101 protein-coding genes and 3 pseudogenes (1 of these 104 running past the window's edge) are annotated in these 112,609 nt (G+C 60.9%); 55 read left to right on the top strand and 49 right to left on the bottom strand.

The features are described 5' to 3' along the window. Nucleotides 1-115: 115 nt before the first annotated feature. The 6 genes from ACIGEK_RS20560 to ACIGEK_RS20535 form a co-directional block, all read right to left on the bottom strand. Complete coding sequence (locus ACIGEK_RS20560) at nucleotides 116-877, bottom strand: helix-turn-helix domain-containing protein (protein WP_397495100.1); 762 nt, start codon at nucleotides 875-877, stop codon at nucleotides 116-118. Nucleotides 878-966: 89 nt separating this feature from the next. Continuing rightward, the gene (locus ACIGEK_RS20555; protein ID WP_397495099.1) at nucleotides 967-2,226 is read right to left on the bottom strand and encodes an FAD-dependent oxidoreductase; all 1,260 of its coding nucleotides are present in this window, start codon (nucleotides 2,224-2,226) and stop codon (nucleotides 967-969) included. Then, nucleotides 2,223-2,459 carry a (2Fe-2S)-binding protein gene (locus ACIGEK_RS20550; protein WP_397495098.1) on the bottom strand — a complete coding sequence of 79 codons (237 nt, stop codon included), beginning with the start codon at nucleotides 2,457-2,459 and terminating at the stop codon, nucleotides 2,223-2,225. Before ACIGEK_RS20550 ends, ACIGEK_RS20555 begins: the two co-directional genes overlap by 4 nt. Then, nucleotides 2,456-3,577: an NAD(P)/FAD-dependent oxidoreductase gene (locus tag ACIGEK_RS20545; RefSeq protein WP_397495097.1), complete on the bottom strand. Its 1,122-nt coding sequence runs from the start codon at nucleotides 3,575-3,577 to the stop codon at nucleotides 2,456-2,458. The genes ACIGEK_RS20550 and ACIGEK_RS20545 overlap by 4 nt, the downstream gene beginning before the upstream one ends. Continuing rightward, nucleotides 3,574-4,509, bottom strand: coding sequence for a 4-hydroxyproline epimerase (locus ACIGEK_RS20540; protein ID WP_397495096.1), 936 nt, complete (start codon nucleotides 4,507-4,509; stop codon nucleotides 3,574-3,576). Before ACIGEK_RS20540 ends, ACIGEK_RS20545 begins: the two co-directional genes overlap by 4 nt. A 149-nt stretch (nucleotides 4,510-4,658) precedes the next feature. Continuing rightward, nucleotides 4,659-5,333, bottom strand: coding sequence for a GntR family transcriptional regulator (locus ACIGEK_RS20535; RefSeq protein ID WP_397495161.1), 675 nt, complete (start codon nucleotides 5,331-5,333; stop codon nucleotides 4,659-4,661). 206 nt (nucleotides 5,334-5,539) lie between these two features. Between ACIGEK_RS20535 and ACIGEK_RS20530 the strand changes: the two genes are divergently transcribed. The 6 genes from ACIGEK_RS20530 to ACIGEK_RS20505 all read left to right on the top strand — a co-directional run bounded on the left by ACIGEK_RS20530 (nucleotide 5,540) and on the right by ACIGEK_RS20505 (nucleotide 11,782). Continuing rightward, the gene (locus ACIGEK_RS20530) at nucleotides 5,540-6,133 is read left to right on the top strand and encodes a TetR/AcrR family transcriptional regulator (protein WP_397495095.1); all 594 of its coding nucleotides are present in this window, start codon (nucleotides 5,540-5,542) and stop codon (nucleotides 6,131-6,133) included. A gap of 51 nt (nucleotides 6,134-6,184) precedes the next feature. Continuing rightward, the gene (locus ACIGEK_RS20525; RefSeq protein ID WP_397495094.1) at nucleotides 6,185-7,294 is read left to right on the top strand and encodes an NADH:flavin oxidoreductase; all 1,110 of its coding nucleotides are present in this window, start codon (nucleotides 6,185-6,187) and stop codon (nucleotides 7,292-7,294) included. A 286-nt stretch (nucleotides 7,295-7,580) separates the two neighbouring features. Beyond that, nucleotides 7,581-8,528, top strand: coding sequence for an alpha/beta fold hydrolase (locus tag ACIGEK_RS20520; protein ID WP_397495093.1), 948 nt, complete (start codon nucleotides 7,581-7,583; stop codon nucleotides 8,526-8,528). A gap of 166 nt (nucleotides 8,529-8,694) precedes the next feature. Then, on the top strand, nucleotides 8,695-9,201 hold the full coding sequence (locus ACIGEK_RS20515; protein WP_397495092.1) for a TRAP transporter small permease subunit: 507 nt from the start codon (nucleotides 8,695-8,697) through the stop codon (nucleotides 9,199-9,201). Continuing rightward, nucleotides 9,201-10,526: a TRAP transporter large permease subunit gene (locus ACIGEK_RS20510; protein ID WP_397495091.1), complete on the top strand. Its 1,326-nt coding sequence runs from the start codon at nucleotides 9,201-9,203 to the stop codon at nucleotides 10,524-10,526. Before ACIGEK_RS20515 ends, ACIGEK_RS20510 begins: the two co-directional genes overlap by 1 nt. A 206-nt stretch (nucleotides 10,527-10,732) precedes the next feature. Beyond that, nucleotides 10,733-11,782 (top strand): TRAP transporter substrate-binding protein, encoded by a 1,050-nt coding sequence (locus ACIGEK_RS20505; RefSeq protein ID WP_397495090.1) that lies wholly within the window; start codon nucleotides 10,733-10,735, stop codon nucleotides 11,780-11,782. Nucleotides 11,783-11,861: 79 nt separating this feature from the next. Here ACIGEK_RS20505 and ACIGEK_RS20500 read toward each other — a convergent pair whose 3' ends face one another. Continuing rightward, entirely contained in the window at nucleotides 11,862-12,668 is an 807-nt protein-coding gene (locus ACIGEK_RS20500; protein ID WP_397495089.1) for a substrate-binding periplasmic protein, read from the bottom strand. Nucleotides 12,669-12,986: 318 nt separating this feature from the next. Between ACIGEK_RS20500 and ACIGEK_RS20495 the strand changes: the two genes are divergently transcribed. The 10 genes from ACIGEK_RS20495 to ACIGEK_RS20450 all read left to right on the top strand — a co-directional run bounded on the left by ACIGEK_RS20495 (nucleotide 12,987) and on the right by ACIGEK_RS20450 (nucleotide 26,592). After that, a complete protein-coding gene (locus ACIGEK_RS20495; RefSeq protein WP_397495088.1) occupies nucleotides 12,987-14,360 on the top strand; it encodes a glutamine synthetase family protein in 1,374 nt (457 codons plus the stop codon). Between the two features lie 37 nt (nucleotides 14,361-14,397). Continuing rightward, complete coding sequence (locus ACIGEK_RS20490; RefSeq protein WP_397495087.1) at nucleotides 14,398-15,786, top strand: aldehyde dehydrogenase family protein; 1,389 nt, start codon at nucleotides 14,398-14,400, stop codon at nucleotides 15,784-15,786. An 8-nt stretch (nucleotides 15,787-15,794) separates the two neighbouring features. Beyond that, nucleotides 15,795-16,964, top strand: a complete 1,170-nt coding sequence (locus tag ACIGEK_RS20485; RefSeq protein WP_397495086.1) for an iron-containing alcohol dehydrogenase — start codon at nucleotides 15,795-15,797, stop codon at nucleotides 16,962-16,964. Between the two features lie 191 nt (nucleotides 16,965-17,155). After that, nucleotides 17,156-18,079 (top strand): ABC transporter ATP-binding protein, encoded by a 924-nt coding sequence (locus ACIGEK_RS20480; protein WP_397495085.1) that lies wholly within the window; start codon nucleotides 17,156-17,158, stop codon nucleotides 18,077-18,079. Then, nucleotides 18,076-18,810, top strand: coding sequence for an ABC transporter permease subunit (locus ACIGEK_RS20475; RefSeq protein WP_397495084.1), 735 nt, complete (start codon nucleotides 18,076-18,078; stop codon nucleotides 18,808-18,810). The genes ACIGEK_RS20480 and ACIGEK_RS20475 overlap by 4 nt, the downstream gene beginning before the upstream one ends. Before the next feature lie 8 nt (nucleotides 18,811-18,818). Beyond that, nucleotides 18,819-20,654, top strand: a complete 1,836-nt coding sequence (locus tag ACIGEK_RS20470) for a GldG family protein (RefSeq protein WP_397495083.1) — start codon at nucleotides 18,819-18,821, stop codon at nucleotides 20,652-20,654. Between the two features lie 243 nt (nucleotides 20,655-20,897). After that, nucleotides 20,898-21,086, top strand: coding sequence for a 4-oxalocrotonate tautomerase (locus tag ACIGEK_RS20465; protein WP_394238218.1), 189 nt, complete (start codon nucleotides 20,898-20,900; stop codon nucleotides 21,084-21,086). Between the two features lie 224 nt (nucleotides 21,087-21,310). Beyond that, nucleotides 21,311-21,520: a cold-shock protein gene (locus ACIGEK_RS20460; RefSeq protein ID WP_339412517.1), complete on the top strand. Its 210-nt coding sequence runs from the start codon at nucleotides 21,311-21,313 to the stop codon at nucleotides 21,518-21,520. Nucleotides 21,521-21,651: 131 nt separating this feature from the next. Then, complete coding sequence (gene hrpA / locus ACIGEK_RS20455) at nucleotides 21,652-25,701, top strand: ATP-dependent RNA helicase HrpA (protein WP_397495082.1); 4,050 nt, start codon at nucleotides 21,652-21,654, stop codon at nucleotides 25,699-25,701. An 84-nt stretch (nucleotides 25,702-25,785) separates the two neighbouring features. Further along, complete coding sequence (locus ACIGEK_RS20450) at nucleotides 25,786-26,592, top strand: substrate-binding periplasmic protein (RefSeq protein WP_397495081.1); 807 nt, start codon at nucleotides 25,786-25,788, stop codon at nucleotides 26,590-26,592. Nucleotides 26,593-26,619: 27 nt separating this feature from the next. On the opposite strand, the gene ACIGEK_RS20445 is transcribed toward ACIGEK_RS20450, so the two are convergent. The 3 genes and pseudogenes from ACIGEK_RS20445 to ACIGEK_RS20435 form a co-directional block, all read right to left on the bottom strand. Next, the gene (locus tag ACIGEK_RS20445; RefSeq protein ID WP_397495080.1) at nucleotides 26,620-27,858 is read right to left on the bottom strand and encodes a nitrate/nitrite transporter; all 1,239 of its coding nucleotides are present in this window, start codon (nucleotides 27,856-27,858) and stop codon (nucleotides 26,620-26,622) included. Between the two features lie 493 nt (nucleotides 27,859-28,351). Next, a pseudogene (locus tag ACIGEK_RS20440) lies at nucleotides 28,352-28,624 on the bottom strand (NAD(P)/FAD-dependent oxidoreductase); the annotation flags it as partial. Nucleotides 28,625-28,966: 342 nt separating this feature from the next. Further along, entirely contained in the window at nucleotides 28,967-29,293 is a 327-nt protein-coding gene (locus tag ACIGEK_RS20435; RefSeq protein WP_397495079.1) for a hypothetical protein, read from the bottom strand. 561 nt (nucleotides 29,294-29,854) lie between these two features. On the opposite strand from ACIGEK_RS20435, the gene ACIGEK_RS20430 reads away from it, so the two are divergent. From ACIGEK_RS20430 to ACIGEK_RS20420, 3 genes are all read left to right on the top strand, one after another. Then, nucleotides 29,855-30,109, top strand: a complete 255-nt coding sequence (locus tag ACIGEK_RS20430) for a heavy-metal-associated domain-containing protein (RefSeq protein WP_397495078.1) — start codon at nucleotides 29,855-29,857, stop codon at nucleotides 30,107-30,109. A gap of 84 nt (nucleotides 30,110-30,193) precedes the next feature. Beyond that, nucleotides 30,194-30,616, top strand: a complete 423-nt coding sequence (locus ACIGEK_RS20425) for a hypothetical protein (RefSeq protein ID WP_397495077.1) — start codon at nucleotides 30,194-30,196, stop codon at nucleotides 30,614-30,616. A gap of 45 nt (nucleotides 30,617-30,661) precedes the next feature. Then, nucleotides 30,662-33,019, top strand: a complete 2,358-nt coding sequence (locus tag ACIGEK_RS20420; RefSeq protein WP_397495076.1) for a heavy metal translocating P-type ATPase — start codon at nucleotides 30,662-30,664, stop codon at nucleotides 33,017-33,019. 231 nt (nucleotides 33,020-33,250) lie between these two features. Here the strand turns inward: ACIGEK_RS20420 and ACIGEK_RS20415 are convergent, their stop codons facing one another. Next, nucleotides 33,251-34,615, bottom strand: coding sequence for a transaminase (locus tag ACIGEK_RS20415; RefSeq protein WP_397495075.1), 1,365 nt, complete (start codon nucleotides 34,613-34,615; stop codon nucleotides 33,251-33,253). A gap of 83 nt (nucleotides 34,616-34,698) precedes the next feature. Here ACIGEK_RS20415 and ACIGEK_RS20410 point away from each other — a divergent pair, with 83 nt between their 5' ends. Continuing rightward, entirely contained in the window at nucleotides 34,699-35,613 is a 915-nt protein-coding gene (locus ACIGEK_RS20410; RefSeq protein ID WP_397495074.1) for a LysR family transcriptional regulator, read from the top strand. Between the two features lie 30 nt (nucleotides 35,614-35,643). Here the strand turns inward: ACIGEK_RS20410 and ACIGEK_RS20405 are convergent, their stop codons facing one another. Further along, a complete protein-coding gene (locus ACIGEK_RS20405) occupies nucleotides 35,644-35,826 on the bottom strand; it encodes a hypothetical protein (RefSeq protein WP_397495073.1) in 183 nt (60 codons plus the stop codon). 149 nt (nucleotides 35,827-35,975) lie between these two features. Further along, nucleotides 35,976-36,719 (bottom strand): SDR family oxidoreductase, encoded by a 744-nt coding sequence (locus ACIGEK_RS20400; protein WP_397495072.1) that lies wholly within the window; start codon nucleotides 36,717-36,719, stop codon nucleotides 35,976-35,978. Between the two features lie 141 nt (nucleotides 36,720-36,860). On the opposite strand from ACIGEK_RS20400, the gene ACIGEK_RS20395 reads away from it, so the two are divergent. Next, on the top strand, nucleotides 36,861-37,766 hold the full coding sequence (locus ACIGEK_RS20395) for a LysR family transcriptional regulator (RefSeq protein WP_397495071.1): 906 nt from the start codon (nucleotides 36,861-36,863) through the stop codon (nucleotides 37,764-37,766). A gap of 258 nt (nucleotides 37,767-38,024) precedes the next feature. On the opposite strand, the gene ACIGEK_RS20390 is transcribed toward ACIGEK_RS20395, so the two are convergent. Continuing rightward, nucleotides 38,025-38,891, bottom strand: coding sequence for an ADP-polyphosphate phosphotransferase (locus ACIGEK_RS20390; RefSeq protein ID WP_397495070.1), 867 nt, complete (start codon nucleotides 38,889-38,891; stop codon nucleotides 38,025-38,027). Between the two features lie 150 nt (nucleotides 38,892-39,041). Continuing rightward, nucleotides 39,042-40,418, bottom strand: coding sequence for a Na+/H+ antiporter NhaA (gene nhaA, locus ACIGEK_RS20385; protein ID WP_397495069.1), 1,377 nt, complete (start codon nucleotides 40,416-40,418; stop codon nucleotides 39,042-39,044). A gap of 380 nt (nucleotides 40,419-40,798) precedes the next feature. Between nhaA and ACIGEK_RS20380 the strand changes: the two are divergent. Next, nucleotides 40,799-41,596, top strand: a pseudogene (locus tag ACIGEK_RS20380) (YihY/virulence factor BrkB family protein); the annotation flags it as partial. A 79-nt stretch (nucleotides 41,597-41,675) separates the two neighbouring features. Here ACIGEK_RS20380 and ACIGEK_RS20375 read toward each other — a convergent pair. The 5 genes from ACIGEK_RS20375 to ACIGEK_RS20355 form a co-directional block, all read right to left on the bottom strand. Next, nucleotides 41,676-43,013, bottom strand: a complete 1,338-nt coding sequence (locus ACIGEK_RS20375; RefSeq protein ID WP_397495068.1) for a DUF2254 domain-containing protein — start codon at nucleotides 43,011-43,013, stop codon at nucleotides 41,676-41,678. Between the two features lie 148 nt (nucleotides 43,014-43,161). Beyond that, a complete protein-coding gene (locus ACIGEK_RS20370; protein WP_397495067.1) occupies nucleotides 43,162-43,728 on the bottom strand; it encodes a transposase in 567 nt (188 codons plus the stop codon). 24 nt (nucleotides 43,729-43,752) lie between these two features. Beyond that, nucleotides 43,753-44,376, bottom strand: coding sequence for a fatty acid desaturase (locus tag ACIGEK_RS20365; protein WP_397495066.1), 624 nt, complete (start codon nucleotides 44,374-44,376; stop codon nucleotides 43,753-43,755). A 42-nt stretch (nucleotides 44,377-44,418) separates the two neighbouring features. Continuing rightward, on the bottom strand, nucleotides 44,419-44,931 hold the full coding sequence (locus ACIGEK_RS20360) for a peroxiredoxin family protein (protein ID WP_397495065.1): 513 nt from the start codon (nucleotides 44,929-44,931) through the stop codon (nucleotides 44,419-44,421). Nucleotides 44,932-45,656: 725 nt separating this feature from the next. Further along, entirely contained in the window at nucleotides 45,657-46,412 is a 756-nt protein-coding gene (locus ACIGEK_RS20355) for an SDR family NAD(P)-dependent oxidoreductase (RefSeq protein WP_397495064.1), read from the bottom strand. 139 nt (nucleotides 46,413-46,551) lie between these two features. Between ACIGEK_RS20355 and ACIGEK_RS20350 the strand changes: the two genes are divergently transcribed. Beyond that, nucleotides 46,552-47,424 carry an AraC family transcriptional regulator N-terminal domain-containing protein gene (locus ACIGEK_RS20350; RefSeq protein ID WP_397495063.1) on the top strand — a complete coding sequence of 291 codons (873 nt, stop codon included), beginning with the start codon at nucleotides 46,552-46,554 and terminating at the stop codon, nucleotides 47,422-47,424. Between the two features lie 381 nt (nucleotides 47,425-47,805). Beyond that, the gene (locus ACIGEK_RS20345; protein WP_397495062.1) at nucleotides 47,806-48,501 is read left to right on the top strand and encodes a tRNA (adenine(22)-N(1))-methyltransferase; all 696 of its coding nucleotides are present in this window, start codon (nucleotides 47,806-47,808) and stop codon (nucleotides 48,499-48,501) included. Nucleotides 48,502-48,561: 60 nt separating this feature from the next. Here ACIGEK_RS20345 and tkt read toward each other — a convergent pair whose 3' ends face one another. From tkt to ACIGEK_RS20330, 3 genes are read right to left on the bottom strand one after another with little or no spacing between them, the layout of a single operon-like run. Then, nucleotides 48,562-50,667 carry a transketolase gene (gene tkt, locus ACIGEK_RS20340; RefSeq protein ID WP_397495061.1) on the bottom strand — a complete coding sequence of 702 codons (2,106 nt, stop codon included), beginning with the start codon at nucleotides 50,665-50,667 and terminating at the stop codon, nucleotides 48,562-48,564. Beyond that, a complete protein-coding gene (gene pgi / locus ACIGEK_RS20335; RefSeq protein ID WP_397495060.1) occupies nucleotides 50,664-52,367 on the bottom strand; it encodes a glucose-6-phosphate isomerase in 1,704 nt (567 codons plus the stop codon). Before pgi ends, tkt begins: the two co-directional genes overlap by 4 nt. A 27-nt stretch (nucleotides 52,368-52,394) precedes the next feature. Next, the gene (locus tag ACIGEK_RS20330) at nucleotides 52,395-53,138 is read right to left on the bottom strand and encodes a PRC-barrel domain-containing protein (RefSeq protein ID WP_397495059.1); all 744 of its coding nucleotides are present in this window, start codon (nucleotides 53,136-53,138) and stop codon (nucleotides 52,395-52,397) included. A gap of 238 nt (nucleotides 53,139-53,376) precedes the next feature. Between ACIGEK_RS20330 and ACIGEK_RS20325 the strand changes: the two genes are divergently transcribed. The 4 genes from ACIGEK_RS20325 to ACIGEK_RS20310 are packed head-to-tail and all read left to right on the top strand — an operon-like array spanning nucleotide 53,377 to nucleotide 57,602. After that, nucleotides 53,377-55,758, top strand: a complete 2,382-nt coding sequence (locus ACIGEK_RS20325) for a phosphoketolase (RefSeq protein WP_397495058.1) — start codon at nucleotides 53,377-53,379, stop codon at nucleotides 55,756-55,758. Continuing rightward, the gene (locus ACIGEK_RS20320) at nucleotides 55,745-55,951 is read left to right on the top strand and encodes a hypothetical protein (RefSeq protein ID WP_397495057.1); all 207 of its coding nucleotides are present in this window, start codon (nucleotides 55,745-55,747) and stop codon (nucleotides 55,949-55,951) included. Before ACIGEK_RS20325 ends, ACIGEK_RS20320 begins: the two co-directional genes overlap by 14 nt. Then, a complete protein-coding gene (locus tag ACIGEK_RS20315; protein ID WP_397495056.1) occupies nucleotides 55,948-56,994 on the top strand; it encodes a class I fructose-bisphosphate aldolase in 1,047 nt (348 codons plus the stop codon). The genes ACIGEK_RS20320 and ACIGEK_RS20315 overlap by 4 nt, the downstream gene beginning before the upstream one ends. After that, nucleotides 56,991-57,602, top strand: coding sequence for a histidine phosphatase family protein (locus ACIGEK_RS20310; RefSeq protein WP_397495055.1), 612 nt, complete (start codon nucleotides 56,991-56,993; stop codon nucleotides 57,600-57,602). The genes ACIGEK_RS20315 and ACIGEK_RS20310 overlap by 4 nt, the downstream gene beginning before the upstream one ends. 14 nt (nucleotides 57,603-57,616) lie before the next feature. Here ACIGEK_RS20310 and ACIGEK_RS20305 read toward each other — a convergent pair whose 3' ends face one another. Together ACIGEK_RS20305 and ACIGEK_RS20300 are read right to left on the bottom strand one after the other, a co-directional pair. Next, the gene (locus ACIGEK_RS20305; protein WP_397495054.1) at nucleotides 57,617-58,390 is read right to left on the bottom strand and encodes an SDR family oxidoreductase; all 774 of its coding nucleotides are present in this window, start codon (nucleotides 58,388-58,390) and stop codon (nucleotides 57,617-57,619) included. Further along, nucleotides 58,387-58,716, bottom strand: a complete 330-nt coding sequence (locus tag ACIGEK_RS20300) for a nuclear transport factor 2 family protein (protein ID WP_397495053.1) — start codon at nucleotides 58,714-58,716, stop codon at nucleotides 58,387-58,389. The genes ACIGEK_RS20305 and ACIGEK_RS20300 overlap by 4 nt, the downstream gene beginning before the upstream one ends. A 117-nt stretch (nucleotides 58,717-58,833) precedes the next feature. Here ACIGEK_RS20300 and ACIGEK_RS20295 point away from each other — a divergent pair, with 117 nt between their 5' ends. From ACIGEK_RS20295 to ACIGEK_RS20270, 6 genes are all read left to right on the top strand, one after another. After that, complete coding sequence (locus tag ACIGEK_RS20295; RefSeq protein ID WP_397495052.1) at nucleotides 58,834-59,751, top strand: LysR family transcriptional regulator; 918 nt, start codon at nucleotides 58,834-58,836, stop codon at nucleotides 59,749-59,751. A 123-nt stretch (nucleotides 59,752-59,874) separates the two neighbouring features. Next, nucleotides 59,875-60,771, top strand: a complete 897-nt coding sequence (locus ACIGEK_RS20290) for a LysR family transcriptional regulator (RefSeq protein WP_397495051.1) — start codon at nucleotides 59,875-59,877, stop codon at nucleotides 60,769-60,771. Between the two features lie 3 nt (nucleotides 60,772-60,774). Continuing rightward, entirely contained in the window at nucleotides 60,775-61,677 is a 903-nt protein-coding gene (locus ACIGEK_RS20285) for a LysR family transcriptional regulator (protein WP_397495050.1), read from the top strand. Between the two features lie 179 nt (nucleotides 61,678-61,856). Further along, on the top strand, nucleotides 61,857-62,486 hold the full coding sequence (locus ACIGEK_RS20280; RefSeq protein WP_397495049.1) for a glutathione S-transferase: 630 nt from the start codon (nucleotides 61,857-61,859) through the stop codon (nucleotides 62,484-62,486). 51 nt (nucleotides 62,487-62,537) lie between these two features. Then, complete coding sequence (locus ACIGEK_RS20275; protein ID WP_397495048.1) at nucleotides 62,538-64,598, top strand: pyridoxamine 5'-phosphate oxidase family protein; 2,061 nt, start codon at nucleotides 62,538-62,540, stop codon at nucleotides 64,596-64,598. 245 nt (nucleotides 64,599-64,843) lie between these two features. Beyond that, nucleotides 64,844-65,320, top strand: coding sequence for a DUF1348 family protein (locus ACIGEK_RS20270; protein WP_397495047.1), 477 nt, complete (start codon nucleotides 64,844-64,846; stop codon nucleotides 65,318-65,320). Between the two features lie 72 nt (nucleotides 65,321-65,392). On the opposite strand, the pseudogene ACIGEK_RS20265 reads toward ACIGEK_RS20270, so the two are convergent. After that, nucleotides 65,393-65,500 (bottom strand): annotated as a pseudogene (locus tag ACIGEK_RS20265) (hypothetical protein); the annotation flags it as partial. Nucleotides 65,501-65,601: 101 nt separating this feature from the next. Here ACIGEK_RS20265 and ACIGEK_RS20260 point away from each other — a divergent pair. After that, a complete protein-coding gene (locus ACIGEK_RS20260) occupies nucleotides 65,602-66,342 on the top strand; it encodes a Crp/Fnr family transcriptional regulator (protein ID WP_397495046.1) in 741 nt (246 codons plus the stop codon). A gap of 200 nt (nucleotides 66,343-66,542) precedes the next feature. Here the strand turns inward: ACIGEK_RS20260 and ACIGEK_RS20255 are convergent, their stop codons facing one another. Beyond that, the gene (locus ACIGEK_RS20255) at nucleotides 66,543-68,252 is read right to left on the bottom strand and encodes an amidase (protein WP_397495045.1); all 1,710 of its coding nucleotides are present in this window, start codon (nucleotides 68,250-68,252) and stop codon (nucleotides 66,543-66,545) included. Between the two features lie 89 nt (nucleotides 68,253-68,341). Next, nucleotides 68,342-69,046 (bottom strand): glutathione binding-like protein, encoded by a 705-nt coding sequence (locus ACIGEK_RS20250; protein ID WP_397495044.1) that lies wholly within the window; start codon nucleotides 69,044-69,046, stop codon nucleotides 68,342-68,344. A gap of 135 nt (nucleotides 69,047-69,181) precedes the next feature. Between ACIGEK_RS20250 and ACIGEK_RS20245 the strand changes: the two genes are divergently transcribed. Both ACIGEK_RS20245 and ACIGEK_RS20240 read left to right on the top strand, forming a co-directional pair. Continuing rightward, the gene (locus ACIGEK_RS20245) at nucleotides 69,182-69,619 is read left to right on the top strand and encodes an HIT family protein (RefSeq protein WP_397495043.1); all 438 of its coding nucleotides are present in this window, start codon (nucleotides 69,182-69,184) and stop codon (nucleotides 69,617-69,619) included. A gap of 107 nt (nucleotides 69,620-69,726) precedes the next feature. Further along, the gene (locus tag ACIGEK_RS20240) at nucleotides 69,727-70,152 is read left to right on the top strand and encodes a 3-isopropylmalate dehydratase (protein ID WP_397495042.1); all 426 of its coding nucleotides are present in this window, start codon (nucleotides 69,727-69,729) and stop codon (nucleotides 70,150-70,152) included. A gap of 25 nt (nucleotides 70,153-70,177) precedes the next feature. Here the strand turns inward: ACIGEK_RS20240 and ACIGEK_RS20235 are convergent, their stop codons facing one another. Continuing rightward, a complete protein-coding gene (locus ACIGEK_RS20235) occupies nucleotides 70,178-71,080 on the bottom strand; it encodes a LysR family transcriptional regulator (RefSeq protein WP_397495041.1) in 903 nt (300 codons plus the stop codon). A gap of 141 nt (nucleotides 71,081-71,221) precedes the next feature. Between ACIGEK_RS20235 and ACIGEK_RS20230 the strand changes: the two genes are divergently transcribed. Beyond that, entirely contained in the window at nucleotides 71,222-71,980 is a 759-nt protein-coding gene (locus ACIGEK_RS20230; RefSeq protein WP_397495040.1) for an SDR family NAD(P)-dependent oxidoreductase, read from the top strand. Nucleotides 71,981-72,062: 82 nt separating this feature from the next. Further along, nucleotides 72,063-73,394, top strand: coding sequence for an FAD-dependent oxidoreductase (locus tag ACIGEK_RS20225; RefSeq protein ID WP_397495039.1), 1,332 nt, complete (start codon nucleotides 72,063-72,065; stop codon nucleotides 73,392-73,394). A gap of 58 nt (nucleotides 73,395-73,452) precedes the next feature. On the opposite strand, the gene ACIGEK_RS20220 is transcribed toward ACIGEK_RS20225, so the two are convergent. The 3 genes from ACIGEK_RS20220 to ACIGEK_RS20210 form a co-directional block, all read right to left on the bottom strand. Beyond that, a complete protein-coding gene (locus ACIGEK_RS20220) occupies nucleotides 73,453-74,181 on the bottom strand; it encodes a substrate-binding periplasmic protein (RefSeq protein ID WP_397495038.1) in 729 nt (242 codons plus the stop codon). A gap of 29 nt (nucleotides 74,182-74,210) precedes the next feature. Then, on the bottom strand, nucleotides 74,211-74,822 hold the full coding sequence (locus ACIGEK_RS20215; RefSeq protein WP_397495037.1) for a LysE family translocator: 612 nt from the start codon (nucleotides 74,820-74,822) through the stop codon (nucleotides 74,211-74,213). A 148-nt stretch (nucleotides 74,823-74,970) separates the two neighbouring features. Then, the gene (locus tag ACIGEK_RS20210) at nucleotides 74,971-76,044 is read right to left on the bottom strand and encodes a hypothetical protein (protein WP_397495036.1); all 1,074 of its coding nucleotides are present in this window, start codon (nucleotides 76,042-76,044) and stop codon (nucleotides 74,971-74,973) included. Nucleotides 76,045-76,395: 351 nt separating this feature from the next. Between ACIGEK_RS20210 and ACIGEK_RS20205 the strand changes: the two genes are divergently transcribed. Genes ACIGEK_RS20205 through ACIGEK_RS20195 form a run of 3 tightly spaced genes read left to right on the top strand, consistent with a single transcriptional unit; the run spans nucleotide 76,396 to nucleotide 78,355 of the window. Then, entirely contained in the window at nucleotides 76,396-77,517 is a 1,122-nt protein-coding gene (locus ACIGEK_RS20205; protein WP_397495160.1) for a beta-ketoacyl-ACP synthase III, read from the top strand. Then, the gene (locus tag ACIGEK_RS20200; protein WP_397495035.1) at nucleotides 77,517-78,128 is read left to right on the top strand and encodes an RNA polymerase sigma factor; all 612 of its coding nucleotides are present in this window, start codon (nucleotides 77,517-77,519) and stop codon (nucleotides 78,126-78,128) included. The genes ACIGEK_RS20205 and ACIGEK_RS20200 overlap by 1 nt, the downstream gene beginning before the upstream one ends. Further along, nucleotides 78,122-78,355, top strand: a complete 234-nt coding sequence (locus ACIGEK_RS20195; RefSeq protein ID WP_397495034.1) for a zf-HC2 domain-containing protein — start codon at nucleotides 78,122-78,124, stop codon at nucleotides 78,353-78,355. The genes ACIGEK_RS20200 and ACIGEK_RS20195 overlap by 7 nt, the downstream gene beginning before the upstream one ends. A gap of 22 nt (nucleotides 78,356-78,377) precedes the next feature. Here the strand turns inward: ACIGEK_RS20195 and ACIGEK_RS20190 are convergent, their stop codons facing one another. Then, nucleotides 78,378-78,911: a hypothetical protein gene (locus tag ACIGEK_RS20190; RefSeq protein ID WP_397495033.1), complete on the bottom strand. Its 534-nt coding sequence runs from the start codon at nucleotides 78,909-78,911 to the stop codon at nucleotides 78,378-78,380. A 247-nt stretch (nucleotides 78,912-79,158) separates the two neighbouring features. On the opposite strand from ACIGEK_RS20190, the gene ACIGEK_RS20185 reads away from it, so the two are divergent. Both ACIGEK_RS20185 and ACIGEK_RS20180 read left to right on the top strand, forming a co-directional pair. Continuing rightward, nucleotides 79,159-79,905, top strand: coding sequence for a Crp/Fnr family transcriptional regulator (locus ACIGEK_RS20185; protein WP_397495032.1), 747 nt, complete (start codon nucleotides 79,159-79,161; stop codon nucleotides 79,903-79,905). Nucleotides 79,906-80,056: 151 nt separating this feature from the next. Further along, nucleotides 80,057-80,761 carry a Crp/Fnr family transcriptional regulator gene (locus ACIGEK_RS20180; protein WP_397495031.1) on the top strand — a complete coding sequence of 235 codons (705 nt, stop codon included), beginning with the start codon at nucleotides 80,057-80,059 and terminating at the stop codon, nucleotides 80,759-80,761. On the opposite strand, the gene ACIGEK_RS20175 is transcribed toward ACIGEK_RS20180, so the two are convergent. Further along, nucleotides 80,758-82,884 carry a putative bifunctional diguanylate cyclase/phosphodiesterase gene (locus tag ACIGEK_RS20175; protein ID WP_397495030.1) on the bottom strand — a complete coding sequence of 709 codons (2,127 nt, stop codon included), beginning with the start codon at nucleotides 82,882-82,884 and terminating at the stop codon, nucleotides 80,758-80,760. The two genes, ACIGEK_RS20180 and ACIGEK_RS20175, sit on opposite strands and share 4 nt — an antisense overlap. A gap of 705 nt (nucleotides 82,885-83,589) precedes the next feature. Here ACIGEK_RS20175 and pgm point away from each other — a divergent pair. The 3 genes from pgm to ACIGEK_RS20160 all read left to right on the top strand — a co-directional run bounded on the left by pgm (nucleotide 83,590) and on the right by ACIGEK_RS20160 (nucleotide 86,074). Further along, nucleotides 83,590-85,242 carry a phosphoglucomutase (alpha-D-glucose-1,6-bisphosphate-dependent) gene (gene pgm / locus ACIGEK_RS20170; protein ID WP_397495029.1) on the top strand — a complete coding sequence of 551 codons (1,653 nt, stop codon included), beginning with the start codon at nucleotides 83,590-83,592 and terminating at the stop codon, nucleotides 85,240-85,242. 128 nt (nucleotides 85,243-85,370) lie between these two features. Continuing rightward, on the top strand, nucleotides 85,371-85,529 hold the full coding sequence (locus tag ACIGEK_RS20165; RefSeq protein ID WP_397495028.1) for a DUF3309 family protein: 159 nt from the start codon (nucleotides 85,371-85,373) through the stop codon (nucleotides 85,527-85,529). Between the two features lie 182 nt (nucleotides 85,530-85,711). Continuing rightward, on the top strand, nucleotides 85,712-86,074 hold the full coding sequence (locus tag ACIGEK_RS20160) for a winged helix-turn-helix domain-containing protein (protein WP_397495027.1): 363 nt from the start codon (nucleotides 85,712-85,714) through the stop codon (nucleotides 86,072-86,074). Here ACIGEK_RS20160 and ACIGEK_RS20155 read toward each other — a convergent pair. The 3 genes from ACIGEK_RS20155 to dksA form a co-directional block, all read right to left on the bottom strand. Then, a complete protein-coding gene (locus tag ACIGEK_RS20155) occupies nucleotides 86,069-94,582 on the bottom strand; it encodes a GH36-type glycosyl hydrolase domain-containing protein (protein WP_397495026.1) in 8,514 nt (2,837 codons plus the stop codon). The genes ACIGEK_RS20160 and ACIGEK_RS20155 overlap by 6 nt on opposite strands. 444 nt (nucleotides 94,583-95,026) lie before the next feature. Further along, nucleotides 95,027-95,914, bottom strand: a complete 888-nt coding sequence (gluQRS, locus tag ACIGEK_RS20150; RefSeq protein WP_397495025.1) for a tRNA glutamyl-Q(34) synthetase GluQRS — start codon at nucleotides 95,912-95,914, stop codon at nucleotides 95,027-95,029. A 60-nt stretch (nucleotides 95,915-95,974) separates the two neighbouring features. After that, complete coding sequence (dksA, locus tag ACIGEK_RS20145) at nucleotides 95,975-96,418, bottom strand: RNA polymerase-binding protein DksA (protein ID WP_274088801.1); 444 nt, start codon at nucleotides 96,416-96,418, stop codon at nucleotides 95,975-95,977. A 195-nt stretch (nucleotides 96,419-96,613) separates the two neighbouring features. Between dksA and ACIGEK_RS20140 the strand changes: the two genes are divergently transcribed. Continuing rightward, nucleotides 96,614-97,795 carry a pyridoxal phosphate-dependent aminotransferase gene (locus ACIGEK_RS20140; protein WP_397495023.1) on the top strand — a complete coding sequence of 394 codons (1,182 nt, stop codon included), beginning with the start codon at nucleotides 96,614-96,616 and terminating at the stop codon, nucleotides 97,793-97,795. Continuing rightward, complete coding sequence (gene sfsA / locus ACIGEK_RS20135) at nucleotides 97,785-98,492, top strand: DNA/RNA nuclease SfsA (protein ID WP_397495022.1); 708 nt, start codon at nucleotides 97,785-97,787, stop codon at nucleotides 98,490-98,492. Before ACIGEK_RS20140 ends, sfsA begins: the two co-directional genes overlap by 11 nt. Nucleotides 98,493-98,575: 83 nt before the next feature. Here the strand turns inward: sfsA and ACIGEK_RS20130 are convergent, their stop codons facing one another. Both ACIGEK_RS20130 and ACIGEK_RS20125 read right to left on the bottom strand, forming a co-directional pair. Next, nucleotides 98,576-99,754, bottom strand: a complete 1,179-nt coding sequence (locus ACIGEK_RS20130) for a glycosyltransferase family 4 protein (protein ID WP_397495021.1) — start codon at nucleotides 99,752-99,754, stop codon at nucleotides 98,576-98,578. Between the two features lie 58 nt (nucleotides 99,755-99,812). Continuing rightward, nucleotides 99,813-100,715 (bottom strand): LysR family transcriptional regulator, encoded by a 903-nt coding sequence (locus tag ACIGEK_RS20125; protein WP_397495020.1) that lies wholly within the window; start codon nucleotides 100,713-100,715, stop codon nucleotides 99,813-99,815. A gap of 82 nt (nucleotides 100,716-100,797) precedes the next feature. Between ACIGEK_RS20125 and ACIGEK_RS20120 the strand changes: the two genes are divergently transcribed. Then, a complete protein-coding gene (locus ACIGEK_RS20120; protein ID WP_397495019.1) occupies nucleotides 100,798-101,919 on the top strand; it encodes an SRPBCC family protein in 1,122 nt (373 codons plus the stop codon). A gap of 4 nt (nucleotides 101,920-101,923) precedes the next feature. Here ACIGEK_RS20120 and cysZ read toward each other — a convergent pair whose 3' ends face one another. Next, complete coding sequence (gene cysZ, locus ACIGEK_RS20115; protein ID WP_397495018.1) at nucleotides 101,924-102,676, bottom strand: sulfate transporter CysZ; 753 nt, start codon at nucleotides 102,674-102,676, stop codon at nucleotides 101,924-101,926. A gap of 267 nt (nucleotides 102,677-102,943) precedes the next feature. Here cysZ and trxB point away from each other — a divergent pair, with 267 nt between their 5' ends. Beyond that, complete coding sequence (gene trxB / locus ACIGEK_RS20110) at nucleotides 102,944-103,891, top strand: thioredoxin-disulfide reductase (protein ID WP_397495017.1); 948 nt, start codon at nucleotides 102,944-102,946, stop codon at nucleotides 103,889-103,891. A 58-nt stretch (nucleotides 103,892-103,949) separates the two neighbouring features. Here the strand turns inward: trxB and ACIGEK_RS20105 are convergent, their stop codons facing one another. The 6 genes from ACIGEK_RS20105 to folM form a co-directional block, all read right to left on the bottom strand. Continuing rightward, nucleotides 103,950-104,537: a putative glycolipid-binding domain-containing protein gene (locus ACIGEK_RS20105; protein WP_397495016.1), complete on the bottom strand. Its 588-nt coding sequence runs from the start codon at nucleotides 104,535-104,537 to the stop codon at nucleotides 103,950-103,952. A 187-nt stretch (nucleotides 104,538-104,724) separates the two neighbouring features. Continuing rightward, nucleotides 104,725-105,069 (bottom strand): HopJ type III effector protein, encoded by a 345-nt coding sequence (locus tag ACIGEK_RS20100; RefSeq protein ID WP_397495015.1) that lies wholly within the window; start codon nucleotides 105,067-105,069, stop codon nucleotides 104,725-104,727. Continuing rightward, nucleotides 105,069-105,359 carry a DUF1244 domain-containing protein gene (locus ACIGEK_RS20095; protein WP_397495014.1) on the bottom strand — a complete coding sequence of 97 codons (291 nt, stop codon included), beginning with the start codon at nucleotides 105,357-105,359 and terminating at the stop codon, nucleotides 105,069-105,071. The genes ACIGEK_RS20100 and ACIGEK_RS20095 overlap by 1 nt, the downstream gene beginning before the upstream one ends. Before the next feature lie 122 nt (nucleotides 105,360-105,481). Then, on the bottom strand, nucleotides 105,482-105,853 hold the full coding sequence (gene folX / locus ACIGEK_RS20090) for a dihydroneopterin triphosphate 2'-epimerase (protein ID WP_090375336.1): 372 nt from the start codon (nucleotides 105,851-105,853) through the stop codon (nucleotides 105,482-105,484). Further along, nucleotides 105,853-106,413 (bottom strand): GTP cyclohydrolase I FolE, encoded by a 561-nt coding sequence (folE, locus tag ACIGEK_RS20085; protein WP_397495013.1) that lies wholly within the window; start codon nucleotides 106,411-106,413, stop codon nucleotides 105,853-105,855. The genes folX and folE overlap by 1 nt, the downstream gene beginning before the upstream one ends. 23 nt (nucleotides 106,414-106,436) lie before the next feature. Further along, complete coding sequence (gene folM, locus ACIGEK_RS20080) at nucleotides 106,437-107,147, bottom strand: dihydromonapterin reductase (protein WP_397495012.1); 711 nt, start codon at nucleotides 107,145-107,147, stop codon at nucleotides 106,437-106,439. Between the two features lie 264 nt (nucleotides 107,148-107,411). Here folM and ACIGEK_RS20075 point away from each other — a divergent pair, with 264 nt between their 5' ends. Further along, the gene (locus ACIGEK_RS20075; RefSeq protein ID WP_397495011.1) at nucleotides 107,412-107,708 is read left to right on the top strand and encodes a hypothetical protein; all 297 of its coding nucleotides are present in this window, start codon (nucleotides 107,412-107,414) and stop codon (nucleotides 107,706-107,708) included. Nucleotides 107,709-107,712: 4 nt separating this feature from the next. Here the strand turns inward: ACIGEK_RS20075 and ACIGEK_RS20070 are convergent, their stop codons facing one another. Next, entirely contained in the window at nucleotides 107,713-108,138 is a 426-nt protein-coding gene (locus ACIGEK_RS20070; RefSeq protein ID WP_397495010.1) for a thiol-disulfide oxidoreductase DCC family protein, read from the bottom strand. A gap of 91 nt (nucleotides 108,139-108,229) precedes the next feature. Between ACIGEK_RS20070 and ACIGEK_RS20065 the strand changes: the two genes are divergently transcribed. Both ACIGEK_RS20065 and ACIGEK_RS20060 read left to right on the top strand, forming a co-directional pair. Further along, nucleotides 108,230-109,183, top strand: a complete 954-nt coding sequence (locus ACIGEK_RS20065; RefSeq protein ID WP_397495009.1) for a MerR family transcriptional regulator — start codon at nucleotides 108,230-108,232, stop codon at nucleotides 109,181-109,183. A gap of 207 nt (nucleotides 109,184-109,390) precedes the next feature. Then, nucleotides 109,391-111,169, top strand: coding sequence for an acyl-CoA dehydrogenase C-terminal domain-containing protein (locus ACIGEK_RS20060; RefSeq protein WP_397495008.1), 1,779 nt, complete (start codon nucleotides 109,391-109,393; stop codon nucleotides 111,167-111,169). 137 nt (nucleotides 111,170-111,306) lie between these two features. On the opposite strand, the gene ACIGEK_RS20055 is transcribed toward ACIGEK_RS20060, so the two are convergent. Then, entirely contained in the window at nucleotides 111,307-111,918 is a 612-nt protein-coding gene (locus ACIGEK_RS20055) for a hypothetical protein (protein ID WP_397495007.1), read from the bottom strand. A 52-nt stretch (nucleotides 111,919-111,970) separates the two neighbouring features. Next, nucleotides 111,971-112,432, bottom strand: coding sequence for a PAS domain-containing protein (locus ACIGEK_RS20050; protein WP_397495006.1), 462 nt, complete (start codon nucleotides 112,430-112,432; stop codon nucleotides 111,971-111,973). Between the two features lie 113 nt (nucleotides 112,433-112,545). Here ACIGEK_RS20050 and ACIGEK_RS20045 point away from each other — a divergent pair, with 113 nt between their 5' ends. Further along, a protein-coding gene (locus ACIGEK_RS20045; protein ID WP_397495005.1) for a flavodoxin crosses the window boundary here: on the top strand, nucleotides 112,546-112,609 show its beginning. Its footprint extends 389 nt past the window's final position; only the first 64 of its 453 coding nucleotides appear in the window; it begins with the start codon at nucleotides 112,546-112,548; its stop codon lies off the right edge, out of view.

The following is a 112,609-nucleotide window of genomic DNA, read 5'->3' as shown; positions in this document are numbered from 1 at the left end:
CGCACGAAAGGACGCAACAGCATTGTGGTGTCACAGAAGGAAGCAGGGCGTGTGGGTGTGCACCGTAACGTTGCGCTGCAGGGTAACAATCGCGGCGCAGAGGTTTGCACTGCTGTCAGGGGCGGCGTTGGCTGTCGCGGTACTGGCTTGGGGATAGCCCGGTCAGGGCTTTGAACTGCCGGCTGAACGCGCTGTGGTCGGTGTAGCCGCAGCGCAGGGCTATTTCGGTGATCGGCAGTTCGCCGGCTAGCAGCTGTGAAGCCGCACCGAGGCGAGCCTGGTGGATCATCTGCCGTGGCGTGAGCTGGAAAATACGCTTGCACAGGCGCTCTAGCTGAGCGATGGACAGCCCGGCGATGCTGGCCAGGTGTTTCACTGCGATGGGGTGGGCGTAGTGCTGACGAATATGCGCGTCGACTGCTGCGAGCTTTTGATACGCCGGGTGGCTGGCCTGTGGCGCTTGTAAGTCGTAGGAAATACCGGCCATGCCGATGATCGTGCCCTGACGGTCATGTAAGGCCAGTTTGTGGGTTAGGCACCAGCCAGGTTGACGGCCAGGGTAGAGGTGTAGTTCAAGCTGATCGCTGAGGGGCGTTCCAACGTCCAGCACACGTCGGTCCTGCTCGGTATACAGCGGGCCGAAGCGCGACGGAAAGACTTGTTCAGCGGTTTTGCCAAGCAGGGTTTGCCGCTCTTTCAGCGCACAGCGCTGCACAAGGGTTTGGTTAACCAGTACATAGCGCGCTTGGCAATCCTTGATAAAAAACACCACCCCGGGCATGGCGTCGAGTAGCGGAGCGATTACCTGCAAGCTGCCGAGTAATTCGTTCAGGTCGCAGGGCGGTGGTAGCAGTTGGCTTGGGGCGGGAAACAACATGGGCCGGGTCCAGGCAGAGCGAGTGGATGCCGCTGGTAGCGGTTAGCGGCACCACTTTATAGCTGCGCGCCGGTCATGGGGAAGTATTGCTAGCCTGCGGCCGGTGGTTCGGCCAGTTGCAGCAGGGTCGCGCAGCGCACGGGGGACAAAGGCACGCGTGGCGTCGGCGTTTGCCAGTCGAATAGATACTCGCAGGCCGCGCCGCAAATCCGTCCCTGACAAGGGCCCATGCCACAGCGGCTGTGCAGCTTGGCATCGACCCAGCCACTGCGCTCGGCAAGGGCCGAGTAGGGCACGTCTTCACAGCGGCAGACCAGCGTGTCGGCCTCGGCCAGCTGTTTCAGCTGTGGATTGAGGGCGAAGCGCCGGCTGAGTTGCCGGGCAAAGGCTTGCCAGCGTTTACGTTGCGGCCACAGCGCGCGGGCCTGGTGCTGCTCGCCAACCGCAGCATGACCGGCGATGGCTCCTTCAACCAGGGCCAGTTCGCTGCCGCCAAAACCGGTGCATTCGCCGGCAGCGTAATGATCGGCCCGGCTGCACGCTTGCCAGTCATCGACGGCAATTGCCTGGTCTACCACGCGGCATCCCAAGGCCTGGCCCAGTTGGGTATTGGCGATTAAGCCAAAGCCGCAGGCGAGGCGCTCGCAAGGGATTTCTACGATTTTTCCGAATTGGTTCAAACGCACGGCTTCTAGTTTCTCGCTGCCGAGCGCGGCCACGACGAAACTGTCGCTACGGTAGTGGCTATCCAGCAGTTGCGTGGCTTGCAGCAGTTTGCCGGGCCAGCGTGCCAACTGCAGAGTAAAGGCCGACAGGGCTGCAAGGCTGGCCTGTTCGGCAATTCGTTGAATCTGCGCACCGGCCTTCCTGGCGCTGGCGGCACTGGCCAGTAACAGTGGGCCGCTGCCGGCAATCACCAGGCGTTCGCCAGTTAACGGAATGCCGCCTTTGACCAGCGCTTGCAGACCGCCTGCGCCCGTGACGCCGGGCAATGTCCAGCCGGGAAAGGGCAGAAGCAATTCACGAGCGCCAGTGCAGAGGATCAGCTTGCTGTAGCGAACGTTCCAGGCGCTGTTGTCATCCTCCAGCAGCAACTGTTGTGGGCCAGCGATGGCGACTACGCGGGTTGCCGCAAAGAGTTGCACGTTGTTCGCGGCGGCCAACGCCGCGCGGTAGCGTTGAGCGGCGGCAGGTAGCTGCGCCTGTGCGCCATCACGCCAGATTTGCCCGCCGGGCGCCGGGTTGTCGTCGATGATGGCGATACGCGCACCGCTGGGGGCGGCTGCCAAGGCGGCGGCCATACCCGCAGGGCCCGCGCCGATGATCAAGAGGTCGAAGTCGCGGGTCATGGCTGAGTCTCCACCTGCATGCCGGTGCGGCACAGGGTTTGGCAGGCCAGGCGGCGCTGGCCATCGATGCTGACGCGGCATTCCTGACACACGCCCATGCCGCAAAATGGCGCGCGGCGCTGGCCGCTGACCGAGGTCCGGCTGCTGCCGTCACTGCCGAGGTAGAGCGCCGCTGCGACCGTTGTACCTTGGGCTACCCGCAGCAGTTGGCCATCCAGGCTGAGCTCAATCATCGCTGCTGCTCCTTGAGTTCAGGGGTGTGGAGAAAACGTTCTGGACGATAAGGCGTGGGGTCGATCGCTGAGGGCTCCCCTAGAAGTTGCTCGGCCAGTAGCTGCGCAGTGCCGGGTGCCGTGGTGACGCCCAAGCCTTCATGGCCAACGGCGAGCCATAGGCCTGGCTGTTGTGGGTGGACACCAATCATTGGCAGGCCGTCCGGGGTGGCGGCGCGAAAGCCGGTCCAGCTGCGTATCGCGTTCAGCTGGCCCAGCTCTGGAAGGTAGTCGATAGCGCGTTGCAGCATGCGTGCGAGCACGGCACCCTCGACCTCTGGGCTGAGGCTGTCGAACTGGCGCGAAGAGCCCAGCAGAATCTGCCCGGTCGGTCGCGGCTGGGCATTAAAGGCGACTGACGTGCCGGTGGAGGCATGGGCGCTGGCCGCGTAGCCGAGTTCAACCAACTGATGCTGAATACGGCCGGGGTAGCGATCGGTTATCAGCAGGTGGCCTTTTTTCGGACGAATCGGCAGCTCTGAGCACAGGTCGGTGGCGTGAACACCGTTGGCCAGGACCACTACCTTAGCCTGTAACCAGCTGCCATCAGCCAGACGTACACGGTTGCCCTCGACTGCGCTGACCTGTTCACAGCGCTGGCGAATACGTACACCACCTTGAGCCAGTAACCAGAGGGCGGCATTGGGGGCATAGACGATGCTGTCAGCGGCCACCTTGAGTGCGCCGCTGAGGCCGCGCCGCAGCATTGGTTCAGCCTGGTGTAGGCGCTCGGCATCCAGCAATTGGCAGGCGATGCCTTGAGCACGCAGGGTTGCGCCCTTGTGCTCGGCGGCCTGCAGTTCTTCCTGGTTCGCCGCTAGCCACAAGGTGCCGCAGTTATGGTAAGCGCAGTCTGCGGCGAGTTGTGGCGCCCATTGCTGCCACAATTCGATGGAATAGCGACTCAGGGCCAGCTCTGCCGGATTATCGTCCATTGCGACTAGATGACCCATGCCAGCCGCCGTGGCACCACCGCGCTGGCTGTCCAGCACCACAACATGCATGCCGCGCTGGGCGAGAGCCATGGCGCAGGCGCTACCGACTATACCGGCGCCGATAACGATGACATCCGTGTTCATCCGCGAATGCCCCAGGCGAAAGGATCGTTGTCCTCCAGCAGCAGGGTGGCGTCGGCGCTGATGTGGGCACGGCCGCGGATGGTCGGAATAACGCGCCCGTCGTCTTGCCATTCATAACTGCCTTCGAACTGGCTGCCAATCACGCTGGCCTGGCGCCATAGAGTGCCGGGTGCCAGCTTGCCGTCTGCGGCCAGGCAGGCCAGTTTGGCGCTGGTGCCGGTGCCGCAGGGGGAGCGGTCGTAGGCCTTGCCGGGGCAGAGCACAAAGTTGCGGCTGTCTGCTTCGGCGTCTGTGGCGAATAGCTCGATGTGGTCGATTTCCTCGCCGTCTTCGCCGAGGATAGCTTGCGAGGTCAACGCTTGGCGTACGGCCCAGCAATAGTCGGTGAGCGCTTCGATATTGTCCCCGGCAATGCGCTGGCCATGCTCGGCAATCAGGAAGAACCAGTTACCACCCCAGGCGATATCGCCGCTGACGGTGCCGAGCCCCGGCACCTGCAAGATGACGGCCTGGCGATAGCGGTAGGCTGGGACGTTGCGCACACTGACCGAACCATCCGCATGCAGCGTGGCCTCGACCGTGCCGACGGGGGTTTCAATGCGGTGTATCCCGGGCTGGATGCGGTCCAGGTAGGCCAGTGAGGCGACCAAACCGATGGTGCCGTGGCCGCACATACCGAGGTAGCCGGTGTTATTGAAGAAAATCACCCCGCAGCTGGCGCTGGGGTTCTGTGGCTCGCAGAGCAGTGCGCCAACTAAGACATCACTACCTCGTGGTTCCAGCACAACAGTGGCGCGCCAATCGTCGAAACGTTCGGCCAATAGTTGGCGTCGTTCGAGCATGGTGCCCTTACCTAGATCGGGGAAACCTTCGATCACCAAGCGGGTTGGCTCACCGCCAGTGTGGGAGTCGATGACGTGGATGCGTTTCATGGCTGCAGGCACCTGCGCAAATGGAGTGCCTGCAAGACTGGGGTTTCGCTGCGATGACGGCTTGATGGCTTTCTTAGCCGCTCATGACGAAATCGGCACAGTAGCGTGCCGACTATTACGCCTGATTTTCGAGGCGCGGGCAGCCGTGATCAGTTCGGAGTGAGCCGGTTTGGCAAGTGTTCGTACAGCGTGCGGCAGACGCCGATGATGTGCTGTTCGATCAGCATGGCCGCCTTATCGGCATCACCCGCACGGCAAGCCTCAAGGATTTCCCGGTGCTCATGGTCAGCGCGGTCTTTGCCTGCGGACAAACTCATCTGCATGCGCAGGTAACGTTCGATTTTGTCGTGGATCGAGCGGATCAAGTTGACCAAGAAGGGGCGTTGAGCCGGCTCATAAAGGCAGGCGTGCAGCGCCCAATTCAATTCTGCCCAATGGCCGATATCAGTTTCGCCAATGAACGCCTGGCAGATGCGCTCCGCTTGGGCGAAGGTTTCTTCAGTCATGTTTGGCACCGCCAGGCGGATGGCCTGCACTTCAAGCAACACACGCACCTCGAAGATTTGCGCCAATTCAGGCTCGGAGATACGCGTTACCACCGCGCCTTTGTTGCGCTGGAACACCACCAACCCTTCAGCTTCCAAACGCTTGAGCGCCTCACGTACAGGGATTTTGCTGACATTGAACAGGCGGGCAACATCGTCCTGGCGAACTGGCTCGTCTTCGGCAAAGTGGCCACCGATGATGGCCTCGCGCAGGTGCTTGGTGATGACTTCCGAGGCCGTTGGGGTAACGCCTAGGTTGGGCGCATTGAAACTGGGCAGTGGCAAGAGGCAGGCCTCGCGTTGGTCAGAAGTGCAGATATTGTATACGAGGTGCGTTCCGTTGCGCCTACCGCTCGCTACCTTGCGACTGAACGGCCTGGTAGCGCGATCTGTTTTGTCGAACAAACCGCCAGAGCTTTTTGCCTGTAATCACGCAAATCAATAGTGCTGGGCGAAGCGAGACGACCGGTCATATTCTTGTCGGCATGAACTCCAATATCCGACTCGACAAGCGTGACCTGATCCTCGCCAAAGGCGCCGAGGTGATGACCCGTCGTGGTTATCACGGTGCCGGCGTGCAGGAAATCGTGCAGGCGGCGGGGGTGCCGAAGGGCTCCTTCTATCACTACTTCGCCAGCAAGGAAGACTTTGCCCTGCAGGCCCTGCAGCAGGTTTACCAGCCACGCCTGGCGCGTTATGCCGAAGCCCTGAGCAACCCGGCGCTAAGTCCGCGCGAACGCATCCTTGGTTATTACGCCGAACTGGTGGAGCACTTCGCCCGCCAGGAGCGCCTGGAATACCACTGCTTTATTGGCAGCCTGAGCTTCGAGATGGCCGAGCTGTCGCCGACTCTGGGCGCGCAGGTCGATGCGATTCTGCAGGCCTCGGCGGACACCCTCGAGGCCTGCCTGGAACAGGCGCAGGCCGCCGGTGAATTACCCGCCGGTGAAGATTGCCGCAACCTGGCAAGCTTTATCGCCAATGCCTGGCAAGGCGCGCTGACCCGGCTCAAGGTGGCGAACAATACCCGCGCCCTGACTGACTTTATCCAACGCCTGCAGCTGTTGCTGCAGGCCTGATCGCACCCCTATTAACCAGTTGCGGCGCTCTGGCCGCCCCGAGGAATGATGATGACCGATCCCGTTAAAGCGCTGTTCCAACCCTTTACCCTGGGCAACCTGGAGCTGCCGACCCGTGTGGTCATGGCGCCGATGACCCGTTCCTTCTCGCCGGGCGGCGTACCCAACAGCAAGGTCATCGAGTACTACCGTCGCCGTGCTGCTGGCGGTGTTGGCCTGATCGTTACCGAAGGCACCACGGTTGGTCACAAGGCCGCTAACGGCTACCCGAACGTGCCGCGTTTCTACGGTGAAGACGCTCTGGCCGGCTGGAAGAAAGTGGTTAATGCAGTGCACGCGGAAGGCGGCAAGATCGTTCCCCAGCTGTGGCACGTAGGTAATGTGCGCAAGCTCGGTACCGAGCCGGACGCCAGCGTCCCAGGCTATGGCCCGAGCGAGAAAATAAAAGAAGGTAATGTCGTGGTTCACGGCATGACCCAGGACGACATCAAGGAAGTGATCGCCGCCTTCGCCCAAGCCGCTAAGGATGCCAAGTCCATCGGCATGGACGGCGTGGAAATCCACGGCGCACACGGCTATCTGGTCGATCAGTTCTTCTGGGCCGGCAGCAACCAGCGCACTGACGAATACGGCGGTGACCTGGCGCAGCGTTCGCGCTTTGCCATTGAACTGATCCAGGCCGTGCGCGCCGCAGTCGGCCCTGAGTTTCCGATCATCTTCCGTTTCTCGCAGTGGAAGCAGCAGGACTACAGCGCGCGTCTGGTAGAAACCCCAGACGCCCTGGAAGCCTTCCTCAAGCCACTGTCTGACGCCGGCGTGGATATCTTCCATTGCTCGACTCGGCGCTTCTGGGAGCCAGAATTCGACGGCTCCGAGCTGAACCTGGCTGGCTGGACGCGCAAGCTGACCGGCAAGCCGACCATCACCGTCGGCAGCGTCGGCCTGGACGGCGAGTTCCTCCAGTTTATGGTCAACACCGACAAGGTGGCTCAGCCGGCTAGCCTGGAAAACCTGCTGGAACGCCTGAACAAGCAGGAGTTCGACCTGGTGGCAGTAGGCCGCGCGCTGCTGGTTGACCCGGATTGGGCGGTAAAAGTACGCGATGGCCGCGAGCAGGACATTCTGCCGTTTAGCCGCGATGCGTTGACCAGCCTGGTTTAACAATCTGCTCGGATCTGCTGCACCGCGAGATCCGCAACAGGCTTTAAACACCCGTTTTATTGTGTGCGTCGCATAACGGCGCAACACTCCTCAAGCCCCGGCACATCGGGGCTTTTTTTCGTCTGCATATCGGCCTGCTTGTAGGCGCGGGGGCGCCTAGTTCCATGGCCGCGAAGCCCTTATCGCGGCCATGGGCCGCGCCTACAACCGGTTGGTGCGCGACGGTCACAGGCAAGCTGCGCACCGTTGACTAGTATTGCCAGTGCCTCGCCATCAGGTACCGACTATGAAACGTGTTGTGCAGATCGCCGTATCCCTTGTCCTGCTGTTGCTGATTAGCCTGGCCGCAGCGGTCGCCTGGAACTGGGCGCCGGATCGCTCTCTGGCGGACCTCAAGCCGCGCTGGGCCTTGCCACCCTCAGAGTTTCTGGCCATCGACGGCATGCTGGTGCACCTGCGTGATCAGGGCCCGCGCGATGACCCCGCGCCGATTGTGCTGCTACACGGCACCTCGGCCAGCTTGCACACCTGGGAAGGCTGGGTGGCTGTGTTGCAGACTAAACGTCGGGTGATCAGCCTCGATCTGCCAGGCTTCGGCCTGACCGGGCCATTCCCCGATGGCGATTACCGCATGGCCCATTACAGTGCCTTCCTCAGTCATGTGCTGGATCAGTTACAGGTTCCGCGCGCGGTGGTGGCGGGCAACAGTTTTGGTGGGCAACTGGCTTGGCAATTTGCTCTGGACCATCCGCAGCGCGTCGAACGTCTGGTACTGGTGGACGCCGCTGGTTACCCGCGTAATGCCACCTCGATACCTATCGGTTTTCGCCTGGCGCAGATCCCCGCGCTGGCGCCGCTGATGGCCAACCTGCTGTCCCGGCAGATGATCGAGGCGAGCATCCGTAACGTCTATGGCGATCCGGACAAAGTCAGTGATGAGTTGATTGATCGCTACTATGAGTTGACCCTGCGCGCCGGCAATCGCGAAGCCTTGCGCCAGCGCTTTATCCAGGCCGAAGCGGGGCAGAGTTACAACCGTATCGCTGAGCTCAAGGTGCCCACGTTGATTATCTGGGGCGGCCGCGATGAGTTGATTCCGCCGGTCAACGCCGAGCGCTTCAAGCGCGATATCAAGGGCAGCCGTCTGGTGCTGTTTGACGAGCTGGGCCATGTGCCCCAAGAAGAGGACCCCGCGCGCACCGTGGCGGTGCTGATGGGCTTTCTAGAGGGCTAGCTGGGTTTTGCGGCAGCTTTTTGCTACGCACTAAGCTGCTGATATTTCGAGAGAGATTGCCTGCGCAAAAGAGCTGGCGTGCTTTGTGCTAATGCACTTTGCACGGATTGGCTTTGCTCAATCTTGGTCTAGGCTCTCGGAATAACAATTATTCGGCAGGTGCAGTATGCCCAAGGCCATCAGGATGTTTGTACACGCAGTGGAAGCGCTTAATCGCGTTGTCGGCCGCTTCGCTATGTACTTGATCTTCGCCATTCTCGGCGTGCTGTTGTACTCCTCGATCAGCAAGACCTTCTTTGTACCGGCTGCCTGGACGCTGGAGTCGGCGCAGTTTTTGATGGTTGCCTACTTCCTGCTCGGCGGCGCCTATTCCATGCAGCTCGATGCCCATGTGCGCATGGACCTGTTTTACAGCCGTTGGTCGCCACGTGCTCGCGCGATCATCGATGCGATCACCATCGGCTTTCTGATTTTCTATTTGGTATTCCTGCTCTACGGCGGTATTTCCTCGACCCAATACGCCCTGGAATACGGTGAAACCAGTTACTCGGCCTGGTCGCCACCTATGGCCCCGATCAAGATCATTATGTGCATCGGCATCGCTCTGATGCTGCTGCAGGCTATCGCCACCCTGTTCAAGGACATCGCCGCCGCGCGAGGGGAAACGCTGTAATGGATTACGAGCTGATAGCCCTGCTGATGTTCTCCTCGATGATGTTGCTGCTGCTCACTGGCAAGCGCGTGTTTGGCGCGATTGGTTTTGTCGCGGTTGCGGCGGCGCTGCTGTTATGGGGCGATGGTGGGTCGGAAGTTGCCTTCAGCGCCGCCATGAAACTGATGAAGTGGTACCCGCTGCTGACCCTGCCGCTGTTCGTGTTTATGGGCTACATGCTCTCCGAGTCGGGGCTGGCTGAAGACCTCTACAAGATGTTCCACGTCTGGATGGGCCCGCTCAATGGTGGCCTCGCCATCGGCACCATCGGCCTGATGGTGGCGATCTCGGCGATGAATGGCCTGAGTGTGGCCGGCATGGCCATCGGCGCCAGTATTGCCCTGCCGGAACTGCTGCGCCGTGGCTACGACAAGATCATGGTTACCGGGGTGATTCAGGCCGGCAGCTCCCTGGGCATTCTTATTCCGCCAAGCGTGGTGCTGGTGCTGTACGGCATGATCGCCCGTCAACCGGTCGGCCAGCTGTGGCTGGCCGGCGTGTTTCCCGGCCTGCTGATGGCGGGGCTGTTTATCCTCTACATCGCCGTGCGTTGCCGCCTGCAACCTGAGTTGGGCCCTGCTTTGTCCGAAGAAGAGCGTGGGCAGATCAGTCGGCGCGAGAAGCTGCTGCTGCTCAAGGCCGGCATCGCACCACTGTTTATCTTCTTCTGCATGACCGGGCTGTTTCTCATGGGCATTACCAGCCTGGTGGAAAGCTCGGCGGTGGGTGCAGCGGCGGCAACCCTGATGGCGTTGGTTAAAGGCCGTTTGACCCGCAGCGTGATGGAAGAAACCCTGCGCAAGACCCTCGGCATCAGCTGCATGTTTATGTGGATCATCCTCGCTGCCCTGTGTTTTGGCGCGGTGTTTGACGGCCTGGGTGCGGTCAAGGCGATTGAGGCGTTCTTCCTCGAAAGCCTGGGGCTGGGGCCTTGGCAGGTGCTGATTCTGATGCAGCTGTCATTCATCATCATGGGTATGTTCCTCGATGACACCGCCATGCTGGTGATCGTCGCCCCGCTCTATATTCCGCTGGTCGGCGCTCTGGGCTTTGATCTGGTCTGGTATGGCGTGCTCTACACCATCACCTGCCAGATCGCCTATATGACCCCGCCATTCGGCTACAACCTGTTCCTGATGCGCGCCATGGCTCCGCCAGAAGTCTCGCTGCGCGACATCTATGTGTCGGTTACCCCATTCGTGCTGATCATGGTTCTGGCGCTGGTGCTGGTCATGGTCTTCCCGCAGATCGCCCTGTGGTTGCCGCAGTGGCATTACGGCAGGTGAGCACATGAGTTTCAGCAGCAGGCCAGCGCAGTTGTATCTGTAGAAGCCAGTGAGGATTGCCGCGGCGCAGTGCCGCTTATGCCGTACGCAATCCTCAAGGGCTTTATCGCAGGTGCAGGTTGCCCCTCTGAAAACCCTGCCAGCGCCCCGTGGGCCAGGCAGTGCGGTTGTATGCCATCTGAATCGACAAGCCTGGAGATAACAGCATGAGTACGAGACGCAGTTTTCTGAAAACCGCCGCGGTGGCCACCGGGGCAGCAGGGGCAACGGCATTGGGTTCGGCGCATATCTACGCCGCCGAGCCGAAGAAAATCGTCTGGCGTTTGCAGACCTATGCCGGCGCGGCGCTGGGCGAGCATGTGATCAAACCGTCCATCGATGCCTTTAATAAGGCCGCTAATGGCGAGATGGAAATTCAGCTGTATTACGCCGATCAGCTGGTGCCAACTGGCGAGCTGTTCCGCGCCATGCAGAAGGGCACCATCGATGCTGTGCAGAGCGATGACGACTCCATTGCTGCACCGGTGGATATCTCGGTGTTCGGCGGCTATTTCCCATTTGCCACGCGTTACAGCCTGGATGTGCCGGTATTGTTCGAAAAATATGGCCTCAACGAAATCTGGGAAGAGGCCTACGGTGAGGTTAAAGGCGTTACCTGGCTCGGCGCCGGCGCCTGGGACCCTTGCCACTTCGCCACCGTGGAACCGATCACCAAGCTTGAGCAGCTCAAGGGCAAGCGCATCTTTACCTTCCCCACTGCCGGCAAATTCCTCTCCCGCTTTGGCGTGATCCCGGTAACCCTGCCTTGGGAAGATGTTGAAGTGGCCATGCAGACTGGCGAGCTGGACGGTATTGCCTGGTCCGGTATCACCGAGGACTACACCGTCGGTTGGGCCAACGTGACCAAGTACTTCCTCACCAACAATATTTCCGGCGCCTGGTGCGGTTCCTACTTCGCCAACTCAGATCGCTGGGCTGAGGTGCCCGAGCACCTGAAAACCCTGTTCAAACTGTGCATGGACAGCTCCAACTACTACCGCCAGCACTGGTACTGGGGCGGTGAGGCGCAGCTACGGGTCGAGGGGGGCAAGCTGGAGCTGACTTCAATTCCCGCCGAGGAGTGGGCGACAGTTGAAGCCGAGGCGCTGAAGTTCTGGGACGAAATCGCCAAAACCAGCCCACGCTGCGCCCGTGTGGTGGAAATCTTCAAGAAGTACAACGCGCTGATGGCCAAGGCTGGCGCGCCTTATCGTTGATCGCGTCGACCCGCTGCAAAACCACGCCCGTGCCGTAAGGTACGGGCGTATTTTTTTGCGCGGCGGGCAGGCGGCTCAGTCAGTGCGCGTAGCGATTCTGCAGGGCCTGGAAGCGACCATCCTGCTGCACGTGTTGCAAAGCAGCGCGCCAGCGCGCGATGTCCTGCTCCGGCATGCTGCGTGACAGGGCGATAAAGCCTTCATCGCGGCCCAGTTGCACGGCGCTTGGGCGTACCTTGTCGGCCGTGACGCCAGCCTCGCGCAGCCTCTGCGCCAGCCCTGAGTCAGCCGAGGCAACCAACGCGATCCGGCCGGCTGCGAGCATGCCGAAGCAGGTGCTGTAAGCGTTGTTGCGCTTTAGCTGCGAGAACCCCATAGCCGTCAGGCGTTCGTCATGGGAGCTGCCGTTGAGCACGCACACTGGCAAACTCTTGGCGTCGTGCAGGCTCTGGATACCGGTGGGGTGCAGGGTGTTTTCGTAGAGCCAGTCCGTCTCTTCCCAGATGGGCCCGACCCAGTGTGCTAGCGGCAGGCGCTCCGGGGTTTTGCCGAGGTTGAAGAGCACCACATCGTCACGCTGTTGCAGTTGCGCCAGACCGCGCGCCAAGGGCACTTCCTGGATCGGCAGCGGCTCGGCCATATCGGCCAGCAGCTCGCGCACCAGCTCCAGAAAGAACGCCCGCTTGCCGGCATGTTCGCGTCCGCGTAACTGGCCGTCGATCAGCACGGCTTGGCTATCCAGGCTGTGGGTGTAGATCAGCCAGTCACGCGCCAGGCAGGCCGTAGGCGCGAGCCAGGTAGCCAAGGCCAGTGCCAGGGCGGCGGTAACTGCTGCGCGATGCCGAGTCTGGCCGGGCGCTGGCATGGTGCGGGGCATCGAGTTCAAACAGTCTCCGGTATGGCCTCTGGCGGCCACTTGGCGCATGCAGCCAGGTGTTCGGTGGGCAGTGGTCTGTGCTTTTACAGCAGAGCAGTGTCTGCCGTCACCTGTGAGGCAACACTTGCCGCTTGTTTTGCTTAATTGCCCAGCCAACTTGGCAAACCTGTACCACACTGATGGAGCTTTTTGCCGGGTGTTCTAACAGGCGTGGGGTGGTAGTCAGGGCGCGTTGTGCGGTTGCTGTGGGGATGCGCTTGAGACTCTGTTGTTGCCTGCTGGAGTGACACCGGAAGTCAGCCATAACAACAAGAGACAGGTGCATTTATGCTCAATCCGCGAGACGTGAAAACCGTTCTGGATGCCAAGCGCATTGTCGAAGAGCGCGGCCTTAGCCATATCAAGGTTGGGGTGTTCGATAACGATGGGGTGATGCGCGGCAAATATCTTAGCCGCAGCAAGTTCTTTTCTGCCCTCGACAGCGGCTTTGCCTTCTGCGATGTGGTGCTTGGCTGGGACGTGAAAGACCAGCTCTACGACAACGCTCAGTACACCGGCTGGCACACCGGCTACCCGGATGCGCCCGTGCGGGTATTGCCGCATACCTGCCGCGACTTACCCTTTGAAAACGGCATGCTGCTGTTTATCTGTGAGTTTGCCGAGGCAGCGGAAAAGGTCTGCCCGCGCGGCACCTTGCGCCGTGTGGTGGAACGCTGCAAAACCATGGGCTTTGATGCCTTTGCAGCACTGGAATATGAATTCTTCATGTTCGATGAAACCCCTGAGTCAGCCCGTGCCAAGGGCTTTCGTGATCTCAAACCCTTTACCCCGGACTGGTTCGGCTACTCGATGATCCGCAACTCGGTGCATGCCGAGCTGTATCACGAAATTCTTGAAATGGCCGAACGCATGGACTTCCCCATCGAAGGCCTGCACACCGAAACCGGCCCCGGTGTGCTGGAAGCAGCTATCGCCTATGACCGCGCCGCAGATGCGGCGGACAAAGGTGCGCTGTTCAAAACCTTTATGAAGGTGCTGGCCCAGCGAAACGGCCTGATGGCCACCTTTATGGCCAAGTGGTCAGGCAAGTACCCGGGGCAGAGCGGGCATATTCATGTGTCCCTGCGCGACCTTGCCAGCGGCAAATCGGCGTTTTACGACCCCAGCCAGGCGCACAACATGAGCAAGATTCAGCGCCACTTTCTTGCCGGGCAGCAGCGTTTGATGCCGGAGTTTCTGTGCATGGTGGCGCCCACATTGAACAGCTATCGGCGAATGATTCCAGGTTTTTGGGCGCCCACGGACGCTACCTGGGGCGTGGAAAATCGTACCGCTGCATTGCGGGTGATTCCCGGCACTGACAAATCTCAGCGGCAGGAGTATCGCTTGGGTGCTGCTGACGGGAATCCTTATCTAGCCCTCTCGGTTGCGCTTGGCTCAGGTTTATATGGCGTGATGCAGGAGTGGGAACCGACTGAGCCTGTGGTGGGCAATGCCTATGCCATGAAACACCCGGAAGAGCTGGCCCTGCCGCGCACGCTTTGGGATGCCGCGCAGCGCTTAAAGGGCTCAGCAGCGGCTCGCGAGCTGTTTGGCGATGAGTTCGTTGAGCACTTTGCCGCCAGCCGCGAGTGGGAAGAGCGCGAGTACCGTCGGCATGTCAGCGATTGGGAGCTGGATCGCTACTTCGAAATTATCTAGGCCGCAGACCTCAACTGATTCGCTACGGAGTTTTTCAATGAGCAAGTTGAAGTGCATTTCACCCATCGATGGCTCGGTGTATGTCGAGCGCCATCTGGCGTCCAATCCCGAGATCCAGGCGGCGTTAGTCAAGGCCGAATTGGCGCAGGTGGCCTGGAAAAACAACCCGCTGGCCGAGCGCATCGCCATCGGCCGCAAGGCGATTGCCGCGTTCGCCGCTAAGGAAACTCAGCTGGCCGAAGAGCTGTGCTGGATGATGGGGCGGCCGATTCGTTATGCCGCCGGCGAGGTGCGCGGCTTTGTTGAGCGCGCCAGCTATATGGCGGATATCGCCGAACAGGCGCTGGCGGATATCAAAGTGCCGGAAAAACCCGGCTTCATCCGCTTTATTCGTCGTGAACCACTGGGTGTGGCGCTGGTGATCGCCCCCTGGAATTACCCCTATCTGACTGCCGTGAACGCGGTGATGCCGGCGCTGTTGGCAGGTAATGCGGTGTTGCTCAAACACTCGGCGCAAACACCGCTGTGCAGCGAGCGAATGGTTGAAGCATTTATTGAGGCCGGCTTGCCGGAGGGGGTGTTCCAGTACCTGCACCTCAGTCACGGCGAAACCGAGGCGCTAATCCAGGCGCCGACCATCGCCCACGTCGCTTTTACCGGTTCGGTGCCGGGTGGCGCCATGGTCGAGCGTGTGGCGGTGGGGCGCTTTCTTAGTATTGGCCTGGAATTAGGCGGTAAAGATCCGGCCTATGTGCGTGCCGATGCCGACTTGGCCCATGCGGTGGAAACCACTATTGATGGGGCCTTCTTCAACTCCGGGCAATCCTGCTGCGGTATTGAGCGCATTTATGTGCACGAGTCGCTCTACGATGCTTTTGTTGAGCAGGCGGTAGCGCTGGTCAAGCAATACAAGCTGGGCCGCTCCGATGATCCGGACACCACTCTCGGTCCACTGGTACGTGCCGAGGCAGCGGATTTCGTCCGTGGGCAGATTCACGACGCGATCGAGCAGGGCGCCACCGCGCATCTGGTGCCGGCCGACTTTGCCTTGGATCATCCAGGCTCCCAATACCTCGCGCCGCAGGTGCTGACCAACGTGAATCACGGTATGCGGGTGATGACCGAGGAATCTTTCGGGCCGGTAGTTGGCATTCAGAAGGTCAAGGATGACGAAGAAGCCCTGACGCTGATGAACGACAGCGAGTTCGGCCTGACTGCCGCCATCTTCAGTCGTGACGTCGATGCTGCCATGGCACTGGCCGACCGAGTGCAGGCAGGCACGGTGTTTCTCAACCGCTGCGACTACCTTGACCCGGCATTGGCCTGGACTGGGGTGAAGAACTCCGGGCGCGGCTGCACCCTGTCCAGCGTAGGCTTTGAACACGTCACCCGGCCGAAATCCTTCCACTTCAAAACTCAGTTGTGAGGCGCGCCATGGACCTGAATCACTACCGCATGAACTGGAATTACCCGACCTCGGTGCGTGTCGGTGTCGGCCGTATCAGCGAATTGCCTGCGGCTTGCCGGCAACTGGGCATGAGCGCGCCGTTGCTGGTCACTGACCCTGGCCTGGCTGCATTGCCGATGATCGACCGCGCGCTGTTGCACTGCCGTGATGATGGCCTCAAGGCTGGGTTGTTTAGCGGCATCAAGGGCAACCCCACTGGGCAGAACGTGATGGATGGGGTCGCCGCATTTAAAGCCGGCGGGCATGACGGTGTTATCGCCTTTGGCGGTGGCTCGGCGCTGGATGCGGGCAAGGCCATCGCCCTGATGGTCGGACAGAATCGGCCGCTGTGGGATTTCGAGGATATCGGCGATAACTGCGAGCGCGTTAATGTCGCTGGCATGGCGCCGGTGGTGGCGGTGCCAACCACGGCCGGCACTGGTTCGGAGGTCGGTCGCGCCTCGGTGATCACCGATGATGCGGTGCATATCAAACGCATCATCTTTCACGCGCGCATGCTGCCAGCCTTGGTGATTCTTGATCCGGAGCTGACGCTTGGCTTGCCGGCTAAAATTACCGCCGCCACTGGGATGGACGCGCTCTCGCATAACCTGGAAGCCTTTTGCTCTCCGCTGTTTCACCCCATGGCCGAAGGTATCGCCCTGGAAGGTATGCGTCTGGTGCAGCAGTACCTACCGCGTGCTGTGGCGCAAGGTTCGGATGTTGAGGCGCGTCTGCAGATGCTGGTGGCGTCGAGCATGGGTGCGACGGCTTTTCAGCGCGGCTTGGGGGCTATGCATGCCCTGGCCCATCCGCTCGGCGCGCTCTACGACGCGCACCACGGGCTGCTCAATGCGGTGCTGATGCCTTATGTGTTGGTGGCTAACCGCGAGCGTATCGAACCGCAGATGGAGAAAATGGCGCGCTACCTGAATCTGCCTAAGCCTGGCTTCAGCGCTGTGCTGGAGTGGGTGCTGGCGCTGCGTGAACAGGTCGGTATCCCGCACAGCCTGGGCGAGATCGGTATTGATGACACGCGCATCGAGCTGGTAGGGCAGATGGCCGAGGTGGATCCATCCGCCGGCACCAACCCGATTGCCTTTACGGATGCGCAATACAGCCAGTTGTTCGAAAAAGCCCTGCGCGGCACCCTCTAATCTGCGATCTGCCGGGCGCTGGTTGTTAAGCAGCCTGCGCCTGGCTGCGTTGTAGCGAACAGATACATGACCCGCCGGTTCTTCGCTTGCGCTGCCCGCGCGTGACTCCTTATAGTCCGCCGGCACTTTAGCGCCCGGCTTGCGTCAGCAGCGGCTGCAAGCAGGGCCTGTTACCGCAATGGTGAGAGGCCATGATCGAAATAAAAAACCTAACCAAGTGTTTTGCGCAACATACAGCCGTGGATGACCTGTCATTCAGCGTCCAGCCCGGCGAAGTCCTCGGTTTTCTCGGCCCCAACGGCGCCGGTAAATCCACCACCATGAAGATGCTCACCGGCTTTCTCGCGCCGACGTCCGGCAGTGCCAGCATCCTCGGTTTCGATATCCAGAAAGACACCCTCAAAGCGCAGCAGCAGATCGGCTATCTGCCCGAAGGCGCGCCGTGCTACGGCGATATGACGGTGCGCAGCTTCCTCGAATTTATTGCCGAGGTGCGCGGGTTCAAGGGTGTTGAAAAGCGCGAGCGGGTCGCCAAGGCAGTGGCTCAGGTCGAGCTTGAGGCGGTGTTGGAGCAGAGCATCGAAACCCTGTCCAAGGGTTTCAAACGCCGCGTCGGCCTGGCCCAGGCGATTCTGCATGACCCTAAGGTGCTGATCCTTGATGAGCCCACCGATGGCCTTGACCCGAATCAGAAGCATCAGGTGCGCAAGCTGATCCAGAGCTTGGCCCACGACAAAATCGTGATTATTTCCACCCACATCCTCGAAGAAGTTTCCGCTGTGTGCACCCGCGCGGTGGTCATCGCCCATGGCAAGTTGCTGGCCGATGGCACGCCGCTGGAGCTGGAAAGCCGCTCGCGCTACCACCAGGCGGTCACCTTGGTCGCCGAAGAAGCGCTGGATCAGACCGCGCTGGCTGCCCTGCCGGGCGTTGCCGGGGTGGAAGAGAACGCCCTGGAGCACAGCCTGAGCATTCTCGCCAAGCCAGGGGCGGTGATCTTCCCGCAGGTTAATGCGCTGATCGCCGAGCGTGGCTGGAAGGTGCGTGAGTTGAATGTCGAACGCGGTCGGCTGGACGAAGTATTCCGCAGCCTGACCAGGGGGGAGAGCGTATGACCAAGCTATCGGTGATCTTCAAGCGCGAGCTGGCGAGCTACTTCGCCACGCCGCTGGCCTACGTGTTTATTCTGATTTTCCTGGTGCTGTCCGGGGTATTTACCTTTTACCTCGGTGGCTTCTTCGAGAGCGGCCAGGCCAACTTGTCGCCGTTCTTCAATTTCCATCCGTGGCTCTACCTGTTTCTGGTGCCGGCGATTGCCATGCGCCTGTGGGCCGAGGAGCGCAAGAGCGGCACCATCGAGCTGCTGATGACCCTGCCGATTACCCGTTTCGACGCGGTTACCGGCAAGTTCCTCGCCGCCTGGGTGTTCGCTGGTTTGGCGCTGCTGCTGACCTTCCCGATGATCATCACCGTCAACTACCTCGGTGAGCCGGATAACGGCGCGATCATCACTGGCTATATCGGCAGTTGGCTGCTGGCGGGGGCTTATCTGGCGATTGGCTCGTGCATGTCGGCCCTGGCGAAGAATCAGGTGATTGCCTTCATTCTGTCGGTCAGCGTGTGCTTCCTGTTTATCGTCAGCGGTTTTCCCATGGTGCTCGATGGTTTTAGCGCCTGGGCACCGCAGTGGGTGATTGATGCGGTGGCCTCTTTGAGCTTTCTGACCCGTTTCGATGCGATCAGCAAGGGCGTGATTGATATTCGTGACCTGCTGTATTTCCTCACCCTGATTGCTGCCTGGTTGGCGGCGACCGCGGTGGTAATCGATTTGAAGAAAGCGGATTGAGGACACCCATGAAAAAGCTGATGGTTTCCAGCGCCGGGCTTGTACTCATTGCCCTGGCGTTTCTCGCGTTTAACCTGTTCTCCAGTTTTAGCCTTAGCGGTCTGCGTCTGGATTTGACTGAGCAGAAGCTCTACACCCTCTCAAGCGGTACCGAGCAGATTCTGGCCGAGCTGGACAAGCCGGTGGAGCTGAACTTCTTCTATTCCGACACCGCAACCAAGGACCTGCCGGCCCTGCGCACCTACGCCAAGCGCGTTGAGGAAATGCTCAAGGCCTACCAGCGTGAGGCCGGTGACAAACTCAAGCTGAACATCATCGACCCCGCACCGTTCTCCGAGGACGAAGACAAAGCCGCCGAATTCGGCCTGCAGGGCATTCCGCTGCAACAGGGTGGCGACTCGATCTACTTCGGTCTTGCTGGCAAGAATGCCGAAGGTCTGACTCAGGTGATCCCGTTTTTTGCTCTGGATCAGGAGGAGTTCCTCGAATACGAACTCAGCCGCCTGGTGCAAAGCCTGGCTAAGCCCGAACGCCCTGTGGTTGGCGTGCTGTCTGGCTTACAGGTCAACGGCGGCTTCGATATGGCCGCGCGTCAGCCAACGCCAGCCTGGATGCTGATCGAGGAAATTCGTCAGCTGTTCCAGATTGAAAGCCTCAAGCGTGACGTTGATTTGATCCCGGAAAAGGTCTCCGTGCTGCTGCTGATCCATCCCAAGCAGCTGCCTGAGCAAACCCTGTATGCCATCGACCAGTTCGTTCTGCGCGGCGGCAAACTGCTGACCTTTGTTGACCCGTTCAGCGAGGCCGATACTCAAGCCGAGATGCCTGGTGAGATGGTGGTCGACAAGGCCTCTGACTTGCCAGAGCTATTTAAAGCCTGGGGCCTGCGTATGGTGCCGGATCAAGTGCTCGGTGATGGCTCCTATGCCATGTCAGTTGGCATGGGCCAGGGCCAACGTCCGGTTCGCCATGCGGCCTGGCTGAGTCTGCCGAAGAATGCGTTGGACAAGGACGACATCAGCACCGCCTCGCTGGAAACGATGACGGTGGCCACTGCTGGCATCCTGGAACCGCTGGAAGGCGCGAAAACCACCTTCACCCCGCTGATCCGTAGCTCGCAGTACGCCATGCCGTTTGATGCCAAGCGCTTCGGCATGCTCAGCAACCCCGAAGAGCTGATTCGCGAACTGCAACCCACCGGTGAGCGCTACACCCTGGCCGCGCGCATCAGTGGTCCGGCGCAGTCGGCCTTCCCAGAAGGCATCGAAGGGCAGAAGGATGGCCTCAAGCAGGCAGACACTATCAACGTGATTGTCGTCGCTGATACCGACATGCTCACCGACCGCATGTGGGTACAGGTGCAGGACTTCTTCGGCCAGCGCATTCCGCAGCCGTGGGCGGATAACGCCGGTTTTGCGATCAACGCCCTGGATAACCTGGCTGGCTCTGAAGCGCTGATCAGCGTGCGTTCGCGCGGTCGCTTCACCCGGCCATTCGAGGTGGTGGATGCCATCCAGCGTGAGGCCGAGGTCAAGTTCCGCGAGAAGGAACAGGCTCTGCAAACGCAACTGGCCGACACCGAGCAAAAGCTGGCGCAGCTGCAGCAGAGTGATGATCCGAGCAAAGCCCTGGAGCTGACGCCTGAGCAACAGGCCGCAGTGCAGCAGTTTGTGCAGCAGAAACTGGCGATCCGCAAGGAACTGCGCGATGTGCGCTACCAGTTGAACGCCGATATTGAGGCGTTGGGCAGCACGCTCAAGTTCCTCAATATCGCCCTGGTGCCGTTGCTGCTGACTTTGGGCGTACTGGCGCTGTGGTTGTGGCGTCGGCGCAAGCACGGCTGATTTTGTCTACATCTGCCAAGGGCCGCTTAATGCGGCCCTTTGTTTTTATCGACACAGGGCAGTGATGCTCATGTAGGAGCGGGCTTGCCCGCGATCAAGGCCACTCCTATAGGGATTTCAGCGTTTTAGCGCAGTGCAGCCAAAAACTATAACTCTCGCCATAATGCCCGCACGCAATTGCGCCAAGCGGATCGCCGTGACCGATCTAAGCAGTCCTGTTTCCCCTGTTTTAAGGATTATTAGATGCCCACCATTCTGGTCAAAATATTTGAAGGCCGTTCCAACGAGATCAAACGCGAGTACGCCAAAGCCCTGACCGACGCCTCGACCAAGGTGCTTGGCTGCGATGCCAGCGCGGTTGATGTGATCTTCGAAGAAGTGAAGAAAAGCGACTGGGCCACCGGTGGCGTGATGTGGTCTGAGCGCGACTAGCGTTGAGCCTGGGGTGGGTTATCCGTTGCACGGTGAGCCCATCCTGTTGTCTGCTTTCTTCTCCGTAAATATCGCTGCATAGCTTGTCCTGTATGGCCTGCAGCCTTTCTGTAAAAAGTCCTTTTCAGTCATAAACGCTGTTTTATACTCGGCCCTAGGTGATGGCCGGGCACTCGCCTGCAGGCTGCGCCAAACAATAAAAACTGCATGCTGGAGACACAGAAATGGCTGAGCGCGAGACAGGCACCGTCAAGTGGTTCAATGATTCCAAGGGTTATGGCTTTATTCAGCGCGAGAGCGGTGCGGATGTATTCGTGCATTTCCGCGCCATTCGTGGCGAAGGCCATCGCACTCTGCTCGAAGGGCAGAAGGTCGAATTCGCCGTTACCCAGGGGCAGAAGGGCTTGCAGGCCGACGATGTCGATGCTGTTTAAGACCATACCTTGAGGCAAGAAGCCCATCGTCGATGGGCTTCTTGCTTTCTGCTCCTCGGTCGTTTTCCTCCGGCTAAATCTGCGACAATCGCCACCCTCCAGCCATTCCCCTTGACCCCCGCGATTGCCCGATGACCGAAGCCACGCCTGCCGTTGACCAACTGCTGAAAAACCTCGACCAAACCCTGCTGGGCGACCGTCATCGCCTGCGCCGCCAGTTGCATGAGCTGCGCAAGCAGGCGCCGGTGGACGAGGCCAAACTGGCGCAGTGGCTGCAGCGCTTTGAGGCGTCTCGCGCCAAGGTTGAAGCGCGTCGCCTGAGCGTGCCGCCGATGCGTTACGACGATGCGCTGCCAATCGCCGCCAAGCGCGACGAGATCAAGGCGGCCATCGCTGCGCATCAGGTGGTGGTGATCGCCGGTGAGACTGGATCGGGCAAGACCACTCAGCTGCCGAAAATCTGTCTGGAATTAGGCCGTGGCGTGCATGGGCTGATCGGCCACACCCAGCCACGTCGCCTGGCAGCACGCAGCGTGGCGACTAGGGTTGCAGAGGAAATTGGCACGCCGCTGGGCGAGTTGGTCGGTTATCAGGTGCGCTTCGAGGACCAGAGCAACGAGCGCAGCCTGATCAAATTAATGACAGATGGCATCCTGCTGGCCGAAACCCAGCACGACCGCTACCTGGAAAAGTACGACACGATCATCGTCGACGAAGCCCACGAACGCAGCCTGAATATCGACTTTCTGCTGGGCTTTCTGAAAACCCTGCTGGTGCGCCGGCCTGATCTCAAACTGATCATCACCTCGGCGACCATCGACCTGCAGCGTTTCTCCGAACACTTTGGCGGCGCGCCGATTGTCGAGGTATCCGGGCGTACCTTCCCGGTGGACACCTGGTATCGACCGCTCGCCGCTGAGCAGGACGAGGAGGGCAACCGGGTCGAAGAAGACCTCTCGGTCGATCAGGCGATTCTCGCCACCCTCGATGAAATCAGTGCCTTCGAGAAAGCCGAAGGCAAACGCCCTGGCGACATTCTGGTGTTCCTGCCCGGTGAGCGTGAAATCCGCGACGCCGCCGAGGTGTTGCGCAAAGCTAACCTGCGTATGACCGAAGTGTTGCCGCTGTATGCGCGGTTGACCCCGGCCGAGCAGCAGAAGATTTTCGCCCCCATGGGAGCGCGCAAAATAGTGCTCGCCACCAACGTCGCCGAGACCTCGCTGACTGTGCCGGGCATCCGTTATGTGATCGACTCCGGTACGGCGCGCATCAGCCGCTACAGCTACCGCGCCAAGGTCCAGCGCCTGCCGATTGAGGCCATCAGCCAGGCCAGCGCCAATCAGCGTAAAGGCCGTTGCGGGCGGGTTGAGCCGGGTATCTGTATTCGCCTGTTCAGTGAAGAGGACTTCATCGGCCGGCCGGCCTTTACCGATCCGGAGATTCTGCGCACTAACCTCGCGGCGGTCATTCTGCAGATGCTGCATCTGCGCCTCGGCGAGATCGAGGCCTTTCCCTTTATCGAGCCGCCGGATGGCAAAGCTATCAGCGACGGCTTCAACCTGTTGCAGGAACTCTCGGCGGTTAATCGCGAGGGCCAGCTCACCCCGCTGGGTCGCCAATTGGCGCGTTTGCCGGTGGACCCACGTTTGGGTCGCATGGTGCTGGAAGGCGCCAAGCAGGGCAGTCTGGAAGAGATTCTGATCATCGCCAGTGCGCTGTCGGTGCAGGATGTCCGTGAGCGTCCATCGGACCGCCAGCAGGCCGCCGACCAGGCCCATGCGCAGTGGAAGGATGTCGATTCCGACTTCGCCGCGCTGATCAATCTGTGGCGAGGCTTCGAGGAACAGCGCCAAGCGCTGGGCTCAAGCGCGCTGCGCAGCTGGTGCCGGAAGAACTTCCTCAACTATCTGCGTCTGCGTGAATGGCGCGACTCCCACCGTCAATTGGTGCTGATTACCCGTGATTTGCAGCTAGGTAAACCGTCGAGCGACTCGTCTAAGGGCGACCCGCGTGCTAAAGAGCAGGCGCCGGCTAGTCAAGACCGCCGGAGTGCCGGAGCACAGCTCTCAGCGGTGCAGAAAGAAAAAGAACTGGCTGAGAAAGACCAGGCCGCCCAGCGCAGTAAAAGCTACGCCGCGGTGCACAAGGCGATCCTCGCCGGTCTACTTAGCCAGATAGGCCAGAAAACTGAAGACGGCGACTACCTCGGCGCTCGGCAGCGGCGCTTCTGGGTGCACCCGTCCTCTGTCATCGGTCGTAAGAAACCCACGTGGCTGATGGCCGCCGAACTGGTGGAAACCACCAAGTTGTTTGCGCGCATGGTGGCCAAGATCGAGCCGGATTGGATTGAGCCGCTGGCCACCCACCTGATCAAGAAAAATCACCTGGAGCCACATTGGGAGAAGAAGCGCGGTCAGGTGGTGGCCTATGAACAGATCAGTCTTTACGGCCTGATCGTGGTCGGTCGCCGCGCCGTGCATTTCGGCCCGATTGAACCGGTGGTCTCGCGTGAGTTGTTTATCCGCGAAGGGCTGGTTGGTGGTGAAATGCATAGCCGCGCCAAGTGCCTGACCGCCAACCGCCAGTTGCTGGAGAAGCTCGACGAACTGGAAGCCAAGGCGCGTCGGCGTGACATTCTCGCCGACGAAGAAACCCTGTTTGCCTATTACGAGGCACGCCTGCCGGCGAACATCTACCAGAGCGCCACCTTCGACAGCTGGTACAAAACTGAAAGCGCGAAGAATCCGCAACTGCTGATCATGCGCGAAGAGGATGTGCTCGCTCGCGACGCCAAAGAAGTCACCGCCGCGCAGTACCCGGATACCTTGCGCCTGGACGAGCTGACCCTGCCGCTGACCTACCACTTCGAGCCCAATCACCCGCGTGATGGCGTGACTCTGCGCGTACCTGCACCGCTGCTGCCGCAATTGCCGCCGGAGCGTTTGGAATGGCTGGTGCCGGGCCTGCTGGAAGCCAAGTGCATGGCCCTGGTACGCGGCCTGCCCAAGGCGCTACGCAAGAACTTTGTGCCAGTGCCGGACTTTGTCGGCGCGGCGTTGAGCAAAGTGCAGTTTGCTGAAGGTAGCTTGCCGCTTTCCCTGGGCCGCGAACTGACGCGCATGACCGGCGCACGGGTCAGTGACGAGGCGTGGGCCGAGTCCGAGGCGCAGCTTGAAGGTCATCTGCGGATGAATATCGAGGTGGTCGACAACCAGGGAAAACCCTTGGGTGAAGGCCGCGATCTGGCTGAACTGACGGCACGTTTCAGCGAAGCGACGCAGGCCGGTCTGGCCCTGCCGAAAACCGCCAAGAGTCAGCAGCCGGTCGAAGCCAAAGCCTTTAGTGAAGTTGCTGCCAAGACCCAGCAGCAGGTTGCGGGTCTGTCCATGACTGTTTACCCGGCGCTGGTGGAAGAGGCGGGCGTGGTCAAGGAAGGGCGCTTCCCGACTCTGGCCGAAGCTGAGTTTCAGCATCGTCGTGCGCTGCAACGCCTGCTGTTGCAGCAACTGGCCGAACCGGCGAAGTTTCTGCGTAACAAATTGCCGGGGCTGACCGAGCTGGCCTTGCTCCATCGCGAGCTGGGCCGGATTGATGCGCTGGTGGAAGACATTCTTCTCGCCAGCCTCGACAGCTGCATCCTCGAAGGCAGTGAGCCGCTACCGCGTGATGGCGCAGGACTGGCGGCCTTGGCCGAGCGCAATCGCGGCGACTGGACCGAGCATGCCGAACGTCTGGCCAAGCTGACGCTGGAAGTGCTCAAGCTGTGGCACGGCCTGCAGAAACGCTTCAAAGGCAAAATCGACTTGGCCCAGGCTATGGCGCTTAACGATATCAAGCTGCAGCTAAGCAACCTGGTGTATCCCGGCTTTGTCCGCGAAACCCCGGCGCAGTGGCTCAAGGAGCTGCCGCGCTACCTCAAAGCTATCGAGCAGCGCCTGGACAAGATCGCTAGCCAGGTGCAACGCGACCGCGTGTGGAGCGGCGAGCTGGCCGGTTACTGGGAGCAGTACCAGGCGCGTCTGGCCAAGCACAGTCAGGAAGGTAAGCGCGATGCGCAGCTGGTGCTGTATCGCTGGCTGCTGGAGGAGTATCGCGTCTCGTTGTTTGCCCAACAGCTGGGTACCAAGCTGCCAGTGTCGGATAAGCGTCTGAGCAAGCAGTGGGGCAGTGTCGAGGCTTGAGTGAAAAACTCTTGCCCACGGCTTGCTTGAGCTGTGGGCAAGGCTGCTAGACTCACTCGACCTCCCATCGCGCCAGCGTGAGTGATGATCTTGATTGCAGTCGATGTACGCCGCTCATCTCTGTCGCTCCACCGCTTATTCCGTGCTCTGTTGCTCCTGACCTGTTTGCCTGGTCTGGCAATAGCCGCGTGCGAGAAAACCCTGCGTTGGGACGACGATCCACCCTTCAGCATGCAAACCGCTGACGGCGGGGTTGTAGGCATTTCGATTGAGGTCAACCGCGCGGCCTTGGCTCGTTTGGGCTGCCAGACAAAATTACGCAAACTACCCTGGGCGCGTGCGCTCAAAGAGCTGGAACTGGGCCGGCTGGATATTTTGCCCGGTGCTTTCCGCCGCCCCGAGCGCGAAGTCTATGCGTACTTCTCCGGCCCTGTGCTGCCGCCATCGCGCAATATCCTGTTTATGCGTCCATCAGCGTTAGCGCAGTGGCCGATCAATAGCCTGTTGGAACTGCAGCGCAGCGAGTTTCGTTTAGGCGCACAGATCAATGTGTCCTATGGCGCGGACTATGAGCAGCTGATGAGTGCCCCTGCATTTGCTGCGCGTGTGGTGATGGCGCCCAATCGCGGCAACCTTTGGCGCATGGTCAGTAAAGGCCGGATCGATGGCGTGATAGCCGATGAAAATACCGGGCGCTACGAGATTCATCAGCTTGGATTTGATGAGCAGATAAAACCTACAGCGATCGTCGTATCCAGTGATGCGGCGGACGTGGCGTTCAGTAAGCGCTCAAGCGATCCGGCCTTTGTGCAGGCGTATGCCAATGCATTGAGTGAGTTGGTGGCGGATGGCAGCTATGAGCAGATTGTGCAGCGCTATGTGATGCCCTAGGACGATCGCGGGTTGTGAAACAGGCCGTTAACTCACCGTAGGGTAGTTAACGGTTAAACCTGCCGGTGTGGCTGCTGGGGCTTCCCTGGGAAGTTTTAGCGTCAACACGATAAGCAATACACCAACGGCGCTAATGGCGGCATATATCCCAACAAAGCTGCCGCTGTGATTGGCCAATAGCCCTGCGCCGTAGTTACCAAGCATGCCGCCAGAGCCTTGCATCACGTTGGCGACACCGAATATGGACACGGCCATGGCGCTGGATGATGCCAACTTGGAGACGTAAGCGGGAATAAGCCCGAAGATTGGGTAAAAAGCCGTAGAGAACAGCCCTGCAGCGATTAGCGGCCAATGGCCTGAGGGATGTATCACGAATATCAGTGCGGCCGTCACCACGCAGCCGTATACCAACAACATGGCGGCGCGTAACCCGGTTCGGTCCGAGAGCCAGCCGATTGCCAGCCCCGCGAACATGCCGACGAAACCGATCACGGCCCAGACTTGGGCGCTGAACTGCACGCCAAAACCCAGCTCGGTGCGCAGATACGACGAGAGGTAGGTCTGGAACGGAAAGGTCGCGAAACCAATCAAAAAATTCATTGACCAGATCAGTAACACCCACGGCTTTATCAGCTCCAGGCGCATGCTTGGCACAACCTTCTCGGTCGCCAGGGGCGTTAATGCCGGCTGCACGGTTTGCTTGAGCAAACCGCCTTTCTTGAACACCACCAGTACCAACAACGCCATTGCCACGGTAATCAGCCCCACCCACCACCAGACGCTGCGCCATTCGCCTTGCGCGGCATACATGGGCACCAACAGGCTGTTGATCGCGACTCCATAACTGGTCCCGCTGGATACCAGGCCCATAGCCAAACCCCGGTAACGGTAGGCCACCACCCTGGCGATGACATCGACCATCGGCACAAACACGGTCGCAGCAGTACCTGCCAGCAGGGTCAGCAATGCGCCGATAACCAGAATGTTGTTTGACAACGGAATCAGCAGTAACGCCACTGCACACACTGCCCCCGAGGCCACTATCATCCAGCCACCGCCGATCTTGGGTGTCAGCCAAACGGCCAGCAGCGCGCAGAGCAGAAACCCCAATTGCGCGGAGGCCGTGATACTGCCCACGTAGGAAAAGTCGAAACCCAGAGAGGCCTGCATGTCGGGTACGAGCTGGGCAAACAGGTAGATCCCGAAACCATAGGTCGCGGCGACCAGGCTGGTTAGCAACACTACAATCGCAGCATTCAAACGCATGGTCAGCACCGTATTGGCTTCTGGAGTTGGCTGCGGTCAGTCAGGAATAGGGTTGCAAAGACATCGCGCAATTCCGTACAGGCGCTCTAGCGCGGCACTGCACTTCGTCGTGCGGCCATATCTAGGAAAATTGAGGAAGCTGCCTGTATTCACGCGACTTCAGCGCCGCAAGTTTTCATGACTCTGCTGTGGCCTCACTCTACTGAGCGTGCAATTCGGACGACCGATAAAAGCGTCCTGCATATGTTTCATAGCGCCATGTTGCATGGCTATTCGCGGTCCAGATGAGTCGGTCCGCGCTGCAGAACAGTCGCAGGCACAAGCGGCTGTTGAATATCTGGTTCCGGCCCGGCGCCGACTGCCTTAACGGCAGGTGGACAACTACGGTTATCCATCCTGAGTAGTTTCCACATTCGCGCAGTCTGGAAACTACTGAACCTTATCCTTCAATCCATCCCCGGCTATCTCTCTATTGGGTTTTTGCAGCAAATGGCTAAGCCACCACTGGAATCAGCTGATCAGCAGCAGTTCGGGCGGATGCGCGATCCGCTGCCGGTGGGTAGATCCACTGGGGGTTGATCTGGGTTTTCAGCTCTTTGCCTTCTATACCCGTCAGCACCACTTTGTGCTCCCAGCCTTCAGTGAAGACCGTCCCCGGACTGCCTAGGTTCAGGCAGGTGACGTACTTGGGTTGGCTGTAGGCAGTCGGTGCATAACCGATCAGGTTGGCCGCCGCGTTGTTGCCGGTCGAGAGGCCCAGGGCGATGACTTAGATGGCTTTAGCTGGGGTTGAATGACGTACAGGCGATCCGCGCCGGGCTGGATATCATCTGCAACCTACAGGTGGAAAGTGAACCGGCTGCGCTCGCCCGTCCGCAGCCCGCTGGCGCGCTAATGCGTACAGCCCCGAGGACCGGGGCTGGTGCTGGGTTTTGCGCCTTAGGATGAGCGCGCTATTGATGATGCAGCCAAGGCGGTTGCTGTGGCATTCAAGCAATAAGGCTGCTGACTCAGGCTCCTACCTGGGTTTAACAAGCCATGCCGGTGCTAATGCTTGGCGTCGAACCAACGCGGTCGTTGGCGGCAGGCTGAAATCGGCCAATAGTGCTTAGACAAATACCTGCCGAGCGATGCCGCGCGGGATGCGGTTTCTACCCGGCAGTTGCTCCAGGCGTTGCTGCCATTCGGCGCGGGGTTTCAAGGTGGCGGTTGGCTTTACCGTCTCAGCCGCTGCGGCAGCGGCCTTCGCAGCTTTTGCTGCGGCCCTCAGTTCAGCAAGACTTGGGGTTTTACGGACAGGCTCAGCAGTGCCTTTCTCAACGCTGCGCAGGCACAGTTTGCATGAAACCTGAGTTACATCCTGGGTGCTGCTCAGGTTCGAGCCGGTGCGTCCACATGCGACATTTTCCGCGGACGCGGTGAAGTGAATAGCCAACGTGTTGTCTCCTGCATTTTTTGGGGCGCGGGATTCTACACGGTTCGGTTAGCACACAAACTGCTTATCGCTGCGTCGACGGAAGTCAGGGAGAAGGTCGAGTAGTGACGCCATATCCAAGCCTGCACAGTTGTGCGTGATAACCCTTTTGCTCTGGCTCTTCAGCTTCACTGCGATCATTGCAGTGCTGAGCGCACCTATTGTCGGTCTTCGGCATATACACGGATTTGCTTCGGGTATTCAGCGCCTAGTAGCCGAAAATAAATCTGTCGCCTTTTCTTGTCCCTTTCTACGGCCCGCGTGAGCACCGCCCCGACTTCACTATCGGCTTGCGTGTCGCAGCGAACAGACCGACCGCCAACGCAGGCGGATAGTTAGCGAAATGCAGAAAAGTGCATCTGCAGATTGTGACGGATTCGGCGCAAAATTTTCGCGTCCAGAAGGGCCAGTTGGCGTTACGTGCTTTTCAATAAATTGAGTCCGTTGTTTCTGTGCTTGACCTTGCCACGGTGGCAAGGGTGAAAGTCGAATCATCAACCACAGCCCTATAAGGAACGCGTGATGATTACCTTCGACGTAAAAGACATGACCTGCGGCCACTGCATAAAAACTATTACCCAAGCGGTGCTGGCTGTTGATTCAGCGGCCAACGTGCAGATCGATTTGCCATCGCACCGGGTACAGATTGAGTCGGCAAGCGCCGTAGCCGAACTCAGCCAGGCCATTGTGCAGGCGGGTTACTCCCCGGTTGTAACCACTGGCGAGCCGGCCATTAGTACGCCGGTGAAGAAGGCCGGCGGTTGCTGTTGCCATTAAGCCGTGCCAACACAGCGTGTTGATATCGATCAACGCGCTCTTATGGCTATAACGCAGATTTACCCCAACTCACTGGAGGTAACCATGAACACTCAAAAAGTCATCGCCATCCTGGCATTCACGTTCGTTGCCGGCGCACATGCCGCCACGCCAACTACACAGAGCGATCAGCCGACTGATACCCCGGTTGCAGCTGCTGCGCCTCAGTTCGATGCCGCCACGTTCGAGCAGCACACCAAGGCGATGCAAGGCATACACGAAAAAATGATGGCAGCCCGTTCGCCTGAAGAACGTGCCGCGTTAAGGCATGAAGGTATGACCTCCATGCAGAACGGCATGGCGATGATGGGGCAGATGCGCAAGGACATGGGGGCTGGTATGCACATGGGTAATCACATGGGCGGCAATGGGATGCCAATGGATTGCACAGGCGAGGACCGTCGCATGGAGATGATGGACGCGATGATGCAGTTGATGATCGACCAGCAGGTGCCGGCTAAGCAGTAGGTCGGAGTACCACAACGCACTTGCCGAACGAAGATGGAGCAGCGCATGGAAACGACAGTGAGCACAGGCCACGACGAGCACAATCCGCCTGCACCCGCGCAGAGCCCTGAAGTTAAGGATCCTGTGTGCGGTATGAAGGTCACCGCTCAGTCGGCGCACAAGGTCGAACATGAGGGCAAACCGTTCTACTTTTGCAGTGCCAAGTGCCTGGAAAAATTCAGCGCGGAACCGGGCAAGTACAGCGAGCAGTCGTCTCCTGCAGTAGAAAAAGCTCCGGAACCGGCATCACAGGCCGTGACAATTTATACATGCCCAATGCACCCGGAGATCCGTGAGTCGCATCCGGGTAATTGCCCCAAGTGCGGCATGGCCCTAGAACCGGTTGTTCCCGAACTCGACGATGACGAGAACCCAGAACTGGCCTCGTTTACCCGGCGCTTCTGGTGGACGCTGCCGCTGTCGGTGATTGTCATGGTGCTCGCCATGTTCGGTCATCAGCTTGGCTGGTTTGACATGGCCACGCAGAGTTGGATCGAGATGATTCTGTCACTGCCGGTGGTGCTATGGGCTGGCTGGCCGTTCTTTGTACGCGGCGTGCAATCCGTGTTGCAGCGCAGCCCGAACATGTGGACGCTGATCAGCCTGGGCACCGGCGCCGCGTTTATTTACAGCGTGGTGGCGACCTTAGCGCCTGGCGTGTTCCCGGCTTCATTTATCTCGATGGGGCGGGTGGCCGTTTACTTCGAGGCCTCCGTGGTGATTATTTCGCTAACGTTGTTCGGCCAGTTACTAGAACTGAAGGCTCGCTCAAAAACCTCGGCGGCGATCAAGTCGCTGCTTGGCCTGGCCCCGAAAACGGCGCGCCGGGTTAATGCAGACGGCAGCGAGGAAGACATTCCGCTGAGCCATGTGCACGAAGGCGACAGCTTGCGCGTGAGACCAGGGGAAAAGGTGCCGGTCGATGGTGTGGTACTTGAAGGCAGCAGCTCGCTCGACGAGTCGATGCTGACGGGTGAACCCTTGCCCGTCAGCAAGCACGAGGGTGACAAGCTCATCGGTGCCACACTCAATACCAGCGGTGCGCTGCTGATGCGCTCCGAACATGTAGGTTCGGCCACCGTGCTCGCGCAGATTGTGCAGCTGGTGGCGCAGGCGCAGCGCTCGAAGGCGCCGATGCAGCGCATGGCGGATAGCGTGGCGGCCTACTTCGTTTATGGCGTGGTCGGTATCGCGCTGCTGACATTCTTCGCTTGGGGCCTCTTCGGCCCGCAGCCGAGCTGGGTCTATGGCCTGATCACTGCCGTGACGGTCTTGATCATCGCCTGCCCGTGCGCGCTGGGGCTGGCCACGCCGATGTCGATTATGGTCGCCACGGGTCGAGGCGCCACGCATGGTGTACTGTTTCGCGATGCGGCGGCCATCGAGAACCTGTGCAAGGTTGATACGCTGATCGTCGACAAGACCGGCACGTTGACCGAGGGCAAACCAGCATTTGAGCGCGCGTTGGGCGTTAATGGCTTTAGCGACGACGAAGTGCTACGGCTGGCTGCCAGCCTCGATCAGGGCAGTGAGCATCCCTTGGCTGCCGCTATTGTCAGCGCGGCGCGAGAGCGCAAGCTGGAGTTGGAGAAGGCTGAACAATTCGACTCGGCGTCAGGCATCGGCGTGAAGGGTGCTGTGGGCGGTAAGTCGCTGGCCATTGGTAACCCCGCGTTAATGCAGCAGCTGAATATAGATGTGACGTCATTGGCGAGCCAAGCCGAAGAGTTACGCGGGCAGGGCGCCAGCGTTATGCACCTGGCAGTGGACGGCAAATTGGCGGGGCTGCTGGCGGTTTCTGACCCGATCAAGGCCACCACCGCCGCTGCGCTGGAGTCATTACGGGCGTCTGGACTGCGCATCATCATGGCCACTGGCGATGGCCTGACGACGGCGCAGGCCGTGGGCAAGCGTCTGGGCATCGAAGAGGTGCATGGTGAGGTCAAACCGGCGGACAAGTTGCAGCTGGTCGAGCGCCTGCAAAAGGAGGGGCGAATCGTGGCGATGGTGGGGGACGGCATCAACGATGCACCCGCGCTGGCCAAGGCCAATGTCGGCATCGCCATGGGCACCGGCACCGACGTGGCGATGAACAGCGCGCAGCTTACCCTGGTCAAGGGCGATCTGCGCGGCATTGCAACAGCTCGTGAGTTGTCGGTGGCCACGGTGCGCAACATGAAGCAGAACCTCGGCTTTGCCTTCCTCTACAACATGCTCGGCGTGCCGCTGGCCGCCGGTGTGCTGTTTCCATTCACCGGTTGGCTGTTGTCGCCAATGATCGGCGCATTGGCGATGAGCCTGAGTTCGGTCTCGGTGATCAGCAACGCCTTGCGGCTTCGCTTTACTGCGCTCAAGCAGGATTGACTTGGCTGGTGCTGTGACCATTATTTGCGGCGCTGCAAGCCACATGAATGCCTCTGCTGCATGCACTTCCAGTGCGTTGAGCACAATTTGCGAGACGATCAGCCGGGCGTTGTGTTTGCCATCCGCGGGCACGATAAACCAGAGTGAGTCCGCCGTGGATATAGGCGTCCCAGTACTCGTGATCGGCGGGATTGGCAATCTCCGGGTTTCTCAGATAACCCATAGCGGTTCTTAGGCAAAGAGTTCTGCGAGAAAGGCGCTGGCGACTTCAACATAGCGGTCGATATCAGCCTCGGTATGGGCAAAGGATACCTGTGGCCCCGCAGAAAGAATCCCATCCCAGACGCCACGATTGGCCATATACAAGCGCCGGCAGTCGATGAACTCAGCGTCCATCGACACGTTGGCCTCGGCACCGTTGCGTGGCAGTTCGGCAGTCAGGCAGAAGCCCGAACGCGGGCCGAGCTGGAACGCCTGCCAGGGCAGATCATAGGTCGAGAATGCCAAACGCAGACCTTCAGCCAGGCGTTGGCCAAGACGTTCGATGCGCTGGTAATTTGAAACAGTCAGTACCTGCTCCAGGCTGGCGCGGGCGACGGAAACTGCCAGTGCCGAGGCGTAAAGCGTACCACCGGTGGCCAAGCCAGCCGGGCCAATATCACTGTCGGTGAAGCACTCCAGATGGCGAGCAATATCTGCACTCATGCCATACAGCGCGAACGCAATACCCGAACCAAGCCCTTTGCCGAGCACCACGAAATCGGGCTGCAGGCCCCATGCGCCGGTCAAGCCGCCATGTGCGAACTGGAAGGTATGCGCTTCATCCAGGCATAGCAGGGTACCGTATTGCTGGGTTAGGCGGCGCACGCCCTCCAGGTAGCCGGGAGCGGGTTGTACCAGAGTGCAATTGGTCAGCGCCGGCTCCGTCAGCACCAGGGCCACGTCACCTTTTGCCAGCGCCTGCTCCAGTGCATTCAGGTCATTAAACGGCAGTATCAGGGTGTTGGCCGCGCTGCCTTTGGCCAAACCCAGTTGCTCATGCACCACGCCATGCTCACTTTGGCTGACCATGGTTTCGTCGATATGACCGTGGTAATGGCCGTCGAAAATGACGATTTTCTCTCGCCCGGTAATATGCCGTGCAATACGCATGACCTCGACATTTGCACCCGAAGCAGACAGTGTGAATTGCCAGCAAGGCAGGCCGACCTGTTCGGCCAACAGACGACCGACCACCACCGCGTCTTCGGTGGGTAAAAGAAACTGCGCCCCCTGGTGAACCTGGCGGCTGACCGCCTCTACGATAGGCGCCGGGCCATAGCCCATGGTCATGCTCAGATCGGCGACGTTGAAGTCCAGGTATTCGTTGCCATCCACATCGGTGAACACCGCGCCGCTGGCCGAGTGAATAAAGGGCGGGCTAAAGCGGTTAAGCGAAATCATCCAGGCCATCGGTACGCCCTGCGGCATAAATTGGCGGGCTTCTTCACGCAAAGTCTGGGAGCGCGGCGTGCGCTGTACGAAAGTTGCATCCTCGCGAGCGCGCAGGGCAGCTAGGCGGGAGCGGTCAAAGGGAAAGGGGCTTGGCGAGGGCATGGTGCAGATTCCAAGGGCTGGTAATCTGCCCACCTTAAGTCAGCACTGCCTGGTGCGGGAACGTTTAGTAACGTGGAGTGGCTATGCACAAATCGACTGACATGTCGGCTGATTGGGATCTTTATCGCTACTTTCTGGCAGTGATTGAGTGCGGCAGTCTCAGCGCGGCAGCGCGGCGCCTTCTGAGTACACAGCCGACGGTGAGCCGCCAGATCACCCGCTTGGAAGCCAAGCTCGGAACCAGTCTGTTCACTCGCTCCCCGGAAGGCCTGGTACCCACCGAGGCAGCGCTACGCCTGTGCGAGCCCGCACAGGCCATGGCCAGTGCAGTGGCAGCTATCCAGCGCAGTGCCCGAGACGATGGTGAGGGAGGCAGTCTGCGTATCACAGTACCCGAGGTCATCGGTGTGGAGGTGCTGACACCACTGTTGGCCGAGTTCCAGGTAGATAACCCTGGTCTGCGCCTGGAGATGTCCATTACCGAGCACAATGAAGACCTGTTGCGCCGTGAAGCAGACCTGGCCATACGCATGCAGCGCCCGCAGCAGGATGCTTTGCTCGCCCGCGGTTTAGGGTGCAGCCGTCTCGGCCTGTATGCGCACCGCGACTACCTGGCGCGGCACGGTACACCGAATACCCGCGATGCACTCTCAGTGCACCGACTAATCGGATATGACCGGCATCTGGGGCGGCATGCGCATTGGCAGGAACACGGCTTTCCGCTGGCAATCGAAAACCTGGCATTCCGCTCCGATTGCGCCATGGCGCGCCTGGCGGCACTGCGGGCTGGCCTGGGTATCGGCTTGTGTCATGCCAGCCTGGCTGCGCGGGAGTCCGAGCTGGTAGCACTGGCACCTGAGCTGTTCGGCTTTGAGCTGGAGATGTGGCTGGCTATGCATGAAGACCAACGCCAACGCGCCGGCCTACGGCGGCTGTTCGACTTTCTTGCAGAGCAATTGCCGCAGCGTTTGCAGTTAGCATCCTTCAGTCGCGGTTGAACGGGTCCATCAGGACATCAAACAGAGGCTTCAGTAGGCCAACGCTTTTGTCCAGAGGTGCCGTTCTTCGACAGTGGGCGTATCAAGCGCATAGTGCTCAGCGAAGATCCTGACTTGTGCAGCGAGCAGAATCCGCAGCAGGAGTAGTAAGCCTGGGCGGTCTAAGAGGGCCTGGTCGATCGGGTTGAAGCCACTGGCCAGCACCTGTCCCATTTAAGAGTTCGGCTTGGGGAGCAGCGTCTTCGCCAGTGTTGCGTCGGTATAGTCCTGCAGAAACCCGGTATCCATCTGTTCGGTTTGCATCGCGTATTCCTGCTCCTGCAGGTTTGACAGCAAAGGCGCCCGCAGGCGCCTTGCTTGGCTTAGAACTCCTGCACCGTCGGGCGCAGCACGATCTCGTTGATGTCGACATCGGCAGGCTGCTCGATGGCGAACGCGATAGCGCGGGCCACCGACTCGGCGGGAATGGCCTGCTGATAAAAGTCGACCACGAAATCGCGGCTGGCCTGGTGGGAACTGCCGAACTTGAGCTCGGAATCGACGGCACCCGGCTCGATGGTGGTGGTCCGAATGCGACCGCCAACCTCATGGCGCAGCCCCTCGGAAATGGCACGGACCGCGAACTTGGTGCCGCTGTAAACCGTGCCGCCCGGGCTGAATACCTTCAAACCGGCGACCGAGGCGATATTGATGAAATGACCGCTGTTCTGCTGCTGGAACACCGGCAGAGCAGCCGCAACCCCGTACAGCAAGCCCTTGATGTTGATGTCGATCATGCGGTCCCACTCGTCCACACGCCCTTCGCTCAGGGGCGCGATGGCCATCAGGCCGGCGTTGTTGACCAGTACGTCGAGGCGGCCGAAGGTGTCCACCGCGCCTTGGATGAGCGCCTTGACGTCATCCTGGGAGGTGACATCAGTCTGGTAGGCCGCCGCCTGGCCACCGGCGGCCACCAGCTCTGCTACCAAAGCATCCAGTTTGTCCTTGCGACGCGCCGCCAGGACGACCCGAGCCCCGAGGGCCGCCAGATGGCGGGCAGTGGCCTCGCCCAAACCGCTGCTGGCGCCAGTGATAATCACCACTTTTCCGGAAATGTTGTTGCTCATGCTGTGAACCTCATCGTGACAGGTTGGATGGCGCCGGGAGATGTCCCTGGCCTGCGAGCACAGTAGGCCCACAGCAAATCTCAATAAATGGAAATGTTTGGATTAAGCTATTCCTAATTCAGGAATAGAAAGGAGTCACCCATGCTCAATCGTATGGAGATGGTCAGGATCTTCTGCGCGGCCGCCGAGTCCGGCAGCTTCCGTGAAGCTGCCACACGGCTGGGCATTTCTCCGCAGGGGGTTACACGCGCCGTTCAGGCGCTGGAGGCCGAGTTGGGCGAGCCGCTATTCCACCGCAATACCCGCCAGGTGCACATCACCGCCTTTGGCCAGGGCTATGCACAGGAAGCCCGCGCGGCCCTCGAGCACTTCGATGCACTGTTCCGCTCACACCGCAGTGAACCTGAGCTTTCAGGCCGTATCGGTATTACCGCTCCGCAAACCATTGGCCGACACTATCTGATTCCGTTTCTGCAGCCGCTGATGGCGGCTCATCCAAACCTGCAGTTCCACCTGCGGCTGGAAGACCAGATGACGGATTCGGTGGAGGCTCAGATCGACATCGGTATCCGGGTCGGGTTGATCCGCGACCGTCGCTACGTTGCCAAGGCACTGGCACCAGTACCCATGCATGTGGTTGCCAGCCCGGAGCTAATCGAGCGAACCGGCGTGCCGCGCTCGATTCAGGCATTGGACGTCTGTCCGCTGTCGGCGTTGATTGATCAGCGCAATGGCAGACCCTGGCCGTGGCTGTTTGCCGATGGCCAGAGTTTCAGCCCCCGGCAACCGGTGCTGATCTGCGACGACGCCGATACCGAGCTTGAGGCGATTCTGTCTGGCGCCTGCTTTGGCCAGATCCCGATCTACCTGGCCAGCCCCTTCGTGCGCAGCGGCAGGTTGGTAAGGGTGCTGGACGACCTTGCCCCGCCACCCTGGGACCTGTTCATCTATCGCCCACAGCAGGGCCCCGTACCACGCAGGGTGCGCCTGGTGTTCGATCATCTGACTGACGCATTTCGCGACCCGCAACGGTTTCCTTGCAGCTGAGTTACAGCTGGAGTTGGATCAGCTCAATGGATGTTGGCGGCGTGGCATGGAGTGTTGCCTTTGCCTCGATTGCACGTATTCGCCCCAGCAGGTGGTCAGCGATCCATAGCAGTCTGCCGCTATGGACCGCTCGGCTACTGACTCAAAGAGGCCATAGCCGCGTTTATTTACCGCACCATTGGCGCTTTATGCAGAGTGGGTGAGAGTCACGCAGTCTGCCAGTACCGGCGCGGGTAAGGGTTAATCGGGCCGTTTCGTTCACTTGGCCAACTGCTTGCGGATTCTCTTCAGTTCCTGGCGGCGCGCGGCGCTGACCTCTGGATAACTCAGCTGCATACCTTCCAGTGCGTTGAGCACGATTTGCGAGACGATCAGGCGGGCGTTGTGCTTGTCGTCCGCTGGGACGATAAACCAGGGTGAGTCCGCCGTGCTGGTCGCGCTTAGGGCATGGCCATAGGCTTGCATGTAGGCGTCCCAATACTCGCGTTCGGCGATGTCAGCGGCGCTGAACTTCCAGTTTTTGTCGGGCTCATCGATACGTGCCAGCAGACGTTTGCGTTGCTCATTCTTCGAGACGTGGAGAAACACTTTAATGATGCGTGTGCCGTTGGCATGCAGGTGTCTTTCCAGGTCGACAATCGAGCGATAACGGCCATGCCACACCGATTCGTCGGCGGGCTCGTCGGGCAGGTGCTCGCTGTGCAATAGGTGGCTGTGCACGCGCACGATCAGTACTTCCTCGTAGTACGAACGGTTGAAAATGCCGATGCGCCCGCGTTCGGGCAGATCGCGCGTGGTTCGCCAAAGGAAGTCGTGCTGCAGTTCATTCGCGCTGGGGTGCTGAAAGCTGAACACCTGGCAACCTTGCGGGTTAACGCCCGACATCACATGGCGAATCGCGCCGTCTTTACCGGCCGTGTCCATCGCCTGAAACACGATGAGCAGGGCATGGCGGTTTGATGCGTAGAGCATGCGTTGTTGCTCGCTCATCTGCTCGACGTGGTTTTTCAGTACTTTGTGATAAGCCTTCTTCGACTTGCACAGCGATTTGACCGCAGTGGCCCACAGGCCGAGGTCTACCTCGGCGCCTTCGCGGACTTTGAATTTATTCGCGTCGATTTTCATGCAGATTCCTTGTTGGTCAGTTGTCCCTCAGCGGCAAGCAGCCAAAAACCTGAACAGCTCAACCGAGACTCGCCGAAGCAAATGTTGAGGCTGCCTGTTTGTGGCGGTTGAGGTTTGGAAACCGTTGTCATGGATCTGGCAGGCAATCACTTACTGCGCGTCCGCTGTTTTGGCGGCCTTTGTCGTCAGCAGAATGCTGATGCCGATCGCAGCGGCCAGCAATGAACCGATCAGGATGGCCAGTTGCGCTTCTCGCTCGAAATGGCTGTCATGAAACGCCAGGCTGCTGATAAACAGCGCCATGGTGAAGCCGATGCCGGCCAGGAAGGCGGTGCCAATCAGCTGCCGCCAGGTCGAGCCTTCAGGCAGTTCGGCTAGCCCGGTCTTCACTGCCAGCCAGCTGGCCAAGCTGATGCCGAGTGATTTACCGAGCACCAGCCCGACCATGATGCCCAGTGGCACAGCGGTGGGTAGCGTGCGCAATACCGTGGCGTCGATGGCCACCCCCGCATTGAACAAACCAAAAATCGGCAGGATGGCGTAGGTAACCCAGGGCTGCACCCCGTGCTCGAAACGCTGCAGCGGTGCGGTGGCTGCATTGAGGCTACCGTCGAGCGCACCGATGATGGCTACTCGATCGGGATGCAGCGCATCGGAGTCGTTATCGAGGGCTTGGGCTTCGATGTCGTCGGCGCCACGGTGGATGACCTTTGGCAATGCGCTCGGCAGGATTTTCACCCGCGCCGGCACAAACAACGCCGTTAGCACGCCGGCCAGCGTCGCGTGCAGACCGGACATGAAAAACCCGGCCCACAAACCCAGCCCAAGTAGCAGATAGATCGCGCCCCGGCGGGCCCCGAAGCGGTTGGCCACCCCCAGCGCAAGTAGCACGGCGACAATCACGGCGATGCCGCGCCAGTCGATCGACGCGGTGTAGAAAATTGCAATGACCAACAGTGCGCCGAGGTCGTCGACGATGGCCAGTGCGACCAGAAAAACCTTCAGGGCTTCGGGGATACGCGAGCCCAGCACGGCCAGCGCACCGAGGGCAAAGGCGATGTCGGTGGCCATCGGAATGCCCCAGCCCTTGGCGCCTGGACCATCGAAATTGAAACCGGCATAGATCAGTGCCGGCAGCACCATGCCGCCCACGGCGGCGACGATTGGCAACATGGCCTTGCGGCGTTCGGCCAGCTCGCCGACGAGGAACTCGCGTTTGATTTCAAGGCCGACGCCGAAGAAAAAGATCGCCATCAGGCCGTCGTTGACCCAGTGCATCAGGTCCAGGCGCAACACCTGATTGCCAAGGGAAATGTTCAGCGGAACGTGCAGCAACTGCTCGTACGCCGATGCCCACGGCGAGTTGGCCCAGGCCAGTGCCAGGATGGCGCAGCCCAGCAGGACCAAGCCGCCGGACGCTTGCCGTTGTGCGAACAGTTGAAACGGCCGCAGCACAAGATCACCCGCGCGCTCGGCAGCCGTCTGCTCGAGCAGTTCCTCGTCCCGCGCCAAGCTGTCCGGCTTCATGGTCGCAAGGGCAGGTGCAAGCTGCCTGCCAACTGATTTTGCGGGGTTGCTGGCGGCAAATGAGCGTGTGAGTTGTTCATTCGTTCAGCCTATCGCGATCTGCGCGCACTGCACGGTGCGTTACCGAACAGTCGAGTGTGCGCTGTCGTACAGACCCGCTCGCACACACGGGGCAGGCTGCTTGTGATTGGCGTCTGCTAATGCGTGCTGGCTGCCGGCCCATCTGGGCAGCGGCTGTAGGGCGCGGCAGAAACCCGCGAAGGAATCGACATGAACACCGCTGATACCCTGCTCAATAGCGAGCGCCTGTGACGCTGTCCGGCCGGCCTGCTGCATGGTGGGGGCTGACCAAGTAGGTCGCGAGCTCCTGGCTCGACGACTATGTGCCGAGCATGGGCGCGGCGCTTGCCTACTACACAATATTCTCGCTGGCGCCGCTGCTGCTGGTGGTGATTTCGATGGCTGGGCTGCTGTTCGGTGAAGACGCCGCTCGCGGTGAGATTCAGGCGCAGCTGCAGGACCTGATGGGTGAACGCAGCGCGGGCGTGGTGCAAAGCCTGCTGGTCAGCGTACGCGAGCCCGCCGAGGGACTGACGGCCACCGCCGTGGGGCTGGTGCTGCTGCTCGTTGGCGCGACCACCGTGTTTGCCGAACTGCAGAACGCGCTCGACCGGATTTGGCAGGTGCCGGAGGGGTTGCGTAAGACGGGCTGGCTCTCGCTTATGCGCGCCCGCTTGATGGCATTCGGCATGGTCCTCGCGTTGGGCTTCCTGCTTATCGTGTCGCTGGTCGCCAGTGCGCTGCTGGCTGCCGTGGGCCGTCAGCTGGAGCCCGTGCTGGGCAGCTGGCAAACCGTGGTGGAGATCGGCAATGCGCTTGGCGGCTTCCTGCTGGTGGCGCTGATGTTCGGCCTGATCTACAAGATCATGCCGCGCCAGCGCGTCCTAGTGTCCGATGTGTGGCTCGGCGCATTGCTCGCGGCGTTGCTCTTCACCGTGGGCAAGGTGGTGATCGGCGCCTACATCGGCCGCAGCGACGTCGCGTCAGGCTTTGGTGCGGCCGGCTCGTTAGTGGTGGTGCTGCTCTGGGTGTACTTTTCTGCGCAGATCCTGCTGATCGGCGCAGAGTTCACCTGCGTCTACGCCCGGACATTCGGCTCGCGAAAATCCAGCGACTGATTGCTGCCATCGCCGTTATCGATGTTCATGTGGGTGCCTGGCCCACAGTGAGCGGTTGATGGTGAGACGCATCGTTGCCTCAGCTGCGAAAATTTCGCAGCGCAATTGTCGTCGTTGCGAAGCGCACCTCGACGGCGAGCACATCTTCCGCTTCCGGCACGGCTTCTCGCGCCCCTTTGACGATCATGCAAGCCTGGCGTTGAAGGCATGTCGCCTGCTGCTGGGAGCTCACGTGACCTGCGATCTGGGCGATGGCATCGAGCATGCGGATTGCCACGGCCGGGTTCGAGCGAGCGCTTTGCCTGATCTGGTTGAAGGCCGTATCAACAATGCCGGCAAAAGTGGCCCCCGAAGCTACCAGCCGCAGCTGCCCGTGACTGTCGAATCGATAGGGGGATGGCATGTCGCGCTGGGCTAGGCGGCATAGGGATGATTCCAGCCGATCCACGCAGGCGACCGCCGTGAAGGGGTCGTTGATACCCGGTGACAATGCCCGCAAGCCGATCTCGACCAACTGCTGGAGGGAGAACTCGACATCCTGGGCGGCACTGCGCTGGTTCCCCAGCACGAAGGCGGCGTTTAATTTGTCCGCAAGGGTTTCAGTGAGACGATCCGCGGGCCAGACCATCAGTATTGCCCGGCCCTTGGCGAGGTAGTGCCCAGGCCGGCGCTCCAGCCGAAGCAGCAGATCTTCTTTGCTGGCTATCTCCATCAGGGCGTCAGCATCGATCATCTGGATATAGCCGTCTTTAAGGGCAGCCACAGGGCATGCCTCGCGTTCGAACTCCGCTGGCAGGTTAACCTCGCTTGGCGCTTTTGGGGCGTCGGACCCAGGGTTGCCAAGGTCAGCGGGAAACAACCTGTCGATACCATTGCCGAGTTCCTGGCCGACCCGAGCCACGACCTGATCCGCCTGTATCGAGACCGAGATGTGGTGGATGAAGTAGATCAGCACGCCAACGCTGATAATGGCCAGCAATACGCCGATGCTGATGGAGAGATGAGGCACGAATGCCACCTCGTCGGCGCGCCGGATGGTGCGTAGCACGAGCAGGCAGTATAAAAACGTGGCCACGAAGGTGCCCAGCACCACCTGGTTGGCGGTGTCGCGCATGAAGTTGCGCAGCAGGCGCGGGCCCAACTGAGACGAGGCGAGCGACAGCGCCACCAGTGTCATCGAGAACACCGTCCCGGCGATGGCAATCATCGACCCCGCCACCGTGCCCAGTAGTAGGCTGGCACCCTCGGCACCACCCGAATAACTCCAGCCCAATAGCCGCAGCCAGTCGTCAGTAACGGTCTTGTCGAGACCGACGGCGCATAAGGCCAGTGCCACGGCCAGGAACGCCATGGTCGCTGGCACGAACCATAAACTGGATCTAAGTCGATACCAGTACTTCTGCAGCAACGTTTTCACGGCGCCTCACTTCCACTCGTCAGCCTCGAACTAAGCGCCCAAACAGGCACTGAACAGGCCCTCTGTAAGGTGTAAGTTCTCGAACCGAAGCTGGCTTTTCGTCCCTCTACATCGGTCCAAGCCATGCAATCAGGGCGGGCGCGGCATCTCAAGCGCGGACCGCCCGCAGCATCGCCGCGAACTCGTGCAGTGTCTCGCTACCGCTGGCCTCGGCTGTCTTCAGCCAAGCCTGCAAGTCGGCTACACGTTGTGCGCCGGATGCGTCCGAGAGTGCCCACAGCGGTCGCAGTTGTTCGCGCATCGTGACCAGTTCGGTTAGTACCTGGCTTTGTTGAATCGCGCTCGACGCCTGCCGCTGCCTGGCGGTCGGCATATGGCGCACGTCCCGGTGCAGCCAGCGCCGCGCGCGGCACAAGTTCGCAAGCTCGACTGAGTGGCCTTGCGCACGCAACCGCGACCATTCGACAAGGGCCGCGCGGTGCAAGCGCCTCGCATAATTCGCCATCAGTTCGTATCGGTTGGCGATGATCGCGTTCAGCATGGCTGCATCCGCCACCGGTCGCGCCGAGCCGAGCAGCAACTGCGGCGGGCCTCGGCGCACAGTGGCCAGCCCGAGCATTTCGAGGCCGCGAATGTAGGCCCAACCGAGGTCGAACTCATAGCGCCGCACCGACAGCTTCGCCGAAGTCGGATAGGTATGATGGTTGTTGTACAACTCCTCACCGCCAATCAGGATGCCCTACGGCACGAAATTGCGGCTTGCGTCGGCGAGCTCGAAGTTGCGATACCCCCACCAGTGGCCAATACCGTTGACGATGCCAGCGGCGGTGATCGGGATCCAGAGCATCTGCACCGCCCAGACGGTTAGGCCGATCGCCCCAAATGCAAGCAGATTGATCACCAGCATCAAACCGACGCCGTACAAGCTGTGCGGCGTGTAGAGTTTTCGCTCGATCCAGTCGTTGGGCGTGCCGGCTCCGTACTGGTCGAGCATCTGGCGGTCCTTCGCGGCGGCCACATACAGCTCGCGACCGCGCAGCAACACGACCGAGATGCCGCGGGTCTGGGGGCTGTGCGGGTCTTCGGGCGTTTCGCAGGCGGCGTGGTGCTTTCTATGCACCGCCACCCATTCGCGAGTCACGATGCCGGTGGTGAGCCAGAGCCAGCACCTGAAAAAATGTGCAGCCAGCGGTCGCAGTTCGACCGAGCGATGCGCCTGGCTGCGGTGCAGAAAGAGGGTGACCGCGGCGATCGTGATGTGCGTTGCCACCAGCGTATAGATGACGATCTGCCAACCGCTGAAACCGCTAAGGCCATGCGCAAGCCAGTTCAATAAAACGTCTTGCAGTTCGCCTATGTGCATTGGGATGTCTCCATGAATGGCGTGTGGTCAGCAGGCGCCGCACTAATGAGTCGAGCCGACTGCCATTTCCACTTCGCGGATTTTGGCCTCATCCGGCGCGCCCTCGACGCGGGCGATGACCTTGCCTTGCGCGTCGAGCACGAATACGAACGCCCTGGCACTGTCGCGCGGGATATTCAAAGCGCTTTCTAGGCTGGACTCGCTCAAGATCCACGTCTGGTCTTGGTAGCGCGCCGGGATCTTTTCCTTAGCCCGGCCGATCGCGTCTTCCTCGCTCATAAAGAACGGCAGGTCGATAGCCAGCACGTCCCTGATACGCACTTGGGTCTGGTCGATGTTTTTGCGCAGCGCTTTGGCCCACATGCGGGTGTGCTTGGCGGCATCCGTGCTTGGTGTGACGATCAGGATCGTCGGTTGGCCGATCAACTGGGCGGCGCTGACTTTTTCCCCAGTCAGCGCGGTCGCCGTGAAATCGGGGATCGGGCTGTTCGAGAACTGCGCCCAGGCGTTGACGGGCGACAGCAGTGCAAGCGTGAGCGTGATAACTGTTTTCATGGCAGTGGTCCTTAGCGGTCGACTGCACTGCGCAGTAGCGAATCAGACACCAGCCTAAGCGGGCCCTGTTTGGGTTGTCGGTACGGCAACACACACAACTGCTAGGCAACGATTGCTCATTGAGGCCCGCCTCGGGCGGTATCAACTCAGCAAGGCATCACGTTGAAAACAGGAGTAGCTGGATTACGCGGTGATCGTTGAGAAGCCAATCGTTATTGAGCAAAGACCTGCAGCAAGCGGCCACGGGTGACTGCCATACCATAAACAATGAGTATTCTTTGATCGTCAGGCGTTCGATGGCGAGATGGTGAGGAGCAGGATTTTTTGTAAACGGGATTCTGTTTTAGCTGAGGAAGTCGCCCCTCAGCGTTGGCCAACCTAACTAAGCCCAACGCCACGGCACGCCTGTGTACTTAGGGGAAAATGCACGAGTGCTGAAGTGATGGGTCGCTTTATCGGCCCCAGTACTGACGATCTGAATCAACATTAATTTCGTAGCCTTTTCTTCAGTTTCTGCTTTTGGCCGTTATCTGCCTAACTCGACAGGCAGATAACGGCCAGAAGTAGCCTAAATGATGGTGTCTCCTTTTCTCTCTGGCAGTATGCGATGGTTCAACCGCAGTGCCGAGCGGCTCCATGCTCTGCTCGCGCCCTGCGGTCAGGAGCAGGGCGCCACTCGGGCATCCTGGCAAGGGCTTCGCGCTTGTATGTTCGCGCCTGGCAGCTCAGATCGCCTGGCCGCCGGAGACCTCGATACGCTGGGCATTAATCCAACGATTCTGCTCGCCGAGCAAGCTGGCGATCATCGGGCCGATATCGTCGGGCACGCCAACGCGGCCGAGCGCCGTCATGTCCGCGAACACCTTGTTCAGATCCGGCATGTCGTGCACCGCACCGCCCAGAAAATCGGTCTCGATTGCTCCCGGCGCCACAGTGTTGACCGCGATGCCCCGGCTGCCCAGTTCCTTGGCCATGTACAGGCTTAGTACCTCCACCGCGCCCTTGACCGCCGAGTAGGCGGAGAAGCCGGGATAGGAGACGCGCGTCAGCCCCGAAGAGATGTTGACGATACGACCTCCATCGGCCAGCAACGGCAGCAATGCCTGGGTGAGGAAGAACACGCCTTTGAAATGCACGTTCACCAGAGCATCGAATTGCGCTTCGGTGGTTTCGACAATCGCGGCCATGTCCCCGTGGCCCGCGTTGTTGACCAGATGGTCGAAGTTTTCACGCTGCCAGGTCTCGCGCAAAGCCTGGCGCAGGCGCTGCACGAAGGCAGGGAAGGTGGTGACGTTGCCGGCGTCCAATTGCAGCGCGACAGCATTACGCCCCAGTGCTTCGACTTCGGCTACCACGGCCAGTGCGGCGTCGATCTGACTGTGATAGGTGACAACCACGTCGATACCCTGACGCGCGATACTCAGGGCGGTGTTACGGCCGAGGCCACGGCTGGAACCGGTTACGATAGCGATCTTGGTCATGGTAAAAATCCTCTGCTTTGTGAAGGGGATTTCATTCTGTGATCTAGGCGGTAATCCCGTCCTTACTGGAACCTCGAAGTTTTTTGCCTATTTCTCCAATGGTGAGCAACGTGCCCAAGTCCAGCCTGAGTAAACCCCGATGAGCGCAGCATTGCTGAAGGTCGTTCGCGAGTATCTGGATAGACATTTCGGCCCAAATAGCCTTGCCCATGTCCCCATTTCCGGCTTGACCATCATCCGTACACATGAATCCAGTGGGCTGGATTACGCCATTACCCGGCCTCTCGCCTGTCTCGTCCTGCAAGGCCGCAAACAGGTGATGATGGGAACTCAGACCTTTACCTTCAGCGCGGGAGATTCCCTGCTGGTCACCGCCGATGTACCGACGGTCAGCCAGATTGTTCAGGCAAGTCCCGGGGTACCGTACATCTCGCTGGTGATCGATCTGAATCCAGCCTTGCTCACCGAGTTAATGGAAGAAATGAAGTCCACTCCGAGCCCTGAGGCGGCGCCGATAAAGATCGAGCCGACTGACACTGAGGTCGTTGACGCGGCGCTGCGACTGATGCGCTTGCTGGATCGCCCTGCTTCAGCGACGGTGCTGCATGCCTCGTTGATGCGCGAGCTGCACTACTGGTTGCTTGCTGGGCGGCATGGTTCGGCAATCAGTCGTCTGGGCTGGCCGGACGGCAATGCGCAGCGTATCGCGCGGGCAGTGACGGTGCTGCGTAGCGAGTTCAACCGACCCTTGCCGGTGGGACATTTGGCCTCCGTAGCCGGCATGAGCACATCCTCATTCCATAATCATTTCCGCAAGCACACGTCGCTTACGCCGCTGCAGTTTCAGAAGCAGCTACGGTTGATCGAGGCGCGTCGCCTGATGATCGGGGAAGGAGCCTCGTCTAGTACCGCGGCATTCACCGTAGGCTATGAAAGTGTGTCGCAGTTCAGTCGCGAATACCGTCGCCTATTCGGCATGCCGCCGGGCCGACATACGACTGGCGCTTGCTGAGCACGGCAGCCCTGGTTCCCTTTGCATCTTCAGCCCAGTAATGCACTCAGCGCCGCTTTTCTGGCATCTGGTAGCAAGTGCCACTTTCCGGAGGCCAGGATCGGTTTCCGAGCTAATCGCCTTGGGGAAAAGAGGATAGGATTATTTAGAGGTCAGACTGAACGCTCCTGACCGCTCTGGCCGACTCCAGCCAGAAGCATCCGGCAAAAATCGGCCAAAAAAGTCCATCACTTAGACCCGCCGCCGGTGCTCCCCGAGCCCCAGGTACGGGCTGGGCGCATAGCGCTGGTCGCCGGGATTTGCCATGTACGGCGTTGCTCGACAGAATCGCGCTCCGATTCGGCCCTACGGCCGGATGTCGATGCTGAGAAGGGGCTGGAGTTGAACGAGCAGACATTATCAATGCGCCTGGAACGTGTGGCGGCGCATGTGCCGGCAGGTGCACGGCTGGCTGATATTGGCTCGGATCACGCCTATCTTCCGGTGGCGCTGATGCGTCGTGGGGCCATCGCGGCTGCAGTGGCGGGGGAGGTGGCTTTGACGCCGTTCCATGCGGCCGAACGTAGCGTGCGTGAGAGTGATCTGGGCCAACGGATCAGCGTGCGCCTGGCAGATGGTTTGGCGGCTATTGAGGCGGGCGACGCAATCACGGCAATCAGCATCTGCGGCATGGGCGGCGAGAGGATTCGCGACATCCTTGAGAGTGGTAAGGCTCGCCTGAGTGGTCAAGAGCGTTTGATCCTGCAGCCCAACGGCGGTGAGCAGCCGCTGCGCCAATGGCTGATGGAAAATGGCTACCGCATCCTTTGCGAGGAAGTGCTGCGGGAAAATCGCTTTGCCTACGAAATCATCGTTGCCGAACGCTCTGGGCCGGTGATCTACAGCGCCGAAGAGCTGTACTTTGGCCCGCTGCAGATGCAGGTGCGCAGCCCGGCGTTCCTGGCCAAGTGGCAACGCCTGCTGAGTTTGAAGCAGCAGACCCTGGCCGATTTCGCTCAGGCGAAGCAGGCGGTACCCGAGGAGAAGGTGCAGAAGGTTGCCCGGCAGACGCAGTGGATTATGCAACTGCTGGCGTGAGCCTGGCGCAGGCGGCGAGTGGTGCTGAAGGGTGGCTGATCTCCGCGCGTCTGGCGTCGCCTAAACCGTTATTTCCTCAGGCTCATGAATGGCTAAACAGCCGTGCCGTGCTAATTGGCGGTGGGCCGCCGCCAGCACATGAGCGAGGTCGAAGCCAAAATGTGCTTGCACCACCTTGCCCGGTGCCGACAGACCAAAGCTGTGCATGGCGATGATCTCGCCGTGGCGGCCGACATAGCGCTCCCAACCCAACGCTGCTGCGGCCTCGACCGAGACGCGGGCTTGCACCGCTTCGGGTAGCACGCTCTCGTGGTAGAACTCGTTTTGCAGCTCGAACAGCTCCCACGACGGCATGCTGACCACGCGCACCTTGAGGCCTTCCTGCGTCAGTTGCTCATAGGCAGCGATACACAAGGCCACTTCGCTGCCGCTGGCCAGTAGCAGCAGGTCGGGGTGGCCATCGGTGGTATCGGCCAACACATAGGCCCCACGGGCAACGCCAGTGGCGCTGGCATAGTGGTTGCGGTCCAGCGTAGGCAGCGCTTGGCGCGACAGCACCAGGTTGGCTGGCTGGTTACGCAAGCCCATGAACACGCGCCAAGCTTCGACCACCTCGTTGGCGTCGGCCGGGCGCAATGTCAGCATGCCGGGCATGGCGCGCAGTGAGGCCAGTTGTTCTATGGGCTGGTGCGTGGGCCCGTCTTCGCCCATGGCAATCGAGTCGTGGGTCCAGATGTAGACCACCGGCAGGCCCATCATTGCGGCCAGGCGCATCGCCCCGCGCGCATAGTCGCTGAAGATCAAGAAGCTGGCGGCGAACGGGCGCAGGCCGGACAAGGCCATACCGCTGGCTGCCGCGCACATGGCATGTTCGCGAATGCCGAAGTGAAAGTTACGCCCAGCGTACGCACCAGGCTCAAAGGCTGCAGCGCCAGCAAAGTCCAGCGCGGTTTTGGTCGAGGGAGCCAAGTCAGCTGCACCGCCGAGTAACCAGGGCAGGTTGGCCGCAATCGCGTTGAGTACCTGGCCCGAGGTATCGCGCGTGGCCAGGCCTTTGGCGTCGGCTTCGAAGGTCGGCAGGGCGGTGTCCCAGTTACCGGGCAGTTCGCGCCGCTGCATCTGCTCGATCTGCTCTGCCAGGTTGGGGTACTGCACGCGGTAAGCGTCAAAACAGGTTTGCCACTGCTGGTAAGCAGCGGTACCGCGTTGCGCAAAGTGCGCCGTGAAATGCTCGCGCACGCCATCCGGCACGGCGAAGTTCGCATCCGGGTCAAAGCCGTAAAAGCGTTTAGCGCCGCGCGCTTCCTCCACTCCCAGCGGTTCGCCATGGGCCGCGGCGCTGTCCTGTTTATGCGGCGCGCCATAGCCGATGTGGCTGTGCACGATGATCAGGGTGGGCCGGTCGTGGCTGTTGGCAAAGGTTTGCAGCGCCTGCGCCGTGGCCTCGATGTCATTGGCGTCACGCACCTGCAGCACTTGCCAGCCGCAGGCGCTGAAGCGCGCGCCGACGTTCTCGGTGAAGGTGATGGCCGTTGCGCCTTCGATGCTGATTTGGTTGCAGTCGTAGATCCAGCACAGCTTTGCCAGCTTCAGGTGGCCAGCCAGTGAGGCCGCCTCGGCGCTGATGCCTTCCATCATGTCGCCGTCGCCAGCCAGGGCGAACACGCGATGGCTGAACAGGTTGAAGCCAGGGCGGTTATAGGTGGCAGCCAGCCAGGCCTGGGCGACGGCCATGCCGACGCTGCTCGCCAGACCTTGGCCAAGCGGGCCGGTGGTGGTTTCCACGTCGCTGGTCCAGCCGTGTTCCGGGTGCCCGGTGCAGCGGCTGCCGGCTTGGCGAAAGCTCTGCAGGTCGGCCATGGTCACCGCCAGGCCTTCGCGCGTGGCGTCCTGGCTGGTCGCGGCCTTGACGCCGCACAAGTGCAACAGCCCATACAACAACGCCGAGGCGTGGCCGACCGACAGCACGAAACGGTCGCGATCAGGCCAGGCGGCGTCTTCAGGGGCGAAGCGCAAGAAGCGTTGCCACAGGCAGTAGGCCGTGGGCGCGGCGCCCATCGGCGTGCCCGGATGGCCGGAATTGGCCTTTTGCACCTGATCGATGGCCAGCGTGCGCAGGGTGTTGATGCACAGCAGGTCGAGGGTTTGCTCCGTTGCTTGCGTCACGGCTGTGCCTCGCGTAGTTGGCGGTAATGCTGGATAAGTGCGTTGGTCGAGCTGTCGTGCGCCAGCGCGGCGGTGTCGCTGCTCGCCAGTTCAGCGGCCGTGCGCTCGGCCAATAGCTTGCCGAGCTGCACGCCCCATTGGTCGAACGAGTCAATGCCCCAGATCACGCCTTGGCAGAACACGCTGTGTTCATACAGCGCTACCAGTGCGCCCAGGGTATGTGGCGTTAGTTGGCGCGCCAGCAGGGTGTTGCTGGGCCTGTTGCCGTCGAACACGCGATGCGCCACCAGGGCTTCGCTTACGCCCTCGGCGCGCACCTCGTCGGCGGTTTTGCCAAAGGCCAAGGCTTCGGCCTGGGCGAACAGGTTGGCCATCAGCAGATCGTGCTGACTGTCGATACGACCGCCTGGGCTGCCCATCGGGTTGAGGCTCTGGCCGAAGCCGATAAAGTCGCAGGGCACCCATTGCGTGCCCTGGTGCAGCAGTTGGTAGAACGAATGTTGGCCGTTGGTGCCCGGCTCGCCCCAGACAATCGCCGATGTTGCGCAGCCCACGGGCTGGCAGTCGCGCGTGACATGCTTGCCGTTGCTTTCCATGCTCAGCTGTTGCAGGTAAGCCGGGAAGCGCGCCAGGTACCGTTCATAGGGCAGCACCGCCTGCGTAGCCATGCCGAGGAAGTTGTTATTCCAGACCGCCAGCAGGCCCATCAGGGCCGGCATATTCTGTTCCAGCGGCGCCTGGCAGAAATGCTCGTCCATGGCGCGCATGCCTGCCAGCAGGTTGTGGAAGTGCGTCGGGCCGATGGCAATCATGGTCGACAAACCGATGGCCGAGGCTATCGAGTAGCGACCGCCGACCCAGTCCCACAGAGGGAATATCAGCGCCTGAGCGATGCCGAACGCGGCGCTTGCTTCGGCGTTGCTGGAGACGGCGACAAAGTGGCGTGCGACTGCGGCCTGGTCATGTAACTGCTGCAGGCACCAGGCGCGCGCGGCCTGCGCGTTGGTCAGCGTTTCTAGGGTTTCAAAACTTTTGGAGCAGACAATAAACAGCGTTTCGGCTGCGTCCAGCCCGCGCGTGGCTTCGGCCAGCGCGGTGCCATCGACGTTGGCGACGAATTTGATATCGAGGTCACGCTGGCTGTAATGCCGCAGCGCTTCGTAGGCCATCACTGGGCCGAGATCGGAGCCGCCGATGCCGATGTTGATCACGTGACGGATCGGCTTGCCGCTATGGCCGAGCCACGTGCCGCTGCGCACCTGCTCGCTGAAGTTGGCCATCCGCGCCAGCACTGCCTGCACTTGGGCGATGACCTCGACGCCCTCCAGCCAGAGGTGTTCGCTGGCCGGTGCGCGTAGGGCGGTATGCAGCACAGCGCGCTGTTCGCTGGTGTTGATCAGCTCACCGCGGAACATCGCCGCGCGGCGCTCTAGCAGGCAGCAGTCGCGGGCCAACGCCATTAGTAACGTCAAGGTCTGCTGGTTGATGCGGTTCTTTGAGTAGTCGAGGTAGAGCCCGGCTGCGCTGACCGTGCAGCGTGTGCCGCGCTCGGGGTCGGCAGCGAACAGCTCGCGCAGGTGCGTGTTGCCTATCTGCGCATGGTGGCTGAGCAACGCTTGCCAAGCAGGCCGCGTGCTGGCAGCGCTGCTCGCGCTGATAGGCGAACGAGTGCCAGCGTGCGCCTGTTCTTGCCGATCCATAGGCTGGCGACTCTGCTGCGCTGCGCGTTACGGGTTCAGCTCAATCAGCGCGTCGTAGGCGGGTGCAGCCTTCACCGCCTCGCGGCTCAGGTCAACGGTCACGGTTCTGTCCGGCCAATGCACGCCCTTGATCTGCTCCGGCGTGATTAGCACCTTGTGCCCGACCCACCAGTTACTGGTATTGATCACGAGATAGCGGATGGCCCAGCTCTCGTCATCAATCAGAAACCCATCAACATGGCCGACTTCGCCATCGATGGCGTGGATGTGATAGCCGATAACCGCTTTGCAACTGCGTAGGTGTGGGTCGTCGTCACGGTGTCTCGCCTGGTCGGCCATGTCGCTTTGTTCGTTGCTCGGTTGCAACGCTACGTTGCCACCTGGGAGCTCTGCGTAGCCGGGGTATAAGCCCATCGGCAGCATGCCGTTGCCCCACATCCCGGTGCCGCCCCAGTAGTTGGGGTAGCCGTAGTAGCCCATGTACTGCATCTCATGCTGCCGGGACACTGGCTTGTCGGTGTCGATGATGGGGCTGTGCTTGACTTGCTCTTGGGTGATTGCGACGTGAAGCTTGTTCTGCGCCCAATCGAGGCGGTTGATAGAAATAGGCGAAATCAGCACTTTGCGTTCTGCCAACCAAGTTCCGGTGTCGACGATGAGGTAGCGGGTAGCCCAGGCGTGATCGTCGAAGTAAATATCTTTAACCTGGCCGATGTCGCCGTCGGCCGCACTGATAACGCACTTCTCGATATCTTTCTGGCTGTGCAACATGGGGAGTCTTCCTTTAGGGGGGCGACCACAGCACATCGACAGGATGCATTCGTGGGCCGTAGAGGGCAGCGGCGGTGCGTGCAGTGCAAGCCACCGCAAATGAGCAAGTAATGTGCTGGCCGGCAGGCGCTGACGTCTGTTCGTTGCCGCACACACACATTGCAGAGGGCTGAGGTTGGCCTCGCGCGATGTGCGCTGGCGAACAGACATAGGCGATACTTGCGCCCAGGGTTAAGCGATGACCAATGACCGCGCTAACGACTCTCTGCAACGCCTGGACGCCTATTGGCGCGCTGCCAACTACCTTTCGGTGGGGCAGATTTTTTTGTGGGACAACCCGCTGCTCAAGCGCGCGCTGACCCTGGCTGACGTCAAACCCATGCTGCTTGGGCACTGGGGTACGACGCCGGGGCAGAACTTCATCTACGCGCACTTGAACCGCGTGATCAAGGCCCATGACCTGGACATGATCTACGTCTCAGGCCCCGGCCATGGTGGCCCTGCGGTGGTCGGTAACACCTACCTTGAGGGCAGCTACAGCGAGGTCTATCCCGAAATCAGCCGCGACGAAGCCGGGTTGAAGAAGCTGTTCCGGCAGTTCTCGTTTCCTGGCGGCATTCCCAGCCATGCCTCGCCCGAATGCCCAGGTTCGATCCACGAAGGCGGCGAGCTGGGCTACTCGCTCAGCCACTCATTCGGCGCGGTGTTTGATAACCCCGAGCTGATCGTCGCCTGCGTCATTGGCGATGGCGAAGCAGAGACCGGGCCGCTGGCCACCGCCTGGCATTCCAACAAGTTTCTGGACCCGGCCACCGACGGCGCGGTGCTGCCGATCCTGCACCTCAACGGCTACAAAATCGCCAACCCGACAGTGCTGGCGCGCATCAGCCACAAGGAGCTGGAGCAGTTTCTGCACGGCTGCGGCTGGACGCCGATCTTCGTCGAAGGCCACGAACCTGAAGCTATGCATGTATTGATGGCGGCTGCGCTGGAGCGGGCGGTGCAGGCGATCAAGGATTTTCAGCGCCAGGCTCGGCAGCACGGACAGAGCGAACGGCCGCGCTGGCCGATGATCGTGCTCAATTCGCCCAAAGGCTGGACCGGGCCGAAGGAGGTTGATGGGCAACCCTGCGAAGGTAACTTCCGCTCGCACCAGGTTCCCCTTCATCCCGCTGAGCATCCGGGCCACTTGCAACAGCTGGAAGACTGGCTGCGCAGCTATCGACCTGAAGAACTATTCGATGAAAACGGCGCACTGCGCGCTGAGTTAGCGGCATTGGCGCCAAGCGGGCAGCGGCGTATGGGGGCCAACCCACATGCCAACGGCGGCTTGTTGCTGCAAGATTTACACCTGCCCGACTACCGCGAGTACGCCATGCAGGTGCCTGTGCCTGGTACCACTGGTATCGGTGATACGCGGGTGCTCGGGCCGTTTCTGCGCGATGTCGCCCGGCTCAACGAGCCTGAGCGCAACTTCCGTATCTTCGGTCCAGACGAGGCCGTTTCCAACGGCCTGGCGGCGGTGTTCGAAGCAACCAATCGGCAGTGGGACGCAGCCACCGCAGCGGGCGACCAGTGGCTGGCTGCGCAGGGCCGGGTGCTGGAAATGCTTAGCGAGCACCAGTGCGAGGGCTGGCTGGAGGGTTATCTGCTCACTGGTCGCCACGGTCTGTTCAATTGCTATGAAGCGTTCATCCACATTGTCGACTCAATGTTCAACCAGCATGCCAAATGGCTGAAGGTCAGCGCCGAACTGCCTTGGCGGCCGAAGATTGCTTCGCTGAACTACCTGCTGGCCTCGCATGTCTGGCGTCAGGACCACAACGGCTTTACCCATCAAGACCCTGGCTTTATCGACCATGTGGTCAACAAGAAAGCTTCGGTTGTGCGCGTTTACCTGCCGCCTGACGCCAACTGCCTGCTGTCGGTGATGGACCACTGCTTACGCAGCCGTCATTACGTCAACGTGGTGGTGGCCGGTAAACACCCGGCACCGCAATGGCTGACGATGGACGCTGCCGAGGCACATTGCGCCGCCGGCATCGGCAGCTGGGACTGGGCCGGTAATGTGCAGGCTGACGAGGAACCTGATCTGGTTATGGCCTGCTGCGGCGACGTGCCGACACTGGAGGCCATGGCGGCCGTTGCCATCCTGCGTGAAGAGCTACCCGAACTGCGCATCCGCGTGGTCAACGTCGTCAACCTGATGAAGTTGCAGCCACCCAGCGAGCATCCGCATGGCATGGCGGATGCGGACTTCGATGCAATGTTCACCTGCGACAAACCGGTGATCTTCGCCTTCCACGCCTACCCCTGGCTGATTCATAGGCTGACCTACCGGCGCACTAACCACGGCAACTTTCATGTACGTGGTTACAAGGAGGAGGGCACGATCACCACGGCCTTCGACATGACAGTGCTCAATGAGCTGGATCGCTTCCATCTGGTGATGGACAGCATCGACCGTTTGCCGCAAACCGGCGCGGCCGGAGTCGCTTTGCAGGCAAAGCTCGCGGCCAAGCTGATTGAACACAGCCGCTACATCCGCGAGCACGGCCTGGATATGCCGGAAATTCGCAACTGGCGCTGGAACGCGGGAGGTAGCCATGCCGCAACTTGAACAGCTGGAACTGCAAGCCCACCGCGAACAACTGAACGCTGATGTGCGGCAGTTGGTTGATAAGTACCTGGCCATCGCCGAATGGGATGTACCGGAGATCGATGAACCACTGGCCATCGCGCTGATCATCACGGCCATCCGCCAGGCGCTGGATGGCGTTGAGCAAGCGTTGCCGGCGGCTGCGTCAACATGAATCCCTTGATTGCCAGTGCCCAGGCTCTGATGGCACCGGGCAAGGGCTTGCTGGCGATGGATGAAAGCATCGGCACCTGCAACCGACGTTTTGCCGAGTTGGCTATTGCCCCGACCGAGGAGGCCCGGCGGCGCTACCGGCAACTGCTGGTGACGGCACCTGGGCTGGCCGAGTTTGTCAGCGGTGTGATTCTGTTCGACGAAACCTTGCAGCAGCGCAGCGACGACGGCACGTCGTTTATCGAGGTGCTGAATGCTGCGGGCATTCTCGTCGGGATCAAGCTGGACAGCGGCGCTAAGGCGCTCGCGGGGCATCCTGACGAGCGTGTGACTGAAGGGCTGGACGGCTTGCGCGAACGCCTGCAGCGCTATGCCGCGCAGGGCGCCCGGTTCGCCAAATGGCGAGCCGTACTGAGCATCGGCTACGGCTTGCCCAGCCGCGCCTGCATCCAGGCCAATGCACATGCCTTGGCCCGCTATGCCGCGCTGTGTCAGGAGGCTGGGCTGGTGCCCATCGTCGAACCCGAGGTGCTGATGGAGGGTGGGCATGCGTTAGCGCGCTGCAGCGATGCCACCGCCGAGGTGCTGCACCGCGTCTTCGAGCAGCTTCACCAGCAAGGCGTTGTGCTGGAGGGCATGATTCTCAAGCCGAATATGTTGCTTCCCGGTATAGATTGCGCCACGCCTGTGTCTCTCGACGAGGTTGCCGATGCCACGCTGAGCTGCTTGCTGCGCAGCGTACCGGCCGCCGTGGCGGGTATTGCCTTTCTGTCTGGTGGTCAGCCCGCAGAGCTGGCAACGGCGCGGCTGAACGCCATGCATCTGCACCATAGTGCGCTGGTAGCACCCGCAGCGGCCTTGCCCTGGCCGCTGACTTTCTCGTTCGGGCGCGCGCTGCAACAGCCTGCTTTAGCGACGTGGGCAGGTGATGATGGCAACCGCGTTATCGCTCAAACCGCGTTGTTGCACCGCGCGCGCTGCAATGCCGCTGCGCTGCGTGGCACATATCGTCCCGCGCTGGAAACTGCAGGCGGTTTGGCATGAACGTCTGCTTGATTCGCCACGGTGAAACCGCCTGGTCACTGACGGGTCAGCACACCGGCGTGACCGACCTCGCGCTGACCGCGCACGGCGAAGATCAAGCCCGTGCCCTGGCTCCGCGCCTGCAGGCGTTGGCCTTCTCGCAGGTGTTGGTAAGCCCGCGTCTGCGCGCACAGCAGACCTGCACGCTCGCCGGCAGTCATGCCGGGAGCGTGACCGAACCCGACCTGGCGGAATGGGATTACGGTGACTACGAAGGCCGGCTTACCGTGGATATCCGCCGCGACAATCCAGGTTGGGACATCTGGCGCGACGGCTGCCCAGGTGGCGAGTCGCCAAGTGAGGTGAGTGCGCGAGCCGACCGACTTATCGCCCGTCTGTGCAGGATGCAAGGCACGGTAGCGCTGTTCTCCCATGGCCAATTCAGCGCAGCACTGGCCGCCCGCTGGATCGGCCTAGACCTCGTCGAGGGCCAGCACTTTGCCCTGAACCCGGCTTCGCTGAGCCTGCTCGGTATCGACGCCAAGCATGGCAACAGGCGCATGATCGAACTGTGGAACGAGAGTCGAATCCCGCCATCGCAGCTCACGCCAAGCAGTGCGGGTGAGTAGCGATGTCACGGCCGCTAGGCGGTCGGTACCGTTCCGCCATCGATGACGAATTCACTTCCGGTGATAAATGCCGCGCGAGGCGAAGCCAGGAAGGCAATCAGGTCGGCAACCTCTGACGGCTTGGAAGGGCGGCCGAGCGGAATACCACCGAGGGCATCCATGATGATTTGTTTGCCGCCAGCGTAATCGGTACCTGCCTCTTGCGCTAGCCGCTCGGCCAATGCGACCGACGCTTCGGTCTCGATCCAGCCCGGCGATACCCGGATAACACGCACGCCTTTTGGCGAGACTTCTTTCGACAGGCTTTTGCTGTAGGTCGAGAGTGCTGCCTTGGCCGCCGCATAAGCTGTAGTGGCTTCGGGCAAGGGCAGGCGGTTCTGGATGGAGGTTACATGGATGATCACGCCACTCTTGCGTTCCAGCATTGCCGGGAGCAGGGCGCGATCCAGGCGCACGGCCGGCAGCAGGTTCAAGTCGAGTTCGCGTTGCCATTGCTCGTCGTCCAATACCGCAAAGCCGCCGCTGGGTGCCGATGAACCACCCAGGACGTGGACGATGATGTCAGCACTGCCCAACCGTTGTTTAGTCGCGGCCACCAGTGTTGCGCAGCCTTCTCGGGTCGAGAGATCGGCCTGCACGAACAGCTCAGCCGGCAGATCGCTGTTGGACTGCCGAGCCGAGGTCAGCACCTGTGCGCCCTGCGCAAGGAACAGTTCAACTACCGCGCGCCCGACGCCTTTGGTGCCACCGGTGACCAGCACGCGTTTACCGCTCAGGTCGAGGTTCATGGCGCAATCTCCAGCGAGCGGATCTGGCCGTCTTGCAACAGGAACACGTGGTTCAGCTGCAGCGGGCTGGCGGGGAAGTTACCGACCAGGCGCGCCGTGACGGTCAGCGTGCTGTCCTTATGCACCGCTTGCAACGGCTCGACACTGTAGGTGAATGCCTGGCGGGCCTCGTGTTGCCAGGCTGCGATGGCCTCAATGCCTTGGTGCGTGCGGTTTTCGTCGGTCACGATGGCATCTGCGTAGAAGCAGGTGGCAAGGCGCGACGCGTCGCCGCCATTGCTGATGTCGAAATAGGTTGCTACGGCGTCAGGCAGTTGCAGGTTCATGGCCTGATCTCCTCTCACAGTTAGTTGGGATTCACGACTGTGATCTTGCCGCTCAGTTGATAGTTTGCTCAACTGGGATAAACGTTAATGACCTATCCCTAATATAAGGACAATCGAATGGCAGACTCGCGTCTTGGCCTCAATGAGTTGGAAGCGGTAATGGCTGTGGCGCGCCGGGCTTCGTTTCGGCAGGCGGCTATCGACCTCGGCATTTCAACCACTGCATTGAGCAATACCATTGCCAAACTGGAGACGAGCCTCGAAACACGGCTGTTCAATCGCACCACCCGCAGCGTGTCGTTGACCGAGGCGGGCACCCTGTATCTGGAGCACGTGGGGCCAGCTTTGCAAGACGTACGCACTGCGCTGGAAACGGTTCGCTCGCACAATGCCGGGCCTTCGGGCGTGTTGCGCATCAACGCGTTCGCCAGTGCTGCCCGCGCAGCGCTGCTGCCGCTGGTGCTGGAGTTTTTGCAGCGTTATCCGAAGGTGCACATCGACCTCGTGACCGAGGGTCGCCTGGTGGACATCGTCGCGGACGGTTTCGATCTCGGTGTCCGCTCTGCCAATCTGGTACCCACAGACATGATCGTAATCTCACTGGGTCAGGCGCAACGGTATGCCGTGGTCGGTTCGCCCGCGTACTTCGCCAAGCACGGCCGGCCGCGCAGCCCGGCGGACCTGCTCAACCATCACTGCATCCGCATCCGCCTACCCAATGGGGCGATTTACCCCTGGCATTTCGAGCGAGCGGGCGAAGTCACCCGACTTGATGTGAACGGCCAACTCACGCTGGACGAGTCGAGTGTCGTCAAGGCGGTGGTGCAGGAAGGTGTAGGGCTCGGTTTTTTTATGGAGCAGGACGTTCAGGCTGAACTTGAGGCTGGGCAGTTCGAGCGGGTACTGGATGAGTGGACGCCTGCGCGAGACAACCTGTGCCTGTACTACCCGAACCGCCGCAACCCCTCCGCCGCACTCAAGGCGTTCACCGCCCTGGCCCGTGCCAATCTGCTCGGCGAAAGCGGGCGGGGGTAATTCTCCAGGCTGTCCGCAGCAGTCCGCTGATAGGCGGCGCGCAAATGCTACGCCAGTCGCGTTTTATGCAATTCTTAGCGCCTATCTCGAAGCTGGACGGTGAGTGTGGACAGGTTTCAGGAAATGAAGGTGCTGCTGGCCGTTGCTGAGGCGGAAAGCTTTGCCGGGGGCGCCAAGCTGGTGGGCATGTCGCCACCCAGTGTGACCCGGGTGATTGCTGGGTTGGAGAAGCGCCTGGGTACGCTGCTGTTAGCGCGTAGCACGCGGAGTTTGCGCCTGACTGAGGCTGGTCGGCGCTATGTGGAGGACTGCAAACGCATCCTCCTGGAGCTGGAAGAGGCAGAAGAGTTGGCCACCGGCAGCAGCATTCGGGCGCGGGGTAACCTGACCGTGACGGCGCCGGTGATGTTCGGCGAGTTGTACCTGATTCCGCTGATTACCGAGTACCTGTCGGCGCATCCACAGGTGGCGATCAACGCGCTGTTGGTGGATCGCCTGGTGAACATGGTGGAGGAGGGCGTGGATGTCGCGATCCGCATCGGTCAGTTGCCAGAAACCGGTCTGCAGGCCATCAAGGTCGGGCACATTCGCCCGGTTATCTGTGCCGCGCCGGCCTTTCTCGAACGCTTTGGCCGGCCGCAAGAACCCAAGGAAGTCATGGCCGCGCCCATCGTGATGTCCTCTGCCAGCAGCCTGCTCACCGACTGGCAGTTCAACCTGGGCAGCAGTTCTCTCACCCTGCACCCTAAGCCGCGCCTGCTGGTGAGCTCCAATCAGGCGGCAATCAATGCCGTACGCACGGGCTGGGGGCTGACGCGGGTGCTGTCGTATCAAGTGGCCGAACTGGTCGCGAAGGGCGAGTTGGAGATCATCCTCGATACCTTTGAGGCAGCCGCTCTGCCGGTGCATGTGCTTTATCAAGGTGGCGGACGGGTGCCTGCCAAGGTGCGCACCTTTGTCGACTTTTGTGCCAGCCGCTTCCTACAGGACCCTGCGCTGCAGCGGGCCGGGAGCGTATAGCGCATGAGTCGCTATCGGCAGATGCAGGTGTTCGAAGCCGTGGTGCAAGCCGGCAGCCTGGCAGCGGCCGCGCGTCAGCTTGATCTGTCACCCGGGACCATCATGCGCAGCATTGGCGCACTGGAAGCACGCCTGAATAACACCCTGTTGCTGCGTGGGCCGCGCGGTGTCGAGCTGAGCCCGGCGGGCGAGCAGTTTGCGCTGAGTTGTCGGCAGATACTTGAGCACACCGCGGTTGCCGAGCGCTCGGCCGCCGGCTTGCATGCATGCCCCGCCGGGCAGTTGACCGTCGCATTACCGCTGCTGATGGATCAGCAGGTGTTTATGCCAATCGCCCTGGACTATCTCGCGGCTTTCCCCGAGGTGCAGCTGGTCACCCGGGCCAGCGAAGGCGTGCCAAAACTGCTTGAAGAAGGCATTGATATCGCCCTGGTGGTGGGCCATTTGCCGAACTCTTCCGGCTTCGCCATGCCGGTGGGCAAGGTGCAGCCGATTGTCTGCGGCGCTCCCGCTTACCTGGCCAAGTGGGGTCGCCCGCAGACGCCCGACGACCTCAAAGGACACCGCAGCGTGCTGACCACGGCAGCCGGCCAGCAAAGTGAATGGCGCTTTCGCTGCGAGCGCGCCACGCGCGTGGTTAAACCTGCGCCGGTGCTGACCTGCACCACCCAGCGTGCGGCCATCCATGCTGCGACCCTGGGGCTTGGCCTGATTCGCTGCATGAGTTACGAGGCACACCACGAACTGCAGAGTGGCTTGCTCGAGCCGGTATTGAGTGACTTTGCCAGCCAGGACCTGCCCGCGCAGTTGATCTACCGCGACGGACGTCGGGCCGAGGCGCGGGTACGCACCTTTATCGACTTCGCCACGCCAAGGCTGCGCGCTCACCCCGCATTTCTTGGCTGATAAGGCGCGGCTGCAATACCCGTGTGGTAGCCGCATTCTTTTATAAAACGAAATTATGCATTGCTTTGCATGGTGATTCTGCTTAACCGCAAGCGGGCGCAGCATGGACTCACCAGCGCAAGAGTCGTCGACTTGGTTGACGCCGCGCTGACTTCCCTGACCCCATACGGAGCCGCACCATGTCCCAGCCAGCCATCAAACTCTATCGTCACCCACTTTCCGGCCACGCCCATCGCGTCGAGTTGTTGCTGTCGCTGTTAAAACTGCCCACCGAGCTGGTGTTTGTCGACCTGGCCAACGGGGCGCACAAAAAACCTGAATTCCTCGCCATCAATGCCTTTGGCCAAGTGCCGGTTATTGATGACAACGGCACTATCCTCAGCGACTCGAATGCCATTCTGGTGTATCTGGCGAAGAAATATGGCAATGGCGCCTGGCTGTCCGATGATCCGCTTGCCGCTGCGCGCATTCAGCGCTGGCTGTCGGTGGCGGCTGGCCAACTGGCTTACGGCCCGGCATCTGCAAGGCTGATCACGGTGTTCGGCGCACCCTTGAATGCCGAGGATGTGATCGCTCGTTCCCACGGCCTGCTCAAGGTGATGGACAGCGAGCTGACCAACAGCCCGTTCCTGGCTGGCGCAACCGCCACCATCGCCGATGTTGCCAACTACACCTATATCGCCCATGCGCCGGAAGGGAATGTCTCGCTGCAGGCCTACCCGAATGTGCGCGCCTGGCTGGAGCGGGTCGAAGCCCTGCCGGGTTTTGTGCCCATGCAGCGCACCGCCGCAGGTCTGCACGCCAACTGAGTCCGTCATAGGCTGCCGGGTGTCCGGCAGCTCTCTTGAGGAGCGCATTGCATGGATCATCTGCCTAACCACCGCCGCTCACCCTGGCATGCCGGGGAAAAAACGCTCCAGGAAACCTACGGCGTCTCCGAACGCATGGAGGTGATTGGGCAGAAGGTCATTCGCGATTACATGCCCGACCAGCACCGCGAGTTTTATCAGCAACTGCCGTTTATGCTGGCCGGCGCGGTTGATGCACAGCAGCGGCCCTGGGCCACTCTGCTTGAGGGGCCAGAAGGTTTCGTCACCTCAGCCGATCCGCAGCAGTTATTACTAGCTGTTCAGCCCGACGCGCAGGACCCGGCCGCCAGCGGCCTGCAACCTGGCCACGCCATTGGCCTGCTTGGCATCGAGCTGCATACACGCAGGCGTAATCGCATCAACGGGGTGATCCAGCAGGTTTCTGCCGATGGCCTGGCCATTGCGGTTGAGCATTCCTACGGCAACTGCCCCAAGTACATCCAGGCACGCAGTTATACCCGCACATCGGAGCCACTGAAGAACCGCGCCAAACGCGAGGATTTCAGCGAGCTGAACGCCCGCACCACCGAGCTGATCCGTGCGGCCGACACCTTTTTTATCGCCAGCTACTTCGACCATGACGCGAACAGCCGTTCGGTGGATGTATCGCATCGCGGCGGTCGCGCCGGCTTTGTCAAAGTCGAAGGCAACCGGCTGACCATTCCCGATTACGCCGGCAACCTGTTCTTCAATACCTTGGGCAACCTGCAGGCCAATCCTGTCGCTGGCTTGCTGTTTGTCGATTTCGCCAGCGGCGACATGCTGCAACTCACCGGCCGCACCGAGCTGATTCTCGATAGTCCAATGATCCAGGCATTTGAAAGTGCCGAGCGTCTCTGGACCTTTGATGTCGAGCAGGTGGTGCTGCGCCCGGCTGCCGTATCGCTGCGCTGGGAGTTTCACGACTACGCGCCGACCAGCCTGGCCACCGGCACCTGGGCCGACGCGGACGAGAAGCTGCGGCAAAGCGAACAGCGCCGGCAGTGGCAGCAGTGGCGAGTGACGCAGGTACAGCAGGAGAGTAAGGACATCCGCTCGTTCGTTATCCAGCCGCTGGATAAGGCTGCGGTTGCGTTCACCCCTGGGCAACACATGCCGATACGCCTGCAAACACCCGACGCTGACGCGCCGCTGATCCGTACGTATAGCGTCTCCAGCGCGCCGTCTGACCGGCATATCCGCATCAGCGTCAAAGCTCAGGGCCCGGCCTCGTATCACCTGCATAACCACGTGCAGGTGGGCGATGTGCTGAAGGTTCGCCCGCCCATGGGTAGCTTCACTTTGATCGAGGACGGCGAACGCCCGGTGGTGTTGATCGCTGCAGGTGTCGGCATCACGCCTTTGCTGTCGATGTTCCGCGAGCTGGCCGCGCAGAATAATCAGCAGCAGCGGCAACGCCATGTGTATCTGTTTCAAAGCGCCCGCACCCTGGCGGACTTGCCGTTTCAGGCCGAACTCAAGGCTTTGCAGCAACGTGATGCTGAGCATTTGCATATCCACCGCGCACTCAGCAGTCCAGGTACTGAGACGGTTGTTGGCCGCGACTTTGAAATCACTGGCCGTCTCGATTTTGCCCAGATGAAGGTGCGACTGCCGCTGGATGACTATGACTTTTACCTGTGCGGCCCAGCCGGTTTTCTGCAGGCCATGTACGACGGATTGCGTGGATTGAATATTGTCGATGAGCGCATCCATGCCGAGGCGTTCGGTCCCTCGACGCTGCAACGCTTAGCGGTTGAGCCGTCTGCGGCGCCGGTCCAGCTACCCGCTGCCAGCGCACCCGTGCCGGTCTATTTCGAATCTTCGGCGAAGGAGGCGCGCTGGACGCCGGGCAGTGGCAGCCTGCTGGAGCTGGCCGAGAGCCGTGGCCTGAGCCCTGACTTCAGCTGCCGGGGTGGTTTGTGCGGCACCTGCAAAACGCGCTTAGTCAGCGGCAACGTGCATTACCCAAATCCACCGGCGCAACTGCCAGAGGGCGACAGCGTATTAATCTGCTGCGCCGTACCGGCGGAGCTGGACGGTGCTATCCAACCCCTGGTGCTCGATCTCTAGCGAGGGCTGCAACATGAACCGCGAAATAGTCGACCGTTACGACGCGCCCGACGCCTCGAGTGAAACGCCAGGGCACTGGGAAGTGAATTATTTACTGCCGCAGTTGCTTTCTGGTCCTGAGTACCCAGGCCACGACGTAAATGCTGCGCTGATGCGAGTGTTGAAGCGGCTGTTTGCCGGCTTACGGGCACCCCGCGTCGTGCCACCCGTTACGCCATCCCTCATCCCATGTAGGAGCCACCGTCATGTCTACCGCTGAAATCCGCCAACCTGTTCCACCCTTTACCCGCGAGTCGGCCCTGCTAAAAGTCCGTCTCGCCGAAGATGGCTGGAACAGCCGTGATGCGGCCAAAGTGGCCCTGGCCTACACCCCGGATACCCAATGGCGCAATCGCGCGGAATTCGTCACCAGCCGTGCCGAGGCGCAAGCATTCTTAGAGCGCAAATGGTGCAGGGAGCTGGAGTACCGGCTGATCAAGGAATTGTGGGCGTTTACCGATAACCGCATCGCCGTGCGCTATGCCTACGAATGGCACGACGACTCGGGCAACTGGTTTCGCTCTTACGGCAACGAGAACTGGGAGTTTGCCGAGAACGGCCTGATGGCCCATCGCTTTGCCTGCATCAACGACCTGCCAATTCAAGAGTCCGAGCGTAAATTCCGCTGGCCACTGGGGCGTCGTCCTGATGACCATCCGGGGCTTTCGCAATTGGGGCTATAACGGCATCGACCTAAGCCGCTCGAGTAAGACATCACGGGATTGACGTCTTGCGCGCCAATCCCGCTTTTGCTTTCAGGCTCGTGATAGAGGCGTCATCAAGCACTTCGAACCAATGGACTCGAAAGCAGCGGCAACGCTTAGCCGGGCTGAGTCGTCAAAGGCGCGGCCGGCGAAATGTAACTTTTCGCGCTGTGTACGCAAACGGACAGAACTCCTTGGCGTTTATCGCCATGATGCCATCGGCCTGCAAAAGAGAGCGGTGCCGTTGCTCAAAGGATGCTATGTCGATCGCCGCTAATCCACGCGAAAACCACCTGTTGGCCGCCCTACCTGACGAGGAGCTAGGACGTCTGCTGCCCTTTCTCGAACTGATTCCATTGCTCACCGGAACTGCGCTTTACGGTCCAGGCGAGCCCATGCGTTACCTCTATTTCCCAACCGACTCTATCGTTTCGCTGCAGTACGGCGTCGAGGATGGTTCTTCGGTGGAGATCGCTGTAGTCGGTAATGAAGGCGTGGTTGGCATGGCTTTGTACATGGGCGGCGAGACCACCCTCAGCCAAGCTATCGTGCAGAGTTCGGGATCGGCCTACCGCTTGAAAGGGCAGGTGCTTATGTCACCCTTCGATCACGCCGCCCCGCTGCAACAGTTGTTGCTGCGCTACACCCAGGCGCTGCTTACGCAAATGGCCCAGCGCCTGGTGTGTAACCGCGTGCATTCACTGGACCAGCAATTCTGCCGCTGGCTGCTGCAGTACTTTGATCGCTTGCCAGTCAATTACCTACGGATGACCCAAGAGTTGATCGCCAGCATGCTTGGGGTGCGGCGCGGCGGGGTATCCGAAATGGCCGGCAATCTCCAGCGTTCCGGGCTCATCAGCTATAGCCGTGGTTGTATTACGCTGCTCGATCGGCCGGGTTTGGAGGGTCGTTCCTGTGAGTGTTATGCGGTGGTTAGAAACGAGTTCGAGCGCCTGTTTCCGCGTGCCCTGCGCGCCACGTTGCTGATAAAAGCGGACTGATTTATCGCCCAACGCGGTCGCTAGCGATAGGCAGAAATCGGACAACAGCGGTCCGCCCTCGCATCACTGTCAGGGCTCCGATTCTCGCGCACACATGGGAGTGGGAGTAAAGCGATGCCCATCAGGATTTCCGGTAGGCTTCGCTCAGCGCCAGCCAGCCCATTGCATACAACTCCTGACGGGCTCACAGCCTTGCGTTTTCAGCCACCCTGCAAAGGCGGCGTACGCGGCGGCACCAGGCGTTTCGAGCCGGTGGACTCGAAGGCGGCGGCACAGCGCAGCAGGGCGGAGTCGTCGTAGGCACGGCCGGCGAAGGTCAGGCCGGCGGGCATGCCGATATCGGCCATCACGCCCATCGGCACGGTGACGGTGGGCACGCCCAAATGGCGGATGGCCAGGTTGCCGTTGGCTACCCACACGCCGTTGCTCCAGGCGATGTCAGCGGACTCAGCGTTTACATCGGCGTCCGCCGGGCCGACGTCGGCGACGGTTGGGAACAGCACGGCGTCGAGGCTGAGGTTGTCCATCCAGTCTTCCAAGTCGAGCTTGCGGGTTTTCTCTAGGCCGCGCAGGCCGTCGGGCAAGGTCTCGATCTGCTCCCAGCTTTTCAGGCCACGCTTGGCCATATTGACGTATTCATCCATGCCGGCGGCCAGGTCGCCTTCGCGGTTGGGCAGGGTGCCGGGGTCGTGGGGGAAGATCTGTGGGCCATCGACATCGGCTAGCTTGTTTAGCTTGGGATCACCGTTGGCCCGCAGGAAGTCGTCAAAGGCCCAGCCGCTCAGCTCCCACAACTCGTCATGCAGGAATTCGGGGGTGACGATGCCACGGTTGTAAACGGTCGGCGCGCCGGGGCGGTCGCCTTCGCAGTTGGAGACCAGCGGGAAGTCCACTTCGATGACTTCGGCACCGGCGGCTTCCAGCGCCTTGCGTGCCTGCTCCCAGAGCGCAATAACTGAAGGCCGAGTGTGAATGCGCTGGCCAGTTGGGCCGCCGATGCCGGGGTTCTCGCTGGTACCGGCGGCGTCATCCTGGTTGATAAACATACGCGGCACGCCAAAACGTTTGCCGGCCAGGGCATCGGCTTTGGCGGCGAGGTCGGCATAGGTGGCTGGACGTATATCGGAGGCTTTCGGGATCGCTACCCAAGGCTGCAGGCGCCAGAGGTCGCCACGGCTGTCCGGGTCGTCGGCGACCACGATGTCGAGTATTTCGAGTAGGTCGGCCATGGTCCGGGCATAGGGCACGACCACGTCCATGGTCGGCGTCAGCGGCCAGTTGCCGCGCACCGAAATCACCCCGCGCGATGGCGTGTAGGCGCACAGGCCATTGTTCGAGGCCGGGCCGCGACCGCTGGACCAGGTTTCTTCGGCCAGGCCAAAAGCGGCAAAGCTGGCGGCAGTGGCCGTACCAGCACCGTTGGATGAACCCGAGGCGAAGGGGGCGGTGAGGTAGTCAGCGTTGTATGGGCTTTCCGCACGGCCGTAGACACCGCGCTGCATGCCGCCGTTAGCCATGGGCGGCATATTGGTTTTGCCCAGGCAGATGGCCCCGGCGCCGCGCAGACGCTCGACGGTAAAGGCGTCGCGATGGGCGACCAGGTCCTTGAAGGCTGGGCTGCCGGAGGCGGCGGTTAGCCCCTTGACCAGGTAGCTGTCCTTGGCGGTGTAAGGGATGCCGTCGAGCGGACCGAGGGGCTCGCCACGTGCGCGGCGTGCGTCGGAAGCTTCTGCTTCCTTCAGCGCCTCGGGGTTACGCACAACGACTGCGTTGAGTTGAGTCGGCGTGTTGGCGCCGTTGTAGGCGTCGATGCGGGCGAGGTAGGCCTGCACCAGTTCGACCGCCGTGGTCTGGCCGGCTTCGAGCGCGGCGCGCAGTTCGGCAATGGAAACCTCGGTTACCTCGATCATGCTGTCACCGCTGGCTGTTGAAGATGGGTGTTCATATTGGTTCTCGTAGCGCTGTTGTTTACGCGTTGAATGGCGTGCTGGCGTCGATTTTAGCCGCGTGCCGGCGTAGCCAGGCCCTTGATCACTGCAGGGCGGGCGACGAAATTCTGCAATACCCGCTGCACATTGGCGAAGCGCTCGAACTCCACCAGTTCGCCGGCCTGGTAGAACTCCACCAGGCACCTCACCCAAGGGAACACGGCGATATCGGCGATGCTGTAGTGCTCGCCCATGATCCAGTCGCGGCCTTGCAGGCGTTGGTCGAGTACGCCGAGCAGGCGTTGGGATTCGGCAACGTAACGGTCGCGCGGGCGTTTGTCCGGAAAGTCCTTGCCGGCGAATTTATGGAAGAAGCCCAGCTGGCCGAACATCGGGCCGATGCCGCCCATCTGCCACATCAACCACTGCAGGGTTTCATAGCGTGTGGCTGGGTCCTGGGCCAAGAGCAGGCCGGTTTTCTCTGCCAGGTAGATCAGAATCGCCCCGGACTCGAACAGCGCCAGCGGTTTACCGCCTGGGCCGTTGGGGTCGAGGATGGCCGGGATTTTGTTGTTGGGGTTGAGCGAAAGGAATTCATCGCTGAGCTGGTCGTTGGTCTCGAAGCTGACCAGGTGCGGCTCATAGGCCAGGCCGATCTCTTCCAGCATGATCGAGGCCTTGACGCCGTTGGGCGTGGGCAGCGAATACAGCTGCAGGCGCTCGGGGTGCTGAGCGGGCCATTTGTGCGTAATTGGGTAAGCGGAAAGGGCTGACATGTGCGCTCCGGATTAAGGTGGCGAAAGGCGCAGGATAGCGGTGATTGGCATTTTGGTCAGGTCGCAGATTGTTCCCCACGCGTAGAAATCGGTATGGTTGGGGCCATCTCAACCCCCGCGCACTGGAGAACCCCGATGAGCCTGCAAGGCGAGTACGACAGTCAGAATATCTTTGCCCAGATCATTCGCGGCGAAGCCCCTTGCTACAAGTTGTACGAGGATGAGGATGTGCTGGCCTTCCTCGATGTGTTTCCGCAGTCTTTCGGCCATACGTTGGTCATCCCCAAGCGCTCGGCGGCGCGCAATATTCTGGATATCGATGCTGACAGCCTGGGCAAGGTGATGGCCGTGGTGCAGAAACTCACGGGCGTAATCATCGACGAGCTTGAGCCTGCAGGGGTGCAAGTGGCGCAGTTCAACGGTGCGCCGGCCGGGCAGACGGTGTTCCATATCCATGTGCATATCGTGCCGCGCTACGCCGGCGAGACGCTCAGCGTACATGCCGGCGGCAAGGCGACCCCGGAAGAGCTGGCGACGCTGCAAGCGCGTCTGCTCAAACGTATGGCCGGTTGATCCGCTGGTATGCGTATCTGTGCTTGAGGCTGGCCGCGTCAGAGGCAATACTCAAGGCGCTTTGGTCGTTTCCCCTTTGCTGTTTTCTGCGCCCATGGAGGGCTCCCATGCGATTGATTTGTGCCGTTTTACCGCTGCTGCTGTTGGCCGGCTGCTCGTCCTGGAAGCCTGCGGCAGAGGATGTCAAAGCCGTGCCGGCGGACCGTTTGCTGGGCTATCAGGAGCCGCTGGGGCAGGGCGGGCAGTTGCAGGTCAATCGCGATGTCGGCGGCATGGGCGGCGGCTGCTATGTGGCGGTTCTGGTCGACCGCAAGGTGGCCGCGCGCATCGGCGCGGGTGAGCAGGTGCGTTTTCAGGTGCCTGCCGGTACGCGGGTGCTGAGCATTGGTATCGATGAGATGGATGACACGCTCTGCGGTAAGGGGCGCTTGCGCCGCGAGCTAGCGGTGAAGGTCGAGCCAGGCTCGCAACAGGATTTCCGCATCGTCAGCGATAACCGCAAGGGTTTCGACATCCTGCCGGTTACTCAGTAACCGGCATCGCACCGGAGCCTGCCCGTCAGGCGCCGGTGTGCTCGGCCAACAGCTCATCCAGCCACTGCATCAATGCCCGCACCCGCTGTGGCTGGTGACGGCGCTGGGCGTAAAGCAGGCTGATTGGCATGGGCGGCGGCAGGTAGTCCGGCAGCAGGCTGTGCAGATGCCCGCTGGCCAGTAGCTCGCTGACCCCGATCTGCGGCGCCTGAATAATCCCCAGTCCGCCCAGGCAAGCGCCTTCATAGGCATCAACGTTATTGACCGTGACATTCCCCGCCATCGGCAGCTGCTGCAGCGCGCCGCCGACCAGGTATTCAAAACCGTCTGAGCGACTGCCGAGCACCGGCACATAGTGGATCAGTCGATGCTGAGCCAGGTCGTCGAGGCTCTGCGGCGTGCCATAGCGCGCCAGGTAGGCGCTGCTGGCGCAGTTGACCATCGGCAGTTGGCCGAGCGGCCGCACGATCAGATTGGGCTCGTTGACCACACCGATGCGCAGCACGCAGTCGAAGCCTTCGCGTACCAGATCGACGCGCCGATCACTGCTGCTGATCTCCAGCTCGATGTCGGGATGCAGCGCGGTAAATTCGCCCAGCCTTGGAGCTACTAGGCGCCGCGCTAGGCCGGTGGGCATGTCGATACGCAAGCGGCCGCTGAGCTGCGCGCCGTCCTGGCGGAACAAGCCTTCCAGCTCCTCCATATTGGCCAGCATGTCCTTGCTGCGCTCGTACAGAACCAGGCCGTCCTGAGTTGGTTGCACCTTGCGCGTGGTGCGGTGCAGCAGGCGCGTACCGAGCAGGCTTTCCAGGCTCTGCACCTGCTGCGACACGCTCGACCTAGGCAGCCCAAGGCTGTCGGCGGCCTGGGTAAAGCTGGTCAGCTCGCTGACGCGGACAAAAGTGCGCAGCAGTTCCAAGGTGTTCATGGGCAGGCGCTCCGCTGGATTGTTCGTGATTGATGATCAGTGTTTTCAATTTTGCTGAGTTTATCCAGCTTAACGCGAGCAATAACCTGTGCTCACTGATTTCCACCACCGCACTACTCGTCAACTAAAGGGAGCACGCACATGACCCGTAAAATCGCACTGATCACTGGCGCCAGCCGCGGCCTGGGGCGCAACACCGCCCTGCATCTGGCGGCGCAGGGCATCGACATCATCGGCACCTATCACAGTCAGGCGGCGGATGCGCAGAGCCTGGTTGGCGAACTCGAACAACTCGGCGCGCGTGCATTGATGCTGCAGCTGGATGTCAGCCAGAGCAGCAGCTTTGTCGCGTTTGCCGCCGCTGTTACTGAGGGATTGCAGAGCACTTTCGGCCGCAGTGATTTCGACTTTCTGGTCAATAACGCCGGCATTGGTATCCGCGCCAGTTTTGCCGAAACCAGCGAGGCGCAGTTCGATCAACTGGTAAATATCCAGCTCAAGGGGCCGTTCTTCCTCACTCAGCAGCTGTTGCCGCTGATCGCCGAGCAGGGCCGCATCGTTAATATCTCCACCGGTCTGGCGCGTTTCAGCCTGCCGGGTTATGCCGCCTATGCGGCGATGAAGGGCGGCATCGAGGTGTGGACGCGCTACCTGGCCAAGGAACTGGGCCCGCGTGGCATCAGCGTCAATGTGCTGGCTCCCGGTGCTATCGAGACTGACTTCGGCGGTGGCGTGGTGCGCGACAATAGCCAGGTCAACGCCTTTATCGCCGCCAATACAGCCCTGGGTCGGGTCGGCCTGCCGGACGATATCGGTGGGGCGATTGCCATGCTGCTGAGCGATGGTGGCCGCTGGATTACTGGGCAACGGATTGAAGCGTCTGGCGGCATGTTCCTTTGACGCTGTTCATCCTGTGATGAGGCTGGCTGCGTTTAGCTGGCAGAGGCGTAGAATCCGCCCGGTTTAATAACGGAGACGGATCGTGAAGGGATTGCCGATTGCTATTGTCGGGGCGGGTACTGCGGGGTTGGCTACGGCGCTGTTCCTCGCCCGACAGGGTTTCAGCGTGCGCCTGCTGGAACGTGTAGCGGAGTTGCAGCCGGTGGGTGCCGGGGTGTTGTTGCAGCCCTCGGGGCTGGCGGTGTTGCATCAGCTGGGGCTGTTTGCCGAGTGCAGCGGCCTGGGGGCTGCGGTCAGCCGCCTGTACGGCACCTCGGGCAATGGCCGGGTGATTCTCGATACCCGTTACGCGCATTGGCAACCCGGCAGTTTCGGCATGGGCATTCACCGCAGCGTATTGCTCACGGCTTTGCTCAACGCGGCTCGGCAAGCCGGCGTGCAGATCGAAACCGGTGTGCATATCAGCCGCTTCACCCAGCACGGCAGCCATGTGCAGCTGTATCGCCAGGACGAGCAGGGCGTGGAACAGCCATTCGGCGAGTTCGCCGCGCTGGTACTGGCAGATGGCGTGCGTTCGGCCCTGCGTGGGCAGATGCAGGTTAAACAGTGGCTGCAGCCTTATCCCTGGGGCGCGTTGTGGAGCATTGTGCCGACTCCGGCTTCGTCACCAACCGCGGCGGACTCGACGGATCTGCGTCAGTGGTACCGGGACTGTGCGCAGATGTTCGGCATCATGCCGACCGGGCGTACTCACCTGAACCGCGAACAGGCCTTGAGCAGCCTGTTCTGGAGCCTGCCGGTGGCGCAGTTTGGCGCCTGGCGTGAAGCCGGCTTGGCTGCTTGGAAAGCCCAGGTGCTGCAGCTGGCCGGCAATGCTGCCGAACCCTTTGTTGAACTGATTGAGCACCCCGAACAACTCAGCCAGGCGGTGTATGCCGATGTGCGCATGCAGCGCTGGCACGACGGCCGGGTCATCGCTATTGGCGACTGCGCCCACGCAATGAGCCCGCAACTGGGCCAGGGCGCGAATATGGCGCTGGTGGATTCGGCGGCTTTATCCGCTGCGGTTGCCACACAAAGAACTCCAACTGATTGCGACTGGTCAGCCGTTTTCGCCGCCTACGCCAGCAGCCGGCGTGACCACCTGCGCTACTACCGCCAGGCCAGCCGCCTGCTTACCCCGCTGTTCCAATCCCACAGCCGCAGCCTGGCTTGGTTGCGCGACAGCGTGCTGCTGCTGGCGCGGCACAACCCGCTGGGTCGTGCGCATGCGGTCAGCACTCTGGTGGGTGGGCGCAGTGGCTGGCTGCTGGCCGGTGCAGAACGGCCGTTGCAGGTATGGAATGGTCAGCCTGAGGGAGCTAATACGCAGCATGTGGGGGCAGAAAATGCTGCAACTGCTGTTGCGCTATAACCTTTGCGGGTTGCTCACTGGCGAATCGGCCCGGGTGTATTCAGATAAATAGATTTGCTCAGCGATAGCGGGCAAGTATTTCGTCGAATTCGCCAGCCAGTTTCATCTGCACCAGTGCGCGCAGCAGCGCCATGGTCGGGACATCCGGCGCGTCACGGACGATGCAGGCAACCGGCTCGGCGGCTACTTCGCTGATGATGTGCAGTTTCTGCCCGGGTGCCTGATGGCGGTTGAACCAGTGCAGCGAGAGTTCGTTGCTGATGGCGTAGCGGTAGCGGCGGGCGCTGAGTTTGAGCAGCACCTGATCCTGGGTGCGAGCATTTTCCCGTTGGATCTGCCCGCTGTTGAATAACGGTTCCAGGCGCTGGTAGGTAAAGCCGAGTACGGTGCCCAGGCGCTGATTCAGCAGCTGTTCAGGTTTGAACTTCTCTGGGGTAACACCCACCAGCACGTCGCGCTGGGTCATAAAGGGCAGGCTCCAGATATAGCGGTAGTGGCCGCTGTCGACCCAGTTCGGGCTGACGTAGCAGCGCACATCGATGTCGCCGCTATCCAGTGCGTGTTGCACGCGCATACGCGGCATCACCAGCATCTCGGCTTTGCGCCCAACCATGGCGGCCATGCGTTGTTGCAGGTCGACCAGAGTACCTTCTACAGCCTTGCCGTCTTCGATGCGCACCATGGGCATGGCCCAGCTGTCGTTGATCGAGAAGCGCAGCGCCCGCTCGCTGGCGAATGATGCGCAGCTCAGGGTGAGCAACAGCAGGGCAGGCAACAGCTTGGGCACCAGGGCAGATCCTTTGCGGTGTAAGAGGCTCAGCGGGTCATCGGCAGGGCTGCGCCCATCAACGCAAACAGGCCGCCACAGCAGCGGTTGAAGCCTTTGCCGCTGCGCTGCAACCAGGGCCTAACGCGATGGGCCATGCGCGCCAGCAGGTATTCGACGCTGCCTTCAACCACGGCAAAGGTCAGCGCCATAATGGCGAACTGCAGCCAAAGGTCACCGTGCGGGTCGAGAAACTGCGGTAGAAACGCACCGAAAAACAGGATCACTTTGGGGTTGGACAGGGCAGACAACAGCCCTTGGCGAAACAGCTTCAGGCCGCTGCTGTCGGCGGCTTTCTCGGCCATGGCCAGATGCAGGGGCGGCGCGCGCCAGAGTTGAATGCCGAGCCAGATCAGGTAGGCACCGCCGAGCCATTTGAGAATGGTCAGGGCCTGCGCCGAGGCTTGCAGCAAGGTGCCGATACCGAGCATCGACAAGGCCATCAGCAGGGTAAAACCCAGCACTCCGCCGCTGACGGTAAACAGGGTTTTGCGATGGCCGTACAAGGCGCCATGGCTGAGCGCGAGCAGGCCATTGGGGCCAGGCGTCAGCGATAAGCCAAATACAGCCGTAAGAAAGATCAGCCAGGTATGCAGAGCCATAGAGCAGAATTCCAGAAGCGGGAGAGTGCAGGGCAGCGCCTGCGTGCCTCTGTTTTTTCATGCTGTGACTGGATAGTCAAGCCGCCTTAGGTCGCGGTGTGAGATATGCAGAAGTACGGTCCTGCCGGTGAAGGCAGGACCGGCGCTATCAGCGGTTGGCTTCCTTGAAGTTATCGTCGGACGGTTCCTTGGTATAGGCGCCCTGGTCGTGCACCAGTTTCTTGCTGCCATTCATCAGGCTTGTGATGCGGCTGTCGCTGGTTTTGGCCGAGGCAGCTTGATTGCTGGTGCCCGTGATCAGTGGTGGGTTGCTGCTGAACGACCACAGGTAGTGCCACACGGCGGCATTGTGCTTCTCGGTCAGTTGTGTGGCGTTGAAGTACCAGGGTTTTAGCTCGCTGAAGGCAGTCATGTTCATCAGCCCGCTGTTGCTGTCGCCGATAAACCCGGTGCTGCTGGCCCCGGAGGTGCGGTAGGTCTCGAAGATCACCCCTTTGGTTTTCAGCGCGCTGACATAGGTGCGGCAGACTTCGCCGACCCACTTGTTACCCAGGTAGCTTTTCGCGTTGTTGGAATAGAACGGATCGAGCAGGGCGACGCGTTTGGGCAGCAGCTTGCTGTTCACTGTCCCGGCGCTGACAGCATCGCTGATCTTCTTGGTCAGCACGATGGCCATCTGGTTGCCCAGGGAGTGCCCGGCGATGCGGATATTGCTGCCGCTGTAGCCGGCGAGGTTGGCTTTGTAGCTGTTGAACAGCAGGTCGCTGGCCGATTGAGTTGGGCCATTGCTGTAGACGCCGCTGCTGTTGCGCCAGCGCATGGCACGCGGGCCGCTGGCGGTCCAGATCTTGGCTTCGGCATCTTTCACTTCGCCTTCATCGGCAAACTGGTTCCAGTACAGCACGCCGACGTTGTAACCCGCTGCGAGCCAGGCGTTTGCCAAGTCAAGGTCCGGTCCGCCGGCATCCTTGCGGTTGAAGGTTTCGCGGTTCTTCTTTTGCGTCGAACCGTTCTGCCAGCCGTGGATATAGATCAAGGTCGGCTTGCTGGCCACGTAGTAGGCGTTGCTCTGCCCGGGTACGGCCTTCTGCCAGCTGTCGCCGTAACCGAACCAGTACAGGCCGTGGTCGAGATTCTGGAAGGTGCTGTCGGGGAACACGCCCACAGCGGCCTGGCTCAATGGGGCAAAACTCAGCACCAGCAATAGCAGCAGCTTGCGCATGGCGAAAACCTTTCTTTTTATTAGGGAAAGGCGAGCATATAGATTGTCCGACAATCAGCCATCACCCGGACGGGTGAGGCCGCTCAAGCGCCAGTTCGTGGGGCTGGTCGGGATGTGTCTTGTGCCACGTTGTGAGCATCTTTGCCTCAATAGCCCACAGCTTGTTGCATATCGCCTGACGTGCTGAGCGGACGAAGTACTCCAGGCTGTGGCAAACTCCGTGGCTCGTAACAGGACGTTTCATGGATCGAGTTTGCTGAGCCTGTCAGCCGTTTTTGCCCATGGCCTAGCCTGCCCTGGGCGTATTGCCTAATTGGCCGCTGCCTGCGGCGAAGAACAAGAGGAATGATTGTGCATAACGTCGTGATCAGTGGTACCGGCCTCTATACCCCGGCAAACAGTATTTCCAACGATGAGTTGGTCGAGTCGTTCAACGCCTATGTGCAGCAATTCAATGCCGACAACGCTGCAGCCATCGCCAGCGGTGAACTCGAAGCACTGAGCGAGTCGAGCAGCGGCTTTATTGAAAAGGCCTCGGGCATCAAGAGTCGCTTTGTCATGGACAAGGCCGGCATCCTCGACCCCAAGCGCATGGCACCGCGTCTCCCGGAGCGCAGCAACGAAGACTGGGGCATTCTCTGCGAGATGGCCGTTGGCGCCGCCAAGGACGCCATGGCGCGTGCCGGCAAGACTGCTGCCGATATCGATGGGGTGATCGTCGCGTGCTCCAACCTGCAGCGCGCTTATCCGGCGGTGGCGATTGAAGTACAGGCCGCGCTGGGCATCCAGGGTTTCGGCTATGACATGAACGTCGCGTGCTCCTCGGCCACTTTCGGCATCCAGGCTGCGGCCAACAGCGTGCAACTGGGCCAGGCCCGCGCGATCTTGATGGTCAACCCGGAAATCTGCACCGGCCACCTGAACTTCCGCGACCGCGATAGCCACTTTATCTTCGGTGATGCCGCCACTGCGGTAATCATCGAGCGTGCTGATCAGGCCACCTCGAACTACCAGTTCGATATCGTTGGCACCAAGCTGATCACCCAGTTCAGCAACAATATCCGCAACAACTTCGGCTTCCTCAACCGCTGTGCGGAAGAGGGCGTTGGCGCGCGTGACAAGCTGTTCGTCCAGGAAGGCCGCAAGGTGTTCAAGGATGTCTGCCCCATGGTTGCCGAGCTGATTGCCGCGCACCTGGCTGAGAACAAGCTGAACGTCGGCGATGTGAAGCGCTTCTGGCTGCACCAGGCCAACCTCAACATGAACCTGCTGATCGCGCGCAAGCTGCTTGGCCGCGACGCTGAGCCAGGCGAGGCGCCAGTTATTCTCGACACCTACGCCAACACCAGTTCGGCCGGTTCGGTAATCGCCCTGCACAAATACCAGGAAGACCTGCCGAGCGGCGCGCTGGGCGTGCTCAGCTCGTTCGGCGCCGGTTATTCGATTGGTAGCGTGATCCTGCGTAAGCATTGATGGATTACCCGGCCGATCAGGCGCTGCTCACTCGCCTGCGTGCAGGCGAGCAGAAGGCCTACCGCGAACTGGTCGCCACCTATCAGGGGGCGATGCGTGCGGTGGCCTTTGCCATTGTCGGCAGCCGTAATTCCGATGAGGTGGTGCAGGATGCCTGGCTTGCTGTAGTGCGCAATCTGGATGGTTTTCAGGGCCGTTCGAGTCTCAAGACCTGGCTGCTGACTATTACCGCCAACACCGCGAAAACCCGCCTCAAGGGCAATCGCCGCGAAGTGCTGCTCGACGATATTCCCTCGCCCCACGGCAGCGTTGGCGATGAGCGCTTCAGTTCAGATGGCCACTGGCTGCTGGCGCCGCATGCCTGGCATCACGACTCCCCGGAAGCGCTGCTGACCGAGGATGAGTTGCGTGAGTGCCTGGAGAAAACCCTGGGCAGTCTGTCTGAGATGCAGGGCAGCGTGCTGCACCTGCGTGAACGTGAAGGCATGGAGTTGGAGGAAATTTGTAATCTTTTGCAGGTCTCGCTCTCCAATGTGCGGGTGCTGCTGCACCGCGCGCGTCTCAAGGTATTTGCCACCTTGGAGCATTTTGAGGAGACCGGCCAATGTTGAGCTGTAAGGAGTTGGTGGCCCACTCCAGTGAATTTCTTGATGGCCAACTGGGCCTGCGCAAACGCCTGTCCGTGCGCATGCACTTGGCCATGTGCGTGAATTGCCGGCGCTTTATCAAGCAAATGCGCTTGAGTCAGGCAGTGCTGCGCCGGCTACCGCGAGGGCAGAGCGCTGAGCTTGATGAGCTGGCGAGCAAACTTGCCGAATTGCGTCGGCAGCAGCGCTGAATCTGCTGCTGCCTTAATACCTCTATTCTTCGCTTTGCGCGGCTTTCAGGGCTTCATAGGCTGGGGCCGCGTAGATGCCGACTTCTACTGCCAATTCCATCACCCGTGGCAGGTCAGTGCTGTACACCAGCACGGCTTGCAGCTCGTCATCCAGCGGTTCACTCAAGTCCAGTAGCACATAGCCCTTGGTTTCCGGCGATAGGCTTGCGAGCTGCACCTGGATGCGATTCAGCGCTTTCAGCGGTTCGACCTTGGCCAGCTGCTTGGCTTTGAGCACAAAGCTCACCTCTGGTCCGAATGATTCGACGATATGTTCGAACAGCGCATCATAACTATCGGCCTGAAACAGCACGGTTTCCGGCAGGCTGCCGACTACCACCCATTCGCCCAGCGGGATTGGGAAGCTGTCGTCGAAATTGATATCCGGGTTGGCAGCGAGAAATGCCTGCGGGTCGGCATAGGCCTGGGCGGCCTCATCGGCGATGCGCGCGACTTCTTCTGCCAGCATGCAGCCCGAGCTTATTTTGCTGATCAGTTCTTCGAGCTGGGCTTTCATGGGTTCATCCTGCGGCATAAATGAGGCCGGCAAGAATAGCCGGAAATGGCTGTAAACGCTGCTTTTGCGAGCTTTTTGGCGCACGGACAGCCATTCTGACGTGTCTTTTTAAACGTCCGATATAGAGCCTGTCTGTACGCTAACGTACAGATAAAAAAACAGATTGGACTATGCTGGCGTGTGCAGTTAAGGCTCTGTAGCGAGCGCACATTAATCGCCAGCAGGCCTAAGAAGACCGGAGACAGTGATGTCCGCAACCCCCCGTCCGCAACAGAATCACCTCCTTGCCACTTTGCCCGATGAGGTGCTGGAGCGGCTGTTGCCCCACCTTGAACTGGTGGACATGCCGCTGGGTATGGTGCTTTACGAGTCGGGCGATACCCTTCGTCATGTCTACTTTCCCACCAATTCGATTGTGTCCTTGCTGTATGTGATGGAAAGCGGCGCGTCGGCGGAGATTTCCGTGGTGGGCAATGACGGCGTGATTGGTGTGGCGCTGTTTATGGGCGGTGAAAGCACCACCAGCCGCGCGATTGTGCAAAGTGCCGGCAGTGCTTATCGGGTACTCGGCAAACGCTTTAAAGAAGAGTTCAACCGTCACAGCGAGATGCTGCATCTGATGCTGCGTTACAGCCAGGCGCTGATCACGCAGATGGCGCAGACGGCCGTGTGCAACCGTCACCACTCGATTGACCAACAGCTGTGTCGCTGGTTGTTGCTGTCGCTGGATCGGCTCTCCGGCAGCCAGCTAGCCATGACCCAGGAGCTGATCGCCAACATGCTCGGCGTGCGCCGCGAGGGCGTGACTGAAGCTGCCGGCAAGCTGCATCGTCAGGGCGTGATTGATTACAGCCGCGGGCTGATTACCGTACTTGATCGCAAGAAGCTCGAGGGTCTTAGCTGTGAGTGTTACGCGGTAGTCAAAGATGAGACCGACCGCCTGCTTCCTTTTAAAGTGGCGCAACCGGATAAAGTGGCGCAACCGGCGCACTAATCTGTTGCGCGCACTCAAGCCATTGAATGGCTTGTCCTGAGTGCCGCAGCGCACAGAGCTTTGCCACTGGCTGGGGCAGACTGTAGTTGCGAGAGCGTCAAGCACAGCTGTCGTGCCATCTTTTGGCAAGCGTCGTGCTCGGGACAAGTGAATGTCTGTTAAAGCACCGCTGCAAATCCTTAGCAGCTTGATCGAAGGGCTGCCCAGCAAACAACGCAAACAACTCTTAAATGGCTGCGAACCGGTGGACCTGGTTTTCGGCCATGTGCTGCATGAGGCCAACCAGCCGATTCGCCATGTGTACTTCCCCCTCAAGGGTTTTATCTCGCTGGTCACCACTCTGGACGGGCATCAGCCCCTGGAGATGGGCCTGATCGGTAATGAAGGCGTGCTGGGCGCTACCCTCGCCCTGGGCATCGGCCGGGCACCCATGCGCGCGGTGGTGCAGGGCTCCGGCAGCGCCTTGCGCATCAGCAGCCAGTTGTTCAAGCAGCAGTTGCTGAAAAGCCCGGCCTTGTTACTTACGCTCAAGCGCTACCTGTATGTGGTGATGGCGCAGTTGTCACAGAGCGCGGCCTGCACGCACTTTCACGAGATCGAGCCGCGCCTAGCGCGTTGGCTGCTGATGACCCACGACCGCGCCCATGCCGATCACTTCCACCTGACCCATGAATTTCTTGCCGACATGCTCGGGGTGCGCCGCAGCGGTGTATCGATTGCGGCTGCGCTATTGCAGGCGCGCGGCTTGATCAGCTACAGCCGGGGTGAGATCCATATCCTCGACCGCAGCGGGCTGGAGCTCGCAGCCTGCGAGTGTTATGCCGTGTTGCAGGCCGATTACCGCGCGCAGTTCTAGCCCAGGGAGCCGGTTGCCTGATACAGCGTATTGATCGGCGAGCTGATGCCGCTGCGCAACAGGTTGGTGAAGGTTTGCGCGCTGACCGGCTGGCTGAACAGAAAGCCCTGACCTTCGCTGCACTGGTGGGCGCGGAGAAACTCCAGTTGCGTGGTTTCTTCGATGCCTTCGGCGATCACCTGCAGCTTGAGGCTATTGCCCATGGCGATCACGGCGCTGACGATAACGCCGTTGCTGTTGTGGATGTCCTGAACAAAGGAGCGATCAATTTTCAGCACATCAATGGGGAACTGGCTGAGGTAGCTGAGGCTTGAGTAGCCGGTGCCGAAATCGTCCACCGCCAGTTGCACGCCGAGGGTCTTGAGCTGTTGCAAGATTGTGGCGCTGGCCTGGGCGTCGCGCATCAACACGCTCTCGGTGATCTCCAGTTGCAGGTTTTGGGGATTAAGGTTGGTGACTCTCAGGGCGCTTTCCACGCTGTCGACAAAGTCCTTGCGACGAAACTCCAGGGCCGAAACGTTGACGGCCACCGAATCCAGGGCATAACCGCAGTTCTCCCAACGCTTGGCCTGGGCGCAGGCTTGCAGCAGCACCCAGCGGCCCAATGGCACGATCAGGCCACAGGCTTCGGCAACCGGAATAAAACGTGTCGGCAAAATCATGCCCCAGGCCGGGTGTTGCCAGCGGATCAGCGCTTCGGCGCTGGTGATTCTGCCGCTTTGCAGGTCGACTTTCGGTTGGTAGTGGAGGATGAACTCGCTGTTCTCCATGGCCGTGCGCAGGTGCGCTTCGATCAACTGGCGTTCGACCGCGTGAATATTCATCTCCTGATGGAAGAACTGGTAGTTGTTGCGGCCTTCCTCCTTGGCCCGGTACATCGCCGTGTCAGCATTCTTGATCAGGCCTTCTGCATCCGTGGCATCGTTGGGGTAGGTGCTGATGCCGATGCTGGAGGTGATATGCAGCTGCTGTTGGCCAATGCTGTGGGGTGAAGCCAGGGCGCTGAGAATTTTTTCGGCTGTGCGCGCGGCATCTTCGGCTGACTGGTTTTCGCTCAGCAGCACAACGAATTCGTCACCGCCCAGGCGGCTGACCGTGTCGGAGCTGCGTACACAATCGCTCAAGCGCAGCGCCACCGCTTGCAGCAGCTGATCGCCGACGCCGTGGCCGAGCGAGTCGTTGATGTGCTTGAAGTTATCCAGGTCGAGAAACAGCAATGCCAGGTGGTTGCCACTGCGCTCGGCCAGGGCAATTGCCTGGTTGATCCGGTCATTGAGCAGGGCGCGGTTGGGCAGGTTGGTGAGGGTGTCATGCTGCGCCTGGTGGGCCATTTTCTCGGTCATGGCATGGGTAGCGGTCATGTCGTGGAAGACTATCACCGCGCCTTTCAGGTGTCCGGCCGAGTCGTGGATCGGTGCAGCCGAGTCTTCGATGGCGGATTCGCTGCCGTCACGACGGACCAGCACCGTGCCTGAGGCCAAGAGCTTGCAGGCATCGTCCTTCAATACCTTGAAGATGGGGTTGGCCACCGACTCACGGGTTTTATCATTGACCAGGCACATGACACTGTCGATTGGCTTACCTTGCGCATCATCGAGTTTCCAGCCTGTCATTTTTTCAGCCGCACTATTGAGGTAGTCGACGTTGCCCTGCAGGTTGGTACCGATTACCGCGTCGCTGATCGAGTTGAGGGTGATGGCCAGGCGCGCTTTTTCGACAAACAGCGACTCTTCGACGGCTTTGCGCAGGATGATATTGCTCAGCGCTTGCGGCACCAGCGAACTGTCGAAATGCCCTTTGGATAGGCTGCCTTGAGCACCGTGGCGGATCGCTTCAGCGGTCTGCAGGTCAGCATCAAGGTCGCTAATGGTCATGATTGGTATACCCGGAGCCAGGGCAAACAATGCAGTAAAGGTTGCCAGGCCTGTGCTGTCTGGTAACTCCAGATCCACCAGGATGGCATCGATTGCTTTTTGCTGCGGGGCTTGCAAGCGCTCTTGGGCGAGTGCCAGTCGGGTGATCCATTCGATGGTGAAAGGCCCGTCCTGGGCTTTTTCCAGCGCGCTTTCCAGAGTCGCGGCATCGTGGTTATTGCTGGTAATAAGCAGAATGTGGTTAGCCATGTGCCGACACTTCCTTGCGAACGGAGCACAGGGCGCTAAACGCTCTGCGGTTACCGAGAGGGTGATGGTATTAGTGAGTAGGGCAGTTCACGCACAAGCGGTTCAGAACCTTAGCCTGGGGGGCAGCGGTGTAACAGACCGAAACGCGTCTGTAGGCCCCGTGATCCATTGGCTAGCGGCTCTGCTGGCGTGCTGTTGGCGGCTTACAAGCGCGGGCTGCAAGGCTGCCTTGTACAGGTTGTTCTGCGCGCCCGGGGACGATGTCGCGCTTTGCGGCGGCGCTGTATTGAATATTTTGGGGGCAAATAGTCCACCGGCCTGTGCGCTGGCGCTTAGCAGCAACAGTACCAAGGCGCCGAGTTGGGCAGTTGTGCGCGCGTATCCGAACCTGTCCATGTGATCTCTCCACGGTTGTGGACGTTTGCTAGGCGTCGTTCTCCTATGCACAACGTCCAGCTACCGCGCTTGAGCTGCGGTATGACGTCGACAACTGCTGCATATGCCATTTCAGTACGCGTCAGCCACCTACCTGCAGGAGGTCTTATGGCAACAGGCATGGCGCGCAGCGTCAGATTCAGTTATTCGCGTGGCGTTGTCGGTGCGTTATCGCACTTAGTTAGCCTGCGTCCAATGCATGTCCGGAAAGCTCGATTGGGCTGTTAGACTGGCGCACGTTTCACCGTCCATAACCACCTGGAGTCTGTTGTGAGCCCGCGTATTCACCCTCTGGCCGGTCAGCCGGCACCTGCTTCCCTGTTGACTGATATCCCTGCGCTGTTGGCGGCCTATTTTGAGCTGCAGCCGGACCTTGGCGTTGCGAGCCAGCGGGTCGCGTTCGGTACTTCCGGGCATCGTGGCAGCTCGCTGGCGCACAGTTTCAATGAGGCACATGTGCTGGCGATCAGTCAGGCGATTTGTGATTACCGCAGCGCCCAGGGCATCAGCGGCCCGTTGTTTATCGGTGCCGATACCCATGCGCTGTCGCAGCCGGCGTTGGACAGCGCGATTGAAGTGCTGGCGGCCAATGGCGTGCAGACGATGATTTCTGCGGGGGGCGAATTCACCCCAACCCCGGCGATTTCCCAGGCGATTCTGGTGCACAACCAGGGCCGTAGCAGCGGTCTGGCCGATGGCATTGTCATCACCCCCTCGCACAACCCGCCAGACAGCGGTGGCTTCAAATACAACCCCACCAATGGCGGCCCAGCCGACAGCGACATCACCACCTGGGTGCAGAACCGCGCCAATGCCTTGCTTGAGGGCGGCTTGCGAGAGGTTAAGCGTATGCACCTGGCGCAGGCGCGCCAGGCCGCCAATGTGCAGGAATACGATTACCTCGGTAGTTATGTGAACGACTTGGGCAATGTCATCGACTTCGCGCCGATTCGCGCCGCCGGTTTGCGTTTGGGTGTCGATCCGCTGGGCGGTGCTGGCGTGCATTACTGGGGGCGGATTGCCGAGCAGTACGGCATAAATCTGGAGGTGGTGAGCCAGACCATCGACCCGCAGTTCGCCTTTATGAGCCTGGACTGGGACGGGCAGATCCGCATGGACCCGTCCTCCAGCTATGCCATGCAGCGCCTGATCAGCCTGAAAAACGGTTATGACATCGCCTTTGCCTGCGATACCGATTACGACCGTCACGGCATTGTTGCGCCGAGCGTCGGCCTGCTGCCGGCTAACCACTTTCTCAGTGTGGCGATTGATTACCTGTTCCAGCACCGCCCGCAGTGGAGTGCCACGGCGGCCGTTGGTAAAACCCTGGTCAGCAGCGCAATGATCGACCGCGTCAGCCAGCGCCTGGGCCGGCCGATGCAGGAAGTGCCAGTGGGCTTTAAATGGTTTGCCAGCGGCCTGTTCGATGGCTCCCTCGGTTTTGGCGGCGAGGAAAGCGCCGGGGCGACCTTCCTGCGCCGCGATGGCCGAGTCTGGACCACCGATAAGGACGGCATTGCTTTGGCACTGCTTTCCGCAGAAATGACCGCGGTTAGCGGGCGCGACCCTGGCGAGCTGTATCAGGGGCTGAACGAGGAGTTCGGCACCATCTACGCCGACCGCGTCGATGCACCCGCCACACCTGCGCAGAAGAAGGCCCTGGGCAAACTCTCGCCCGCGCAGATCAGCAGCCGTGAACTGGCCGGCGATGCGATTACCCAGGTGCTCGATAAGGCGCCGGGTAATGGCGCGGCGATTGGCGGGATCAAGGTGATCAGCGAAGGCGGCTGGTTCGCCGCGCGACCGTCAGGCACTGAAGACATCTACAAGATTTACGCCGAGAGCTTTCGCGATGAAGCGCACTTGCAGCGCATCTTCAGCGAGGCGCAGCAGATTGTGGATGGTGCACTGGCCGCCGAATAGGGCAACGCCCATCGGTTCGATAGCGCACCGACAGGGCTTGCTGTGGCGTGCAGCATGATGAAGCGCTTGGGTGCCATCTCGGTACCTGCTGTTCCGGCGTGCTGCAGTGACTCATCAAGGAGAACGCCATGAGCCTGGGTACCATTCTATTGATCGTGCTGGTGCTGTTATTGATCGGCGCCATACCCGCTTGGCCACACAGCAAAAGCTGGGGTTACGGGCCTACGGGCGGATTGGGCGTAGTGGTGATTGTGCTGGTGGTGCTGCTGTTAATGGGCCGAATTTAAAACTGCCATACCAGCATACGTAGCCTTTGTAGGAGCGGGGGGGACGCCTAGTGCCATGCCCGCGAATCGATTTCGACAGAAAAGCATCGCGGGCAAGCCCGCTCCTACAGGTTGCGTCGACCCTTCCACCTGATTTGATCAGGCGTTAGGCTGCGCAGCGAATCCCTCGTTGTGACCCGCGCATGTACCGTCTTGATCTGAAAATCCGCCTGCATAACGGCTCTGACATTGCCATCGGCCCCGGCAAGGCTGAGCTGTTGGCGGCGATTGCCGAGCAAGGCTCGATCAGTGCTGCCGCGCGCGCCATGGGCATGTCCTATCGGCGTGCCTGGTTGTTGGTGGAAACCATGAATCGCAGTTTCAAGCAGCCGCTGGTCAGCACGCTGGCCGGCGGTAAGCACGGCGGAGGCACTCAGCTCACCGCCACTGGCGAGCTGGTTCTGCAGCGTTACCGGGCCATCTGCACCGCCGCGTTAGGGGCGGTACAGAGTGGCTGTGATGAGCTGGCCGAACTGTTGGCTGAACCCACCCCGCCCGCGTTATAGCTCTGCACGCAGCTGATGCGCGCCCCCATCTAGCGCTACCCGCAGTTGCCCTTGCGCGCAGTCGATTGGCTGCTCGTCGAGCCAGGCCTGGCGAATACCTTGGCTGCGCTGTGCGGGGTTATCGAGCTGAATCTGGAAGTGGCTGTCACCCAGCGTTATTTGCGCGCTAAAGCCTGGCCAGTCGCTCGGAATGCACGGGTTGAGTAGCAGCCAGTCACCTTCGCGGCGAATGCCGAGAATGCCTTCAACGCCGGCACGGTACATCCAACCGGCGGCACCGGTGTACCAGGTCCAGCCACCTCGGCCGATGTGTGGGGCCACCGCATACACATCGGCTGCCAGTACATAGGGCTCAACCTTGTAGCGTTGGCTGGCCTCAGGGTTAAGGCTGTGGTTGATCGGGTTGACCAGATCAAACAGGGCGAAGGCTTGCTGCGCGGAGCCTAGCCGACAATAGGCCAGAATCGCCCACATCGCCGCGTGGCTGTATTGCCCGCCGTTTTCGCGCAGGCCTGGCGGGTAGCCCTTGATGTAACCGGGCTCCAGCGGTGTTTTGTCGAAGGGGGGAGTGAATAGCAGGGCGATGCCGTCGTCCTCGTGGACCAGCTGGCGCTGCAGTGAGGCCATGGCCATATTCGCGCGCACGGGGTCGGCACCCTCGGACAATACCGCCCAGGACTGGGCAATGGAGTCGATCTGACACTCCGTGTTCTGCGCTGAGCCGAGCCAGGTGCCGTCATCGAAGGTCGCGCGGCGGTACCACTGACCGTCCCAGGCATGCACCTGCAGCGCGCTGCGCAGTGCCTCGGCATGCGCCTGCCAGCGCGCCGCGCGGGCGCTGTCATGCACTTCGGCATAGGGCGCAAACAGGGCGATGGTGCGCAGCAGCAGCCAACCCAGCCAGACGCTTTCGCCCTTGCCGTGTTCGCCGACGCGGTTCATGCCGTCGTTCCAGTCACCGCCACCCATCAGCGGCAGCCCCAGTTCGCCGGTCAGCTGCAGACATTGGTCCAGGCCACGGGCGCAGTGCTCAAACAGCGAGGCGGGCGCATCCGCTTGCATGGGTTGGAAGAACGCATCGTGCTCGCCGGCCGCCAGCTGTGGGCCTTCAAGAAAATCCACGGACTCATCGAGAATCGCTGTATCCGCCGTGCTCTGGATGTATTGGGCCGTGGCGTAAGCCAGCCACACCCGGTCATCGGAAATGCGCGTGCGCACGCCCTGGCCGGAATGCGGCAGCCACCAGTGCTGCACATCGCCTTCCACAAACTGACGGCTGGCGGCGCGCAGAATGTGTTTGCGAGTTGTCTCCGAGCTGGCAAAGGTCAGCGCCATGCCGTCCTGCAACTGGTCGCGAAAGCCATAGGCGCCACTGGCCTGGTAGAACGCCGAGCGCGCCCAGATGCGGCACGCCAAAGTCTGATAGAGCAGCCAGCCGTTGAGCATGATGTCCATGGCGCGGCTTGGGGTTTGCACCTGAACGGCGCCGAGCAGCTGCTGCCAGTACGCCTGCACTTCGGCCAGCACGGCGTCTAGGTCGGCCTGGCGGTAGTGCTTGATCAAGGCGCTGGCTTTTTGCTCGCTGGCGCATTGGCCGAGTAGCCAGAGCACTTCCTTGCTTTCTCCGGGCTGTAGCTCGAACTCGCATTGCAGTGCCGTGCAGGGGTCGAGCCCCGCACCCAGATTGCCACTCAGTGCTGTTTGCCGGGCGAGGGCCGCCGGTTGCGCGAGGCTGCCGTTACGCCCGATAAATTCGCAGCGGTCGGCGGTCCAACTGCTTTGCTGGCCACCGAGGTCGCTGAAGGCGCTACGCCCGGCGAAGGCAATGCTCCAGCGGTTGCGTACCAGGATCGCGCCCGTGGCGATGTCCTGGCGGCTGACGATAAACGGCGCGCTGGCCGCCCGCGTGGTGCCCAGCACCCATTCGGCATAAGCGCTGACACTCAAGCGTCGTGGCCGGTCGGAGAGGTTGCGCAAGGTGAGTCGGGAAATCTTGATCGGGTCATGCAGGGGCACGTACTGCAACAGCTCCATGGCAATGCCGCCGGCCTGATGGCTGAAGCGGCTGTAGCCAAAGCCATGGCGCGCTTCATAGTGACCACTGTCGCGCAGCGGCTGGGCGGTGGGGCTGAACAACGCCAGGCTGTCCTCGTCGCGCACGTACAGGGCTTCGCCGGGCGGATCGCTGACCGGGTCGTTGGACCAGGGCGTGAGCTGGTTTTCCCGGCTATTGCCGGCCCAGGTGTATCCGCTGCCTTCGGCCGATGCCTGAAAGCCGAACTGCGCATTGGCGATGACGTTGATCCAAGGCGCCGGGGTGTTACTCCAGGCGTTCAGACGCACCACGTACTCGCGGCCATCGCGGTCGAAACCGCCCAGGCCGTTGGCAAACTCGAGCATGTCGGGGCGCGGTTTGGTGCGTGCTACGGCGATGTGCTGCGCGCTGTAACTGTCGGCGCTGGCTTCGGGTGGCGTGGTGATGGGCTGGATGCGAGCCAGTTGCTCGGAGACAGGCCCGCGATGGGCCATCAGCAGAACCCTTGCCACAGCTTGCAGACTCTCACGGAACTCGCCACTGAGCAGGTCCGCGCGCAACACGAATACTGAGCCTTGCGCCAGTTCGGTGGCAAAGCGCGGGCGTAACTGGCTGCTGCGTACGGCCGTTTCGATGGCGATCTGTAAGTCCTGTTGGTAGGAGGAGGCGTGTTCATTAACGATCACCAGATCCACCGCCAAGCGCTTCATTCGCCAGTATTCGTGGGCGCGTAACAGTTGCCGCACCTGGGCGATGTCTTCGCTGTCGCTAATGCGCAGCAGCACAATCGGCAAGTCGCCGGAAATCCCCTGTGACCACAACCCCGCCTGGCTGCCAAGGCCGCGCAGCAGGCTGGCAGTTGGGGCGCGAAAGCGTGAATCGGCGTACAGGATGGGCGCTGCCAAACGCTGAAAGTCAGCGGCTTCGGCAGCATGCATGTCGAGGTGGCGCAGCTCCACCTGAGCTTGAGTCCAGGCCAGGGTTTTCGCCCGCTCGAAGGCACTGCGGTCATGGTGTTTGTCGATCAGGTCGAGCAGCGCCTCCCGCGAGGGCGCCACCAGCGTCCAGAAGGCCACGCGGGCGATTTTCCCCGGGCCTACCAGGATGCGCTGGCGTAGCGAGAAGATCGGATCGAGTACCGTACCCACGCTGTTGGACAGGTGCTGACCCTGGCGGATGACCGCTGCGGCATGCAGTGCGCAACTGCGCCCGAGAAAGCGCGCGCGGTCGGTTTCGTACTGTGGCTCTGCGCTCACCTCACCTTCCACCACGGCAAAGTGCGCGGCCCAGATTGGTTGCTCGCTGGCGCTACGTGGACGACGCGTGGCAATCAGGGCGGCAAAGGCAGGCAGGTACTCGGTGACCACAAACAGCTTGGAGAACGCCGGGTGGGCGTTGTCGCTGGCGGCGCTGGCCAGCACCAGTTCGGCGTAGGAGGTCAGTTCGATTTCCCGCGTTACCCGGCCGCTGTTGGTCAGCGAGACGCGGCGTACTTCACCGTCATCTTCGCCGGATACCAGAATTTCCAGGACGGTAGTGAGGTTGCCATCCTGGCGGTTGTAGCTGGCGTAGTCCTCGGCGAACACCACTTCGTTGTAGGGCATGCCAGTGCTGGGCTGCGCGCCAATAGACCAGCGGCTGTCGTTTTGCGTGTCCCAGAGGAAGATGAACGAGCCATGGTGGTCGCGGGTGCTGTCTTCCTGCCAGCGGGTGATGGCGATGTCGCGCCAGCGGCTGTAGCCCGCGCCGCTGGCGGTGAGCATCACGCTGTAGCGGCCGTTGCTGAGCAGGTGGGTAACTGGCGGATTGCCGTTTAAATGGTTGAGCCGGCGCTCGCTCGGTTGGGCACAGTCGGTATCTGTTGCGCAGGCGCTGACTTCTTCAGCGCGCGGGTGGGCAACGGCCACATTGCGCGGCATGCGTTCTTGCAACAGCAGCTCGCAGGCCTGAATCATTGGCTCGCGGTGGAAGCGCTCGCGCATCTGGCCGCCATGCAGGGTATTGGCGATGGCGACGATGCTCATGCCCTGATGGTGGGCCATAAAGTTGCGCACGATGGCGAATGGCTGACCTTCCGGCAGACGCGCAGGTGTGAAGTCCAGCGCTTCGTAGTAACCATAGCGCCCCAGTGCGCCCATCTCGGCCAGGCGCTGGTAGTTGGCGAGCGCGGCCAGCGGGTCGACCATGGTAGCCAGTCCGGTGGCATATGGGGCAATCACCCGGTTGGCGGACAAGCCGCGTTTGAGGCCCAGGCCCGGTACGCCGAAATTCGAGTATTGGTAGGTCAGCTCCAGGTCGCGGGCGTTGTAGGCGGACTCGGAGATGCCCCAGGGAATGCCCAGCGCTTGCCCGTAAGCCGCCTGGCGGGCCACCACCAAGCGGTTGGTCTGTTCCAGCAGGCTGCCGGACGGCGCGCGCATGACCAGTGACGGCATCAGGTATTCGAACATCGAGCCGGACCAGGAGATCAACGCTGAGCCGTTGCCCAGTGGGGTGGCGGTACGGCCCAGACGGAACCAGTGGCGGGTGCTGACATCGCCCTTGGCGATGGCGAACAGGCTGGCCAGGCGTGCCTCAGAGGCGAGCAGGTCATAGCAGCTGCTGTCGAGGCTGTTGTCGCTCAGGCAGAAGCCGATCGACAGCAGTTTGCGCTCCGGCTCCAGCAGGAAGGCAAAGTCCATGGCCATGGCCATGCTGCGCGCCTGCTCGGCGACGGTACGTAAATTGTTATGCAAGCCTGTGCATTCCGTGTCGCTCAGGTGTGCGTCATGCTGCAGGTCACCCAGCGCCTGAGTAAGCGCCTGCAACCAGAACAAAAGGTCGGCGGCATGCTCAGCACTGTCGAGCGAGGTCAGGCCACTGGCGAGCTGAGCGGCCTTGTCGCTCAGGCGCAGTAGCGAAGGCAGCAGGCTGTGCAGCGGCTGCACACCCTGCAGCGCGGCGTCGATCTGCTGCAGGAGTTCATCCAGTTGCTGACCCCGCTCGCTGCTAGTGGCTGGCAGAGCCGCCAGGGTGGCGCTGGCCAGCTGCAGGTTGTCGAGCAGACCCTGGCGGGCGTCAGCGCTGATGGGGACCTTGAGCCATTCTTCGCAGGCATTGGCGACCACGAGCAAGTGCCCGGCCAGGTTGCCGCTGTCCACCGATGACACATAGGCCGGTGCCAGCGGGCGCAGGTCCTGGGTGTCGTACCAGTTGAAGAAGTGGCCCCGGTGGCGCTGCAGTTGCTGCATGACTGCCAGGGTCGCCTGTAAGCGGGCGAGGCTGCGCTGGGTGCCGGCCCAGCCGAAGTCGCGTGCCGCGACGGCGCATAGCAGGTACAGGCCCATATTGGTTGGTGAGGTGCGGTGAGCGATAACCGCTTTGGGGTCTTCCTGGAAGTTATCCGGTGGCAGTTGATTGTCTGCCGTGCTGACGAACGTTTCGAAGAAGCGCCAGGTGCGCCGGGCAATATGGCGCAGTTCGCGGGTTTGCGCTGGGTCGATGAGCAGGCGTTTGGCCACGCGCGGCGAGCGACTGACCAGCAGGGCAATGGCGGGTGCGCTGAGCCAGAGCAGGGCGAAGGGCAGCACCAACGGCCAGATGGCGGGTGACCAGAACAGCGCTGCAGCAACCAGCAGCAGGCCGAGCAGTGTGCCGCCGGCCATGCCAGCGTAGAAGCCCGGTAGCTTCAGGCGCGGACGGATTGCCGCTTGCGCAGCAGTGGTCCATTCCAGCAGGTGGCGATGGCTGATCAGCAGGCGGAACAGGGTGCGGCTGATGGCATCCAGCATGCGCCAGCTCTGATCGGCGAGAAAGGCCAGGTTCAGCGCACTCTGCAGCAGGGCCAGCAGCAGGTCGTCGCGCAACTTGCCCAGGTGGCTGCTCCAGAGAATCCCGGCGCGTGCCGGCAACAGGCCAAAACACAGCGGTAGCAGCGCAGGGATCAACAGACTGGCAACCAGTATCAGGCTGGCCGTCAGTGCGGCGGGCAGTGGCAGCAGCCAGCTCAGGCCCAGTGCGGCCAGGGTGGCGGGGGCCAGCAGGGAGCGGCGCAGGTTATCGAGCATCTTCCAGCGGCCGATGCTCGGCAGCGCCTGCTTGCCGCGTATTGGCCCGAGAATCCACGGCAGTAGCTGCCAATCGCCACGCGTCCAGCGATGCTGGCGCTTACTGGCGACGTCGTAGCGCGAGGGAAATTCCTCGACCACTTCGACATCCGAGGCCAGGCCCGCGCGGGCGAATACACCTTCGAACAGGTCATGACTGAGCATGCTGTTGTCCGCGACGCGCCCGGCCAATGCGGCTTCGAAGGCATCGATGTCGTAGATGCCCTTGCCGGTAAAGGAGCCTTCGCCAAACAGGTCCTGGTACACGTCGGATACGGTAGCGGCATAAGGATCCATGCCACCGGGGCTGGAGAATACCTTTTGGTACAGCGAGCCCTCACGCTGCAAGGGCAGCGACGGTGTGACCCGTGGTTGCAGAATCGCGTAGCCGCCGATCACCCGCTGCAGTTGCTGATCGAAGCGTGGCCGGTTCAGTGGGTGGGCCATCTTGCCAATCAGGCGCAGGGCCGCATCACGCGGCAGGCGGGTGTCGGCGTCCAGGGTAATCACATAGCGCACATCGTCTGGGATGCGCTGGCTCAGTCCTGGGACTGGGACAAAGCTGGTGTCTTCGGCTCCGCGCAGCAGGCGGTTGAGTTCATGCAGCTTGCCGCGTTTGCGCTCCCAGCCCATCCAGACGTTCTCGCTGGGGTTGAACTGGCGGCGACGGTGCAGCAGCAGGAAACGGCTGCCGGCTATGCCAGGGCCGTAACGCAGGTTGAGTTCGCTGATGGCAGCGCTGGCGACCAGCAGCAAGGCGTCGTCTTCGGGGCAATGTTCCTGCGTGGCATCCAGGCCGTCGGTGAGCAGGGCGAAACTCAGGTCGCCGCTGTGTCCGGACAAATGGTGCACTTCCAGGCGTTCGATCTGCTCCAGCAGGTCTGCCTCGCTGCCCAGCAGGGTTGGCACCGCAATCAAGGTGCGCAGGTTGCTGGGCACGCCGTCAATCAGCTCCAGCCCCGGCAGGCCCATGGCCCCGAAGTTGGCGCTGACGGCACGGTTGATCAGCGCAGTGGCCACTTCGCTGGCCGGTAGAAAACCCAACACGCCAAGCGCCAGCAACCAGCCAGCCGTTACGCCCTGACTGGCCAGGCAGTACAGCACCACGCCGAGCAGCAGGCTGGCCAGGCCAACAATCGCGCCGACATAGCCAGGCATGCCGAGGTGCAGATGCCCCCGGTTGAGGCGCAAGCGCAGCGTTGGGCGAAAACCGATGCGCTGTTCCAGCGCCAGGCGACCTTCAGCGATCAGGTGGTAGCCGGGGTCGCTGAGGCGTGGGTCGTGGTCATCGGCGTGGCTGACATGCGCCTGTTGCGCCGCCAGCAAGGCCTGCTCGGCAACGTCCAGCTCGGTGCAGGTGCTGCCACGGGCCAGCTGCTCGATGGCGCTGCGGTATTGGTTGCGGGTAGCAAAATCCATCGCAGCAAAGTCGCTGCCGGTCGCCAGGCGTGCATCCACCAGGCTGACGTTCTCGAACAGCAGCGCCCAGTCGATGGCGGAGATCAGGCGCATGCTGGTGATGATATTGCGCACCGTGAGGTTGGAGGCGCCCTGACGTTGCTGCGCGTGCTGCACCACCTCATCAATGCTGCTGCCTTGGGCGTGCAGGCGTTCTTCCAGCCAGCCAAGGGCGGGCGTGGTGAGGGGGTCATGGTCGCGCAGGCGCTTGGCCAGCTGCGCGGCAAAGGACTCACCCAGCGGCGTGCGCGCGCGTTCACTGAGCTCCTTGTCGGCGAGTGTGTGCGTTGCGCCTTTGCTGAGCAGGCGACTGGCCAGGGCATCAGCGTCGTCCCGTGCGCTACGCCCGGCACTAATCTGGTCGGCCAGGCGGCGCAGGTTCTCGATCAGCACGATGCGCAGGGTGATCGCCACCGCCCACAGCTCGCCAATGGTCAGCGGCTGCACCTGCTGATAGGCGACGAGGTAGCGCTGCAGAATTTCTGGGTCAAAGTGGCTGTCGGTGTGGGCGATAAAGGCCCAGGCCAGGCCCAGCACCCGCGGATAGCCGGCAAAGGGCCCTGCGGCCAGTTTCGGCAGCTGGCGGTAATAGCCAGGCGGCAGGTCATCGCGGATTTCGCGGATCTGTTCTTCGACCAGGTGGTAGTTGTCCAGCAGCCATTCCGCCGCCGGTACCACGCCACGGCCGTTGGCCAGCTCGGCTGCGCTGGCGCGGTAGGCGGCCAACAGCACTTTGGCGTTGTCATTCAGACGTCGGTGCAGTGACAGCACCCGCGGCGGCCGAGCACTGACCGCCTGCGCGGCGGCCAGGGTGCAGGCATGTTGTTCGAGGCGTTCGATGCCGAACAGTTCTTCGCGTACTGGGGCGTGATCCAGCCATGGCGAAGGTGCAGCTGCATGGCTGAATAGAGCGGTGAAGACTGAGGTCATGGGGCGCGGTTCCAGCCATCATTGGCATGCGCGACGGGCGCCGAGGAACGAAACCCGTCTGGGAGACCGCGACAGCGGACCTACGAAGTCACGATTGCCGTGCCCCTGTTGCTTCGTCGTGCTGGTTTTGCCTATTGGCCGCTATGGCTGGTGTGGCCGGCCAACACTCAAGACCCGGGTACCGCGATGGTCGGGATAAGCCTGCACCATCGGGAAGAATGCTGTCGCAGCATTGTCGTCACCCTACAGCACGTCGTCTGTTCGCCTCTGTTCGTTAGCGGACATAGCCGCAAATGGTTAAACAGAGAACCAGTCTACGATCTAGCGAGCTAGAGCCATGCAAGGCAAAAACAGGCGAGGAGCGGAGTGTACGAGTTGTACATGAGCATCTGAGCCTGTTTTTAACGCCGCAGGGCCGACGCGCAGCAGATCGTTGGCAGGTTCTTAGCGCAGCTGCGCTTCGGCCAGCGTTAGGCAGCGCGGAATACGTGTGGCGTCCCAGTGCTGGCTGGCCCAGCGCAACAGCTCTGCGGGTTGGCCATAGCTGGCGCCGTCCGGCAATGTTTGGCCGAGTGCGCGCAGGGCGCGGATCAGCAGTGGCGTGGCCTGATCGGCGGGTAGCGGGGGCGAGCGGTAGGATTTACCCAGCTTGTGACCATCGGGCTGGATAATCAGCGGCACGTGCAGGTAGCGCGGTTGCGAGAAGCCCAACAGCTCTTGCAGATACAGTTGGCGCGGGGTGGAGTCGAGCAGGTCAGCCCCGCGCACCACATCGGTCACGCCTTGCCAGGCGTCATCCAGCACCACGGCTAACTGGTAGGCAAACAGACCATCGCGGCGCCGAATCACAAAATCGCCGACCTCGCGGCCCAGGTGCTGGCGGTAATCGCCCTGCACCCGATCAATAAAGTGGTAGGTCAGCTCCGGTACGCGCAGGCGAATCGCCGCATCCGCAAAGCCGTGGCCAGCATTGCGGCAAGTACCGGGGTAAATCCCCTGGCTGCCTTCCAGCTGCTTGCGCGAGCAGGTACAGGCATAGGCCAGGCCCTGGCAGAGTAGGCGTTCGACCAGGGCTGCGTATTCGCTGTGGCGTTCACTCTGGCGTACCAGTTCGCCATCCCACTCGAAACCGTAGCTTTCCAGGGTGCTGAGAATGCCCGCCTGAGCGCCAGCGACTTCGCGTGGTGGGTCGAGGTCTTCCATGCGCAGCAGCCAGCGGCCGTTTAGTGCGCGCGCATCAAGATAGGATGCCAAGGCGGCGACGAGTGAGCCGAAGTGCAGGTAACCGCTGGGGGTGGGGGCGAAGCGGCCGATGTAGGCGGGTGTGTTCATGCGCAGCTGTCACAGAAGGGCAGAAACAACAGAGGGTGCCGAAGCACCCTCTTTGTCAGATCAGGAACCGACCTGTTTTTCTTTGATTTCCGCTAGCGTCTTGCAATCAATGCACAGGGTGGCGGTCGGGCGGGCTTCCAGTCGGCGGATGCCGATTTCTACACCGCAGGAATCGCACCAGCCGTAGTCGTTGTCTTCAATCAATTGCAGGGTTTCGTCGATCTTCTTGATCAGCTTGCGCTCGCGATCACGGGCACGCAGTTCCAGGCTGAATTCTTCTTCCTGGCTGGCGCGATCCGCTGGATCGGGGAAGTTGGCTGCTTCGTCCTGCATGTGGTGCACAGTACGATCAACTTCCTGCATCAATTCCAGCTTCCACTTATTGAGGATGCCGGTGAAGTGGGCGCGCATTGGCTCGCCCATATATTCTTCGCCTTTAGTTTCTTTATAAGGCTCAAAACCACGAGTCAGTTGGCTGCTTTTTGCTTTTGCTTTGGTGGGCATGGATGACCGCCTCTCACTCTTCTGATCCACTGCGCAGGACGGTGTCCCTTGCCGATTCTACGTCAAGTAGAACTGGCCCTGCGGCTGCAAGCGGGCGAACTTACCAGAACAACTCAGCCTGCGCTACTCCCGGTTGTCGAAGCTGTGCCGGGTATGCTTTAGAATCCGCGCCTTATCTTCCCGGCAGGCAGTCCCATGGTCACGTCTTACAGTGCGCGCAGCCGCGCCATAGAACCTTTTCACGTGATGGCGCTATTGGCCCGAGCCAATCAATTGCAGGCCGAAGGCCATGATGTGATCCATCTGGAAATCGGTGAGCCGGATTTCACCACCGCCGCGCCGATTGTCGCTGCCGGCCAGGCGGCACTGGCCGATGGACACACCCGTTACACCGCCGCGCGCGGCCTGCCAGCGCTGCGTGAAGCGATTGCGGGGTTCTATGCCGAGCGTTACCAGCTGAATATCGACCCACAGCGCATTCTGATCACGCCGGGCGGCTCTGGCGCCTTGCTGCTGGCCACCAGCCTGCTGGTCGACCCTGGCAAGCACTGGCTGCTGGCCGATCCCGGCTACCCCTGCAATCGGCACTTTTTGCGCCTGGTCGAAGGCGCAGCGCAGTTGGTGCCAGTAGGGCCGGATGTGCGGTATCAGCTGACCCCCGACCTGGTCGAGCGCTATTGGGATCAACACAGCGTTGGCGCGCTGGTGGCATCGCCGGCCAACCCGACGGGCACCTTGCTTAGTCGTGATGAGCTGGGCGGGCTGTCGCAGGCGCTGAAAGCGCGCGGTGGCCATCTGGTGGTGGATGAGATTTACCACGGTCTGACCTACGGTGTAGATGCGGCCAGCGTGCTGGAAGTGGACGACGATGCCTTTGTACTTAACAGTTTTTCCAAGTATTTCGGCATGACCGGCTGGCGCCTGGGCTGGCTAGTTGCACCGCCGGCCGCCGTGCCGGAGTTGGAGAAGCTGGCGCAGAATCTGTATATCAGCGCGCCAAGCATGGCTCAGCACGCGGCGCTGGCGTGCTTCCAGCCGCAGACTCTGGAAATACTCGAACAGCGCCGCCACGAGTTCCAGCGCCGCCGCGATTTCCTCTTGCCGGCGCTGCGCGAGCTGGGCTTCAAGATCGCCGTGGAGCCAGAGGGCGCCTTCTATTTATATGCCGATATCAGCGCCTTTGGCGGCGACGCCTTTGCTTTCTGCCAGCACTTTTTGGAAACCGAGCACGTGGCCTTTACTCCCGGCCTGGATTTTGGCCGCTATCAGGCCACGCAACATGTGCGTTTTGCCTACACCCAGGATCTACCGCGTCTGCAGCAGGCGGTGGATCGGATCAAACGTGGCCTGATCAGTTGGCAGCCCCATGCGCTTTGATCCGCCGCTAGAAGAGGGGCGTTTGCTGCGCCGCTACAAGCGCTTCCTGGCTGATATTGAGACGGCCAGCGGCGAGCTGCTGACCATCCACTGCGCCAACACCGGTTCGATGCTCAACTGCATGAGCGAAGGCGCGCGCATCTGGTACAGCCGCAGCAACGACCCCAAGCGCAAGCTGCCGGGCACCTGGGAAATTGGCGAGACGCCCCATGGGCGCCTAGCGGTAATCAATACTGGGCGCGCCAATGCGCTGGTGGAAGAAGCCCTGCGCGCCGGGCTGATTAGCGAGCTGAACGGCTTTATCAGCCTCAAGCGTGAGGTGCCGTATGGCCAGGAACGCAGCCGTATCGATTTTCGCCTGGACTATCCGACAGGCGCTGCGTTCGTTGAAGTTAAGAGCGTGACCCTGGGGTTCGCCGACAGTCGCGTTGCCGCCTTTCCCGATGCGCGCACCGAGCGCGGCAGCAAACACCTGCGCGAACTGGCTGCGCTGGCCCGCGAGGGGATTCGTGCGGTGCAGCTGTATTGCGTAAACCTGACGGACATCGATGCGGTGCGCCCGGCCGAGGAAATTGACCCGGCCTACGCTGCTGCTTTGCGTGAGGCGGTGAGCGCCGGAGTTGAAGTATTGGCTTACGGCGCTGCGATCAGTGGCCAGGAAGTTCGCCTAGTAAAGCGTCTGGATGTGCTGTTGTAGGAGGGGCCGGGCGGCGTTCCGCTTTAGCTGCGATAACTGCGGCTGAAAACTCGCCGCTAAAGCGCCTCCCACAAATGTTCACTTCAATGCTGCGTTCTGCCGGCCGGCAACTCTTGTGCAGGCTGCATGGCGCTGCGCAGATGCTGCTCGAACAGCTCGACAATCGCCGGCCAGCCCTGGCGTGAGGCATGTAGGCGGGCATTCAGGCGCACCCGGCGTAGGCCCTCGTGGTCGGTCAATAGCCAGCTGGCGGCGTCGATAAAGCCTTGTTCATCTTCTGCTACGGCGAGTGCGCCGTTGTGCCCGTGGCGGATATGTTGCGCGGCCGCTGCTTGATCAAAGGCCACTACGCCAAGCCCGGAAGCCAGGGCTTCGAGCACCACATTACCGAAGGTTTCCGACAGGCTCGGGAATAGAAACAGATCGCCCGAGGCGTAATGCGCGGCTAGTTCTTCTCCACGCTGCAGGCCGCAGAACACCGCCTCGGGCAGTTGCTGCTGCAGGCTGGCGCGCTGCGGCCCGTCGCCGACTAGGATCAGTTTCAGCCGCCGCTGCGGGTGCGCTTGCTGCAGCGCCTGAAAGCTCTTGCTGAGCAGAGCCAGGTTCTTTTCCGCTGCCAGACGGCCGACGTGCAGGATGGCGATGTCCTGCTCCGCCAAACCCCAGCTCTCGCGCAGCGCCGCGCAGCGTTTGGCCGGGTGGAACAGCTGACTGTCGACGCCGCGTGAAAGCAGTTCCAGGTTGTCGAAACCACGGCGCTGCAGCTCGATCTGCTGGCTGACGCTGGGCGCCAGGGTCATTTGCGAGCGGTTGTGGAACCAGCGCAGGTAGTTGGTCAGAAGGCGGGTTAACAGACCAAAGCCGTAATGCCCGGTGTACTGCTGAAAATTGGTGTGAAAACCGCTGACTACCGGGATCTGCAAGCGCCGCGCGGCGCGCAGGGCGGACAACCCGAGCGGGCCTTCGGTGGCGATATACAGTACATCCGGGCGCTGCCGTTGCCAGTTGCGCAGCAGTTTGTGCATCGACGACTGACCCCACTGCAAACCGGGGTAACCGGGCAGCGGCCAACCACGGGTTAGCAATAAATCCTGATCGGCTGCGCCGCGCGGGTCGACGCTCTGCCGTGGGCGCACCAGTTGCACGCGATGGCCACTGCCGCGCAGGCCATCGACCAGCCGCCCGAGGGTATTGGCTACGCCGTTGATTTCCGGCGGGAAGGTTTCGCTGATCAGCGCGATATGCAGGGAAGCTGTGCTCATGGCAGTAGTGTCCGCTGCCGTTATGTAGTGACTGTGACGCTTTGATTGCGTTTGTATTTCAGTCGAGCAGCTCGATAAGTTGCTGGCGCAGCCAGGTGTGCGCGGGGTCGAGGTGCTGCTGGTGATGCCAGATCAGGCTGACCTGCACCGGCGGCATATCGAAAGGCAGCTGCGCGATTTCCAGCGCGTGCACCGGGGCGAACGCCTCGGCTAGGCGCGCCGGCACGGTGCCGAGCAGATCGGTCTGAGCGACGATGGCTGGGATCGGCAGGTAGTTGGGCAAATGCAACGCCGCCTGCCGCCGCACCCTGGCTGAGCCGAGGACGATTTCCAGCGGCGAGCCACGCCCGGCACGCGGGGTTACCGTGATATGCCGCGCCTGTTGGTAATCCTCCAGGCTCAGCCCGCCGGCAAAGGCCGGGTGCCCGGCGCGGCCGATCGCTACCAGCGGTTCTTCGCGCAGCGGCGCGTAGTGCAGGTCGGGGGAGTCGAAGTGTAGGTAGTCGATAGCCAGATCCAGCGCGCCACTTTCCAAGCGCTGCACCAGGCTGTCGGCATCATCGGCTTGCACCAGCAACTCGACCTGCGCGGCGATTCGCGCCAGATGCGCCTGCAACATGGGCAGCAGCGCGGCTTGCGCGTAGTCGTTAAGCGACAGGCTGAAGGCGTGCGGCGTCTGCGGGTCAAACGGCTCGGCCGGGCCCAGGCCGGTCTGCAGCAGGCGCAGGGCCTGACGCACCGGTACATACAGGGCCTGGGCGCGGGCGGTAGGTGTCATGCCGCGGGCGGTGCGCAGGAACAGCTCTTCGCCCAGTTGCTGGCGCAGGCGGGCGAGGGCGTTGCTCACCGTCGACTGGCTCAGGTGCAGGCGCTCGGCGGCGCGGGTCAGGTTGCCCTCCTGCATCAGCGCATCGAAGACCAGCAGCAGGTTGAGGTCGAGCTGGCGCAAATTCGTAATCAAGAATAATGCTCTTTTTAAATATCCATTATTCGAATGATCTGGCCGCGCCTAGACTGCTGTCAATCCGTACAGGAGTAACGCCGTGGCCTATAACAACGACAATGCCCAGGCTTTCCGCACACGTTATCGGGATGCCATCCGCCCGCTGTACAACCCCTGGCTGCATGCCGCCTTTGTGCTGGCCTACGGCCTGACCTGCATTAGCCTGCTGTGGCGCACGCTGGACGCGGTGGCGCTCTGGCAGTGGCTGCTGGTACCGCTGAGTCTGGTGTTCTTCAGTTGGGGCGAGTATCAGGTGCACAAGCGCCTGGGGCACAACAAGACGCGCTTCGGCCTGCTGTTCTACAAACGCCACACCGGTGATCACCATAGCTTTTTCGTCGAAGGCCAGATGCGCTACGAGACGCCGCGCGACTGGCGGGTGATCCTCTTCCCCGCCTGGCTGATCGTGCTCTACAGCCTGCCGCTGTTGGGCTGCTGGTGGTTACTGGCCCACATCGACGGCAACCTCGCCGCACTGTTCGCTGGCAGCATGCTGCTGGGTTACATGAGCTATGAGGTGGTGCATGCCTGCGAGCACCTGCCGGCCGAGCATCCGCTTACGCAGCTGCCGTGGATTCGCCAGATGCGCCGCCTGCATGCGCTGCACCATCGCCGTGAGCTGATGCATTCGCGCAACTTCGGCATCGTCCATCCACTGATGGACTGGCTGTACGGCACCTTGCATTGGGAACCTGAGCCGACTTATCAGCAGAATCGCCAGCAGCATCGCATCCGCCTAACCCGCCCGGCGGACGCGGTGCTGAGTTATGCCGCCACACCTATTCACTGGCCCGAATGGCATCCATCGTCTTTGCGTATTTACGGTCGCGAGGGCGCGCTGCTCGCCGGCGAAGTATTTGAGGAAGACATTCACGCCGGTGGCCGCGCCGGCCATCTGCGCTGGGATGTGCTCGACTACCAACCGGCACGCCGCTGGCAGGCCAGCGCCCGTGGCGATCATGGCCTGGCGCTGCTGCTGACATACGAGTGCATAGAAGTGGAGGGCGGTTGCGAGTTCGTGCGTACCCTTGAGTATGGCTTCGATGGTGTGCTGATGCGCCTGGCCAACCGACTGCTGCTAAGCCGGCGCATTGAACGCGAATCTCAGGCATCCATGCAGGCGCTGCGCACAGTACTTGAGCGCAGCCAACCTGCAGGGTGAATACTTAGGAGGTGGACGTGAGCGTCTGCTCCTGGCGTTCACGCACCCAGAACACTGTGGCACCGGCCACTGCCGCCGGCATCATCAGGATGTTCAGCCCTGGCACCAGCAGTGCGGCGTAGGTAATGCCGCCAAAGCCCAGGCTCTGCCAGCGTTTCTCCCGCAGCCAGGCGAGCATGTCCTGCCAGCTCATCTTGTTGTTGTCTGCGGGGTAATCAATGTACTGAATCGCCATCATCCACACGCCAAACAGCAGCCACAGCGGCGCGGCGATCAGGTTGACCACCGGGATAAAGCTCAGGATCAGCAGGCCAATGGCGCGCGGCAGAAAGTAGCCCAGCTTGCGCAATTCGCGACCCAGGGTGCGCGGCACCATGGACGTCAGCTCGGCCCAGCTGAACGGCGGAAAGTCGTCCTGGCCGCGTACCACCACCTCGACCTTCTCCGCGAGAAAGCCGTTAAACGGTGCGGCGATGATATTGGCCAGCAGGGTGAAGGTGAAAAACACCATCAGCAGTACCAGCACCACAAACAGTGGCCACAGTACGTATTCGAGAAAACTCAGCCAGCTCGGCAGACTGGGCATAAAGGTGTCGACCCAGCCGCCGAACTGCTGCATGGCCAGGGAAATCAGGCCAATAAACAGGATCAAATTGATCGTCAGGGGCAGCAGCACAAACAGACGCAGGCCGGGGCTCAGGACCAGTTTCAGGCCTTCGCTGAGGTATTGCGGGCCGCTCAGTACGGGAGCATGCATGGGGAGAGTCTCCGCGAGGTTGAATTCGCGCCGACCTTACCGGCTTTGTGTGGCAGGTGAAAGCCTCTGCAACGGGCGCTAACGATTGCCGGGGCGCGTTATAGCGTTTGCCTATGCAGGGGATTGGCAAAGCATATTTCCGCCATTTACTGGGCGGGCATAGGCTGCGCGTCATCCCTTTGTGGGGCTTCCGACCTTACTGCCTTCCCCTAGGTACTCGCGGAAGTCCCTTTTTATTGCTGCCGGCATTGCCGGGAGGAGCTGTTGATGTCTGCTGATCGTCATGCCCGCGTGATCATTCTGGGCTCCGGCCCTGCCGGTTACAGCGCAGCGGTCTACGCTGCCCGGGCCAACCTTAAGCCGCTGCTGATCACCGGCCTGCAGGCCGGCGGCCAGCTGACCACCACCACTGAGGTGGATAACTGGCCGGGTGATGTGCATGGCTTGACTGGCCCGGCGCTGATGCAGCGTATGCAGGAGCATGCCGAGCGCTTCGAGACGGAAATTGTCTATGACCATATCAATGCCGTGGATCTGGCCGGCAAGCCGTTCACCCTGGTGGGTGATAGCGGCACCTACAGCTGCGATGCGTTGATTATCGCCACCGGTGCCAGCGCCCGTTACCTGGGTTTACCCAGCGAAGAAAGCTTTATGGGCAAGGGCGTTTCCGCTTGCGCCACTTGCGATGGTTTCTTCTACCGCAACCGTGATGTAGCAGTGGTCGGTGGCGGCAATACGGCGGTGGAAGAGGCTTTGTACCTGGCCAATATCGCCAGCAAGGTGACCCTGGTGCACCGCCGTGAAACCTTCCGCGCCGAGAAAATCCTGCAGGACAAGCTGCAGGCGCGCGTGGCCGAAGGCAGGATCGTGCTCAAGCTGCACGCCGAGGTGGATGAGGTGCTCGGCAACAATATGGGCGTGACCGGCGTGCGGGTGAAGAACAACGATGGCAGCTTCGATGAGCTGAGCGTGGACGGCCTGTTCGTCGCCATCGGCCATACGCCGAACACCTCGTTGTTCGAGGGGCAACTGGCGCTCAAGGACGGCTATCTGGTGGTCAACGGCGGCCGTGAAGGCAATGCCACCGCCACCAGCGTGCCGGGCGTGTTTGCTGCCGGCGATGTGGCTGATCACGTCTACCGCCAGGCCATCACCTCGGCCGGTGCCGGCTGCATGGCGGCGCTGGATGTGGAGCGTTATCTCGACGGCCAGTAGGTCTGAGAATGCGAAAAAGCCTCGATTGATTCGAGGCTTTTTGTTGTCTGCCGTCTGATTAAACCCAGGTATTGAGCTTCAAATCCCGCGAGCTCATGCGCAGAAACTGGTCGCTGGCTTTAACCAGCAAGGCATGCTCGTCGACGGTCAGCTCGCTGCTCTTTTTGCCCTGCGCTTCGCTGCGGTACAGGGTTGTCCCGCCTTCTTCGCGCAGGCGCTGGTAGCGCTGGCTGCGTGCTTCCACTTTTAAGGTCAGCAGGTCGACATAGGCCACCTGCATCAGTTCGCTCTGCCCGGTTTCCAGAGCGCAGCGCTGCAAGGCTGGCGTATGGGTGAAGGGCGAGTCTGAGAGCATCACCTGTTGGCAGTCACTGAGGTCCGGGCGCGGCTCGCCGTTGTGGAACCAGTTGCCACGGATGTCACGTTTGAGGTTGATGCTGCGCTGGCCGTGGTTGTCGACCTTCAGCCACAGGCGACGAAAGCGCCAGCGCGGGTCGCAGTTGAGCACGTAGGTGGCGGCGATGCTATTGCCTTGCAGGCTTTGCATCAGATGACTGGTGGCGTTGATGCCGTGCTCATCGATGTTCAGGCGCAGGTTTTCCACGCCGGGGTTGTGCCATGGTTTCCATACCAAGGTCTGCTGCATGCAAGCGACTCCAAGCCAGGTAGGGCGACGAATCCCGGGAAGAGCACAATGCAGCTGCGCGGAGCACCTTCCCTGGTGTTCTCGTTTGTACGATGGCGCGCAGCATAGGGCTATTTATATGTGATGTCTGTCAGCTTTTGCCGACAGCTGCGCAAGTTTCTGCGCGCTATTTCGGTGCAGAAAGGCCTTACTGGCTAATGCGTTGCAAGGACGGTTGCTCGAAACGCACGCCCGCCAGGCCGGTATCCATCAGTGCACGGATATTGCCGTGGTCGCTGCCGCTCGGGGTGGCCAGTACGCTGCGGTAATGTTCGCCAAAGCACAGCAGGGTTTCTTCCAGACTCAGGTCTTCGAGCAGGGCCAGGCCAAGGGTCTTGCACGAGCCTTCATTCTGTCCGGCAGCGCTATACACGTTGCCATTGCTGAAGGCGCTGGGCTGGTATTGGTAGTGCTCGGCAATAAACGCCAGGGTTTCGGCGAAGGTGAAGTGCTCGCCGCGCAGCTTGGCGCGAAAGTCGTTGAGGCTGCTCATTACTTTTTTCCTTTGCTGAAGGCGGCCTGCTGCTCGGCGCTGGCTTCCTTCTGGTATTTGGTTTTCCACTCGGCATACGGCATGCCGTAGACCTCCTCACGGGCTTCATCCGGAGTGATGGCAACGCCGATGTCGTCGGCAGCGGCCTTGAACCACTTGGACAGGCAGTTACGGCAGAAACCGGCGAGATTCATCATGTCGATGTTCTGTACATCGGGGCGTGAGCGCAGGTGTTGCACCAGGCTGCGAAAGGCGGCGGCTTCAAGTTCGAGGCGTTCTTGCTCGGTCATGGCGATGCTCTCTAAAGGCAGGCGGGAGTGCGTTGGCGGCGATGATAGAAGTATGTCCGCCTGGCGGCAACGACCCGGCGCAGGACGCGCCGGGAATCATGTGAGGAGTTTTAGCGTGTTGTTCAGCGATGCCCGGCGAGGGTGATCGACACCGACTCGGCGAAGCGCAGGGCGTGCAGCTTGTCCACTTCCACTTCGGCGTAGCGCACGTCCGGGTTGGCCATGACCAGGTCGAGAATCTCCTGGGTCATGCGCTCCAGTAGGGCGAAGCGGTTTTCTTCGACGTGGCGAATCACTGCCTTGGTGATGGTGCGGTAGTTGAGGGCGTGGTCGATATCGTTGTCACGCACCGCTTCTACTGCCGGATAAAGGATGGTCAGGTTGATCAACACATCCTGCTTGTTGTTGATCTCCTCTTCCTTGATGCCGATGTAGGTGCGCAAGCGCAGGTCTTTGACGCGAATGCGCGCCATCCCAGGTTCCAGTCGCGGCATTACTTGCTCCGTCCGATCAGTTGCAGGAATTCGTGGCGAGTGTTGCAGGATTCACGGAAGGCTCCAAGCATGACCGAGGAGGTCATCACTGAATTCTGCTTCTCCACGCCGCGCATCATCATGCACATGTGTTTGGCTTCGATCACCACGGCCACACCGGCGGCGTTAGTGACCTGCTGGATCGCATCGGCAATCTGCTTGGTGAGGTTTTCCTGGATCTGCAGGCGCCGGGCGAACATGTCGACGATTCGAGCCACTTTCGACAGGCCGAGCACCTTGCCGGTCGGGATATAGGCCACATGGGCCTTGCCGATAAAGGGCAGCATATGGTGCTCGCACAGCGAGTACAGCTCGATATCACGGACGATCACCATCTCATCGTTATCCGACTCGAACAGTGCGCCGTTGACCACTTCTTCCAGGCTCTTGTGGTAGCCATTGCACAGGTACTGCATGGCTTTGGCAGCGCGCTTGGGCGTATCGAGCAGGCCTTCGCGCTCAGGGTTTTCACCAACACCGAGAAGAATTTCGCGGTAGTGATCGGGCAGTTCTGGGTTCATTGCAAGGGTCCTCGCGGCCAGGCTCATTTGAGGTGGCGGCCGCCGTTGACAGTCAGTGTGGTGCCGGTGACGTAGGGGTTTTCGAGCAGGTAGCGCAAGCTTTGGTAGATCACCTGTGGCCCGGGTTCGATGCCCAGTGCCGATTTGTTAAGAGCTTTACTGCGGTATTCGGCGTCGTCGTCCGGATTGAACATGATCAGTGCCGGGGCGATACCGTTGACCTTTATCTGTGGTGCGAAGCGTGCGGCAAATGACAGCGTCAGGCTTTCTAGCCCGGCTTTGCTGGCGCAGTAGGCCGGGCGGTTTGCGCTGCCCTTGCGTGCAACGTCATCACTGATGTGGACGATATCGGCTAAGGTCGAGCGCGCCAGCAGCGGCTGGCAATGCAGATTGATCAGATAGGGCGCGAGCATGTGCACGCTGAACAGCTGCTGAAAGGCTGCGGCTTCCTCGCCAGGTGTTTCCACCAGCCAGTCGGAGGCGTTGTGCACGATGGCGCGCAGGCTGTCGGTGCGTGCTTTGAGTTGCTCGATAAACGCCAGAATGCCGGCTTCGCTGGCAAAGTCCGCCTGTAGGGCCAGTGCGCCGCGTTGCCTGAGCGCAGCGATGCCGTCGCGCTCGCTGCGGTAGGTGACGATCAGCGAGTGGCCGTCATCCAGCAAGCGTTCGGCACAGTAAAGGCCGATGCGCTGGCTGGCTCCGGTTATCAGGATGGGGGCGGCGCTGACGCTCATGTTCGGCTCGACAGAAGAAAAGGGTGGGTTCAGCGACGCTGCGCCGGGTTACCTGACCAGTAGGGCGCGGCCTCGACTGAACCAGGAGTAAAGTTATACCAGCAATATGCTTTGTACAACCATGCGCCCTGTGCGGGTACTGGCTTATTTCGCGCTATTTTCGCTATTTCATTGAGCTGTATCGGTATTTTTCGTGCGCGCGGGCTGAATAAAATTGTTTTTATCGTGTACAAGATTGGTTTTCTTGTACAGGTAAGTGCCGTTATGAAACCTTGGCAGTTGAGCATTGCAGTGTTGTGTGGGCGGGTGCGCCATGTCGAGGTGCTCACCCTGCGCTGCAGTGGCTACAAGGTGCAGGTGGTCAGCAAGGCTGGCGACGTGCGCACGTTGGAGTATGCGTCGGGGCGTGCGCTTTGGCCTGGGTTGGCCTTGCTCAAGGCGTGCCTGCGTCGCTGTGGCGTGCAGCAGATGCTGTTGCTGCAGCCGGAAAGCCACGATGAGATCATCGGGCGCCCTGCGTTGCTTGAGCCTGATCCAGGGTTGTGGATCAAGCTGTGTTGAAGCGTTATCGCGGCTTTTTGCTGACGGCGCATGCGGCGTCTTTGCAGCGCCGGCTGGCATCCGGGTGGGGCAGCCAGTCGAGATGTGGGCGTAGCCTGCAAAACAGTCGATAGCCCAGTTCCAGCAGCGGTCGTAATGCTGGCCAGGTTAGTGGCGTTGCCCAGCGCTCAAGGCCGGCTGCACGCCAACTCCATAGTGTTGCATCCAAGCCGGTGACCCATTGGCCGTCAGCGAAGCGAGCATGCAGGCGATCTTGCAGGGCTTGTTTGGTTTGCCCGATGGATTCGGCATGAAAGTCGCTCAAGCCAATGTCGACCAGGCACAAACGTCGTACATCGGCACGCTGGCGCAACAGCTTGATCTCGCGCGCACACAGCGGGCAATCGCCATCGTAGTAGAGGGTAAGGGGCCAATGCGGTTGCTTGTTCATGGTCTAACTTTTTGTATAAGTCTTGTACAAAGTATGCCGGAAATAGCTGAGTTACAATGCGTACAACATTTTTTCTGTGATACCTGCGCCCATGTCCGATCACGTTGGTACTGCGTCCCTCGTTTCGAGTGCCCTCAAGCAGGAAGAGCTATTTCCTATTCGTGAAGTGGCGCGCCTGACCGGCGTTAATCCGGTCACCCTGCGGGCTTGGGAGCGGCGCTATGGGCTGATTCAGCCAACCCGCACCGACAGCGGTCATCGCCTGTATTCGCAGGTGGATATCGAGTCGGTGCGCAGCATCCTGGCGTGGATCGAGCGCGGTGTGGCGGTGAGCAAAGTTGGCAAGATTCTCGCCAAAAGCAGCTCAATCAAAGCAGCCAGTTCACCGGTCTATGAAGAGATCAGTGCCAGCGAGTGGGGCGAGTGGCAGGCCCAGCTGCGCCGCGCTATCAGCGCCTTTGACGAGCTGCGCCTGGACCGTCTGTATGGCCAGATTTTCTCCAGTTACCCGCTGCCGGTGGTGTTTCAGGATATCCTGATGCCGCTCTGGCAGGAGTTGCTGCTGCGTCAGGACGAATACGGCCAGACCAGCGAATGGCTGTTTCTCGACACCTTCCTGCGTGCCCGTACCCTGCAGCGCCTGCAGGTACTGCGTGCCCAGGTCGAGGAGCGTGTGCTGCTGGCGGCTTTGCCGGGTCATTGCCGCGAGCTGGAACTGCTAGTGGCCGGGTTGCTGCTGAGCAGCGCCGACACCGCCGTCAGTGTGCTCGGGCTGGGGCAGCCGCTGGAGGAGCTGACCTTGATCTGCGAAAAAATGCAGCCTCAGGCCCTGGTGCTGTTCTCCAATCAGCCGCCTAGTGATGATCTGCCCAAGGTGCTCTCGCGCCTCGCGCTGGCACTTGATTGCCCGCTGGTGATGGCTGGCGATGGCGCCGATTTAGCCGAGGAGAGTCTCAGTGGTTCGCCGATTGCCTGCCTGGGCAATGAGGGTCGCCTGATGCAGCGCCGTCTGCAGCAGTTTCTGGCTGGCCACCTGGATACCTGATTTCCTCTATTAGATACGCCTGACTAAGCCGGTCGCCGTCATGGTGGCCGCGTTTTCGCGTGCCTGCGATTTGTTGTCGATTTCAATTAGTTATACAGCTTGTACAGAAAATTGCTTGCCATTTGGGTCTTTGGTCTATACAAAAGCTATACATTGATTGTTTGTGTATAGCTTGTATCCACTTGTACAGCTTGAGGACTCAGCAACATGACCCAATACCGCGCACCCCTTCGTGACATGCGTTTCGTTTTTGACGAGGTGCTCGACGCTTATGCCACCCTGCAGTCGCTGCCTAGTCAGCGCGAGTTCGGAGACGACCTCGGTGGCGCCATTCTGGAAGAAGCCGCCAAATTGGCGGAGAACGTACTTGCCCCACTCAATGCCCCTGGTGATAAACAGGGCTGCCAGTACGATCCGGAAAGTAAATCGGTTAAAGCACCGGACGGTTTCCGCGCTGCTTACCAACAGTTCGCCGAAGGCGGCTGGACTGCACTGGCCTGTACGCCCGAGTTCGGTGGTCAGGGCCTGCCCCATGTGCTGAACATGATGGTCGAAGAGATGGTTTGCTCGGCCAACCTGTCATTGGGCATGTACCCAGGCCTGACTCATGGCGCGATCAACGCATTGACGGCCCACGGTGCTCGTGAGTTGCAGGAGCGCTATCTGCCGAAACTGATCAGCGGCGAATGGACCGGCACCATGTGCCTGACCGAGCCGCAGTGTGGCACTGACCTGGGCCTGATTCGTACCCGCGCCGTACCGCAGGCTGACGGTAGTTATGCCATCAGCGGTACCAAGATCTGGATCACCGGCGGTGAGCACGATCTGGCTGACAACATCCTGCATCTGGTACTGGCCAAGCTGCCCGATGCACCGGATAGCGTGAAAGGTATTTCGCTGTTCCTCGTGCCTAAATTCCTTGAGGACGGCAGCCGCAACCCTGCTTTCTGCGGCGGCTTGGAACACAAGATGGGTATCAAGGGCTCTGCCACCTGCGTAATGAATTTCGAAGGCGCGCAGGGTTGGCTGATCGGCGAGCCGAACAAGGGCCTCAAGTGCATGTTCACCATGATGAATTCAGCGCGTCTGATGGTCGGCATGCAAGGCCTTGGCATTGCTGAAAGTGCCTATCAGGTCAGCCTCGGATTTGCCAAAGAACGCTTGCAGAGCCGCTCGCTATCCGGCCCGAAAGCAGCGGATAAGCCGGCTGACCCGATCATCGTGCACCCGGATGTACGGCGCATGTTGCTGCGTCAGAAGGTGATGATCGAAGGTTGCCGCGCGCTGGCCTACTTCACTGGCCTACACGAAGACGTTGCCCATGATCACGAAGACTCTGCGGTGCGCGAGCAGGCCGATGATCTGGTGCAGCTGCTGACTCCGGTGGTGAAGTCCTTCCTCACTGACGAAGGATTCAACTGTGCCAATGAGGGCCTGCAGGTGCTCGGTGGCTCCGGCTTCACTGAAGATTGGGGCATCGAGCAGCTGGTACGCGATTGCCGGATTACCCGCATCTACGAAGGCACTAATGGCATCCAGGCGCTCGACCTGGTTGGCCGCAAGTTGGGCCTGGGTGGCGGCCGCGCGGTACGCAATTACTTTGCTCTGGTCGAAGGTTGGCTCAAGGCTAACGCCGAGGCTGAGCATGTGGCTGCAGTAGGTGCTGCGCTCAAGCAGTTGCAGCAGGCCACGCTGTGGATTGCTAGCGAGGGGATGAAAGACCCCGAGCAGGCCGGTGCGGCTGCAACGCCTTACCTGCGCCTGTTTGCCCTGACCAGTCTGGCCTGGATGTGGGCGCGCATGGCTGCTGTGGCCAAGGCCAAGTTGGCGGCCGGCAGCACGGAAACCCTGTTCTACGGCGCCAAGCTGAAGTCTGCGGATTTCTTTATGGCGCGCATTCTGACTGAAACCGACAGCCTGCTGGCTGAGGTCAAGGCCGGCAAAGCCACGCTGATGGCCTTTAGCGAAGAGGAATTTGCTGCCTGAAACGACTGCGCAATCCGGTAGCCAGCGTGTACCGCCCTTTCGGCTATCGGATTTTTTTATCCCTGCTGCAGGAGTTTCTCCTGCACTTTAGGCCCGCCTGATTGCGGGTCTTTTTTTGCCCGAAATTTATCAGGGCTTCAGCGGCTCCCAGCATGGCGCTGTTGTTCCTGCTGCAGGTGTTGCTGGTAGATAAACTGGCGCAGCTGTTCATCGCTTTGCGGGTCGAGGGTGTGCAGTTGGTAGGCCAGCAGGCCGTCCTCAGTTTCACGGACGAAAACCCCAGCCACGGCAATCGGGGTGTGCTCGTCCACCGGCAATACCAGATGGAAGTGCTTGGGCGCTTTGCGTCGTGCCCGATGTTCGATCAGTGCGCCATTCATCGACAGTTGATGGATCCACAGGTTGCTTGGTTGCGCACTTGGCGTATGCAGCGGCAACGGCTCGTGCAGGGGCGAGCGCCAGGCGCGGTTGATTTCGCCTTCATCGAAAATCTGTGGGGCGCTGAGCTGTAGGCAGGGCGTGCTCTGTTCGTCCTGGCCGAGATGCAGATCGAAGGTCAGGCGTTGGTTGGCGATGTGTGCATGCAGGCTCAGCGGCTCATTGGCCGTATAGCGCGACAGCAGTTCGCTGAGCTGCTTGCCAATATCAACCGGCAGGCGCGGTTGGCTGCGCTGCTCGGCGGGCGCAGGCTGGTGCAACTGGCGGATAAAGGCCAGTTCTGCCTGAGTCAGGAGTGCCTGTTCTTGCATGGGAGCGGTCTATATCAAGCTCTAGAAGCTGTTGTGACCGCTTATATAGGGATTAGTTATTACCGGTCGTCGCCTGCAAACGGGCTAGCTCGGCCTTGAGTTCGGCCAGTTCAATTTCCAGCTCTTTGACCCGCTCCTGCGCCTGCACCTGCTCGGTGACATTCTTCTGGATGCCGATGTAGTAGGTCAGTTGGTCGGCGTCATTCACTACCGGGGTGATCGACAGTTCGTTCCAGAACACGCTGCCATCTTTACGGTAGTTGCGGATGATCTGCCGGCACGGGCGGTGCATCTTCACCGCTTCACGGATGGCATCCAGGCCCACTTGGTCGCGGTCGCCGGCCTGCAGGAAACGGCAATCCTGGTAGAGGATGTCTTCGCTGGCGTAGCCGGTGAGCTTTTCAAAGGCGGGGTTGGCATAGATCAGGATGTTGTCGTCACCTTCCTGTTCGGCCACCACGATGCCGTCGTTGGAGGCGTTGATCACCAGTTGCAGCAGTTTGGCGTTGATCATGAGGCGATTTCCCAGGCTATGTCCGGCTGCATTCTAAAACATCCGGGCGGGCTGTCTACTTGCGGCATAATGCCTGGCCTATCGATTTGGTTCTGACTGTTTCGGAGTTTTGCATGAAGATCGCCATCCTTTCCGGTTCGGTGTACGGCACCGCCGAGGAAGTTGCCCGCCACGCCG

Origin of the sequence: Pseudomonas sp. NPDC079086 (assembly GCF_044542155.1) — a bacterium.
GTDB lineage: Bacteria > Pseudomonadota > Gammaproteobacteria > Pseudomonadales > Pseudomonadaceae > Aquipseudomonas.
Note: the sequence above shows the minus strand (reverse complement) of the source record. Positions and strands in the feature narration are given on the sequence as shown.

Bases quoted from the DNA above. Each gene is read 5' to 3' on its own strand.
- ACIGEK_RS20400 (WP_397495072.1), bottom strand. From the start codon at position 36,719: ATGAGCAACAACATTTCCGGAAAAGTGGTGATTATCACTGGCGCCAGC.
- ACIGEK_RS20520 (WP_397495093.1), top strand. From the start codon at position 7,581: ATGAAACGTGTTGTGCAGATCGCCGTATCCCTTGTCCTGCTGTTGCTG.
- folM (WP_397495012.1), bottom strand. From the start codon at position 107,147: ATGAGCGTCAGCGCCGCCCCCATCCTGATAACCGGAGCCAGCCAGCGC.
- ACIGEK_RS20255 (WP_397495045.1), bottom strand. From the start codon at position 68,252: ATGATCGAGGTAACCGAGGTTTCCATTGCCGAACTGCGCGCCGCGCTC.
- ACIGEK_RS20140 (WP_397495023.1), top strand. From the start codon at position 96,614: ATGGTCACGTCTTACAGTGCGCGCAGCCGCGCCATAGAACCTTTTCAC.
- ACIGEK_RS20410 (WP_397495074.1), top strand. From the start codon at position 34,699: ATGCACAAATCGACTGACATGTCGGCTGATTGGGATCTTTATCGCTAC.
- ACIGEK_RS20390 (WP_397495070.1), bottom strand. From the start codon at position 38,891: ATGAAAATCGACGCGAATAAATTCAAAGTCCGCGAAGGCGCCGAGGTA.
- ACIGEK_RS20155 (WP_397495026.1), bottom strand. From the start codon at position 94,582: ATGACCTCAGTCTTCACCGCTCTATTCAGCCATGCAGCTGCACCTTCG.
- ACIGEK_RS20050 (WP_397495006.1), bottom strand. From the start codon at position 112,432: ATGATCAACGCCAAACTGCTGCAACTGGTGATCAACGCCTCCAACGAC.
- ACIGEK_RS20270 (WP_397495047.1), top strand. From the start codon at position 64,844: ATGTCTACCGCTGAAATCCGCCAACCTGTTCCACCCTTTACCCGCGAG.
- ACIGEK_RS20540 (WP_397495096.1), bottom strand. From the start codon at position 4,509: ATGAAACGCATCCACGTCATCGACTCCCACACTGGCGGTGAGCCAACC.
- ACIGEK_RS20350 (WP_397495063.1), top strand. From the start codon at position 46,552: ATGAGCGCAGCATTGCTGAAGGTCGTTCGCGAGTATCTGGATAGACAT.
- ACIGEK_RS20230 (WP_397495040.1), top strand. From the start codon at position 71,222: ATGACCCGTAAAATCGCACTGATCACTGGCGCCAGCCGCGGCCTGGGG.
- ACIGEK_RS20495 (WP_397495088.1), top strand. From the start codon at position 12,987: ATGCTCAATCCGCGAGACGTGAAAACCGTTCTGGATGCCAAGCGCATT.
- ACIGEK_RS20190 (WP_397495033.1), bottom strand. From the start codon at position 78,911: ATGAAAGCCCAGCTCGAAGAACTGATCAGCAAAATAAGCTCGGGCTGC.
- ACIGEK_RS20555 (WP_397495099.1), bottom strand. From the start codon at position 2,226: ATGACCCGCGACTTCGACCTCTTGATCATCGGCGCGGGCCCTGCGGGT.
- trxB (WP_397495017.1), top strand. From the start codon at position 102,944: ATGTCTGCTGATCGTCATGCCCGCGTGATCATTCTGGGCTCCGGCCCT.
- ACIGEK_RS20445 (WP_397495080.1), bottom strand. From the start codon at position 27,858: ATGCGTTTGAATGCTGCGATTGTAGTGTTGCTAACCAGCCTGGTCGCC.
- ACIGEK_RS20510 (WP_397495091.1), top strand. From the start codon at position 9,201: ATGGATTACGAGCTGATAGCCCTGCTGATGTTCTCCTCGATGATGTTG.
- ACIGEK_RS20325 (WP_397495058.1), top strand. From the start codon at position 53,377: ATGACCAATGACCGCGCTAACGACTCTCTGCAACGCCTGGACGCCTAT.
- ACIGEK_RS20175 (WP_397495030.1), bottom strand. From the start codon at position 82,884: ATGGCTAACCACATTCTGCTTATTACCAGCAATAACCACGATGCCGCG.
- ACIGEK_RS20195 (WP_397495034.1), top strand. From the start codon at position 78,122: ATGTTGAGCTGTAAGGAGTTGGTGGCCCACTCCAGTGAATTTCTTGAT.
- ACIGEK_RS20280 (WP_397495049.1), top strand. From the start codon at position 61,857: ATGTCCCAGCCAGCCATCAAACTCTATCGTCACCCACTTTCCGGCCAC.
- ACIGEK_RS20285 (WP_397495050.1), top strand. From the start codon at position 60,775: ATGAGTCGCTATCGGCAGATGCAGGTGTTCGAAGCCGTGGTGCAAGCC.
- folE (WP_397495013.1), bottom strand. From the start codon at position 106,413: ATGAACCCAGAACTGCCCGATCACTACCGCGAAATTCTTCTCGGTGTT.
- ACIGEK_RS20070 (WP_397495010.1), bottom strand. From the start codon at position 108,138: ATGAACAAGCAACCGCATTGGCCCCTTACCCTCTACTACGATGGCGAT.
- ACIGEK_RS20250 (WP_397495044.1), bottom strand. From the start codon at position 69,046: ATGTCAGCCCTTTCCGCTTACCCAATTACGCACAAATGGCCCGCTCAG.
- ACIGEK_RS20420 (WP_397495076.1), top strand. From the start codon at position 30,662: ATGGAAACGACAGTGAGCACAGGCCACGACGAGCACAATCCGCCTGCA.
- ACIGEK_RS20505 (WP_397495090.1), top strand. From the start codon at position 10,733: ATGAGTACGAGACGCAGTTTTCTGAAAACCGCCGCGGTGGCCACCGGG.
- ACIGEK_RS20425 (WP_397495077.1), top strand. From the start codon at position 30,194: ATGAACACTCAAAAAGTCATCGCCATCCTGGCATTCACGTTCGTTGCC.
- ACIGEK_RS20310 (WP_397495055.1), top strand. From the start codon at position 56,991: ATGAACGTCTGCTTGATTCGCCACGGTGAAACCGCCTGGTCACTGACG.
- ACIGEK_RS20180 (WP_397495031.1), top strand. From the start codon at position 80,057: ATGTCTGTTAAAGCACCGCTGCAAATCCTTAGCAGCTTGATCGAAGGG.
- ACIGEK_RS20130 (WP_397495021.1), bottom strand. From the start codon at position 99,754: ATGAGCACAGCTTCCCTGCATATCGCGCTGATCAGCGAAACCTTCCCG.
- ACIGEK_RS20185 (WP_397495032.1), top strand. From the start codon at position 79,159: ATGTCCGCAACCCCCCGTCCGCAACAGAATCACCTCCTTGCCACTTTG.
- ACIGEK_RS20165 (WP_397495028.1), top strand. From the start codon at position 85,371: ATGAGCCTGGGTACCATTCTATTGATCGTGCTGGTGCTGTTATTGATC.
- ACIGEK_RS20075 (WP_397495011.1), top strand. From the start codon at position 107,412: ATGAAACCTTGGCAGTTGAGCATTGCAGTGTTGTGTGGGCGGGTGCGC.
- ACIGEK_RS20305 (WP_397495054.1), bottom strand. From the start codon at position 58,390: ATGAACCTCGACCTGAGCGGTAAACGCGTGCTGGTCACCGGTGGCACC.
- ACIGEK_RS20430 (WP_397495078.1), top strand. From the start codon at position 29,855: ATGATTACCTTCGACGTAAAAGACATGACCTGCGGCCACTGCATAAAA.
- cysZ (WP_397495018.1), bottom strand. From the start codon at position 102,676: ATGCATGCTCCCGTACTGAGCGGCCCGCAATACCTCAGCGAAGGCCTG.
- ACIGEK_RS20290 (WP_397495051.1), top strand. From the start codon at position 59,875: ATGAAGGTGCTGCTGGCCGTTGCTGAGGCGGAAAGCTTTGCCGGGGGC.
- ACIGEK_RS20160 (WP_397495027.1), top strand. From the start codon at position 85,712: ATGTACCGTCTTGATCTGAAAATCCGCCTGCATAACGGCTCTGACATT.
- ACIGEK_RS20100 (WP_397495015.1), bottom strand. From the start codon at position 105,069: ATGAGCAGCCTCAACGACTTTCGCGCCAAGCTGCGCGGCGAGCACTTC.
- ACIGEK_RS20330 (WP_397495059.1), bottom strand. From the start codon at position 53,138: ATGTTGCACAGCCAGAAAGATATCGAGAAGTGCGTTATCAGTGCGGCC.
- ACIGEK_RS20480 (WP_397495085.1), top strand. From the start codon at position 17,156: ATGATCGAAATAAAAAACCTAACCAAGTGTTTTGCGCAACATACAGCC.
- ACIGEK_RS20450 (WP_397495081.1), top strand. From the start codon at position 25,786: ATGATCTTGATTGCAGTCGATGTACGCCGCTCATCTCTGTCGCTCCAC.
- ACIGEK_RS20465 (WP_394238218.1), top strand. From the start codon at position 20,898: ATGCCCACCATTCTGGTCAAAATATTTGAAGGCCGTTCCAACGAGATC.
- ACIGEK_RS20315 (WP_397495056.1), top strand. From the start codon at position 55,948: ATGAATCCCTTGATTGCCAGTGCCCAGGCTCTGATGGCACCGGGCAAG.
- ACIGEK_RS20545 (WP_397495097.1), bottom strand. From the start codon at position 3,577: ATGAACACGGATGTCATCGTTATCGGCGCCGGTATAGTCGGTAGCGCC.
- ACIGEK_RS20060 (WP_397495008.1), top strand. From the start codon at position 109,391: ATGACCCAATACCGCGCACCCCTTCGTGACATGCGTTTCGTTTTTGAC.
- ACIGEK_RS20245 (WP_397495043.1), top strand. From the start codon at position 69,182: ATGAGCCTGCAAGGCGAGTACGACAGTCAGAATATCTTTGCCCAGATC.
- ACIGEK_RS20560 (WP_397495100.1), bottom strand. From the start codon at position 877: ATGTTGTTTCCCGCCCCAAGCCAACTGCTACCACCGCCCTGCGACCTG.
- ACIGEK_RS20240 (WP_397495042.1), top strand. From the start codon at position 69,727: ATGCGATTGATTTGTGCCGTTTTACCGCTGCTGCTGTTGGCCGGCTGC.
- ACIGEK_RS20415 (WP_397495075.1), bottom strand. From the start codon at position 34,615: ATGCCCTCGCCAAGCCCCTTTCCCTTTGACCGCTCCCGCCTAGCTGCC.
- ACIGEK_RS20490 (WP_397495087.1), top strand. From the start codon at position 14,398: ATGAGCAAGTTGAAGTGCATTTCACCCATCGATGGCTCGGTGTATGTC.
- ACIGEK_RS20515 (WP_397495092.1), top strand. From the start codon at position 8,695: ATGCCCAAGGCCATCAGGATGTTTGTACACGCAGTGGAAGCGCTTAAT.
- ACIGEK_RS20105 (WP_397495016.1), bottom strand. From the start codon at position 104,537: ATGCAGCAGACCTTGGTATGGAAACCATGGCACAACCCCGGCGTGGAA.
- ACIGEK_RS20215 (WP_397495037.1), bottom strand. From the start codon at position 74,822: ATGGCTCTGCATACCTGGCTGATCTTTCTTACGGCTGTATTTGGCTTA.
- gluQRS (WP_397495025.1), bottom strand. From the start codon at position 95,914: ATGAACACACCCGCCTACATCGGCCGCTTCGCCCCCACCCCCAGCGGT.
- ACIGEK_RS20320 (WP_397495057.1), top strand. From the start codon at position 55,745: ATGCCGCAACTTGAACAGCTGGAACTGCAAGCCCACCGCGAACAACTG.
- ACIGEK_RS20235 (WP_397495041.1), bottom strand. From the start codon at position 71,080: ATGAACACCTTGGAACTGCTGCGCACTTTTGTCCGCGTCAGCGAGCTG.
- ACIGEK_RS20360 (WP_397495065.1), bottom strand. From the start codon at position 44,931: ATGAAAACAGTTATCACGCTCACGCTTGCACTGCTGTCGCCCGTCAAC.
- ACIGEK_RS20550 (WP_397495098.1), bottom strand. From the start codon at position 2,459: ATGATTGAGCTCAGCCTGGATGGCCAACTGCTGCGGGTAGCCCAAGGT.
- ACIGEK_RS20300 (WP_397495053.1), bottom strand. From the start codon at position 58,716: ATGAACCTGCAACTGCCTGACGCCGTAGCAACCTATTTCGACATCAGC.
- ACIGEK_RS20475 (WP_397495084.1), top strand. From the start codon at position 18,076: ATGACCAAGCTATCGGTGATCTTCAAGCGCGAGCTGGCGAGCTACTTC.
- pgi (WP_397495060.1), bottom strand. From the start codon at position 52,367: ATGGATCGGCAAGAACAGGCGCACGCTGGCACTCGTTCGCCTATCAGC.
- ACIGEK_RS20395 (WP_397495071.1), top strand. From the start codon at position 36,861: ATGCTCAATCGTATGGAGATGGTCAGGATCTTCTGCGCGGCCGCCGAG.
- folX (WP_090375336.1), bottom strand. From the start codon at position 105,853: ATGCCGCGACTGGAACCTGGGATGGCGCGCATTCGCGTCAAAGACCTG.
- ACIGEK_RS20275 (WP_397495048.1), top strand. From the start codon at position 62,538: ATGGATCATCTGCCTAACCACCGCCGCTCACCCTGGCATGCCGGGGAA.
- ACIGEK_RS20485 (WP_397495086.1), top strand. From the start codon at position 15,795: ATGGACCTGAATCACTACCGCATGAACTGGAATTACCCGACCTCGGTG.
- ACIGEK_RS20095 (WP_397495014.1), bottom strand. From the start codon at position 105,359: ATGACCGAGCAAGAACGCCTCGAACTTGAAGCCGCCGCCTTTCGCAGC.
- ACIGEK_RS20405 (WP_397495073.1), bottom strand. From the start codon at position 35,826: ATGGGACAGGTGCTGGCCAGTGGCTTCAACCCGATCGACCAGGCCCTC.
- ACIGEK_RS20525 (WP_397495094.1), top strand. From the start codon at position 6,185: ATGACCGATCCCGTTAAAGCGCTGTTCCAACCCTTTACCCTGGGCAAC.
- nhaA (WP_397495069.1), bottom strand. From the start codon at position 40,418: ATGAAGCCGGACAGCTTGGCGCGGGACGAGGAACTGCTCGAGCAGACG.
- ACIGEK_RS20260 (WP_397495046.1), top strand. From the start codon at position 65,602: ATGTCGATCGCCGCTAATCCACGCGAAAACCACCTGTTGGCCGCCCTA.
- ACIGEK_RS20355 (WP_397495064.1), bottom strand. From the start codon at position 46,412: ATGACCAAGATCGCTATCGTAACCGGTTCCAGCCGTGGCCTCGGCCGT.
- ACIGEK_RS20470 (WP_397495083.1), top strand. From the start codon at position 18,819: ATGAAAAAGCTGATGGTTTCCAGCGCCGGGCTTGTACTCATTGCCCTG.
- ACIGEK_RS20200 (WP_397495035.1), top strand. From the start codon at position 77,517: ATGGATTACCCGGCCGATCAGGCGCTGCTCACTCGCCTGCGTGCAGGC.
- ACIGEK_RS20210 (WP_397495036.1), bottom strand. From the start codon at position 76,044: ATGCGCAAGCTGCTGCTATTGCTGGTGCTGAGTTTTGCCCCATTGAGC.
- ACIGEK_RS20055 (WP_397495007.1), bottom strand. From the start codon at position 111,918: ATGCAAGAACAGGCACTCCTGACTCAGGCAGAACTGGCCTTTATCCGC.
- ACIGEK_RS20530 (WP_397495095.1), top strand. From the start codon at position 5,540: ATGAACTCCAATATCCGACTCGACAAGCGTGACCTGATCCTCGCCAAA.
- ACIGEK_RS20460 (WP_339412517.1), top strand. From the start codon at position 21,311: ATGGCTGAGCGCGAGACAGGCACCGTCAAGTGGTTCAATGATTCCAAG.
- hrpA (WP_397495082.1), top strand. From the start codon at position 21,652: ATGACCGAAGCCACGCCTGCCGTTGACCAACTGCTGAAAAACCTCGAC.
- ACIGEK_RS20365 (WP_397495066.1), bottom strand. From the start codon at position 44,376: ATGCACATAGGCGAACTGCAAGACGTTTTATTGAACTGGCTTGCGCAT.
- dksA (WP_274088801.1), bottom strand. From the start codon at position 96,418: ATGCCCACCAAAGCAAAAGCAAAAAGCAGCCAACTGACTCGTGGTTTT.
- ACIGEK_RS20065 (WP_397495009.1), top strand. From the start codon at position 108,230: ATGTCCGATCACGTTGGTACTGCGTCCCTCGTTTCGAGTGCCCTCAAG.
- sfsA (WP_397495022.1), top strand. From the start codon at position 97,785: ATGCGCTTTGATCCGCCGCTAGAAGAGGGGCGTTTGCTGCGCCGCTAC.
- ACIGEK_RS20295 (WP_397495052.1), top strand. From the start codon at position 58,834: ATGGCAGACTCGCGTCTTGGCCTCAATGAGTTGGAAGCGGTAATGGCT.